Source organism: Luteibacter sp. P1_D3 (genome assembly GCF_056406135.1).
Map to the genome: position 1 here is coordinate 1 of NZ_JBFUAT010000015.1, position 102718 is coordinate 102718.

The 102718-nt window shown below is 65.2% G+C and carries 100 protein-coding genes, 3 tRNA genes and 1 pseudogene; 55 read left to right on the plus strand and 49 right to left on the minus strand.

From position 1 onward, the window contains the following. The coding region (locus AC1DYM_RS11415) for a TonB-dependent receptor domain-containing protein (RefSeq protein ID WP_477338340.1) at positions 1-1787 on the plus strand (1787 nt) is incomplete at its 5' end. A gap of 3 nt (positions 1788-1790) precedes the next feature. On the opposite strand, the gene AC1DYM_RS11420 is transcribed toward AC1DYM_RS11415, so the two are convergent. Next, entirely contained in the window at positions 1791-2498 is a 708-nt protein-coding gene (locus AC1DYM_RS11420) for a Crp/Fnr family transcriptional regulator (RefSeq protein WP_477338342.1), read from the minus strand. Between the two features lie 174 nt (positions 2499-2672). On the opposite strand from AC1DYM_RS11420, the gene AC1DYM_RS11425 reads away from it, so the two are divergent. After that, on the plus strand, positions 2673-2876 hold the full coding sequence (locus tag AC1DYM_RS11425) for a hypothetical protein (protein ID WP_477338344.1): 204 nt from the start codon (positions 2673-2675) through the stop codon (positions 2874-2876). On the opposite strand, the gene AC1DYM_RS11430 is transcribed toward AC1DYM_RS11425, so the two are convergent. Genes AC1DYM_RS11430 through AC1DYM_RS11440 form a run of 3 tightly spaced genes read right to left on the minus strand, consistent with a single transcriptional unit; the run spans position 2873 to position 5922 of the window. Next, positions 2873-3022, minus strand: coding sequence for a hypothetical protein (locus AC1DYM_RS11430; RefSeq protein WP_477338346.1), 150 nt, complete (start codon positions 3020-3022; stop codon positions 2873-2875). The two genes, AC1DYM_RS11425 and AC1DYM_RS11430, sit on opposite strands and share 4 nt — an antisense overlap. Before the next feature lie 46 nt (positions 3023-3068). Beyond that, on the minus strand, positions 3069-4550 hold the full coding sequence (locus AC1DYM_RS11435; RefSeq protein ID WP_477338348.1) for an ATP-binding protein: 1482 nt from the start codon (positions 4548-4550) through the stop codon (positions 3069-3071). A gap of 7 nt (positions 4551-4557) precedes the next feature. Continuing rightward, positions 4558-5922 (minus strand): amidohydrolase family protein, encoded by a 1365-nt coding sequence (locus AC1DYM_RS11440; protein ID WP_477338350.1) that lies wholly within the window; start codon positions 5920-5922, stop codon positions 4558-4560. Positions 5923-6073: 151 nt separating this feature from the next. Here AC1DYM_RS11440 and AC1DYM_RS11445 point away from each other — a divergent pair, with 151 nt between their 5' ends. Together AC1DYM_RS11445 and AC1DYM_RS11450 are read left to right on the plus strand one after the other, a co-directional pair. Beyond that, complete coding sequence (locus AC1DYM_RS11445; protein ID WP_477338352.1) at positions 6074-6202, plus strand: hypothetical protein; 129 nt, start codon at positions 6074-6076, stop codon at positions 6200-6202. Between the two features lie 75 nt (positions 6203-6277). Beyond that, entirely contained in the window at positions 6278-7408 is a 1131-nt protein-coding gene (locus AC1DYM_RS11450; RefSeq protein ID WP_477338354.1) for an acyltransferase family protein, read from the plus strand. Here the strand turns inward: AC1DYM_RS11450 and AC1DYM_RS11455 are convergent. The 3 genes from AC1DYM_RS11455 to AC1DYM_RS11465 all read right to left on the minus strand — a co-directional run bounded on the left by AC1DYM_RS11455 (position 7377) and on the right by AC1DYM_RS11465 (position 9220). After that, on the minus strand, positions 7377-8276 hold the full coding sequence (locus AC1DYM_RS11455; RefSeq protein ID WP_477338356.1) for a YihY/virulence factor BrkB family protein: 900 nt from the start codon (positions 8274-8276) through the stop codon (positions 7377-7379). The two genes, AC1DYM_RS11450 and AC1DYM_RS11455, sit on opposite strands and share 32 nt — an antisense overlap. 45 nt (positions 8277-8321) lie before the next feature. After that, positions 8322-8507 carry a CsbD family protein gene (locus tag AC1DYM_RS11460; RefSeq protein WP_477338358.1) on the minus strand — a complete coding sequence of 62 codons (186 nt, stop codon included), beginning with the start codon at positions 8505-8507 and terminating at the stop codon, positions 8322-8324. A gap of 104 nt (positions 8508-8611) precedes the next feature. Next, complete coding sequence (locus AC1DYM_RS11465; protein ID WP_477338360.1) at positions 8612-9220, minus strand: flavodoxin family protein; 609 nt, start codon at positions 9218-9220, stop codon at positions 8612-8614. Positions 9221-9324: 104 nt separating this feature from the next. Between AC1DYM_RS11465 and AC1DYM_RS11470 the strand changes: the two genes are divergently transcribed. Together AC1DYM_RS11470 and AC1DYM_RS11475 are read left to right on the plus strand one after the other, a co-directional pair. Then, the gene (locus AC1DYM_RS11470) at positions 9325-10644 is read left to right on the plus strand and encodes an Nramp family divalent metal transporter (protein ID WP_477338362.1); all 1320 of its coding nucleotides are present in this window, start codon (positions 9325-9327) and stop codon (positions 10642-10644) included. A gap of 73 nt (positions 10645-10717) precedes the next feature. Further along, entirely contained in the window at positions 10718-10921 is a 204-nt protein-coding gene (locus AC1DYM_RS11475) for a hypothetical protein (protein WP_477338364.1), read from the plus strand. A gap of 168 nt (positions 10922-11089) precedes the next feature. On the opposite strand, the gene AC1DYM_RS11480 is transcribed toward AC1DYM_RS11475, so the two are convergent. Further along, positions 11090-11248: a hypothetical protein gene (locus AC1DYM_RS11480; protein ID WP_154670752.1), complete on the minus strand. Its 159-nt coding sequence runs from the start codon at positions 11246-11248 to the stop codon at positions 11090-11092. A gap of 495 nt (positions 11249-11743) precedes the next feature. Between AC1DYM_RS11480 and AC1DYM_RS11485 the strand changes: the two genes are divergently transcribed. The 4 genes from AC1DYM_RS11485 to AC1DYM_RS11500 all read left to right on the plus strand — a co-directional run bounded on the left by AC1DYM_RS11485 (position 11744) and on the right by AC1DYM_RS11500 (position 14589). Then, positions 11744-12856, plus strand: a complete 1113-nt coding sequence (locus AC1DYM_RS11485; protein ID WP_477338366.1) for an S-(hydroxymethyl)glutathione dehydrogenase/class III alcohol dehydrogenase — start codon at positions 11744-11746, stop codon at positions 12854-12856. An 8-nt stretch (positions 12857-12864) separates the two neighbouring features. Continuing rightward, positions 12865-13281 carry a ketosteroid isomerase-related protein gene (locus AC1DYM_RS11490; protein WP_477338368.1) on the plus strand — a complete coding sequence of 139 codons (417 nt, stop codon included), beginning with the start codon at positions 12865-12867 and terminating at the stop codon, positions 13279-13281. Between the two features lie 64 nt (positions 13282-13345). Next, a complete protein-coding gene (locus tag AC1DYM_RS11495) occupies positions 13346-14332 on the plus strand; it encodes an MBL fold metallo-hydrolase (RefSeq protein WP_477338370.1) in 987 nt (328 codons plus the stop codon). 32 nt (positions 14333-14364) lie between these two features. Further along, entirely contained in the window at positions 14365-14589 is a 225-nt protein-coding gene (locus AC1DYM_RS11500) for an RNA-binding S4 domain-containing protein (RefSeq protein WP_046966834.1), read from the plus strand. A gap of 69 nt (positions 14590-14658) precedes the next feature. Here the strand turns inward: AC1DYM_RS11500 and AC1DYM_RS11505 are convergent, their stop codons facing one another. From AC1DYM_RS11505 to lexA, 5 genes are all read right to left on the minus strand, one after another. Continuing rightward, positions 14659-14976, minus strand: a complete 318-nt coding sequence (locus AC1DYM_RS11505) for a hypothetical protein (RefSeq protein ID WP_046966770.1) — start codon at positions 14974-14976, stop codon at positions 14659-14661. A gap of 219 nt (positions 14977-15195) precedes the next feature. Next, the gene (locus AC1DYM_RS11510) at positions 15196-18354 is read right to left on the minus strand and encodes an error-prone DNA polymerase (protein WP_477338373.1); all 3159 of its coding nucleotides are present in this window, start codon (positions 18352-18354) and stop codon (positions 15196-15198) included. A gap of 6 nt (positions 18355-18360) precedes the next feature. After that, positions 18361-19770 (minus strand): Y-family DNA polymerase, encoded by a 1410-nt coding sequence (locus AC1DYM_RS11515; protein WP_477338375.1) that lies wholly within the window; start codon positions 19768-19770, stop codon positions 18361-18363. A 73-nt stretch (positions 19771-19843) separates the two neighbouring features. Then, complete coding sequence (imuA, locus tag AC1DYM_RS11520; protein WP_477338377.1) at positions 19844-20473, minus strand: translesion DNA synthesis-associated protein ImuA; 630 nt, start codon at positions 20471-20473, stop codon at positions 19844-19846. Between the two features lie 2 nt (positions 20474-20475). Continuing rightward, positions 20476-21102, minus strand: coding sequence for a transcriptional repressor LexA (gene lexA, locus AC1DYM_RS11525; protein ID WP_477338379.1), 627 nt, complete (start codon positions 21100-21102; stop codon positions 20476-20478). Positions 21103-21397: 295 nt separating this feature from the next. Here lexA and AC1DYM_RS11530 point away from each other — a divergent pair, with 295 nt between their 5' ends. From AC1DYM_RS11530 to AC1DYM_RS11545, 4 genes are all read left to right on the plus strand, one after another. Next, complete coding sequence (locus tag AC1DYM_RS11530; RefSeq protein ID WP_477338381.1) at positions 21398-21640, plus strand: hypothetical protein; 243 nt, start codon at positions 21398-21400, stop codon at positions 21638-21640. Between the two features lie 100 nt (positions 21641-21740). Then, positions 21741-22862, plus strand: coding sequence for an MFS transporter (locus AC1DYM_RS11535; RefSeq protein ID WP_477338383.1), 1122 nt, complete (start codon positions 21741-21743; stop codon positions 22860-22862). 14 nt (positions 22863-22876) lie between these two features. After that, positions 22877-23497: an HAD family hydrolase gene (locus tag AC1DYM_RS11540; protein ID WP_046966777.1), complete on the plus strand. Its 621-nt coding sequence runs from the start codon at positions 22877-22879 to the stop codon at positions 23495-23497. After that, the gene (locus AC1DYM_RS11545) at positions 23494-24261 is read left to right on the plus strand and encodes a DeoR/GlpR family DNA-binding transcription regulator (RefSeq protein ID WP_477338385.1); all 768 of its coding nucleotides are present in this window, start codon (positions 23494-23496) and stop codon (positions 24259-24261) included. The genes AC1DYM_RS11540 and AC1DYM_RS11545 overlap by 4 nt, the downstream gene beginning before the upstream one ends. 106 nt (positions 24262-24367) lie before the next feature. Here AC1DYM_RS11545 and ppsA read toward each other — a convergent pair whose 3' ends face one another. After that, complete coding sequence (ppsA, locus tag AC1DYM_RS11550) at positions 24368-26740, minus strand: phosphoenolpyruvate synthase (RefSeq protein WP_477338387.1); 2373 nt, start codon at positions 26738-26740, stop codon at positions 24368-24370. Between the two features lie 189 nt (positions 26741-26929). Between ppsA and ppsR the strand changes: the two genes are divergently transcribed. Together ppsR and AC1DYM_RS11560 are read left to right on the plus strand one after the other, a co-directional pair. Beyond that, positions 26930-27745 carry a posphoenolpyruvate synthetase regulatory kinase/phosphorylase PpsR gene (gene ppsR, locus AC1DYM_RS11555; protein ID WP_046966780.1) on the plus strand — a complete coding sequence of 272 codons (816 nt, stop codon included), beginning with the start codon at positions 26930-26932 and terminating at the stop codon, positions 27743-27745. A gap of 27 nt (positions 27746-27772) precedes the next feature. After that, on the plus strand, positions 27773-28249 hold the full coding sequence (locus AC1DYM_RS11560; protein WP_477338389.1) for a DUF1249 domain-containing protein: 477 nt from the start codon (positions 27773-27775) through the stop codon (positions 28247-28249). Positions 28250-28349: 100 nt separating this feature from the next. Here the strand turns inward: AC1DYM_RS11560 and AC1DYM_RS11565 are convergent. The 3 genes from AC1DYM_RS11565 to AC1DYM_RS11575 all read right to left on the minus strand — a co-directional run bounded on the left by AC1DYM_RS11565 (position 28350) and on the right by AC1DYM_RS11575 (position 28658). Beyond that, positions 28350-28426 (minus strand) — tRNA-Asp (locus AC1DYM_RS11565). 69 nt (positions 28427-28495) lie between these two features. Further along, positions 28496-28571 (minus strand) — tRNA-Glu (locus tag AC1DYM_RS11570). A gap of 11 nt (positions 28572-28582) precedes the next feature. Then, positions 28583-28658 (minus strand) — tRNA-Ala (locus tag AC1DYM_RS11575). 205 nt (positions 28659-28863) lie between these two features. On the opposite strand from AC1DYM_RS11575, the gene AC1DYM_RS11580 reads away from it, so the two are divergent. From AC1DYM_RS11580 to AC1DYM_RS11595, 4 genes are all read left to right on the plus strand, one after another. Further along, positions 28864-30624: a cation:proton antiporter gene (locus AC1DYM_RS11580; RefSeq protein ID WP_477338391.1), complete on the plus strand. Its 1761-nt coding sequence runs from the start codon at positions 28864-28866 to the stop codon at positions 30622-30624. Between the two features lie 165 nt (positions 30625-30789). Beyond that, entirely contained in the window at positions 30790-31575 is a 786-nt protein-coding gene (locus AC1DYM_RS11585; protein WP_046966783.1) for an FKBP-type peptidyl-prolyl cis-trans isomerase, read from the plus strand. A 209-nt stretch (positions 31576-31784) separates the two neighbouring features. Then, the gene (locus AC1DYM_RS11590) at positions 31785-31988 is read left to right on the plus strand and encodes a SlyX family protein (protein ID WP_477338518.1); all 204 of its coding nucleotides are present in this window, start codon (positions 31785-31787) and stop codon (positions 31986-31988) included. A gap of 24 nt (positions 31989-32012) precedes the next feature. Further along, a complete protein-coding gene (locus AC1DYM_RS11595) occupies positions 32013-32753 on the plus strand; it encodes a DUF2058 family protein (RefSeq protein WP_477338393.1) in 741 nt (246 codons plus the stop codon). A gap of 106 nt (positions 32754-32859) precedes the next feature. Here the strand turns inward: AC1DYM_RS11595 and AC1DYM_RS11600 are convergent, their stop codons facing one another. Next, positions 32860-34917: a 3-hydroxyacyl-CoA dehydrogenase NAD-binding domain-containing protein gene (locus AC1DYM_RS11600; protein WP_477338395.1), complete on the minus strand. Its 2058-nt coding sequence runs from the start codon at positions 34915-34917 to the stop codon at positions 32860-32862. A 146-nt stretch (positions 34918-35063) separates the two neighbouring features. Here AC1DYM_RS11600 and AC1DYM_RS11605 point away from each other — a divergent pair, with 146 nt between their 5' ends. From AC1DYM_RS11605 to recO, 11 genes are all read left to right on the plus strand, one after another. Beyond that, entirely contained in the window at positions 35064-35546 is a 483-nt protein-coding gene (locus AC1DYM_RS11605; protein WP_477338397.1) for a hypothetical protein, read from the plus strand. Then, positions 35534-38086 (plus strand): putative bifunctional diguanylate cyclase/phosphodiesterase, encoded by a 2553-nt coding sequence (locus AC1DYM_RS11610; RefSeq protein ID WP_477338399.1) that lies wholly within the window; start codon positions 35534-35536, stop codon positions 38084-38086. Before AC1DYM_RS11605 ends, AC1DYM_RS11610 begins: the two co-directional genes overlap by 13 nt. Positions 38087-38230: 144 nt before the next feature. Continuing rightward, entirely contained in the window at positions 38231-38827 is a 597-nt protein-coding gene (gene rpoE / locus AC1DYM_RS11615) for an RNA polymerase sigma factor RpoE (RefSeq protein WP_046966788.1), read from the plus strand. Then, a complete protein-coding gene (locus AC1DYM_RS11620; protein ID WP_477338401.1) occupies positions 38824-39480 on the plus strand; it encodes a sigma-E factor negative regulatory protein in 657 nt (218 codons plus the stop codon). Before rpoE ends, AC1DYM_RS11620 begins: the two co-directional genes overlap by 4 nt. A gap of 127 nt (positions 39481-39607) precedes the next feature. Beyond that, positions 39608-41017, plus strand: a complete 1410-nt coding sequence (locus AC1DYM_RS11625; RefSeq protein WP_477338403.1) for a Do family serine endopeptidase — start codon at positions 39608-39610, stop codon at positions 41015-41017. Between the two features lie 130 nt (positions 41018-41147). Next, positions 41148-42938, plus strand: a complete 1791-nt coding sequence (gene lepA / locus AC1DYM_RS11630) for a translation elongation factor 4 (protein ID WP_046966791.1) — start codon at positions 41148-41150, stop codon at positions 42936-42938. A gap of 75 nt (positions 42939-43013) precedes the next feature. Then, positions 43014-43916, plus strand: a complete 903-nt coding sequence (gene lepB / locus AC1DYM_RS11635) for a signal peptidase I (protein WP_477338405.1) — start codon at positions 43014-43016, stop codon at positions 43914-43916. Between the two features lie 141 nt (positions 43917-44057). After that, positions 44058-44435 (plus strand): DUF4845 domain-containing protein, encoded by a 378-nt coding sequence (locus AC1DYM_RS11640; protein ID WP_477338407.1) that lies wholly within the window; start codon positions 44058-44060, stop codon positions 44433-44435. Between the two features lie 6 nt (positions 44436-44441). Then, on the plus strand, positions 44442-45095 hold the full coding sequence (gene rnc, locus AC1DYM_RS11645) for a ribonuclease III (protein WP_477338409.1): 654 nt from the start codon (positions 44442-44444) through the stop codon (positions 45093-45095). Then, on the plus strand, positions 45092-46027 hold the full coding sequence (gene era, locus AC1DYM_RS11650; protein ID WP_477338411.1) for a GTPase Era: 936 nt from the start codon (positions 45092-45094) through the stop codon (positions 46025-46027). The genes rnc and era overlap by 4 nt, the downstream gene beginning before the upstream one ends. Before the next feature lie 20 nt (positions 46028-46047). Then, positions 46048-46740 carry a DNA repair protein RecO gene (recO, locus tag AC1DYM_RS11655; RefSeq protein ID WP_477338413.1) on the plus strand — a complete coding sequence of 231 codons (693 nt, stop codon included), beginning with the start codon at positions 46048-46050 and terminating at the stop codon, positions 46738-46740. Here recO and AC1DYM_RS11660 read toward each other — a convergent pair. After that, the gene (locus tag AC1DYM_RS11660) at positions 46732-47436 is read right to left on the minus strand and encodes a response regulator (protein WP_477338415.1); all 705 of its coding nucleotides are present in this window, start codon (positions 47434-47436) and stop codon (positions 46732-46734) included. The two genes, recO and AC1DYM_RS11660, sit on opposite strands and share 9 nt — an antisense overlap. Before the next feature lie 45 nt (positions 47437-47481). On the opposite strand from AC1DYM_RS11660, the gene AC1DYM_RS11665 reads away from it, so the two are divergent. The 8 genes from AC1DYM_RS11665 (at position 47482) to AC1DYM_RS11700 (ending at position 54740) form a co-directional block, all read left to right on the plus strand. Beyond that, positions 47482-49509: a translocation/assembly module TamB domain-containing protein gene (locus AC1DYM_RS11665; protein ID WP_477338417.1), complete on the plus strand. Its 2028-nt coding sequence runs from the start codon at positions 47482-47484 to the stop codon at positions 49507-49509. Between the two features lie 21 nt (positions 49510-49530). Next, complete coding sequence (locus tag AC1DYM_RS11670) at positions 49531-50145, plus strand: YdbL family probable chaperone protein (RefSeq protein WP_477338419.1); 615 nt, start codon at positions 49531-49533, stop codon at positions 50143-50145. A gap of 91 nt (positions 50146-50236) precedes the next feature. Then, positions 50237-51538, plus strand: a complete 1302-nt coding sequence (gene rlmD, locus AC1DYM_RS11675; RefSeq protein ID WP_477338421.1) for a 23S rRNA (uracil(1939)-C(5))-methyltransferase RlmD — start codon at positions 50237-50239, stop codon at positions 51536-51538. A gap of 15 nt (positions 51539-51553) precedes the next feature. Continuing rightward, positions 51554-52078, plus strand: a complete 525-nt coding sequence (locus tag AC1DYM_RS11680; RefSeq protein ID WP_477338423.1) for a CYTH domain-containing protein — start codon at positions 51554-51556, stop codon at positions 52076-52078. After that, positions 52072-53073, plus strand: coding sequence for a beta-N-acetylhexosaminidase (gene nagZ / locus AC1DYM_RS11685; protein ID WP_477338424.1), 1002 nt, complete (start codon positions 52072-52074; stop codon positions 53071-53073). The genes AC1DYM_RS11680 and nagZ overlap by 7 nt, the downstream gene beginning before the upstream one ends. A 7-nt stretch (positions 53074-53080) precedes the next feature. After that, a complete protein-coding gene (locus tag AC1DYM_RS11690; RefSeq protein WP_477338426.1) occupies positions 53081-53629 on the plus strand; it encodes a hypoxanthine-guanine phosphoribosyltransferase in 549 nt (182 codons plus the stop codon). A gap of 4 nt (positions 53630-53633) precedes the next feature. Next, positions 53634-54380 (plus strand): S-methyl-5'-thioinosine phosphorylase, encoded by a 747-nt coding sequence (locus tag AC1DYM_RS11695; protein WP_477338428.1) that lies wholly within the window; start codon positions 53634-53636, stop codon positions 54378-54380. A gap of 153 nt (positions 54381-54533) precedes the next feature. Beyond that, a complete protein-coding gene (locus AC1DYM_RS11700; protein WP_036117760.1) occupies positions 54534-54740 on the plus strand; it encodes a cold-shock protein in 207 nt (68 codons plus the stop codon). A 597-nt stretch (positions 54741-55337) separates the two neighbouring features. On the opposite strand, the gene AC1DYM_RS11705 is transcribed toward AC1DYM_RS11700, so the two are convergent. Genes AC1DYM_RS11705 through AC1DYM_RS11720 form a run of 4 tightly spaced genes read right to left on the minus strand, consistent with a single transcriptional unit; the run spans position 55338 to position 57376 of the window. Beyond that, positions 55338-56552, minus strand: a complete 1215-nt coding sequence (locus AC1DYM_RS11705) for an MFS transporter (RefSeq protein WP_477338430.1) — start codon at positions 56550-56552, stop codon at positions 55338-55340. Between the two features lie 17 nt (positions 56553-56569). Then, entirely contained in the window at positions 56570-56755 is a 186-nt protein-coding gene (locus tag AC1DYM_RS11710; protein WP_477338432.1) for a hypothetical protein, read from the minus strand. Between the two features lie 6 nt (positions 56756-56761). Next, positions 56762-56896: a hypothetical protein gene (locus AC1DYM_RS11715; RefSeq protein WP_477338434.1), complete on the minus strand. Its 135-nt coding sequence runs from the start codon at positions 56894-56896 to the stop codon at positions 56762-56764. Positions 56897-56923: 27 nt separating this feature from the next. Continuing rightward, entirely contained in the window at positions 56924-57376 is a 453-nt protein-coding gene (locus tag AC1DYM_RS11720) for a MarR family winged helix-turn-helix transcriptional regulator (RefSeq protein WP_477338436.1), read from the minus strand. A 214-nt stretch (positions 57377-57590) separates the two neighbouring features. Here AC1DYM_RS11720 and AC1DYM_RS11725 point away from each other — a divergent pair, with 214 nt between their 5' ends. The 4 genes from AC1DYM_RS11725 to AC1DYM_RS11740 all read left to right on the plus strand — a co-directional run bounded on the left by AC1DYM_RS11725 (position 57591) and on the right by AC1DYM_RS11740 (position 60459). Then, on the plus strand, positions 57591-58001 hold the full coding sequence (locus AC1DYM_RS11725) for a type IV pilus modification PilV family protein (protein ID WP_477338438.1): 411 nt from the start codon (positions 57591-57593) through the stop codon (positions 57999-58001). Then, the gene (locus AC1DYM_RS11730) at positions 57983-58513 is read left to right on the plus strand and encodes a prepilin-type N-terminal cleavage/methylation domain-containing protein (RefSeq protein ID WP_477338440.1); all 531 of its coding nucleotides are present in this window, start codon (positions 57983-57985) and stop codon (positions 58511-58513) included. Before AC1DYM_RS11725 ends, AC1DYM_RS11730 begins: the two co-directional genes overlap by 19 nt. Positions 58514-58717: 204 nt before the next feature. Continuing rightward, positions 58718-59737, plus strand: coding sequence for a glycosylasparaginase (locus AC1DYM_RS11735; RefSeq protein ID WP_477338442.1), 1020 nt, complete (start codon positions 58718-58720; stop codon positions 59735-59737). A gap of 2 nt (positions 59738-59739) precedes the next feature. After that, entirely contained in the window at positions 59740-60459 is a 720-nt protein-coding gene (locus tag AC1DYM_RS11740) for a copper homeostasis protein CutC (RefSeq protein ID WP_477338444.1), read from the plus strand. A 65-nt stretch (positions 60460-60524) separates the two neighbouring features. On the opposite strand, the gene pdeM is transcribed toward AC1DYM_RS11740, so the two are convergent. The 15 genes from pdeM to AC1DYM_RS11815 all read right to left on the minus strand — a co-directional run bounded on the left by pdeM (position 60525) and on the right by AC1DYM_RS11815 (position 77393). After that, a complete protein-coding gene (gene pdeM, locus AC1DYM_RS11745; RefSeq protein WP_477338446.1) occupies positions 60525-61172 on the minus strand; it encodes a ligase-associated DNA damage response endonuclease PdeM in 648 nt (215 codons plus the stop codon). Further along, positions 61169-63610, minus strand: coding sequence for a ligase-associated DNA damage response DEXH box helicase (locus tag AC1DYM_RS11750; protein WP_477338448.1), 2442 nt, complete (start codon positions 63608-63610; stop codon positions 61169-61171). Before AC1DYM_RS11750 ends, pdeM begins: the two co-directional genes overlap by 4 nt. Beyond that, complete coding sequence (locus tag AC1DYM_RS11755; protein ID WP_477338450.1) at positions 63567-65162, minus strand: ATP-dependent DNA ligase; 1596 nt, start codon at positions 65160-65162, stop codon at positions 63567-63569. The genes AC1DYM_RS11750 and AC1DYM_RS11755 overlap by 44 nt, the downstream gene beginning before the upstream one ends. Beyond that, entirely contained in the window at positions 65162-66184 is a 1023-nt protein-coding gene (locus AC1DYM_RS11760; protein ID WP_477338452.1) for a ligase-associated DNA damage response exonuclease, read from the minus strand. Before AC1DYM_RS11760 ends, AC1DYM_RS11755 begins: the two co-directional genes overlap by 1 nt. A gap of 46 nt (positions 66185-66230) precedes the next feature. Beyond that, positions 66231-67994, minus strand: coding sequence for an ABC transporter transmembrane domain-containing protein (locus AC1DYM_RS11765; RefSeq protein ID WP_477338454.1), 1764 nt, complete (start codon positions 67992-67994; stop codon positions 66231-66233). Between the two features lie 55 nt (positions 67995-68049). Further along, positions 68050-68646 carry an IMPACT family protein gene (locus AC1DYM_RS11770; protein ID WP_477338456.1) on the minus strand — a complete coding sequence of 199 codons (597 nt, stop codon included), beginning with the start codon at positions 68644-68646 and terminating at the stop codon, positions 68050-68052. Beyond that, entirely contained in the window at positions 68643-69545 is a 903-nt protein-coding gene (locus tag AC1DYM_RS11775; protein ID WP_477338458.1) for a hypothetical protein, read from the minus strand. Before AC1DYM_RS11775 ends, AC1DYM_RS11770 begins: the two co-directional genes overlap by 4 nt. 1 nt (position 69546) lies before the next feature. After that, entirely contained in the window at positions 69547-70101 is a 555-nt protein-coding gene (locus AC1DYM_RS11780; protein WP_477338460.1) for an RNA polymerase sigma factor, read from the minus strand. A 164-nt stretch (positions 70102-70265) separates the two neighbouring features. Then, the gene (locus tag AC1DYM_RS11785; protein WP_477338462.1) at positions 70266-72086 is read right to left on the minus strand and encodes a vWA domain-containing protein; all 1821 of its coding nucleotides are present in this window, start codon (positions 72084-72086) and stop codon (positions 70266-70268) included. 56 nt (positions 72087-72142) lie between these two features. Continuing rightward, complete coding sequence (locus AC1DYM_RS11790) at positions 72143-73657, minus strand: GGDEF domain-containing protein (RefSeq protein ID WP_477338464.1); 1515 nt, start codon at positions 73655-73657, stop codon at positions 72143-72145. 108 nt (positions 73658-73765) lie between these two features. After that, positions 73766-74440, minus strand: coding sequence for an NAD(P)H-binding protein (locus AC1DYM_RS11795; RefSeq protein ID WP_477338466.1), 675 nt, complete (start codon positions 74438-74440; stop codon positions 73766-73768). Positions 74441-74450: 10 nt separating this feature from the next. Next, positions 74451-75311: an SDR family NAD(P)-dependent oxidoreductase gene (locus AC1DYM_RS11800; protein ID WP_477338468.1), complete on the minus strand. Its 861-nt coding sequence runs from the start codon at positions 75309-75311 to the stop codon at positions 74451-74453. Between the two features lie 64 nt (positions 75312-75375). Continuing rightward, positions 75376-75951: a TetR/AcrR family transcriptional regulator gene (locus AC1DYM_RS11805; RefSeq protein ID WP_477338470.1), complete on the minus strand. Its 576-nt coding sequence runs from the start codon at positions 75949-75951 to the stop codon at positions 75376-75378. Between the two features lie 153 nt (positions 75952-76104). Next, the gene (locus AC1DYM_RS11810; protein ID WP_477338472.1) at positions 76105-76839 is read right to left on the minus strand and encodes an anti-sigma factor; all 735 of its coding nucleotides are present in this window, start codon (positions 76837-76839) and stop codon (positions 76105-76107) included. Further along, a complete protein-coding gene (locus AC1DYM_RS11815) occupies positions 76836-77393 on the minus strand; it encodes a sigma-70 family RNA polymerase sigma factor (RefSeq protein WP_477338474.1) in 558 nt (185 codons plus the stop codon). Before AC1DYM_RS11815 ends, AC1DYM_RS11810 begins: the two co-directional genes overlap by 4 nt. Positions 77394-77535: 142 nt before the next feature. Between AC1DYM_RS11815 and AC1DYM_RS11820 the strand changes: the two genes are divergently transcribed. The 10 genes from AC1DYM_RS11820 (at position 77536) to egtB (ending at position 87752) form a co-directional block, all read left to right on the plus strand. Continuing rightward, positions 77536-78294, plus strand: coding sequence for a hypothetical protein (locus AC1DYM_RS11820; RefSeq protein WP_477338476.1), 759 nt, complete (start codon positions 77536-77538; stop codon positions 78292-78294). Positions 78295-78359: 65 nt separating this feature from the next. Next, on the plus strand, positions 78360-79319 hold the full coding sequence (locus AC1DYM_RS11825; RefSeq protein WP_477338478.1) for an acyl-CoA desaturase: 960 nt from the start codon (positions 78360-78362) through the stop codon (positions 79317-79319). 2 nt (positions 79320-79321) lie between these two features. Beyond that, positions 79322-80587: an NAD(P)/FAD-dependent oxidoreductase gene (locus AC1DYM_RS11830; protein ID WP_477338480.1), complete on the plus strand. Its 1266-nt coding sequence runs from the start codon at positions 79322-79324 to the stop codon at positions 80585-80587. Further along, complete coding sequence (locus AC1DYM_RS11835) at positions 80584-81348, plus strand: DUF1365 domain-containing protein (protein WP_477338482.1); 765 nt, start codon at positions 80584-80586, stop codon at positions 81346-81348. The genes AC1DYM_RS11830 and AC1DYM_RS11835 overlap by 4 nt, the downstream gene beginning before the upstream one ends. Then, on the plus strand, positions 81345-82598 hold the full coding sequence (locus AC1DYM_RS11840) for a class I SAM-dependent methyltransferase (RefSeq protein WP_477338484.1): 1254 nt from the start codon (positions 81345-81347) through the stop codon (positions 82596-82598). The genes AC1DYM_RS11835 and AC1DYM_RS11840 overlap by 4 nt, the downstream gene beginning before the upstream one ends. After that, positions 82595-83131 (plus strand): DUF2878 domain-containing protein, encoded by a 537-nt coding sequence (locus AC1DYM_RS11845; protein ID WP_477338486.1) that lies wholly within the window; start codon positions 82595-82597, stop codon positions 83129-83131. The genes AC1DYM_RS11840 and AC1DYM_RS11845 overlap by 4 nt, the downstream gene beginning before the upstream one ends. A gap of 5 nt (positions 83132-83136) precedes the next feature. Continuing rightward, entirely contained in the window at positions 83137-83916 is a 780-nt protein-coding gene (locus tag AC1DYM_RS11850; RefSeq protein ID WP_477338521.1) for a DUF1295 domain-containing protein, read from the plus strand. Beyond that, positions 83913-84995: an SAM-dependent methyltransferase gene (locus tag AC1DYM_RS11855; protein WP_477338488.1), complete on the plus strand. Its 1083-nt coding sequence runs from the start codon at positions 83913-83915 to the stop codon at positions 84993-84995. The genes AC1DYM_RS11850 and AC1DYM_RS11855 overlap by 4 nt, the downstream gene beginning before the upstream one ends. A 164-nt stretch (positions 84996-85159) precedes the next feature. Further along, positions 85160-85537 (plus strand): DUF427 domain-containing protein, encoded by a 378-nt coding sequence (locus AC1DYM_RS11860; RefSeq protein WP_477338490.1) that lies wholly within the window; start codon positions 85160-85162, stop codon positions 85535-85537. A gap of 25 nt (positions 85538-85562) precedes the next feature. Then, a complete protein-coding gene (egtB, locus tag AC1DYM_RS11865) occupies positions 85563-87752 on the plus strand; it encodes an ergothioneine biosynthesis protein EgtB (RefSeq protein ID WP_477338492.1) in 2190 nt (729 codons plus the stop codon). Between the two features lie 118 nt (positions 87753-87870). Here the strand turns inward: egtB and pgaD (AC1DYM_RS11870) are convergent, their stop codons facing one another. The 7 genes from pgaD (AC1DYM_RS11870) to AC1DYM_RS11900 form a co-directional block, all read right to left on the minus strand. After that, positions 87871-88314 (minus strand): poly-beta-1,6-N-acetyl-D-glucosamine biosynthesis protein PgaD, encoded by a 444-nt coding sequence (pgaD, locus tag AC1DYM_RS11870; protein ID WP_477338494.1) that lies wholly within the window; start codon positions 88312-88314, stop codon positions 87871-87873. Then, positions 88311-89561: a poly-beta-1,6-N-acetyl-D-glucosamine synthase gene (pgaC, locus tag AC1DYM_RS11875; protein ID WP_477338496.1), complete on the minus strand. Its 1251-nt coding sequence runs from the start codon at positions 89559-89561 to the stop codon at positions 88311-88313. Before pgaC (AC1DYM_RS11875) ends, pgaD (AC1DYM_RS11870) begins: the two co-directional genes overlap by 4 nt. Continuing rightward, positions 89558-91432: a poly-beta-1,6-N-acetyl-D-glucosamine N-deacetylase PgaB gene (gene pgaB, locus AC1DYM_RS11880; protein ID WP_477338498.1), complete on the minus strand. Its 1875-nt coding sequence runs from the start codon at positions 91430-91432 to the stop codon at positions 89558-89560. Before pgaB ends, pgaC (AC1DYM_RS11875) begins: the two co-directional genes overlap by 4 nt. A 5-nt stretch (positions 91433-91437) precedes the next feature. Continuing rightward, the gene (pgaA, locus tag AC1DYM_RS11885) at positions 91438-93489 is read right to left on the minus strand and encodes a poly-beta-1,6 N-acetyl-D-glucosamine export porin PgaA (protein WP_477338500.1); all 2052 of its coding nucleotides are present in this window, start codon (positions 93487-93489) and stop codon (positions 91438-91440) included. Positions 93490-93643: 154 nt separating this feature from the next. Further along, positions 93644-94114: a poly-beta-1,6-N-acetyl-D-glucosamine biosynthesis protein PgaD gene (gene pgaD, locus AC1DYM_RS11890; protein WP_477338502.1), complete on the minus strand. Its 471-nt coding sequence runs from the start codon at positions 94112-94114 to the stop codon at positions 93644-93646. Further along, positions 94111-95346, minus strand: a complete 1236-nt coding sequence (pgaC, locus tag AC1DYM_RS11895; RefSeq protein ID WP_477338504.1) for a poly-beta-1,6-N-acetyl-D-glucosamine synthase — start codon at positions 95344-95346, stop codon at positions 94111-94113. Before pgaC (AC1DYM_RS11895) ends, pgaD (AC1DYM_RS11890) begins: the two co-directional genes overlap by 4 nt. Before the next feature lie 94 nt (positions 95347-95440). Beyond that, positions 95441-95851, minus strand: a complete 411-nt coding sequence (locus AC1DYM_RS11900) for a rhodanese-like domain-containing protein (RefSeq protein WP_477338506.1) — start codon at positions 95849-95851, stop codon at positions 95441-95443. Positions 95852-95942: 91 nt separating this feature from the next. On the opposite strand from AC1DYM_RS11900, the gene ftrA reads away from it, so the two are divergent. Both ftrA and AC1DYM_RS11910 read left to right on the plus strand, forming a co-directional pair. Further along, positions 95943-96917 (plus strand): transcriptional regulator FtrA, encoded by a 975-nt coding sequence (gene ftrA / locus AC1DYM_RS11905; protein WP_477338508.1) that lies wholly within the window; start codon positions 95943-95945, stop codon positions 96915-96917. A 98-nt stretch (positions 96918-97015) separates the two neighbouring features. Then, positions 97016-98197 carry an acetyltransferase domain-containing protein gene (locus AC1DYM_RS11910; protein WP_477338510.1) on the plus strand — a complete coding sequence of 394 codons (1182 nt, stop codon included), beginning with the start codon at positions 97016-97018 and terminating at the stop codon, positions 98195-98197. Here the strand turns inward: AC1DYM_RS11910 and AC1DYM_RS11915 are convergent, their stop codons facing one another. The 4 genes and pseudogenes from AC1DYM_RS11915 to AC1DYM_RS11930 form a co-directional block, all read right to left on the minus strand. Beyond that, complete coding sequence (locus AC1DYM_RS11915) at positions 98198-98914, minus strand: PIG-L deacetylase family protein (protein ID WP_477338512.1); 717 nt, start codon at positions 98912-98914, stop codon at positions 98198-98200. 26 nt (positions 98915-98940) lie between these two features. Next, the gene (locus AC1DYM_RS11920; protein ID WP_477338514.1) at positions 98941-100380 is read right to left on the minus strand and encodes a carbohydrate porin; all 1440 of its coding nucleotides are present in this window, start codon (positions 100378-100380) and stop codon (positions 98941-98943) included. Between the two features lie 70 nt (positions 100381-100450). Further along, a pseudogene (locus tag AC1DYM_RS11925) lies at positions 100451-101760 on the minus strand (cation:dicarboxylate symporter family transporter). 19 nt (positions 101761-101779) lie between these two features. Next, positions 101780-102676, minus strand: coding sequence for a hypothetical protein (locus tag AC1DYM_RS11930; RefSeq protein WP_477338516.1), 897 nt, complete (start codon positions 102674-102676; stop codon positions 101780-101782). Between the last annotated feature and the right edge of the window lie 42 nt (positions 102677-102718).

Consider the following 102718-nt stretch of genomic DNA (forward strand, 5'->3'; position numbering starts at 1 on the left):
CCATCAAGCTGTCCGATACAACGCAGGCCTATATCGCCGGCAGCTATTACGAGGTCAAGACCTCGTTCCCGGGTACCCCGGCGCAGATCCAGGCGAGCACGCCGAACAACACCAATGCGATCGCCCTGCCGGCGACGCTGCCGGACGGTTCGCTCAATCCGAACAATCCGTTCGCGGCCCAGGGTAGCGCGGCACTGATCAATTACTCGTTCCCCAGTGCCCTGGCCAGCGGCCAGACCGACAACCACAACCTCCGCCTGGTCGGCGGTCTCACCGGGCAATGGGGTGAGTGGAGCTACGACACGGCCCTGGTGCTCAACCATGATTCGCTGGATACGCGCCTGGACGGTCTGCTCAACTATGGGCAGCTGATTTCGGCGATTACCAATGGCACGTATAACTTCGTCAATCCGTCCGCGAACTCGCGCGAGCTGCTCGACGCACTCTCGCCCACGTTGCGGAAAACGTCGACCAGCGACCTGCAATCGCTCGACTTCCACGTCACGCGTCCGCTGATGGATCTGGGTGGCGGCTCGCTCGGTCTCGCCACTGGCGTCGACGTGCGCCACGAGCAACAGAACGATCCGGACCTCAATGCAAACCTGCAGGCGCAGGGGCTGGGTGTCGCGCGCACGAGCGGCCAGCGCACCGTGGGTGGCGTCTACGTCGAACTGGATGCGCCATTTACCGAGTCCTTCGAGGTGGATGCGTCCAGCCGCTTCGACCACTACTCGGACTTCGGCAACAACTTCTCGCCGAAGATCGGCTTCAAGTGGAAGCCTTTCGAGGAACTGGCCGTGCGCGGCACGTTCTCCAAGGGGTACCGTGCGCCGGGCTTCTCCGAGAGCGGAAACAGCCAGAGCGAGGGCTTTGCGACGTTTACGCCGCCAGCGGACTTCCAGGACGCGCATAACAACAGCGGCTACGTTCAGCCTTATCCGTTGGCCTTCCTGACCACGTCCAATCCGAAGATCCAGCCGGAGCGTTCGAAGAGCTACACCCTCGGCCTGTTGTTCCAGCCGACACAGGACCTCAGCGCGTCGCTGGATTTCTACCGGATCAAGAAGACCGGCGTGATCGCGCAACAGGATCCCAACGCCGTGCTCGATGCGTACTTTGCGGGCCAGCCGTTGCCGGCCGGCTCGGCGATCATCGCGGACGGTCCGGACCCGGCGGCGCCCGGTGCGCTTCCACGGCCTCTCGTCGTGGCGGCACCGTGGGTGAACCAGAACTCCCTGAAAACCCAGGGCGTCGACCTCAATCTCAAGGCCGGCTACAGCTTCAACGAGAACACGCGCTTCACCAGCGAGATCAACCTGACCAAGATCATCAGCTGGAAGCTGACGCTGGAGGACGGCACCACGCTCGATTTCGTCGGCACGCATGGTCCCTACGGCGTGTCGTCGGGCGCAGGTACGCCGCGCTACCGTGGTTCGTGGGCGAACAGCATCACGTTCGGCAAGGCGACGATCACCGGTACGCTGTACTACACGAGCGGCCTCAAACTGACCGCACCCGACGTGACGGACGGCTGCTTCTCGACCAATACGGATACGGGTGAGAACTTCCCGGCGAACTGCCGGATGGCGTCGTTCACGGACTTCGACCTGACCGGTCGCTACGACCTTACGGACAAGATAGCGATCACGGGTTCGGTCATGAACGCGTTCGACAAGAAGGCGCCGTTTGACCCGCTGAACTACGCGGCACTGAACTACAACCCGACCTATGCGCAGAATGGCGTCGTCGGGCGGTTCTTTACGGTCGGTGTTCGGGTGAAGCTGTAACGATCAGCCGCGCAGGGATGCTTCCTGGAGCACATCCACGCCATCCGCACGGATGGCGATGGATCCCTCGCTTCGCAACCTCGCCAGCATCCGGGTCACCGTGGCCGCACTCATGCCAAGGTACGAACCGATATCGTCGCGCGACATCGGCAACGGGATGAAGCCGCTGCCGACGCCTTCCACGCGGCGACGGCGATCAAGTAGCTCGAGCAGGAACGACTTCACGCGCTCGGCGGCGGACCCGTCGGTCGCGCGGCGGGTGAACGCGCGCTCGCGCCGGCGTAGTGCGCGTAGATGGGCGGCGATCGCTTCACTGTGTTCGCACAGTGCGTCGGTGGCGGTGCGGGGAAATCGGCAGAACCATGTTTTGCCGACGGCCACCACCGATGCGCTGTGCGTCTGGGTATGAGGTACGTCGAGGGCGAAGAGTTCGCCCGGCAGGTGAAAGGCGAGGACGCGCCCTTCGCCGACGGTTTTTGCCAGGCCGCTGAGGACGGCGAACGCGGCGCGGTGAGGTGCATCGGGCTGGACCAGTCGATCGCCTTCGGAGAACGGGCCGACACGCTCGACCACCTCGCGCATGTCGAGCAGGGCCGGATCACCACCATGGGTCGCTTCGCAGACGGCAGCGTGGCGGCAGGACGCATTGCAGCAGATGGACGGCCGTCGCGCGGCGGTGAACGGGCTGGCAAGGGCTGATGCAGTCGACACGGGTAACCTCCGGCACTCAGGGAGCGCGCCTGCATTTTAGGCCGCGTCACCGGCCTCGGCGGGTGAGGTCATCGCGCTGCGCCGTTTTGCCGCATGGGCCCAGCCCATTGACCTTGCCGTGGTTTTGCCTTAGTAAGAGCGACGGGGGAACACCAAAAGGGGGCCGTCAAGGCCATGGCACGTCGAGTTACGCAAGTCAGCACACCCGCCGTCGAAGACACCGATAGCAACGCCGCACCCTGGCCCGATGGCTTCATGCCCGGCACGGTGGCGCCGTTCGTCATGCGTTATGGCGTCGATTTCCTGGTCGCCATGCAGCGCGCCGCTTCGTCGCATGACGCCGCAGTAGCGTCGCCGGGTGAAGTCGAGCCCGCCTAACGTTCCGCGCCGTGCGAACGCGGCGCCCGTGCGCCGTCGTCAGGCGTATCGCCTGCGGGGCCGCCTTTCATGATCCCGCCCACGACGACGATGGCGATCATCGCCACGATGAGGGCGAGCAGGGCGTAGTAACGGGTTCGATTCATGGCCTCAGTCTCCGTGGGCATGGATCAACGAAATGAAAGGCTGACGTTACGTCGTCGTCCCGCCGAGCAGGTCGGCAACGGCGTCGATCAGCGCATGGACGGAGAACGGCTTGCTCAGCATGGCGGTTCCTTCCGGTAACGTCGGCGAATCCGCAAACGCGTCCCAGGCGTACCCGGTGACGAAAAGGACGGGAAGGGTCCGCAAGCTTTCGCGAACGGCAAGCGCGAGCTGGTGGCCGTCCATGCCAGGCAGGCCGATATCGGTCACCAAAAGGTCGGGCGGTGGACCAGCGTCGATCAGGCGGAGCGCTTCCTGGCCGTCGGCGCAATCGCGCACCTGGTAGCCGGCTTCTTCGAGCACTTCCCGCGCAATCGCGCGCAGCATCTCTTCGTCTTCGACCAGCAGCACGCGCTGGCCCCGGCCGCGCACCATGGCGGCGTCCACATGGGCGTGGGAGGCGGTGTTCTCGCTGACATGGCGCGGCAACCAGAGGCTCACCGTGCTGCCGCGACCCGGTGTCGATTCGATGATGGCGCGCCCCCCGGTCTGTCGTGCGAAGCCGTCCACCATCGACAGGCCGAGCCCCGTCCCCTGTCCGATCGCCTTGGTCGTAAAGAACGGATCGAAGGCCTTCTCGACCACGCTCGAGGACATGCCGGTACCCGTATCGGTGACCGCGATTACGACGTAATCGCGGCGCCCCCTGCCGATGTCGGTATCGGAAACGTTGCGCGTCTGGATGGTCAGTCGCCCGCCTGTCGGCATCGCGTCACGTGCGTTGATCGCAAGATTGAGCACGGCGCTCTCGAGCTGGCTGGCGTCGGACAGGGTGCGCCACAAGTCGTCGTGCATACGCAGTTCGAGCGTCACCTGCTCGCCGATGAGAGGGCGCAGCAGAAGGTTGAGCTCCCTGACGAGGGCATTGGCATCCACGTCGGACAAGGAAAGGGCCTGCTGGCGAGCGTAGGCGAGCAGTCGGTGGGTCAGGCCGGCGGCGCGCTTCACCGCGCCTCCCGCAGCGTCCAGGAGCCGTCGCGTGCCATCGGTGCGGCCGCTGTCCAGCCGCTCGGCGACGACCTCGATCGCGCCGCCGATCCCGCCGAGAATATTGTTGAAATCGTGTGCGATGCCGCCTGTGAGGCGACCCAGCGCCTCCAGCTTCTGGGCGTGGCGTTGTTGCTCGTCGATATCGCGCCGACGCTGGGTGTCGCGGCCCATGCCGTAGACCACGTCGCCGTCCGGAACGCAGGTCCATGCGAACCATCGGTAATTGCCATCTTTGCCGCGCAGGCGTAACTCGAGATCTTCGACGACATCGCCGTCGATCATCTGGCTGACGGCATCGCGTGCACGGTCCAGGTCGTCGGAGTGGACCAGTCGCTCGAAGTCGAGGCCCACCAGTTCGGCGTCGTCGTAACCGAGCTCGCTTTGCCAGGCGGGATTGGTGTCGCGGTAACGGCCGTCGCGACCGAGCACGACGTACAGGTCGCGCGAGATCGCCCAGATCTTTTCGCGGCCGCCGGTCATCGCCGACTCAGGGCTTGAAGGCGTCGACGCGGCCCGCCACCTGGCGACCGCGTTGCCACACCGCATCGATCGTCGTGGTCGCTTCGATGTTGGAAGAGGGGTCTTTGTCGAGCACGATGAAGTCGGCGCGTTTGCCGTTGGCGAGAACGCCACGGTCGTCGAGACTGAGCAGTTGCGCGGCGCTCTGCGTCGCGATATGGATGGCCTGCAGCGGGGTCAGGCCGGCATCGACCATGAGCGCGAGTTCGCGATGCTCGGCAAAGCCGGGAATGCGCAAGGGCATGGCCCCCGCGTCCGTACCGAAACCTATCTTCACGCCGGCGTCGTAGAGCGTCTTGAGGTTCTTCAGGTTTACCTGCAAGGCCTCTTCATTGACCGGTGTCGAGCCATCGTTGTTCACCTTGTCGCGCCAGGCACCGTCGGCAAACTGTCGGGCGAGATCGGGCTGCACCGCATGCTGAAAGAACGGCTGGTCCATCCAGCCGGGGTGGCGCGCGTAGACGAACGCCGCTTCATTGAGGTCGAGCGTGGCGATGTACCACGTGCCGTGCTGCTTCATCGCGTCGATGAATCCCGGGTCCACGGGCTTGTCGCGAACGCCATGGGCGAGGATGTCCACCCCCGCATCGACCAGCTGGCGCGCATCGTCCAGGTAGTAGACGTGCGCGGCGACGCGAAGGTGCTTCGCATGGGCTTCGTCGATCACGGCGTGCCAGATCTCCGGCTTCATCTTGACGGGCAGGCTGCCGTTGAAATCGTCCAGCCAGATCTTGACGAGGTCCGTCCCACGCGCTGCGGCTGCGTCCACGTCGGCGCGGGCTTCCTCCACCGTGCCGGGCCGGTCGAGCTGGTCCGGTCCTGCCTGCATCATCTTGGCCGGCGGTGCGCCGTTGGGTACGCCGATCCCGCGGTCGGCGCCGAACAGATCGGCCCCGTCTGCCTTGCCGGCATGGAGGTCGGCACGCAGGGGATAGAAGACGTCGGGATTGTTCACGCCCAGCGAGGTCACGGTGGTGACACCGTAGGCCCGCCACTGGCGTAGCTGGCGCAGGCTGTTGTCGCGCGTGTAGAGCGTGGGCAGGCCGCTCTTCGTGCCATCGACCGAACCAATGTGCCCGTGGTCGGACACCAGCCCGGGAATGATGGTCTTGCCCGTGTAGTCGATGACCTGGGTGCCTGCCGGCATCTTGGCGCGAAGCCCTGGCCCCATGAGCGAAATGTGGTCGCCGTCGATCACCATGGTGACGTCCTCGCGCGGCGGAGCGCCCGTGCCGTCGATGACGCGTGCCCCGCGGATCACGACGGCGGCGTTGGCGTAGCCGGCGGCTCCGGCCAGGGCGAGAGCGAGCAGGGTGGGGCGCAGCAGGGTCATGAGACGTCCTTCCAGATGATGGCTCGTCACGAATAATGCACGAGTTGCGAAGACCGCGTCGTTGCGAAATCCGTCGTGGCGCGGTTGTCACATGCGGTGCACGTCGAGCAGCCGAATCTCCGTACCCAATCCACCCCCGGAGCATCGTGCAATGGAAGAGAAAAACATCACCCCTATCGCGGACAAGCAGCGTGGCGGCATCGGTTACATCCTTCTTTGGGTGCTGGGCGTGCCGATTCCCGTCCTTATCCTGATCTTCCTCGTGCGCGGTTGCACCTGATCCACGAAGGCGTGCCCCGCGCCATTCGGGCACGTCCTGTCGTATAAGCTTCCGTGATCCATTGCGGAAGTGCCCATGTCCCGATCAAGCTTGCCGCGCAGCCCAGGTATCGACACGCTGCGCGGGATCAGTATCGTCCTCGTCGTGATCCACCACCTGGGTCTGCGGCTTCCGTTACATAAGACGGATGCCGCGGCCTGGGCGCCGGTGTTCGTCCTGAAGGGCCTGATCTTCAACGGCTACGAAGCCGTCTTCCTGTTCTTCGTCATATCCGGCTTCCTGATCACCCGTCACACGCTGGAACGCGACGGCGGCCTCGGGACCATCGACTGGCGCGACTTCTACACTCGCCGCGTAGCGCGCATCGCGCCCTGTCTCCTCGGCATCATCGCGCTCCTGCTCGCCTGCCACGTGTCAGGCGTGCCCAACTACGTGATCGATGCGACCCGGCAATCGCCGGCCGGTGCCACCTTGTCCGCCTTGACCTTTACCTTGAATGTCTACGAGGGAAGAACCGGTTGGTTGCCTGGCGGCTGGGATGTCCTGTGGTCGCTCTCGATCGAAGAAGTTTTCTATCTCGGCTTCCCGCTGATCTGTCTGGGCCTGGGCAGGACCCGGTGGCTCGCGCCGTTGTTGCTCTTGCTGGTGATCTCGGTGCCCTTTACCCGCGCGGCCATCGTGGGTAACGAAATCTGGCAGGAAAAAGCCTATCTGCCGGGGATGGGGGCCATCGCGGCTGGCGTGCTCGCCGCACTGTTCGTCGCGCGTCGCGGAGTGCTTTCGCCGACGACCCGTCGCTATCTTGCTGGCGTCGGCGTGCTAGCACTCATCCTGGTGATGTTCTCGGGAGGCTGGCTGTGGCATGCGGTCCACGAGGGGTATCTCCTCGTGCTGATCGGTGCGGCGGTGTGCCTGGTACTCGCTTCACCCGAAGGCGGGCGTGCTCTGCCCGGTACGGCCTGGCTGCGGTCGATGGGGCGGGCGAGCTACGAAATCTACCTGACGCACATGTTCGTCGTGTTCTCACTGGTGGGCGTGGCCAGGATGACCGGGACCGACACGGCGACGGGATGGATCTGGTACCTGCCCGCGATCGGCCTGTGCTGGCTGCTCGGCTGGCTCGTGTCGCATTACCTGTCGGACCCGACCAATCGCGTCCTTCGCCGTCGCATGCTCAGGCCTGCTCGCGTGGCCGCGACGGTGTGACCTCGTCGGCGAAGCTTTCCGCGTGCTCGGCGGGCCTGATTTTCGCGCCGCGTGCCACGGCGAGGCCGCGTGTGAGTTCGGCGCCGAGCAGGACGATGATCGAGGCGTAGTACACCCACGTCAGCAGGACGACGATGGCGCCGGCCGGACCATACGCACCGCCGACGGATGCGTGCTCGATATAGAGGCCGATGACGAACTTGCCTGCGGCGAACAGGACCGCCGTGAGGATGCCTCCGCGTGTCGCGTCTTTCCACGCGATCTGCGCATCGGGAAGCACGCGGTACATGGCACCGAAGGCGACGGCGAAAACGACGAAGGAGATGATCGCCTCGGTGAGTTGCCACGCCGTGGTATCGCCCGGAATCATAGCCTTGATCAGGCCGTTGATGACGAACGAGATGATCAGCAGGAAGGCGATGCCGACGAGCAGCCCGAAAGCACGGGCGCGCGTACGCAGCCAGCCGACCACGGCTTCGCCCGGTTTGGCCCGCAGTTTCCACACCCGGTTGAGGGTCGACTGGAGTTGGGTGAATACGGCAGACGCGCTGAACAGCGTGATGATCAGGCCGATCAGGCCGACCACGTTACCCAGGTGGGGGCGTTGCTGGGCGTTGTCGATAACGAGCTTGACGGCTCCGGCGCCCTGGGCGCCAATGACGCTGGTCAGGCTATCGACCAGGTCGTTCTGCCATTCCGGCCGGAGCGCTGCCAATACCCACAAAAGGAGCACCAGCAGGGGTGCGAAGGACAGGGCTGAGTAAAACGAAAGCGCCGCGGCCCGGGTCATCAACTCGTCGTCCGTAAAGCCGTCGATCGCAGTGCGGACGGACTTGGTCGCGAGATCGAACCAGCGGCGCAGGGACATGGTCAGGGGGCGCGGGAGCCCGTGGTGGGCCCCCGCGCAGCCAGATCAATGACGACGATCGGCATCACGTGCCTTGTCCGCTGCCTTGCCCACTTCCTTCTGGACCTTGCCGGCATTTTTTTCGATGTTGCCGGCGGCTTCCTTGGCGTGATTGCCCGTGACCTTGCCCACGACTTCCTTCACGGCGCCCTTGACTTCGTGTTTCGTGCCTTCGGTACGATTCTTGTCCATGTTGGAGTTCCTCTAGCAGACTCTGCGCGATTCGCAGCGGGATCGATCTAAGCGGTTACGGCATTACAGACGCGTGAAACGTTCGTGCGCTCGCATTCACTCGTTCAAGGTGGCGCGGGATAGTTCGACGCCTTCAGGATCTTCGCCAGGTGTGCCGCGTTGGTGGTAAGTATGGCGATGGTGCTGGCGACCTTCTCAGGCGTCTTTTTCAAGTCGATGTAGTCGGTATCGCTCATCGCTTCGCCCACCCAGTAGGCCGAACTTCCCGCAGGAATGGTGAAGCCGACGTCCGCGAGCGCCTGGTACAGCTCGGCGGTCACATGGTGAGCCCCATCCTCGTTGCCCACCACGCCGACGATGGCGACCTTGCCGAACGTGGGGTAGCGCCCATCGTCGCCGATGTCGCCGAGGATCGCGTCCATGCGCTCGAGCACGCGCTTTGACACGCTGGATGGCTGCCCCATCCAGATCGGCGTCGCGACCACGAGGATGTCGGCTGCCATCATCCGCTTGCGTAGCGCGGGCCAGTCATCACCAGAACCCTCGTCGTGCTTCACGCCGGGCTTGATGTTCAGGTCTACGACGCGCGCGTCATCGGTCTCGACGCCGTGTTTGCTCAGGCCGTCCAGTAATTGATCCAGCAGCTTCTGAGTCGACGAAGGTTTGGGCGACGGCGACAGCGTACAGTTCAATCCCAGTGCTTTCAGCGACATGGTGGTCTCTCCGATGGAAAGATCACACCGTGAGGCCACGTACGTGCAATGCGCGTCGTCTTCAGGTGCATACGACGCGGCGGTCTTTGGTTAGCATGACGCCCATGTTTTCCTTACCTAAGACGGCGACCGCGCCGTTCTGTCCCTCCGAAGTCGCCGGCTCGATCGTGGTCCCGGCGGAACTGCCGTGGTGGAAGAAGGCCGCGCGTTTTGCCGGACCGGGTCTGCTCGTGTCCGTTGGCTACATGGACCCGGGTAACTGGGCGACGGACATCGAGGCCGGCTCGCGTTTCGGCTACCGGCTCCTCTTCGTCGTCCTGCTGTCCAGCCTCGCGGCCATCCTCTTGCAGTGCCTGGCGGCGCGGCTCGGCATCGCCACGCGCAAGGATCTCGCGCGGTTGTCCAGCGAGCGTTATCCGAAGGTCGTGGGGCGGGTGCAGTGGGTGCTTGCGGAGATATCGATCATTTCCTGCGACCTGGCCGAAGTGCTGGGCAGCGCACTGGCCTTCAAGCTGCTGTTCAACGTGTCCCTGCCTGTCGGCGTGGCGTTGACGGCGCTGGACACCTTCATCGTGCTCGGCCTGCAAGGGCAGGGGTTTCGTCGGGTCGAGGCGATCATCCTGGGGCTGGTCGGCACCATCGGCGTCTGCTTCGTGGTTCAGTTGTTCCTGCTCGGACCGGACTGGGCCGCCGTGGCGGCGGGCTTCGTTCCGTCTCTGCATGCCTTGTCGTCGCGCGAGCCACTGTACCTGGCCATCGGCATCCTCGGCGCGACGATCATGCCGCATAACCTTTACCTGCACTCGTCGATCGTGCAGACACGCGCCGTATCCGGTGACGAGGGCAAGCGCGCTGCGATCAGGTTGACGCGGGTCGACACGATCGCCTCGCTGGGTCTGGCGCTACTCATCAATGCATCGATCCTCATCGTGGCGGCTTCCGCCTTCCACCGCACGGGGCGCACCGACGTGGCGGATATCTCCGATGCATATCAGCTGCTGGCGCCGATCGCCGGAAGCACCGTCGCCGCCATGGCCTTCGCGATCGGTCTGTTCGCCTCCGGGCAGAGTTCGACCTTCACCGGCACCATCGCCGGTCAGGTAATCATGGACGGGTTCCTGCAGATGAAGCTTCCCTGCTGGCAGCGGCGGCTGATCACGCGAGGGCTGGCCATCATCCCGGCCTTTATTGGCGTCGTGACGATGGGCGATCGTGCGATCGGTGCCTTGCTCGTGGCCAGCCAGGTGGTCCTGAGCCTGCAATTGCCCTTCGCGATGTATCCGTTGATCCGCTTCACCGACGATCGCCGTCTGATGGGCGTGTTCGCCAATAGCCGCCTCGTATCGTGCTCGGCATGGTTTCTCTTCCTGGTGATTTCGGCGGCCAATCTATGGCTGGTTGCCCAGGTGTTCGATCTGGCGTGACGTCGGGCTGACATATGCATCACATGGCGGCCGGCAGTCTCGGCACCCGACGACATTCACCGGACCTGACCCGATGCAAAGCCCCGCCGTTCCGGAAACGCCAGGCACCTCGCCCGTCATCCCGGAAGAAAAGCCGAACGCCCCCAAGCCGGAAACCCCGGGCACCGATCCCACGCGAGATCGCCCACAGGAGCGTCCGCCGCATCCCGACGATCCCGAAGACGATGGCGTCCCCAAGCCGTCGGCGCCTGAGGCGCTGGATATTCGCATCCCCTGATAAGAAGGAAGGCGCAGCGAACGGCGAGCAGCCGTTCGGCCGCCGCGAGAAAGGCGGCGCACACCAGGGGTGCTACGGGAAGGGAAGCCGCCGCCAGGAAGGCGGCGCGGACCAGGGCAAGGAAGGCATCCTGATCGTCATGGGGTCCGCATGCTGCGGGCCCGTCGATCAGAGAGCGTCGCCGCTCAGACGGCTGGCGACTTCGCCAAGCCAGTCGTAACCGTCCATTTCGCCGCCGAACAGGTCCATGCCGGCCGTGTCGGCGGCGAGGTAGCCATTCGAGAATTCGAAGGTCGAGATACCGTAATCGTTGCGAAGCTCATTCATATCGTCTCTCCCAGTCTTTAACGGGACCGGTAATCCATCGTCTGACGCCGCGCCGCCGGTCTCTGGCGTGGCGTGGACCTTGCGCTGCTGCAGGCCGGTAGTAGGGCGCTGAGCGACTGGTCCGTTTCGTTTGGTGAACAATAGGTTCGTTAGTCTTTCGTCACGCCCTGTCCGGGCCCAATTTCTGTACTAACCAGTTTCCTACGCAGCCCTTTCTATGGGCGCCCTCTGGCTTTACAAGGGCTTTCAAGCGTTAAAAGCTTGGACAGCGGGTGTAAGCAAAAGKTTCAAAAAAAATACATCCGGGCGGTTGCGGCGGTGTTACCGGATTCTTGCGGCGGCCTTTCGTTCGCCGTTTGCGCCCGATCTGTTAACCCAAGTTTAACTCAAGGGGCATCGACTCGCCACGTAGGGCATGAGCATCCGTTCAGCTAGAATCGACCTTCCCCCCCGGCCCCAAGCCGGTTTGACCGCATTTGTACGAGGAGTTCCACCATGAAGTCTCGCGCCGCCGTTGCCTGGGAGGCAGGAAAGCCGCTCTCCATCGAAGAAATCGATGTTCAGGGTCCGAAGGCAGGCGAAGTCCTCGTGCGCATCGTGGCTACCGGTGTGTGCCACACCGACGCCTACACGTTGTCGGGCGATGACCCAGAGGGTGCCTTCCCGGTGATCCTCGGCCATGAAGGCGGTGGCATCGTGGAGGAAGTCGGGGAGGGCGTGACCTCGCTCAAGCCCGGCGACCACGTCATTCCGCTCTATACGCCCGAATGCGGCGAGTGCAAGTTCTGCCTGTCGGGCAAGACGAATCTCTGCCAGAAGATCCGCCTCACGCAGGGCAAGGGCCTGATGCCGGACGGCACCTCGCGTTTCTCGCTCGGCGGCAAGCCCTTGCTTCACTACATGGGCACGAGCACCTTCAGCGAGTACACGGTGCTGCCGGAGATCTCCCTGGCGAAGATCAACAAGGAAGCGCCGTTGGAAAAGGTGTGCCTCCTGGGCTGCGGGATCACCACCGGCATTGGCGCGGTGCTGAACACCGCCAAGGTGGAGCCGGGTTCGACCGTGGCGGTCTTCGGTATGGGTGGCATTGGCCTGTCGGTCGTGCAGGGCGCGGTGATGGCGAAGGCCTCGCGCATCATCGTGGTCGATACCAATCCGTCGAAGTTCGAGATGGCGAGGATGCTGGGCGCCACTGACTGCATCAATCCGCGCGACTACCCGGATACCCCGATTCAGCAGGTCATCGTCGATCTGACCGACGGCGGCGTCGACTATTCGTTCGAGTGCATCGGCAGCGTCGATGTGATGCGCGCCGCGCTCGAGTGCTGCCACAAGGGCTGGGGCGAGTCGATCATCATCGGCGTCGCCGGTGCCGGTCAGGAGATCCGCACACGCCCGTTCCAGCTGGTGACGGGGCGCGTATGGCGCGGTTCCGCGTTCGGCGGTGTGAAGGGGCGCAGCCAGTTGCCCGGCTATGTCGATCGTTACATGGGCGGTGAGATCAAGATCGACCCGATGATCACGTATACGATGGGGCTGGAAGACATCAATCGCGCCTTCGACCTCATGCACGAGGGCAAGGCCATTCGCTCCGTCATTATTTATTGAGCTTGCCGATGAATGCATCGATCGACCTGATCCGCCGCTACCACGAGGCGTTCAACCGCGCCGACTGGCCAGGCATGCTGGCCTTGTTGGACGAGAACGTCATTCATGATCTCAACCAGAGCGGTCGTGAAGTCGGGCGGGAGCGCTTCGCGGCCTTCCTCCAGCGCACGACCGTGAGCTATGTCGAGCAGTTGAAGAACGTGGTCGTCATGGCGAACGAAACCGGCAGCCGGGGTGCGGCGGAATACATGATCCACGGCGTGTACAAAGCCACCGACGAAGGACTACCCCTGGCTCAGGGGCAGTCGTATGCCCTGGCCGGAGGCGCCTTCTTCGAGATCGCCGACGGCAGGATCCTGCGGGTCAGCAACTACTACAACCTCGAAGACTGGCTTTCCCAGATCCGTCGGATCGATGTCGACTGAGCCTTGAACGGGCAGGCAACGGGCCGCAGGTCTTCTTCGACCCGTTGCCCTCTCAAGGTTGAGCATGCCCTGGACGAACCCGTACTTCGATCGTTCGAAGGAACACCATACGCCGGAAGGATTCCGTAACCTTGAACCGGAAACACGGCCACCCGGTGGCCTGAAACGCTGGCGCAAGGAGCGCAAGGAGCAGCAGCTCCCGCGTCCCCCCGAGGCTGGCTACGAGGCGTTTGCCCGCCGTTGGTGGCAGGCCGCGGATGTCAGTGGTAATCAGGATGCGGCGTGGTGGCTCGGCCACGCGACCGTCCTGGTCCGACACCAGGGTCTTACCGTCCTCACCGATCCCGTGCTGGGGCAACGTGCCTCGCCGCTCTCGTTCGCCGGCCCGGCGCGCCGCACGATGACTCCCGTCGACGTGGCTGGCCTGCCGGCCATCGATGTGGTGGTGATTTCGCACAACCACTACGACCATCTCGACAGCGCGACCGTGCATGCGCTCGCCCGGCGATTTCCCCAGGTCGTTTTCCTCGTGCCTCTCGGCTTGAAGCGGTGGTTCGACAAGGCCGGTATCGGCAATGTGCGTGAGCTGGACTGGTGGGCGAGCACCGAAGTGCGAGGTGCCATGTTCACCTTCGTGCCGGCACGGCACTGGAGTGCGAGGACGCTGTGGGACCGTAACCGATCGCTCTGGGGCGGCTGGGTCATGGACCATCAGGGCTTTCGTTTCTGGTTCGCGGGCGATACAGGCTATTCGGACAAGCTTGCCGAGATCGGCCGCCGGGCAGGTCCGATCGATCTGGCTGCCATTCCCATCGGGGCCTACGCGCCTCGCTGGTTCATGCAAGGTCAGCATGTCGACCCCGCACAGGCGGTGCAACTGCACCGGGAGGTCGGCTGCAAGCGCTCCATCGCCATTCATTGGGGGGTGTTCGAACTGGCCGACGACCAACTGGACGAGCCACCCCGGTTGCTCGGCGAGGCCCTGGCCGGAGCGGGCCTGACGGAGGACGATTTCATGCTCCTCAACATCGGCGGCCGAATTGCGCTCTAATGGTGGACCCGATCAACCGAAAGCCGCCCATCATGTCGTTTCATGAATTCCGCCTCGAAGGCGACTACGTCGAACTCAACCTGCTGCTGAAGCTTGCCGGCCTCGCCGGAAGCGGTGGCGAAGGCAAGCGTTTCGTCGCCGATGGCCTGGTGACGGTCGACGGTGTCGTCGAGTTGCGTAAGACGCACAAGGTCCGCGCTGGCCAGTTGGTCAAGTTTGGCGATGAAGAAATCAGCGTGTTGCCCGAAGAGGATTGAGCGTCGGATCCGCGCATTAAAAAACCCGGCGCCTCGCGGCGCCGGGTTTTTTCGTTCATGCGCCTGGCATTACATGCCCGACGAGGACGACTTGGCCGGAGCCGCGGTGTCGCCCGTGGCCGCCTTCTTGTGCGCCTTCTTGTGGGTCGACTTCATGCTGCCATCGGACTTCATGGCGCCGTCCGACTTCATGGCGTCACCGGACTTCATCGAGCTGTCCGAGGACGTGGCCGACGTGTCGGAGGTACCCGACTTCATCGCATCGCTGCTCGTCTGCGTGGGCGTGGCACTCTTGTCGGCTTTCTGGGCGGCATCCTGCGCGAAGGCCGCGCCGCTCATGACGGTACAACCAGCCAGCATCGCGAGGATCAGTTTCGTGTTGCGCATGACGTAGCTCCTGGAACTTGTGGCGCCGATAGGAACATTGCGATACCCGGCGCGTAGGCATCGCTCACCGGTGACCCGGACTGAGTGCGTGGTGCAGAAGCTATCCCTTTTTCGATGAACGTTGCTCTTGCAACGCAGCATTTCCTAGGCGTTCGTTCAGGTGAAAATTAGCGTCCGTTAAGTGACGGCGCGGGATGCGTCATGTGAGCGCGACGCCCGTCAATGAAAGTCGCGCGAGACCGAGCCCAAAGCCGGAAGCAGGTCACTGAAATCGTGAAGACGATTCGCTATCAGATGGCGCACGCCGTCGATCGACTGCCACTGCCCGTCGACGGCGAGGAGCACCGCATCGAGCAGCGCCTGGCGGAAGGCTTCGGCCACCTTGGGCCGCACGATCACGTTGACCTGGCCGGTCTCGTCTTCCAGCGTGACGAAGGTGATGCCGCTGGCGGTCTGGGGACGCTGGCGCACCGTGACCAGGCCGGCGTGGCGAAGCCAGGCCCCGTTGCGCGTGGTTTCAAGCTCACTGGCGCGCCGCACGCGCCGGGACTGCAAATTCTTGCGAATCAGGCCGAGCGGATGCGCGGTAAGAGAGAGTCCCTGGGTGGCGTAGTCGGCGAAGACATTTTCCGCGAGCGTAGGCGGTCGCAGGGTGGGGCGTTCCTCGGCGACGTTGTCGAGCAAGGGTAACGTGCGTTCGATGCCGGAACTCTCCCAGCGTGCCCGATGGCGATGACCGCTGAGAACGCGCAGGGCGCCCGCGTCGGCCAGGCGTTCGCGCTCGAAGCGGTTCATTCCCGCGCGATGGGCGAGATCGGCCAGGTCGCGGAAGGGAGCGGCCGTGCGTGCGTTAGCGATCCGCGCACCGAGATCGGCGGAGAGACCACCGATAAGACGCAGTCCCAGGCGCAGGGCGAAGGGCTGGGTCTTCATCGCACCGGCTTTCCCTGGCAGGGGCTCCAGCGTGCAATCCCAGTCGCTGCGGGTGACATCCGGTGGACGTACTTCCACGCCATGCCGACGCAGGTCGGCGACCAGTTGCGCCGGCGCGTAGAAACCCATGGGCTGGCTGTTGAGCAGTGCGCAGGTGAAGATGGCCGGATGGTGGCATTTCATGAAAGATGAGGCATAGGCGATCAGGGCGAAGCCGGCCGCATGCGATTCGGGAAAACCGTAACTACCGAAGCCCTTGATCTGGTCGATGATCTGCTGGGTGAATTCGGGCGAGTACCGGTTCTTCGCCATGTTGCGACGAATCTTCGGTTCGAATTTCTCCAGGCCGCCCCGACGCTTCCACGCCGCCATGGATCGGCGTAGTTCGTCCGATTCGCCGGCCGTGAATTTCGCGACGACCTGCAGGAGTGCCATGACCTGCTCCTGGAAGATCGGCACACCGAGCGTGCGCTCCAGCACGGGTCGTACGTTATGTTCGTAGACGATCTCGTCGGCGCGAAGCTTTCGCCGCTGCAGGTAGGGATGGACCATGCCGCCCTGGATGGGGCCGGGCCGGACGATCGCCACCTGGATGACCAGGTCGTAATAGCACGTCGGTTTCAGCCGCGGCAGCATGGACATCTGCGCGCGCGATTCGATCTGGAAAACACCGACGGTGTCGGCTTTCTGGATCATGTCGTAAGTAGCGTCGTCCTTCATGGGGATATCGGCGAGACGGCGGTAATCCTCACCACCATGAAGGCGTAGAAGGTCGATCGCCTTGCGCATGCAGGTGAGCATGCCCAGCGCCAGGCAGTCGACCTTGAGCAGCTTCATCGTTTCCAGRTCGTCCTTGTCCCACTGGATGATCGTGCGATCGTCCATCGCTGCGTTCTCGACGGGCACGAGGTAATGCAGTGGCGTATCGGAAATGACGAAGCCACCCACGTGCTGCGAGAGGTGCCGGGGCATGCCGTTGAGTTCCTCCACCAGCACGACCAGCTGGCGGATGGTCCGGCTGGTGATGTCGAAGCCGCGCTCCTGCAGGCGAACGGTGATCGGCACGTCGCCATGGGCATGCGAGTAGGCGTGACTGAGCTGATCGAGCTGGTCTTCGGACAGCCCGAGCGCGCGCCCGACGTCGCGGGCGGCGCTTTTGCGCCGGTAGCTGATCACGGTGGCGGCGAGCGCGGCGCGTTCGCGCCCATATTTGTTGAAGACGTACTGCAGCACTTCCTCGCGGCGTTCGTGCTCGAAGTCGACATCGATATCCGGCGGTTCGTCGCGTTCGATGGAAATGAAACGCTCGAACAGGGTGGAGGTCTGCGCCGGATTGACCTCGGTGATGCCCAGGCAGAAGCAGACCACGGAGTTCGCGGCCGAGCCGCGACCCTGGCAGAGGATGTCGCGCGAGCGGGCGAACCGCACGATGTCCTGCACGGTGAGGAAGAAGGCTTCGTACTCCATCTTGCCGACGAGCGTCAGCTCTGTCTCGATGCGCTCGACCAGCTTTTCGGGGATGCCTTCGGGCCAGCGCGTGGCGGCGCCGGCATAGGTGAGCTGGCGCAGGTAGGCCGGCGCGTCCATGCCTTCGGGCACCAGTTCACGGGGATAGACGTAGTTGATCTTGCGGATGTCGAAACCGGTACACCGCGCTGCCACGACGAGCGTCTCGTCGATGAGGTCGAGGGGATAGATGCGCGCAAGGGCTTCGCGTCGACGCAGATGGCGCTCGCCATTGGGAAACAAGGCATGACCTGCCTCGGCAACGGGGCGATTGAGGCGGATCGCTGTCATCACGTCCTGCAGGACACGTCGCCGGCGCAGGTGCATGTGGACATCGCCGGCGGCGACACAAGGCAGTGCATGACGTGCACCGAGTTCGCGCAGGGCGGCCAGTTCGACCTCGTCGTGCTGGCTGCGATGCAGTTCCACGGCAAGCCACGCGCGGCCACTGAAGTGGGTCGCCACCCAGTGTGCGCGGTCGTCGTGCAGGGAAGCATCGGTGGCGGCCAGGGGGCCGGGGATCCATAGCACGCAGAGACCTTCGGCCAAAGACTCGAAGTCCGTGCGATGCGCTTCATAGCGGCCCTTGGGGGCACGCCGCCGGGCCAGGGTGATGAGCCGGCATAGTTCGGTGTAGCCCGCCTGGTTCTCCACCAGCAACACCAGGACGGTCCCATCTTCAAGGCGGAACTCGCTGCCCACGATCAGGGGCAGGCTGGTTTCCAGCGACGCCTCCAGGGCACGCACGATGCCGGAAAGGGAGCACTCGTCGGTGATGGCCAGCGCGTCGTACCCGATGTCCTTCGCACGTTCGAACAGTTCGCGCGCGTTGGACGCGCCACGCTGGAAACTGAAGTCACTCAGTGCATGCAGTTCGGCATAGGCGGGGACAAGGGCATCCCCATCGTTGGCGGGAGGCGGCAGTTCGAAGGGAAGCATGGGAGCTCAGGCGAACCAGCCGTGCAGCATCCAGCCGTCGAGGGTGCCGGGTGGCAGGTAGGCCCACGCTTGCTGTCCCTGCGCCGTGCGCACGATGTAGTAATCGCGACGTGCATCGGCACCGTCCCACCAGCCGCTTTCGATGCGTTCGGGACCGGCGAGGACGGCGACCGGATCCGGCCGCATCGGCATGGGACGAGGCAGCAACCAGAGTGGCCGGCGCCGACGTGGCAAGGAAACGACAGGGCCGGGCGTGCCATAGCGCATGGCGCGCTCGGGTCGATGGTCGGCCACCAGGGCAATCTGCCGCAACGCGGCGTCGCCCAGGCGCGCACGCAGTCGTTCGTCCAGGGTGGGCCAGTCGAGACCATCACCACGAACGGGCTCGAACAGGTCGCGCAGGGGCGGCCGGAAGACCGGTAACTCGTCGGCGACGAGTTCGATCGCCCGCGCCGGCGACGGTAACGTAGCCCGTTCGAGGCGGGTGCGTGCCAGTTCGAAAAGGCGCTCGGCTTCGCGCTGGGGCGCTGCCATGGCGACGACGATACGGGTGCTCTCGCCGCGGGCGTGTTCGAGCGTCAGGGTGAAACGCTGCACGCCGCCGTCGCGTGCCGCAAGCAGGTTGGCCAGTTCGCGGGTCAGGCGACGCAAGGGGAACAGCAAGGGCTGGCTGCCATCGAGCTCGCTGTCGAACTCGATTTTCTGCTGGAAATTCGCCGGTGGCTGCCAGGCGGGCAGGGCATGCGCGGACTGACCACGAATGCGATCGAGCCAGGCGACGCCGTCGCGGCCGATGCGCCGGGTCAATTCGGGACGGGGCAGGCGGAAGATGTCTTCCAGGCGGCGGAAGCCCATCGCATGCAACGACTTCACCATGCTGGCGGAAAGACCACTTTGGCCCAGTGGCAAGATGGCCAGCATGCGCAGCACGCCTTCGCGTTCCGGCAGCACCATGCCATCCGCGCTCGCGGCAAAGATCCACGAGGCGGAAGCGAACGGCGTGGCCGCGATAGTGTGTGGATGGCCCTGTTCGAGCAGACCGCTACGCAGGCGTTCGGCGAGTACCGGCCACCCATCGAACAGGCGCAGGCTGGCTCCCACTTCCATCAGGATGGCCTGCGGCGGCGCGAGGCTCACATGCCCGCTGAATTGGTAGCACCAGGCAGCGATACCGGCGAGCAGGCGGGTTTCCGCATCACGGTCACGTGGGCGTACGTCGAGGGCCGGGCATAGCGCCCGCGCGGCGGCGACGCTCTGCCCGCGGCGTACGCCCAGGCTCGCGGCTTCTTCATTGGCGGCGGCGATCAGGCGCTGGCGCGCGTGGCCGTCGAGGAGAGCGGAGGGGCCTGCCTCCGGTGTCGCGGCGAAGGCGGCGGAGAACGCCAGGCCGGGAAAACGGAGGCAGGCCCAAAGCATGGCTGCGTAAGAGGGGCGACGACGGAGCGTCCGTCACGACGGCGTGTGGAACGCGGCGTCATGACGGGATCCATCAGGCCCGCATGCGCAGCAGCGGAGCGGTGGTAGTCAGCATACCGCGCGACTTGAGGACATCCACATAGGTGGCCTCGTCACTGTTGCTGACCTTGAGACGGAGCGCCGCCGGGCTGTTCTGCTCGGCATGCGTGGCCGGCCGGAAAATCATGGCGCAGGCGTCGCCGGTTTCGGCGGCCAGCTGGAGGCGTCGCAGGCTGCGGTAATCGATGTCCGGCAGCCAGCCGACCACGGCGCCGCAGCAACCCGAGCGCAGGCACTGTTCCATGCTCCATGCGGCCTCGGTGCTGCCCGCATGGATTTCATGCAGGAAGCGCAGGTCGACACCGGCGGCGGCAAGCGCGGGGGCATACGGCAGATAAGGCGGCGCCACGAAGATCACCCGGCGGTGTTCCTGGGTCAGTGCGGCGAGCGCCGGCATGACCAGGTCCAGTTCGCCCAGGCCGTCGTGCTCGAACAGGATTTCGCTGAGCGCGCCCTGCGGCCAGCCGCCGCCGGGCAGTTTCGCATCGAGCGAGGTCCAGCCCGTGGACAGCGCGCGGACACGCGGCTGACGATCGGCGGAACGCCGCCAGATACCGGGATGGTCGAGCACCTGAGCGAGATTCGGGGAAGCGATGGCGTTCATGGTCAGGTCCTGCGGATGATGCCGACGTAACGCCCTTCGATGGCGAACGCGTGGCGACGGGGGTCGACTTCGATCGGCTCGAAGTCGGGATTTTCAGGCAGTAACAGGAGGCGGTTGCGGTCGTGCTTGAGGCGTTTCACGGTGACTTCGTCGTCCAGCCGCGCGACGACGATCTGGCCGTCGGTGGCGACAGCCGTCTTGTGCACGGCGAGCAGGTCGCCATCCAGGATGCCGGCATCACGCATGCTCAGGCCGACGACTCGCAGGAGGTAATCGGCGCGAGGGCGGAACAGCGCGGGGTCGACTTCCAGTTGCGATTCGATGTTTTCCTCGGCGAGGATGGGCGAGCCGGCGGCGACGCGGCCGATCAGCGGCAGCTCGTTGGCGGCAGGGCCACGGAGGTTCGATGCCAGGCCGGCGGGTAGGCGCAGGCCGCGGTGCTGCGGGGAGCGCTCCAGCACGCCCTTGCGGACCAGGGACTCGACGCAGGCCTGTGCCGAGCTGTGGCTGGAAAAGCCCAGGGCATCGGCGATCTCGCGCAGTGTCGGCGGAAGCCCTTGCGTCTGCAGGTATTCCTGCAGGAAGGAAAGGGTCTTTTGCTGACGCTCGGTAAGGGTAGGTGTCGACATGCGTACATTTGTACACATGCCGGGGGAGCGGTGCAAGGGGGAGCTTCGATTACGGGATGCCTCAAGGGCATGTCGCCCTATCTCAGTCCGGTTTCCCCCTACGCGAAGTCGAGGGCAAGGGGGACTAGAGGTAGCGTGTCATTAGGCCAACCATGGACAAACCTTCGGAATAAGCCGTCTGAGCGGCCCAGAGATTGCCATGAGCGCTGCCTTTACCTCCGGTGCGATATCTACCCCTCAGTCCGCTGGATGCAGGCAGCTTGCATGCAACCCCTCGCCAACGCAGGATGCCGCCATGGAACATAGACTTACCCAGCTGGAAGTCACCACCCAGCATATCCAGGATGATCTCCGCGGCTTGCGTACCGAGGTGCGTGATTTCAAAGGAGGGATGCGCGACTTCCAAAAGGAAGTCCGTTCCGAATTCCGCGACGTCCGCTATCAGGCCCGCACGGATTTCCGCCTCCTGTTCGGCGCGCTCATCACCGTCGCCGTGGGTATGGCTGCCCTGATGGCCAAGGGTTTCCACTGGGTCTAGCGTCGTCTTTGGACTGATCCGACACCATTCGTGCATTTCTTGTTGCACGTTTATGCATGTTTACGTACATTGATGCGCATTCCTTGTTCCCGGAATCTGCATGAATCCCGTACGCGCTACCCGTTTGATCTTTCTGCTTTCAGGTATAGGCATGGCCAGCTGGGCACCGATGGTGCCTTACGCCAAGGCGCGCCTGGCCCTCGATGACGCGACGCTAGGCCTCGTGCTGCTGTGCATGGGTTTCGGCGCGGTGATCGCCATGCCCCTGGCGGGTTTCCTTAGCCATCGCTTCGGCCACCGCGACGTGATCGGCGTGAGTGGCTTGCTGGTTTGCCTGGCCTTGCCGTTGCTGACCCTTGCACCGAGCGTCTGGTGGCTGGGCGCGGCCTTGCTGTTCTTCGGCGCCTCGCTGGGCGTGGTCGACGTGGCGATGAATGCACACGCGGTCGATGTCGAGAAGCAGCAGGGCAGGCCGATGATGTCCGGCTTCCACGGCTTGTTCAGCGTGGGCGGACTGGCCGGTTCGGCTGGCATGGCGGCCCTTTTGCACACAGGGGCGCCTCTGACGGGGAGCGCGATCGCGGTATCGATCCTGTTGCTGGTCATCGTCGCCACGCAGTGGCGGCACTTCCTCGTCCGTCACGATGACGGCTCCGGTGAGCCGCACGCACCGTTCCGACTGCCAGGCGCTGCCGTCTTCCTTCTCGGTTTCCTGTGCATGGTGGTGTTCCTGGCCGAGGGCGCCATGCTCGACTGGAGCGCGGTGTTCCTGCGCTTCTCGCGCGGTTTCGAGCCGTCGGTCGCCGGCCTGGGCTACGCGGCGTTCTCGGTGGCCATGGCCGTGGGACGCCTGCTTGGCGACCGCATCACTGCCGCCTTTGGCCCGGTCAACATCGTTCGTTTCGGTAGCCTGATCGCCGCTGCTGGCTTTTTCCTCGCTACGGTGCTGCCTTGGGGGCCTGTCGCCCTGCTTGGTTTCGCCATGGTTGGCATCGGTGCCTCGAACATCGTGCCCGTGCTGTTCAGTGCCGCCGGCCGGCTGCCCCGGACATCGCCCAGCATCGCCATCGCCACGGTGACCTCGCTGGGTTACGCCGGCATGCTCGCCGGGCCGGCAGTCATCGGGTTCGTCGCCAAGGCAAGCACGCTGTCGGTTGCTCTGGCCGGCGTCGCGGGCCTGCTCATCGTGGTATCCCTCTGCGCATCCATTGCGCGCCGTTGATCAAGGAGTCAGGCATGCATTCCAAACGCAATGTAGTCATCTTCGATTTCGGCGGCGTACTCGTCGACTGGAACCCCCGTTATCTCTACAGCAAGCTGTTCGGCGACGACGAAGCCGGTATGGAACGTTTCCTCGCTGAAGTGACCACGCCGGAATGGAACCTGCAGCAGGATGCCGGCCGGTCATGGGAGGAAGCCGTTCGTTTGCTGAGCGCCGAGCATCCCACCCAGGCCGACCTGATCGCCGCTTACCAGCATCGTTGGGAAGAGACGCTTGGCGGTCCCATCGACGACAGCCTGCATATCCTGCGCGAGCTCAAAGATGCCGGGCATCCCTTGTATGGGCTGACCAACTGGTCGCACGAGACCTTTCCGATCGCACGCCAGCGGTATGCCTTCTTCGATTGCTTCGATGGCATTGTGGTGTCGGGCGAGGAGGGCATGATCAAGCCCAATCCGAAGCTCTACGAAACCCTGCTCGAGCGCTACGACATCGATCCGACGTGCGCCATCTTCATCGATGACAACAAGGTCAACGTCGAGGCCGCCGAAGCCCTCGGAATCCACGGCATTCATTTTCATACGCCAGCCCAATTGCGCGCCGAACTGATCAAGCTCGGGTTCCTGCCTAAATGAACGTGCCGGATACGACGCTGCCGCGCGAGCGGCAGCAGCTGATCCTCGAGCGCCTGCAACGCGATGGCAAGGTCATCGCGGCGGATCTCGCTCAGGAGTTCCGTGTCTCGGAAGATTCGATCCGTCGTGACCTGCGCGACCTCGCTGCGCAGGGCTTGTGTCGCCGTGTCTACGGCGGCGCCCTGCTTGCCGTGAACATACCGCCCCTGGGCGAGCGCCACGCCGAGCGCACCGAACTGAAACGCGCGCTGGGGCGCACGGCACTTGGCCTCATCGGCACGGGGCAGATCCTCTTCATCGATGCCGGTTCCACCAACACGGTGCTGGCGAAGATGCTGCCCGATCACAGCGACCTGACCGTGGTGACCAATGCGCCCGATGTCGCGCTGGCGGTGCTGGGGCGGCCGGGCTTCGACGTGATCCTGCTCGGCGGCAAGCTCGATCCTGCGATCGGCGGTGCGATCGGCTCGCGCACGGTACGCCAGGCCCAGGACATTCGCGCGGACCTGTGCTTTCCAGGCGTTTGTGCGATCGATCCTCAGCGTGGGCTATGGACCTACGACGAGGAAGAAACGGTGTTCAAACAGGCGATCATCGAGGCCAGTGGCGAAACAGTCGCTATCGCCACCCCCGACAAGCTGGTGGCGTCGGCGACGCATCACACGGCACCGATCACGGGTATCTCGCATCTGGTGGTCGCCGCGGATACGGAGGCGGCCGTGGTGGCGCGTTATCGTGCCGCGGGTGTGACCGTGCACATGTAACACCTGCTGTTGTAGGAGCCGATTTATCGGCGATTGGGTCTTGCGGCAACACCCATCGCCGATAAATCGGCTCCTACCAGGCGTTTAGCCTCGTAGGAGCCTTCTTTCAGCCGGCTTTTTTCTTCGCAAGGCGCAGCCAGGTGTCGACGACGGTATCCGGGTTGAGCGATACCGATTCGATGCCTTGCTCCATCAGCCACTCGGCGAGATCCGGGTGGTCGGACGGACCCTGGCCGCAGATGCCGATGTACTTGCCCTTGGCGCGAGCCGTGCTGATCGCCATCGAAAGCAGCTTTTTTACCGCCGGATCGCGTTCGTCGAACAGGTTGGCGACGATGCTCGAATCGCGATCCAGGCCGAGGGTGAGCTGGGTGAGATCGTTCGAGCCGATCGAGAAGCCGTCGAAGATGTCGAGGAACTCGTCGGCCATCAGGGCGTTGGAGGGCACCTCGCACATCATGATGACCTTGAGGTCGTTCTCGCCCTGCACGAGGCCGTTCTTGCGCAGCACTTCGATCACCTTGCGGCCTTCGTCCAGCGTCCGCACGAAGGGAATCATGATCCATACGTTGGTCAGGCCCATCGTTTCACGCACGTACTTGGCCGCCTTGCACTCGAGTGCGAAGGCGTCGGCAAAGCCCGGATCGACGTAACGGCTGGCGCCGCGGTAACCGATCATCGGGTTTTCTTCGTGCGGCTCGTAGCGGGAACCGCCGAGCAGGCCGGCGTATTCGTTCGATTTGAAGTCGGACAGGCGCACGATCACCGGTTTCGGATATACCGAGGCGGCGATGGTGGAGATGCCCTCGGCAAGGCGATCGACATAGAACGAGACCGGATCCTTGTAGCCGGAAATGCGCGCATCGATGCGTGCCTTGGTTTCCGGGTCCTGCTTGGCGTACTCGAGCAAGGCCTTTGGATGCACGCCGATGTGGCTGGCGATGATCATTTCCAGGCGGGCCAGGCCGATGCCGGCGTTCGGCAGCATGCCGAAATCGAATGCGCGCTCAGGGTTGGCCACGTTCATCATGATTTTCAGCGGCGCGTCGGGCATCGCGCCGAGGTCGGCAGTGATGCGATCGAACTTGAGCAAGCCCTCGTAGATCGTGCCCGTGTCGCCTTCGGCGCAGGACACGGTGACTTCGGCACCGTCCGGAATCGTCTCCAGCGCGTTACCGCAACCGACGACGGCCGGCACGCCGAGCTCGCGGGCGATGATCGCCGCGTGGCAGGTGCGCCCGCCACGATTGGTCACGATCGCTGCGGCGCGCTTCATCACCGGCTCCCAATCGGGATCGGTCATGTCGGCCACGAGTACGTCGCCCGGCTGCACCTTGTTCATGTCGGCCAGCGAGCGAATCACGCGTGCCTTGCCGGAACCGATCTTCTGGCCGATGGCCCGGCCTTCGGTCAGCACCTTGCTCTTTTCGTTGAGCTGGAAGCGCTCGAGCGTCGTCGTAGTGCCACGGGATTTTACCGTTTCCGGGCGTGCCTGGACGATGTAGAGCTTGCCGGTGTTGCCGTCCTTCGCCCACTCGATATCCATCGGGCGGCCGTAGTGCTTCTCGATGATCAGGGCCTGGCGGGACAGTTCCTCGACATCGGCGTCGACGACGCAGAAGCGGTGACGCAGTTCGACCGGCGTTTCCTCGATGCGGACGCGCTCGCCCGGCTGGTCGGAGTAGACCATGCGCTGCTGCTTGGCGCCGAGGCTGCGACGAAGCACGGCCGGCTTGCCGTCGCGCAGGGTGGGCTTGAATACGTAGAACTCGTCCGGATTGACGGCACCCTGGACCACCATCTCGCCCAGGCCGTAGGAGCCGGTGACGAAGACGACGTCGCGGAAACCGGATTCGGTGTCGAGCGTGAACAGCACGCCGGAGGCGCCGACATCTGAACGGACCATCAGCTGCACGCCAGCGGACAGGAAGACGTCCTCGTGCTTGAAGCCCTGATGCACGCGGTACGCGATGGCGCGGTCGTTGTAGAGCGAGGCGAAGACTTCCTTCACCTTGTGCAGCACGTCGTCGATGCCGACCACGTTGAGGAAGGTTTCCTGCTGTCCGGCGAACGAGGCGTCGGGCAGGTCTTCGGCTGTGGCGGAAGAACGCACGGCCACGGCGATGTCATCGGCACCGGCATCCTTGCAAAGCTTGATATAGGCGTCGCGGATAGCCTGTTCGAGGTCGGCGGGCAGGGCGGTGTCGACGATCCAGCCGCGGATCTCCTTGCCACCGCGGACCAGCTCGTCCACATCGTCCACGTCCAGCGTGGCCAGGCGTTCCTGGATGCGCTTGGCGAGGCCGCTTTTTTCAAGGTAGGTCTGGAAGGCGTCGGCCGTGGTGGCGAAGCCACCCGGAACGGATACGCCCAGTTTCGCCAGGTTGCCGATCATCTCGCCAAGGGAGGCGTTCTTGCCGCCCACCTTGCCCAGGTCGGTCATGCGCAGCGCGTCGAGCCAAAGTACCAGGTCGCTCAAAGGAAAGTCCTCACATCGGTTCGTCGGTATGGCGGCGGGCCACGCTAGAAAATCCGCGCATTGTCGTGTCCCTGTCGCCACAGAAACAAGGCGCGATGCACAAACGTTCAGGGATCATGCGGGGTCGCTTGTTATGGCGGCGTCTTGCGCTAAGGTTTGTCCATGGACCACCCGCTGGGAAAACCCCCGATGCGCCGTACCGTCTTCTTCATTTCCGATTCCACCGGCATCACCGCCGAAACCATCGGGAACAGCATGCTGGCCCAGTTCGAGGGGGTCCAGTTCGATACCCACCGCCTGCCGTTCATCGATAACCCTCAGAAGGCCGAGGCGGCGTCCCTGCGCATCAAGACCAAGTACGCCCAGGACGGCCAGCGGCCGATCGTGGTCAACACCATGACTTCCCGTGCCCTGTGCGACATCGTCGCCGGCAGCGGTGCCCTGATGCTGGATGTGTTTGCCCCCTTCATCGACCCGCTGGAGGCCGAACTGGGCACCAAGCAGTCGGGTGCAGTCAACCGTTCACATGGCCTGGTGGACTTCGAGCGCTACGAAGCGCGAATCAACGCCACCAACTACGCCCTGGCGCACGATGATGGCCTGGACGTCGACTACAACGAATCGGATCTGGTCCTCGTGGGCGTTTCTCGCTCCGGAAAGACGCCTACCTGCCTCTACATGGCCTTGCATTACGGTGTTTGTGCCGCCAACTATCCGCTCACGGACGACGACCTGGACAAGCTGGAGCTGCCAACCCGTCTCCGCCCCTATCGAAGCCGCCTGTTTGGCCTGACCATCGACCCGAACCGCCTTGCGCAGATCCGCGAGCAGCGGCGCCCGGGCAGTCGATATGCGACCCTGAAACAGTGTCGCTGGGAGCTGGAACAGGCCGACCGGCTCATGCGGCGGGAAAACATTCCGGTCCTCAACACCACGCATACGTCGATCGAGGAGATTTCGAGCAAGATTTTCGAGTACCTCGGCATCGAACGTCACATGTACTAGACAGCCTTACGGAGAACCTCGCCCGACATGACCGCCGTCATCGAACGCCCATCCGCCTTCCTCCCTGGACGCTTCGGCTTCCTGATGGGGCTGTATGCGGAGAACTACCACCGGCTGGCACGGCTGTTCGCGCCGCAGCGGCTGGCGCCGGGCCGTTACATCTCCGATGTGGACGACGGCCTGAAAGTGCGCCTGGACGTGCAGGAAAAGCACCCGTACACACTGGAGCTCGAACTCACCTACGACTTCGTCGACGAGACCACCGGCCAGCCGTCGCCGTCGGCCCAGTTGCGCATGTACACCGACGCGCATGTGGCCGAAGCGATGCACTGCCATCCCGGACGCAAGCTCTGGCAGGTTCTCGGCCCTTTTCCGCCGGCGAATACGGTGCTCCAGCATCGCTTGCGCATGAATGGTTTCCTCAGCCGCTGGCTGGAATTCCTCGCCGAGCAGGGGCATTCGATCGGCACGCTCGAGCGCCTTGACGACACCAAGCCCGACTAAATCGCTCGTTGTAGGAGCCGACTCATCGGCGATCCCGCGGCAGCGGGCAAGGTTGAGGCAAAAAAAAACCCGCCTGATGGCGGGATCTTTTTGGAAGTAATGGCGGAGCGGACGGGACTCGAACCCGCGACCTCCGGCGTGACAGGCCAGCATTCTAACCGACTGAACTACCGCTCCACACTTACGTTCCAGCTTTCCAACATTTCCAACTTCTTCGTCCTTAACACTCTCTGGCGGACCAGAAAGTGGCGTCCCCACGGGGATTCGAACCCCGGTCGCCACCGTGAAAGGGTGATGTCCTAGGCCTCTAGACGATGGGGACGTCTTAGAAGTTGGTGGAGCCAGCCGGGATCGAACCGGCGACCTCCTGCATGCCATGCAGGCGCTCTCCCAGCTGAGCTATGGCCCCCTGCTGGAAGCCGCAAAGATTACGTCCGACCCGCTAATTCGTCAAGCATTCGTTACAGTTTTTTTTAAATTATTTTCACGAATTCGAGAATGACGAACACTGGCGCGCACTTGCGTGACGACGAGGGCGTGAGTGTCGACGCGTATTCCGTGCGCATGTTCCTGCGCACGCGCTAACCTGTCCCTTCGCACACACAGGGGCAGGCATGCACGGCATCGTTTTCATCCAGGATCTGGCAACGGTGATGCTCGTTGCCGGCCTGACGACCGTGATCTTCCAGCGACTGAGGCAGCCCGTCGTGCTGGGCTACATCATCGYGGGGCTGCTGATCGGGCCGCATACGCTGCCGGTGATCTTCATCCACGACGAAGAAACCATTCGTACGTTGTCCGAACTGGGCATGATCCTGTTGCTGTTCGCGCTCGGCCTGGAGTTCAGCCTGAAGAAGCTGCGCGCCGTCGGTGGCGCAGCGCTGGTCGCCGCCTTCGCCGAAATCGTGCTGATGGTGTGGATCGGCTACGAGATCGGTCGATTCTTCGGCTGGTCCGCGATGGACGCGATCTTCCTCGGTGCCATGCTGTCCATCTCCTCGACCACGATCATCATGAAGGCCCTCGAAGACCTGGGTCTGAAGCGCGAGCGTTTCGCCCAGCTGATGTTCGGCATCCTCATCGTCGAGGACCTGCTCGCCATCGTCCTGATGGCCCTGCTTACGGGTATCGCCAGCACAGGCGGCCTGGAGGCGAGCCAGGCGCTTGCAGCGATCGGCCGGCTCGGCCTGTTCATGGCCGTATCCCTTGTCGTGGGCCTGCTGCTGGTGCCGCGCGTGGTCGACTACATCGCGCGGGTCAGTCGCAACGACGTGCTGCTGATTGCCGTGCTGGGCATTTGCTTCGGCTTCTGCCTGCTGGTCACCGAAATGGGCTACAGCGTGGCCCTGGGCGCCTTCATGATCGGCGCGATCGTGGCCGAGTCGGAGAGCGTGGCGCGCATCGAGCGCATCATCATGCCGGTCCGCGACATGTTCAGTGCGATCTTTTTCGTCGCCATCGGCATGTTGATCGACCCCGCGCTGATCGTGGAGTACGCCTTGCCGATCACCATCGTGACCATCGCGGTGGTCGTGGGCAAGGTGGTGACCTGCAGTTTCGGCAGTTTCGTTGCCGGCAACGATGGCCGCACGTCGCTGCGCGTGGGTATGGGTCTGGCGCAGATCGGCGAATTCTCATTCGTGATTGCGTCACTGGGTCTCACACTCGAGGTGACCAGTAAATTCCTTTACCCGGTGGCGGTGGCGGTGTCGGCCATCACGACGTTCCTCACCCCTTACCTGATCCGCGCCTCCGATCCTCTGGCGAGCTTCCTCGGCCGGGCGTTGCCCACCCGCGTCACGGGTGTGTTCGGTGCCTATACCGAGTGGATGGGGAGCCTGGGCCTGCAAGGGCAGGGTGCCATCGTGATGAAAATGATCCGCCGGCTGGTCTGGCACGTGATCATCAACATGATGCTGGTGATCGCGGTCTTCGTCATCGTCGCCTTCGCCTACCGTCGCGGCTTCCTCCATGTCGACATGCTCAGCGACGACGCCACGGTACGCCGGAGCCTGGCCTGGTCGTTCGCTGCGCTGCTGTCCCTGCCCATGGTGGTCGCGGCTTACCGCAAGGCCGGGGCGCTGGGGATGTTGCTGGCCGAACTGAGCATTCCGGATCGCTTCGGCAGCCGCACCTTCCGGATTCGCTCCGTCCTCGGGCGGATCATCCCGGTGGTGGCGATGTTGATCCTCGGCCTCCTCGTGGCCGCCCTGGCATCCACGATCCTGCCCCCGCGCGAGGTCGCCGGGGTGCTGGTCCTGATCGGCATCGGCCTGGTCTGGCTGCTCTGGCGGGTCCTGGTGCAGGTGCACGCGCGGCTACAGGCAGCCCTGCGGGATACCCTGGAAAAGCCGGGTCCGGGACACGATGAGTGACCGATTCGTCATTCCGTTGAAAGGCTGCTGAACTTTTCATGTGAAACCTTGTCTTTCGCCACGTCATTGCAAGCAAGGCGCGAACCACCGCACAATGGCGTTTCCGCCTCCACATGGAGGTGTACCGGCGGTGTCGCCGAATCTTTCCAAGAGAGGGAATACCGAATGAAGCAATTTTTGCGTCCCACGATGACGGCCGTCGCCCTGGCGGTTGCGCTGGGTACTGCCGCGGGCGCATCCGCCCAGGCAGCCAAGCCGGCTGCTGCTGGTGCGGGCACCGTTGATAAGCAGAAGGCCAGCTACGTCGTGGGTTGGGACCTTGCCAGCTCGCTGCCGCCGCTCGTCGCGAAGGAAGTGGATGCCGCTACGGTCGCCAAGGCCCTGCAGGCTGCCCTGTCCGGCCAGAAGCCGACCATGACCGAAGCCGAAGCCAAGACGGTCCGCGAAGCCTTTGTGGCCCAGCTGAAGGTCAAGGCCGAAGCCGAGTACAACAAGGTTGCAGCCCAGAACAAGTCGGAAGGCGATGCCTTCCTGGCCAAGAACAAGAGCGCCGCTGGCGTGAAGGTCACGGCTTCGGGCCTGCAGTACCAGGTTGTCCAGGCAGGTACCGGCGCACGTCCGGGCCCGAACGACATGGTCTCGATCAACTACACCGGTACGTTCGTGAACGGCGAGAAGTTCGACGCGTCGGCTGACCATCAGCCTGCCGGTCCGGCTTCGATCCCGCTCCAGGCCGTGATTCCGGGCTTCCGCGAAGGCCTGCAGCTGATGCAGACCGGCGGCAAGTACAAGCTCTTCATCCCGTCGAACATCGCTTACGGCGCCAAGCCGGAAAACGGCTTCCCGCCGAACGCGACGATCATCTTCGACGTCGAGCTGCTCAAGACCGGTCCGGCGCCTGCCGGCCAGGGTCCGGGTGGCCCGGGCGCCGGTGCTCCGGGCGGCAAGTAAGCTCGCGCGGCATTTGTAGGAAAATGAAAGGGCGCGGAGCGATCCGCGCCCTTTTTCTTTGCCTGGCTGCCAGCCGGCACTACAATCGACGGTTACGGCAGCAGGTCCTGATGTCCCTGGGAGTTCCATGAAAGTCACGATCTTCGGCACCGGCTACGTCGTTCTCGTCACCGGCACCTGCCTTGCGGAGATGGGCAACCATGACTGACATGGACGATCGCATGATGGAGCTCGAGATGCGTCTCGCCTTCATCGACGATACGGTCAACGGGCTGTCATCGGCAGACACCGAAATAGCCCGGCGACTGGATCGACTGGAGAGGGCGGTGCGCGATCTGCGCTCCGACCTCATGAATATGCGTGCGGGACTGGGCAGCGACAACGCCAACGAACCCCCGCCGCCGCATTACTGAATAACCGAACGAGCCTTATCGATCATGGCAGAGTCCCTGCGCGACCAGTTATTGAAGAGCGGCCTCGTCAAGGAGGTCCGCGAAGAAAAAAGGACGTCCGTACCGCCGCGGCAAGGCGGTTCCGATGCCGCCAAGGGTGGACGAGCTTCGGCCGGCAGCGGCCAGCCGTATGCAGGCAACCATCCGCGTCAGGGTGCGAAGCCGCCACAAGGTGGCCGACCGCAGCCGGGAGGCAAGCCCCAGCAAGGTGGCCGTCCGCAGCAGGCGCAGCAGGGCAACCGGCCCCAGGCAGGCGGCCGACCGCCACAGGGCGGCAAGCCCGGCGCGAGTGGACAGCCCCGCCCGCCGCGTAAGGATGGCGAGATCGACCTGGCCAAGGCCTATGCCATTCGCGCGCAGACCGACGCGACCGAGCGCCGCCGTCTCGAAGCCGAGGCGGCCGAGCAGGCCCGGTTGCGCAAGGAGAAGAAGCGCAAGGTCGAAGAGCTGCTGAAGGGGAAGGCCCTGAACCTCGCCGATGCCGATCAGGTTCGTCATTTTCCGTATGGCGAGAAGATCCGCCGCGTCCATGTGGATGCGGCCCAGTTGGTCGCGATCAACGCGGGCGAGCTGGGTGTGGTGCAGCAGGGTGGTCGCTATCTCATTGTCGACAAGGCGGTCATCGCGGAACTGCAGGTGCTGGCGCCGGAGTTCATTGCGCTACTGGTCGATCCGAACGCGGTGAGCGAGTCGGACGATGGCGTGCCTGACGATTTGATGTGGTGAGGGGCGTGCCGCGCTGACGCGCGGCAGCTGCTCTTGTAGGAGCCGATTTATCGGCGATGCTCCTCACGGCGCGTGAAGCATCGCCGATAAATCGGCTCCCACAGGATCAGGCGGCGGGCTGAGCCAGTTCCGGGTTGTCCCAGCCTTCCTTCTTCGCAAAGCGCGCACCGTGCGTCGCTTCCAGCTTCGCCAGACGCTCACGCACGGCGGCCACGCCTTCCGTGCGCACGTACTGGATCGGGCCGCCGCGGAATGGTGCGAAACCCGTACCGAAGATCACGCCAGCATCGAGCAGGTCGGCATCGTCGACCACGCCTTCGGCGAGGCAGGCGATCGCTTCGTTGACCATCGGCAGGATCATGCGGTCCTGGATGTCGGCCGGCGGCACGTAGTCGGGATCCACTTCAGGCTTGTCCGGCTTGCCTTCCTTCCACACGTACAGGCCTTCGCCATCTTTCTTGCCGCGCTTGTTCGCGGCGATCTTTTCTTCCAGACCGTGCGGGATCTCCAGGCCAAGGAAGGGCGCGAGCTCCTTGCCGACCGAAGCGCATACGTCGAGGCCGACTGTATCGGCCAGTTCGATCGGGCCCATCGGCATGCCGAACTTCTTTGCTTCGCGATCGAGCACCGGACCCGGCACGCCTTCGTTGTAAAGGCGCATCGCTTCCATCAGGTACGGCATGAGGATGCGGTTGACCAGGAAGCCAGGCGTGCCTTTCACCGGCACCGGCAGCTTGCCGATGGCCTTGCAGAATGCGAGTGCACGCTTCTCGATGGCCGGATCCAGCGCGTCGTGACGCACGACCTCGACCAGTGGCATCTGCGCCACGGGATTGAAGAAATGCAGGCCGAGGAATCGCTGCGGCGCTTTCAGGCCCTGACGCAGTTCATCGAGCGGAATCGAGGACGTGTTGCTGGCGAGGATTTCGTCCGCCTGGAACTGCGGCTCGATGGTTGCGTACAGCGCGTGCTTGGCTTCCGGATTCTCGAAGATCGCTTCGATCGCGAGGTCCGCCTCGGCGATGCCCTTGCCATCGACGTCCGCGCGAAGGCGGGCAGTGGCTGCATCGACCTTGGCGGGCGCCTTGAGCTTCTTTTCGAACAGCGTGCGGGCGCGTTTGATCGCGGGTTCGATGAAGCGCAGTTCGCGATCCTGCAAGGTGACGTCGAAGCCCTTGAGTGCGGACCACGCGGCGATGTCGCCGCCCATGGTGCCTGCACCGACGACATGTACGTGCTTGATGCCGTGGTCGGTGCCGCCACCGAGACCCTTCAGGCGTTCCTGCAGGAAGAAAATACGAATGAGGTTACGAGCCGTCGGCGTGGTCGCCAGTTTCGCCACCGACTTCGCTTCGAGCTTGAGCCGCTGCTGGATGCTGGACCCGCCGCGCGCCCAGGTATCGATCAGGGCGAACGGAGCGGGGTAGTGTTCCTTGCGCACTTTGGCCGCGGTCTGCTTGCGGACCATGGGGGCGAGGATCGCGCGCGCCGGCAGGGTGTTGGTGGCCCAGGCTTTCGCGCGCTGCGCGAACGGACGCTGGTGTGGACGCTTGATCAGGTGGCGGGCTTCGGCGAGCAGTTCGTCCGCGCGGGCCAGCCGGTCGACCAGGCCGACGGCCTTGGCCCGGCGCGCGTTGAACGGCTTGCCGGTGAGCATGGCCGGCAACGCATCGGGCGCGCCGATCAGGCGCGGCAGGCGAGCGGTGCCGCCCCAGCCCGGATGGATGCCGAGCATGACCTCGGGCAGGCCGATCTTCGTGGCATCGTCGTCCACGGCGATACGCTGGCGGCAGGCGAGGGCGAGTTCGGTGCCGCCGCCCATGCAGGCGCCGTGGATCGCGGCCACCGTCGGGCAGGGCAGTCGGGCGAGGTTCTCGAAGACCCGCTGGCCGTTCTCGATGTTGGCGAGCACGGTGCCGGTCTGGGCGTATTCGACGAACTCGCGGATATCGGCACCAACGGCGAAGCCCGAGGGCTTGGCGGAGTGGATGACGACCCCTCGCGGGTTTTCGATAGCCAGGCGCTCGACGATCGTGTCGAGTTCATCGAGGACCTCTCGCGACAGCGCGTTGGCGCTAGCGCCCTCGCGGTCGAAAGTGAGCACGACGATGCCGTCGTCGCCCACGTTGGTCTTCCAGTGCTTGAATCGGAGTCCTTCGAACATGGCGGGTCGTACGCTGGCGAATAAGCGCATCACCATACCTTCCTGCCGGGCCGAATGCGAGATACCCCCGCGTATGGTGTTCGATCCCTAGCGTACGCCCCCGTATAGGACCGATACTTCGCGCCACTACCGCCGATGTGTCGCCCATGCCTGCCGACTCCCATGTAGGAACCGATGTCTTCGACCGCATTCTGTCCGCGTCGGGGCCTTTGGTCGCGTTGCAGGCCGGCGACACCCACCAGCTGATCGACCAGTTCCGACTGGTTGCGCGGCGGACGGGGCAGGCCGTGTACCTGTGGCGCCATGCGGAGGGCCTGGCCAGCCTGCGCGACGCGCAGATGCGCGTACCGGGATGCACGAGGCTGGGCGACGCCTTGCGTTATATCTCGCAGAGCCTGCACTTCGGCGTGTATCTGCTGGACATGCCGCCGGGGCCGCCCAGTGCGACCGACGGTGCACTTTTACGGCAACTGGCGCGTGCCCAGACCGGCCATGTGCGCCGGGTGGTGCTGATGGGGGCGAGCCCGACCCTGCTGGCGACCTTTGAAGACGACATCATCCGTGTGGACGCGGACTGGCGTGCGCGCTCCGCGGCGCCCCGCCTGCGCGACGGTCGGTGGATCGTTTGAGCGTGCACATGTCGGGTGCGATGCCCAGCGGCGTCCTGATCTTCACTCCACGTCGCGACGTGCGTCGCGCGGTGTTCGATGCGCTCGACGCCGACGGTGATTTCGTCCTGTTGAGTGCCCGCGACGCGGCACAACTCGAAGCCTTGCTGGCCGACGCGCCGCCACTTCAGGTGGCCGTCATCGGTGCGGACGGGACGGCGGACATGGCCCAGGGCCTGCGCATCCTTCGTGGTTCAGCGGCCTATTCGCAGTTGCCGGTGGTCTACGTCGTTGGCGAGGCACCCGGGGTGGCCCCGGACGACAGTGCCGACTGGTTGCGCGAAAACGCCATCGCGGCCGAGCTGGCGCAGCGCGTGCGCGCGGCGATCGGTAACGACGCGCCCGTCGTTCCGAGCGAGCCGAGCGGCCTGGACTATCGCTTCGCTTTCGAGGCGGGTGCGGCCTGGGTGGTTGCCTCCACGCCCGAGGGCTGCGTCATCGAAAGCGGCGGCGCCATGAATCGGCTGATGAGCGGCGACGGCCCCGTCCACGGTCGCTTGCTTGCCGACCTGTTCACCATGGATGGAGCCGTGGCGTGGCCCGTCCCCGATGGTGACGGCATGGCGTGCACCTTGCGTCGGCTCGACGGCGGCGACATCGCCGGCGAGATCGATGTGCGCCACCTGGTCGATCGTGGCGCCCACCGCATCGCCGTCGGCTTCCGTGACCTTCGCGCCGTCGAGATGGCGGGCAGGGCGTTGTCCTTGCTCTCCGTCCTGGATGCCTGTCCCAGTGACGATGAGGGCATGGGTGAGGCGGGGGCCATGCTGGCCGACGCACTGGAACTCGACGTGGTCGCCGTCTGGTCGGCCCTGCCGGAGAGCGAGTTCGGGCCCGAGGTGCTGACGCGCATCTGGAACGGTCCGGGCCTGGTCGAGTGGCCCGACGCGGCCGACCTGCCCCTGCTGAAGACCTGCCTGGGTGGGGCGACGCTTTCGCACCTTGGCGAGGCGGCTGGCGCGGTGGTGGCCGACCCCCTCATCGACTCACTCGGCTTGCGCTCCTATGCGTTCCTGCCCCTGCTCGACGAGCGCCGCAACGTGCTCGGCGCGTTGCTGGCGGGTCGCCGTCGCATCGCCAGCGATGGCCGCGTACTCGAGCCGGCCTTGCGTGCGGCGGCGGCGCGCTTCGCCTCGGCGCTGGAGCTGCGACGCGCACGCGAGCAAGGGCGCGCGCGGGGCCTCGTGGACATGCTTACCGCGTTGCCGAACCGCCTCCTGTTCAACGATCGCCTGGATACGACGATCCGGGAAGCCGAGCGGACGGGCGAATGCTTCGCCACCTTGCTGGTCGACCTGGATCGCTTCAAGAGCATCAACGACACGCTCGGTCATGCCGTGGGCGACCAGGTGCTGACCGCAGTGGCGAAGCGGCTTCGCGCCAGCGTGCGTGCATCCGACACCGTCGCGCGTTACGCCGGCGACGAGTTCACGATGATCCTGCGCCACATCATCAAGCGCGACGACGTGCTGCGCATTGCCGAGAAAGTGGTCCAGGCGATGGAGATCCCGCTCGGTCTCGACGACGGTTCGGAACTGCAGGCCACGGTCTCGGTCGGCATTTCCTTCTTCCCCGACGATGCGACGGAAGGTGAACTGCTGCTCCGGCACGCGGACGAAGCCATGTACGGTGCGAAGAGCCTCGGCCGGAACAACTACCAGATCTACGCGGCCAACACGGACGCGTCGCAACAGCAGCACGTGGCCTTGAAGGCACGCCTGCGGCACGCGGTGAAGAATGACGAGCTGCGGGTGTTCTACCAGCCGCAGGTCAATGCCGTCACCGAAGACATCGTCGGCATGGAAGCGTTGGTGCGCTGGGAACACCCCGAGCTGGGCATGATCAGTCCGGCGTTCTTCATCCCGCTGGCCGAGGCCAGCGGCCTGATCGTGCCGATCGGGGAGTGGGTGCTGCGCACCGCATGCGCGCAGGCCAAGGCCTGGGAAGACATCTACGGCCTGGGCTTGCGCCTGGGCGTGAACCTTTCAGCGGTGCAGCTCATGCAGCAGAACCTTGCCGAAGTCGTGACCAGTGCCCTGACCGATACCGGCCTCGACCCGAACAGCCTCGAACTCGAAGTCACCGAGAGCATCAGCGTGAAGACCGTGCCGCACCTGGTCGAGACGCTCGACGCGTTGCACGCCATGGGGTGCCACATCGCCATCGACGACTTCGGCACCGGCGCCGCCTCGCTCGATTACCTTCGCCGGCTGCCGGCCGACCGGATCAAGATCGACCAGAGCTTCGTGCGCAACATCGGCGTGGATCCCGACGACGAAGCCATCGTCCGGGCGACGATCGACATGGCCCACCGGCTCAAGCGCGGCGTGGTGGCCGAAGGCGTGGAAATCGAGCAGCACCTGCAGTTCCTCCGGGCGAACGGCTGCGACGAGCTACAGGGCTACCTTTTCTGCCGCCCGCTGCCGGTGGTGGCTTTCGACAAGCTGCTGGCCGAACGTGAGCGTGTGATTACCGAGGGTAGGGCACCTGTCACTGCCTGATCCCCCCGGGGCCAACTTGAGGTTCAGGCCGGGTTGCGCATATTTTCATGGGATGACCGGTCGACCGGCAGTGAACTTGCTCGGTCCGCGCTTGTCTCAGCTGCGCCCGCGACTGGCCCCGAATGATGTGAGGAGACGGCCCGGATGGGCGAAAACGAACTGGATCAAGCACTTGTCGAGCGTGTGCAGCAAGGAGATCGCCGCGCGTTCGACCTGCTTGTGCGGAAGTACCGGCACAAGGTGATCGCGTTGATCTCGCGCTATGTGCACGACTGGACCGAATGCGAGGACATTGCCCAGGAAGCCTTCGTGCGCGCCTGGCGCGCCCTCGGGTCGTTCCGCGGCGAAAGCGCTTTCTACACCTGGCTTTACAAGATTGCCGTGAATACGGCGAAAAACCACCTCGTGGCGATGGGCCGACGCCCACCCACGGGGGATATCGACGTAGACGACGCGGTTTACGTGCCGGGCGCCACGCGCATGCACGACAGCGCCACCCCGGAACGCGAGCTGATGCGGGAACAGGTGGAACAAACGGTGTTTTCCACTGTCCAAGCCCTACCTGAAGAGCTTCGGGTCGCGATTACCCTGCGCGAGGTGGACGGCAAGAGTTACGACGAAATCGCCGCCATCATGAACTGTCCTATCGGTACGGTTCGATCGCGTATCTTCAGGGCTCGTGAAGCCATCGACGAAAAACTGCGGCCGCTTCTTTCCGACCGCGAGGATCACAATCCATGAGTGAAGCCAATCGTGAAATTCTCTCCGCCGGCATGGACGGAGAGCTGTCGCGGGAGGAAATCCGCTTCCTGTTGCGTCGTCTGGAGGCCGATCAGGGCCTCGCCGACGTCTGGTCGCGATATCACGCGGGTCGTGAAGGGCTGCGCGGTGAAGTGATGYCGCCGGTCTCCCATGACTTCGTCGATCGGGTCATGGCGGCGATCGAGGCCGAAGCCGATGTGTCGGTCGTTGCCGGGATCGCCCCGCGCCGACGCTGGCTGCATTGGTCGGCGGGTGGTGCCATTGCCGCCAGCGTCGCCGTCGCCGCGCTGATGCTCTCGCAACCGGCAGGTAACCGGTCCGGCGCACCCGAGATCGCCCACGAGGCGCCGGTCGCCGGCGATATCCAGGTCGCCGAGGCCACGCCGGAACCTGCAGCTGCCCCGGTGGCACCGCAATGGCTCGCCGGTAGCAACATGGCGTCCCAGTTCACCCAGAAGGCGGCATTCGACAGTTCGAGCGAGGGTGGGGTGACCTATCTTCCGCGATCCACGCCGTACCAGATTCATCGTGCCCGGGCCGCGGATGCCCCGGAAGGCAATGGCTACATGCTGCTGACCCGCCCCGACGGCAGCCGTTATGTGCAGCCGGTCGGCGCGCCGCAGGCTCGCTGAGCCGCGGCGTTACCCTGGCGCGCCGACCGTCCCCGGCGCGCCCGATCCCTGATTCGTGACCATCCGTGCGGTCGTTCCGACGGACGGGCAACCGTGGCTTTGACAAGGAGGAAAGAGGATGGGTTGGTTGAATTCACGCGCCATGCTGGGTGGCGCACTGGTCCTGGCTACGGCGGGCGCACAGGCGCAGAGCCTGCCCGATTTCACGACCGTGGTAGAGAAGAATGCCCCGGCGGTCGTCCATGTCGAGGCGAAGACTACAGGCGCCCACAGAAAAGCGAAGGGCGGCCCGGCCGGACAGGATGATCAGGAGGAGCTGCTGCGTCGCTTCTTCGGCATGCCGGGCGCGCCCGTGCAGCCGCCCGAGCAGACCTCGCTGGGCTCCGGCTTCATCATCTCCGCCGATGGCTACATCCTCACCAACGACCATGTCGTCGACGACGCCGACGAGGTCAAGATTCGCCTGCAGGATCGTCGAACCTTCACCGCCCGCGTGGTCGGCAAGGATCCGCAGTACGACATCGCCCTGCTGAAGGTCGATGCCACTGCCTTGCCCGCCGTCACCATCGGCGACTCGCGCAGCGTGAAGCGCGGCCAATGGGCCCTGGCGATCGGCTCTCCGTTCGGCCTCGACGCCACCGTGACCCACGGCATCATCAGTGCGGTCGGGCGAAACCTCGGCAGTAGCGATCAGCCCTACACCTCGTTCATCCAGACCGATGTCCCGATCAACCGGGGCAATTCCGGTGGCCCGCTGTTCAACCTGCAGGGCCAGGTGATCGGCGTCAACTCGCAGATCTACTCCACCTCCGGTGGCTACCAAGGCTTGTCGTTTTCGATCCCCATCGACGTGGCCATGAACGTCGTGCAGCAGATCAAGGACAAGGGCTATGTCTCGCGCGGCATGCTCGGCGTGACCGTGCAGCCCGTGGATCCCTTCGTGAAGAATCTTGCCCTGCCGGATTCCAACGGTGCGCTCGTCGCCCAGGTCACGCCGGGAAGTGGTGCCGACAAGGCCGGTCTGAAGCAGGGCGACGTGATCCTGTCCTTCAACGGCACGCCTGTCACACAGGCACCGGACCTTCCGCCGCTGGTGGCCATCACCCGGCCCGGTTCGACGGCCAGGGTGGAATTCCTCCGCGACCATAAGAAGCAGTCGGTCGAGGTGAAGGTCGGCGAATTGCCGCGCGACAAGGCGGCGCTGGCCTCGGCAGCACCAGGCGAGGATGCCGTCGGTGGCGGATCGGCCGCCGCCCTGGGGCTAGCCGTGCAGGACATCGACGCGTCGACGCGGTCGGAGCTGGGCCTCAAGGCCGGCGAGGGCGTGGTGGTCAGCAAGGTGTCTGGCCCGGCCGCGGCCAACACCGGACTGCGGCCCGGCGACGTCATCCTCATGGTCAACCAGAAGCGGGTCGGCAGCGCCGCGGCGTTCCGCGACGCTGCCAAGGGCATCACGTCCGGCGATACCGCGATGCTGCTGGTCCGGCGCGAGGATTCGACGCGATTCGTTGGTGTTACGGTCCCCAGCGATCGCTGACAAACACAGCGCCACCTGCCGGTCGGCGGTGGGTGGCCTTCCATGCGATAATGCTTGATTCGCGCTGGTCCCGAGGGCCGGCGCGCGTCGTTCGCGCCGCGAGCGATGGTGAACGTGACCACGGCGCTCCATGGAACTTATCCGCAACTTCTCCATCATTGCCCATATCGACCACGGCAAGTCGACCCTGGCCGACCGTATCATTCAGTTGTGCGGGGGTCTGACCGAGCGCGAAATGGAAGCGCAGGTCCTCGACAACAATCCGATCGAGCGTGAGCGTGGCATTACCATCAAGGCGCAGTCGGTCTCGCTGCCGTACACGGCGCGCGACGGCAAGACCTACCAGCTCAACTTCATCGATACCCCCGGGCATGTCGACTTCTCCTATGAGGTAAGCCGCTCGCTGTCCGCCTGCGAAGGCGCGCTGCTGGTGGTCGATGCCGCGCAGGGTGTCGAGGCGCAGTCGGTCGCCAACTGCTATACGGCGATCGAGCAGGGCCTGGAAGTCATCCCGGTCATCAACAAGATCGACCTGCCCACGGCGGATGTCGAAAAGGCCAAGGCCGAGATCGAGGCCGTGATCGGTCTGGACGCGACCGACGCGATCCCTGTCAGCGCCAAGACCGGCCAGAACGTCATCGAGGTGCTCGAGGCGATCATTCATCGCATTCCGGCGCCGAAGGCGGGCAACACCGATAAGCTCCAGGCGCTGATCATCGATTCCTGGTTCGACAACTACCTGGGCGTCGTGTCCCTGGTGCGCGTGATGCAGGGCGAGATCCGCCCGGGCGACAAAATCCTGGTCATGTCGACGGGCCGCACTCACCTGGTCGACGACGTCGGTGTGTTCACGCCCAAGCGCAAGAAGCTGGACCGTCTCGGCGCAGGTGAGGTGGGCTGGATCAATGCATCGATCAAGGACGTCCATGGCGCGCCCGTGGGCGATACGCTGACGCATTCGGGCAAGCCTGCATCGGAGCCGCTGGCTGGCTTCCAGGTGATGAAGCCGCGCGTGTTCGCGGGCCTGTTCCCCGTATCGGCCGACGATTACCCGGCCCTGCGCGAGGCGCTGGACAAGCTGCGCCTCAACGACGCCGCGATGTTCTTCGAGCCGGAAAGCTCCGAGGCGATGGGCTTCGGCTTTCGCTGCGGCTTCCTCGGCATGCTGCACATGGAGATCGTGCAGGAGCGCCTGGAGCGCGAGTACGACCTCAACCTTATTACCACGGCACCGACCGTGGTCTACGAGGTGGCCAAGACGGACGGCACCGTCCTGCAGATGGACAATCCGGCCAAGCTTCCGCCGCCGCAACAGATCGTGGAAATCCGCGAGCCGATCATCGTCGCCACGATCCTCACCCCGGGTGACTATGTCGGCAACGTGATCAAGCTGTGCGAAGAGAAGCGCGGCGTACAGCGTTCCATTCAGTACCTGGCGACCCAGGTGCAGGTGACCTACGAGTTGCCGTTGGCGGAGGTGGTGCTCGACTTTTTCGATCGCCTGAAGTCGGTGTCCCGTGGTTATGCCTCGATGGATTACCACCTTGAGCGGTTCGATCCGGGCCCGTTCGTCCGTGTCGATATCCTGATCAACGGCGATCGCGTGGACGCGCTCAGCCTGATCGTGCATCGTTCGCACGCCGACCGTCGCGGCCGGGAACTTGTCGAGCGCATGAAGGATCTGATTCCTCGCCAACAGTTCGACGTGGCCATCCAGGCCGCTGTTGGCGCGGCGGTGATCGCGCGATCGACGGTCAAGGCACTGCGCAAGAACGTCCTCGCCAAGTGCTATGGCGGCGACGTCTCGCGAAAGAAGAAACTTCTCGAGAAGCAGAAGGAAGGCAAGAAGCGCATGAAGCAGGTAGGCAGCGTTGAAATTCCTCAGGAAGCCTTCCTTGCCGTGCTGAGGCAGGACAAGTAACCGAAACATGGAAAGCCGGCGCCGGATGCGCCGGTCCGGGCCGCGAGGCCCCTCGACACGATTGATGGAGATGGTATGGCGGCATTTGATTTTTCGGCGATTCTCCTGGCCCTGACCGTCCTGTTGGGCGTGGTCTGGCTGTTCGATCGCCTTTTCCTGGTCAAGGCGCGTCGCGCCCGCGCCGAAGCCTCGGGAACCGAGCAGCCCGAGCCGTGGCCCGTCGACTGGGCCCGCTCACTGTTTCCGGTGATCCTGGTCGTGCTCCTGCTGCGCTCGTTCGTCGCCGAGCCGTTCCGTATCCCGTCGGGCTCGATGATGCCGACGCTGGACGTGGGCGACTTCATCCTGGTCAACAAATTCGCTTACGGCCTGCGCATGCCGGCCTTCAATAACAAGCTGGTCGAGAACGGCGAGCCCCGTCGTGGCGACGTGGTCGTGTTCCGCTTCCCGGGATATGTCTGTCAGGACGAAAGTGGCAAGACGATCCGCAGTGGCGACATCACTTGCCAGGACCCGCACGCCCCCGTGCCCAGCGAGAACTGGATCAAGCGGGTGATCGGCCTGCCGGGCGACCGCATCGAAACCCGTGGCAGCGAGCTGTACATCAACGGCGAGCGCGTGGGAGCCGACGAGATCGGTCCGTTCAAGGGCAGCATGACCCGGGTCGAAGATCGCCTGCTGATGACCTATGGCTCCAAGCTCTACACCGAACACCTGGGCAGCATCAACCACACGATCGCCCTGACCCCGGCCTACAACATGCCGCAGGACATCCCTAATGCGGCGGTCCCGTCGGAAGTACCCAAGGGCTGCTATATCGTCATGGGCGACAACCGGATGAACAGCACCGACAGCCGCTGGTGGGGCTGCATGCCCGAGTCCAACCTGGTCGGCAAGGCGTTCTTCGTCTGGCTCGCCTGGCGGGGGTTCGATAATGGCCTGTTCGACTTTTCCAAGATGGGTAAGGTCATTCACTGACGGAACGGTGGCGTCCGTCACGCTGCATGGCGTTGCGGTACGCCCCGGACAAGGTAATCTCCGCTGCGGGGCGCCTTGCGCGCCCCGTCGGCATTTAAAGTCTTGAACAGGGGAGCCGCTTCGCGCGGCGGAGACCGAAACATGAAATCCAGGCAGTCGGGTATTACCCTTATCGGGTTCGTCTTCATGCTGGCCATCGCTGGCTTCTTCGCCTTCATGGCCATGAAGCTGGTGCCGTCCTATATCGAGTACGGCGGCGTGATCAAAGCGGTCAACCAGATCGCCGCCGAGGGCGGCTCCGAGGACCTCGAGACGGTACGAAGCAAGCTCGCCTTCAAGATGAGCTTCCAGTATGTGGATAATTCGACGATCAAGCCGAAGGACGTCACCATCCAGCGTACCGGCAACGCAGCCATACTTAATGTCTCCTACGACAAAGTGATTCCGTTCATCTACAACATCGCCTTCCTGCTCCATTTCGAGAAGTCGGCGCCGCTCAAAAGTGCCGTCGGGCAATGAGGTTTCGTGGAATTTCCTTACCGCTTTCGTGATCCCGGTCTCGCGACCCTGGCCCTGACTCATCGGAGCGCCGGGAAGCCAAATAACGAGCGGATGGAATTCCTGGGCGACGCCCTGCTCGGCGCCCTCGTAGCCGAGCTGTTGTTCGAGGCGCACCCCCATGCCAGCGAAGGCGAGCTTTCCCGCCTCCGCGCGCAACTGGTCAATGGCCAGGCCCTGGCCGTCATCGGGCGCGAGCTCGAGCTCGGCGACGACCTGAAACTCGGGCCTGGCGAGCTGAAGAGTGGCGGCTTTCGCCGTGACTCCATCCTTGCCGACGCCTTCGAGGCACTGGTCGCCGCCGTCTACTTCGACGACGGCTACGACGCCTGTCGCCAGGTGGTGCGCCGTCTGTTCACGCCACGCGTGGCGGAGATCAAGCGATCCAGCAAGGATGCCAAGACGCGGCTGCAGGAATGGCTGCAGGGACGAGGGCTTCCCCTCCCCATGTATGAATTAACCGACAGCTACGGCGAAGATCACGCCAAGATCTTCGACGTCAGCTGTACGATCGACGAACCGGAACCGATTCGCGTCGAAGGACGCGGGGGCAGCCGGCGCGCCGCCGAACAGGACGCTGCCGAAACGGTGCTGCGCCGCTTGCTGGAAAAGAAATCATGAACGACATCGATATCCCCGAAGACCACGACACCCTCGTCGACGACGACTTCCGCTGCGGCTATGTGGCCCTGCTGGGTCGCCCGAACGTAGGCAAGTCCACCCTGCTCAACGCCATGATCGGCGTACGCCTGAGCATTGTCAGCCATCGTCCGCAAACGACGCGTCACCGCATTCTCGGTATTTCCACCAAGCCGGAAGGGCAGATCCTCTACGTGGATACGCCCGGACTGCACCGGGGCGGCAAGCGCGCGATGAACCGCAGCCTCAATCGCGCGGCGCGCGCGGCCATCTCCGAAGTGAATCTGGCGGTACAGGTGATCGAGGCCGGTCGTTGGACGGACGAAGACGCCGCCATGTACGCCGCTCTCGCCGAACAACCGGACGTGCCGAAACTGCTGGCCATCAACAAGGTTGACCTGCAGAAGGACAAGACGGCCATGCTGCCGTTCGTCGCCGATCTCATGCAGAAGCATCAGTTCGACGATGTCTATTACGTCAGCGCACTGAAGTCGAAAGGCCTCGAAGGCCTGGAAAAAGGCATCCTCAAGCGCCTTCCAGAACAGCCGGCGGTCTATGCCGAGGATGAGATTACCGATCGCAGCGAGCGCTTCCTGGCCTCGGAGATGGTGCGCGAGCAGCTCATGCTGCGTCTCAACCAGGAACTGCCGTACGCCACCACCGTCGAGATCGAGGCCTTCCAGGATCGTCCCGACGGTATTGCCGAAGTGCACGCCGTCATCTGGGTCGAGCGTGACGGCCAGAAAGCGATCGTGATCGGCGAAGGCGGTGCCCAGCTCAAGGCGATCGGCACGTCGGCGCGCAAGGCGATGGAGAGCATGTTCGAGCGTAAGGTGTTCCTCAAGCTCTGGGTCAAGGTTCGCGAAGGCTGGGCCGACGACGAGAACCTGCTCAAGCGTTTCGGCTACGAATAAGCCGCCAGGCGCGAGCCGAGATGCGCGTCGAACAACAGCCCGCCTTCATCCTGCATGCCCGGCCGTACCGGGAAACCTCGATGCTCGCCGAATGCCTCACCCGCGATCATGGCCGTATCGGCGTGGTCGCACGCGGCGTCCGGCGGGAGGGCGCGCGTACGCAGCGGGCCCAGCTCGAACCGTTCCAGCGCGTCGAGCTCGATCTCCTGATGAAGGGCGAGCTTGCCACGCTGCGTAGCGCCGAGCCCTCTGGGCCTGTGCTTCGCCTGACCGGCGATGCCGGTCTTGCCGGGCTCTACCTCAATGAGCTGGTCGTCCGCCTGACCGGCCGTCAGGACGGCAACCCCGAGCTGTTCGCGTTCTACGACAGCACGCTCAGGCGCATGGCTGCGGGCGAGCCGCTGGCCTGGACGTTGCGACGCTTCGAGCGCGACATGCTCGACGCCCTGGGCTACGGGCTCCAGCTCGATATCGACGCCATCGACGGCTCGCCCGTGGATCCGGCGCTCGTCTATTTTTACGATCCCGAATCGGGCGTGCTACCGGGGCGCGTTGGCGACCAGCGAGCCATCCGCGGCGCGGACCTGCTTGCACTGGCGGCAGATGCCGCGCCGGATACCGCCGGGCTCTCCTCGCTGCGCCGCATGATGCGCCAGGTGATCACCTTCCATCTTGGCGGCGGTGAGCTCAAAGCCTGGCGCGTCCTACGCTAAAGCGGCGAGCGCGAGTTCGAGTTCCGAGCGGAAGCGGAGCAGGGCGGGCGGGGAGGCCCATCGTGTTTCGGTGACATGGTGTTGCAGGGCTTTTGCCTGAACGGCCAGTCGCGTCGCACCGCAGAATCCGCAGGCCGAGCGCAGCCGATGCAGCCGCTCGACCAGGGTCGCCGGGTCGTTCGCCAGGGACGCGAGCTCGGGCCCGAGCTGAAGCAGCTCCTCACGAAACAGGCTGCGCAAGGCATGCATGGTGGCCAGGTCCCCGGTCGCGAGCATGGCTTCGTGGTCATCGAGGGCGTGTTCGTCACCATGGACGCCGAGGGTCGCCGTCAGGGCGTTCGCGAGGGAACCGATCCCGCAGGGCTTCTCGATGACGCACGCGAAGCCCGCCTCGATAAGGCTTTGGCGCAGGGCGGTGGGCACCTCGGCGCTGGTCGCCATCGCCACGGCGTGGCGCGACGCGGCGGCGGGATCCGCGTGGAGTGCGACCAGAACATCGACGGCGCCGCCTGAGGGCATGCGGCAATCCAGCAGAATGGCGTCGAAGCACGTCGTGCGGGCGAGGTTCAGCGCCTGCGCGCCGTCCTCGGCCAGCGTGACGACATAGCCCATGGCTGCCAGCGCGCTGCGGAGAAACGCCCGCGTGGATGGGTCGTCATCGGCGACGAGTACCTGAAATAAATAGCGGTCCGGCATGCAACGTTCCGTGTTGTTCATCTGAGTTTGGCAGAATGGCCGAGCATGCTCGCCGTATCAACCCGCACCTTTGTCCTCGTTCTCGTTGCCTGCGCCTTGTTCGCCGGGGCTGGGCGTGTTCGCGCGGGGGTTTCGGTAGGCGCCGATAGCGTGCTGCTGCCCGGTGTGGGCATGACAAGCATGCAAGCCGACATAAATTCGGCGCCAGACGGACAAGGGTTGCAGCTGACGCTGTCAGCCGTTCAGGCCGACATACCCGCGATGGGCTGGCGAAAACTGGGCGTCACGCTAGAAGGTGGGCTGAATCGCGATGAGGTCGGGCGCTGGGTCTTCGATGGATCGCTTCGGCTGAAGGGGGCTCCCGGCGGGGCGCTCACCAATGCGCGATTGCATATGGTGGCCGATGATTCGGCCAACACGCTCGAGCTTTCGATCACCCAGGACAAGGCGAGCGCACGGATCGCCCTGCCGATCGATCAGACCACCCATGCCCAGATCACCCTGAAGGACCTGCCGGCCGGATGGCTCAACGGCCTTCTGTCCACGGTGTGGTCGGGGCATACGACGACCGGCCGCGTGGATGCCGACCTGGCGCTCGACCTCATCGACGACGGTTTACAGGCGGCCGGCCAGTTCGCTATCGATGGGATGGGATTCGATAGCCCGGGCGGCAAGCTTGCCGGGCAAAAGCTGTCCGCGAGCGGACGGCTGGGCCTCGACAGCCGTGCTGGCGGTGCGTCGATCGACCTCGACGCCAGCCTGCGCGGTGGCGAGATCCTGCTCGGCCCGCTTTATGCCAGCTTGCCCTCGCACGCCGTGCAGCTCTCGTTGGCGACACGCTCGCAAAAGGGCAGCCTGGCGATCCCGCGTCTGCGTCTCACCGATCCCGACGCCCTGCAGCTCGAGGGCGAGCTGGCCTTCAACGCGAACGGGGATCTGACGCAACTGCAACTGGATCACTTCAACGCCCGCTTGCCTGCTGCTTACGACCGCTACGGCAAGGGCTGGCTTCGCACCCTCGGCATCGATGCGCTGGTGGGGACGGGTGAGGTCAGCGGTCAGGTGGGGATGAACGCCGGGGGCCTGACAGCGTTCGCCCTGCAGACCAGTGGCCTCGACCTGTCGTTTGCCCAGGGTCGTCTCGGTGTCACGGGCCTGCATGGGGCGCTGGACTGGAGTGCGACGGATGATCGCCCGGTCACCAAACTTGGCTGGCGTGCGCTTCAGGTGTACCAGATCCCGAACGGAGCCGCTGAAGCGAACTGGCGGAGCCGCGGCGGCACGCTGGCCCTGGAAAAGCCACTGGTCGTCCCGGTACTCGATGGACAGCTACGCGTGCAGGGTCTGTCCTTGAAGCCGGCTGCGGCGAGCGGCGAGCGCTTGCAGACCTCGCTGGCGTTGACCCAGATCGACATGGGGGCACTTTGCCGCGCGTTGGGTTGGCCCGAGTTCAAGGGCACGATCGGCGGGGCCATCCCGTCCATGCGCTATGTCGACGACCGGGTGGAGATGGGCGGTGGCCTGTCGCTCAACGTCTTCGACGGGTTTGTCGACATCACCCGCATGACTGTCTCGCAACCCTTTGGCAATGCTCCGGTTATGACCGGAAATATCGCCCTTCGCCAGCTCGATCTCGCGCTGCTGACCTCGGTTTTCGATTTCGGAAGCATCACTGGACGGCTCGACGGCGCGCTGGACGATCTGCGCCTGGTCGCCTGGAAACCAGCCGCCTTCAAGGCCGCGTTCATGGCGAACGACGGCGGCCGGATCAGTCAGAAGGCCGTCAACAATCTCACCGCTGTCGGCGGTGGCGGTATCGCCGGCGGCCTCCAGGGCACCGTGCTGAAGCTCTTCAAGACATTCGGCTACAAGCGCATCGGGCTGACCTGCCAGCTCAAGGGCGATGTCTGCTCCATGGGCGGGCTGGGCAATGCCAAGGATGGCTACACTATCGTCGAAGGCAGCGGTTTGCCGCGTCTCACGGTGGTGGGGCACCAGCGTGAGGTCGACTGGCCGACCCTGGTCAGACGGCTACAGGCGGCCACGGAAGGCGGTGGACCGGTGATACGATGATGATTCGAAAGGGAGTTAGAAATGATGCGTAAAGCACTGATTGGACTAATGACATCCGCGGCGATTGCCTTGGTCGGGTGCGTCACGATCAACGTGTACTTCCCCGAGGCGGCGGCGCAGAAAGCGGCCGACCAGTTCATCGGCAACGTGCTCGACGACAGTGGTGTCGCACCGGCGGCCCAGGGTTCGGGCGCGACCGCGCCGGCCAAGCCCGCGCCTGGAAAGCAGCCATCCGCATCACTGCTCGATCTGGTGATTCCCGCGGCCCAGGCGGCCGATGCGCCCGACATCCAGATCCGCACGCCGCAGACCGACGCTATCCGCGAGCGCATGAAGGCGCGCTTCGGTGGGCAGCTCAAGGGCTTGTTCGATAGCGGCGCCGTGGGCTTTACGGCCAACGGGCAGGTGGCCGTGCGAGACGCCGGCTCGTTGCCGCTGGACCAGCGTTCGCAGGCCAACGCGATCGTCGGCCAGGAAAACAGCGACCGCGACGCGCTTTACAGCGAGATCGCACGGGCCAATGGTCACCCCGAATGGGAGGCGCAGATCCGCAAGACCTTCGCCGAGGGCTGGGTCCAGCGCTCGCCGTCGGGCTGGTATTATCAGGACGCCTCCGGCGCCTGGAAGCGCAAATAGGCAATCGCCAGGAACGCTCGCCGCCCTCCGTGCGGCGCGTCCTCCCAGCCAGCCCGGACCCTCGTCGTCCGGGCTTTACGTTTTTGAGCGCATGACCGAACTCGAAGCCACCATCACCGACCTCACCCACGACGTCCGGGGAGTTGCCCGCATCGACAACAAGGCCACCTTCGTCGCCGGCGCGTTGCCTGGCGAACGTGTCTCGTTGCGGTACGTCAAGCGCCATCGCAACTACGACGATGCCGAACTCGTCAGCGTGATCGAAGCCTCGCCGCATCGTGTCGAGCCGAAGTGCCGGCACTTCGGCCAGTGCAGCGGCTGCTCGCTTCAGCATATGGACCCCGAGGCGCAGATCGCCGCCAAGCAGCGCGTCCTGGCCGAGAATTTCGAACGCATCGGCAAGGTCATGCCGGTGACGTGGCTGCCGCCGTTGTCCGACCAGCCCTGGGCGTATCGCCGGAAGGGCCGGTTCTCCGTACGTTACGTGGCGAAGATGGCGCGCGTGCTGGTCGGATTTCGCGAGGAGTCCAATCCGCGACTGGTCGCCGACATCGAGCACTGCGAGGTGATCCATCCGGCGCTCGGGCCCAAGGTCGGCCTGTTGGCCAACCTGGTCAGTGGCATGGATGCGGCGTGCGATATCCCTCAGATCGAGTTCGCCGCGGGCGACGACACCGTGGCGCTGGTGTTTCGGCATGTTGCGCCCCTGTCCGACCGTGATCGTGCCGCCCTGGTGGCCTTTGGCCGCGAGCACGGCTTCGCCATCTATTTGCAGCCCGGCAACGCGAGCAGCGTCCATCCGATCTGGCCGGAGGCTCCGCGCCTGGCTTTTACCGTCCCCGCCGACAACGTCGAGCTGGAATTCCTGCCGCTGGATTTCGTCCAGGTCAATGCGGGAATGAACACCCGCATGCTGGCGCGGACCATGGCACTGCTCGATCTTCAACCGACGGACCGGGTGCTCGACCTGTTCTGCGGCCTGGGTAACTTCACCCTGCCCATGGCGCGCCATGCGGCCGAGGTCGTGGGCGTGGAAGGCGAACACGGCCTGGTCGAGCGTGCGGCGGCCAATGCGGCGCGCAATGGGCTGGCCAATGCCTCGTTCCGTGTCGCCAATCTGTTCGAGGACCAGCGTTCGGCACCGTGGGCCGGTGAACGCTGGGACAAGATCCTGCTCGACCCGCCGCGCGCCGGTGCGGACAAGGTGCTGGAGTACCTGCCGCGCAAAGGCACCCATCGCATCGTCTACGTGTCGTGCCATCCCGGGTCGCTGGCGCGCGACGCCGGTATCCTCGTCCAGAAGCACGGTTTCAAACTGGTGTCGGCCGGCGTGATGGACATGTTTCCGCACACCGCGCACGTGGAATCCATCGCGCTGTTCGAGCGCGGCTGAGTCAACGGGAAACCCATGGGTATCGAGATCGAACGCAAGTTTCTGCTCGCCAACGATGAATGGCGCGCGATCGTGGTGCGTAGCGAACGGATCGCACAGGGCTACCTGTCCGGCTCGGCGGCGATCCAGGCCGGCGTGGTGAAGTGTTCGGTACGCGTGCGCATCTCCGGCGAACTGGCGTGGTTGAACATCAAATCGGCCACCCTGGGGATATCCCGCCAGGAATTCGAGTATCCGATTCCGGTGACCGACGCCGAGCGCCTCCTGGCCGATCTTTCCGATGGGGCGCTGGAGAAGATTCGTCACCATGTCATGCTCGACGGTACACACTTCGAGATCGACGAATTCCTGGGTCCCAACGCGGGACTCGTCGTCGCCGAGGTGGAGCTGTCCCACGCCGATGCGTCGTATCCGACACCGGCATGGCTCGGTCTCGAGGTGAGCGATCATGTGCGCTATTACAACGTCAACCTGATCGACCGGCCGTATGCGCTCTGGTCGACGGCCGAGCGGGAAGGGAAGGAGGTCTCAGCATGCTGATCATCGGTCTGTCCGGTACCGAACTGGCCGCCCACGAGCGTGGACGACTCGCGGCGCACGGTGTCTCGGGCGTCATCCTGTTCTCGCGCAATTTCGCCTCCCGTGAGCAGATCACCGCCATGATCGAGGCCGTTCGCGAGGTCGCGGGCGAGGATTTCCTTATCTGCGTCGACCAGGAGGGCGGTCGGGTGCAGCGTTTCCGCGACGGCTTTACCCGTCTGCCGCCGCTGGCATCCCTCGGCAAGCTCTACGACACGGTCCCCTATGAGGCGATCAACCGCGCCGAAGAGCACGCCTGGATCATGGCCAGCGAAATGCGCGCGATCGGCGTCGATTTCAGCTTTGCGCCGGTGGCGGACCTCGATCGCGGAAGCGCCGCCATCGGCGACCGTGCCTTTCACGCCGATCCAGTCATCGCCGCCGAGCTGACCCAGGCCTATGTCCGTGGCATGCACCTGGGGGGTATGGCTGCCGTGCTCAAGCATTACCCGGGGCACGGTTCGGTCAAGGAGGACACCCACGAATCCATCGCCGTGGATACGCGTAGCAAGAACGACATCCTGAGCACGGACCTGCTGCCCTTCGTGGCCGGTATCGACGCGCATGCCGAGGCTGTCATGGCGGCCCACGTGAAATACACGGCCGTCGACGACCAGCCAGCGGGTTACTCGCACGTGTGGATCGAAGAGATCCTGCGTGGCGAGCTCGGTTTCCGCGGCTGCGTCTTCGGCGATGACATCAGCATGGCGGCGGCCGGCAGCGTCGGCGGCATCGCCGCGCGCGTCGGCGCCAACCTCGATGCGGGCTGCGACCTCGTGCTCGCCTGTTTTCCCGACGTCGTTCCCGAGGCGATCGCGGCGGTCAAGGACCGCCGTCCGTCGCTCGCCGAGCGGATCATCCCGTTGCGCGGGGCGATCGGCTCGACTTGGGAAGGACTTCTCGACAATCCCCAGCGCGATCGTTTCATCGCGCGCGTGACCGCTTTGGAGCCGTAACCCACCCATGACCGCCACCGCTTCGCTCGACTATGCGCTCGCGCACTCCGAGGTCCTGTTCACCCGCGAACAGCTCGATACCGAAATCGCCCGCATGGGTCGCGAGATCGACGCCGCCCTGGGCGGCGAGCATCCCGTGTTCCTCACCGTGATGCACGGCGCCCTCATCTTCGCCGGCCAGCTCGCCTTCGCCATCCGCACCGATCTCGAGTTCGACTACGTGCACGCGACCCGTTATCGCGGCCAGACCAGCGGCAGCGACCTGCATTGGTTGCGCCGCCCGGAAGTGCCGTTGAAAGACCGGACGGTCGTCCTGGTCGACGACATCCTCGATGAAGGCCATACCCTGAAAGCCGTGCGCGACGCCTGCCTGGAGATGGGCGCGAAGCGCGTGCTTCTCGCTGTGCTCTGCACCAAGCTGCACGACCGCCGCGCGCACGGTATCGAAGCCGACTTCAATGGCGTCGACCTGCCGGACCGCTATGTCTTCGGCTACGGCATGGATTACCACGAGCAGGCGCGAAACCTGCCGGCCATCTACGCGCTGAAGGACTGACGCCATGTCGATCGATCTGGCTGTCATCGGCGGCAGCGGTCTCTATCAGTTCGAAGGGCTCGAACATGCCGAGCGGCATGCGGTGGAAACACCGTTCGGTCCTGCCTCGGGCGATGTCGTCATGGGCGACTTCCGTGGCAAGCGCCTCGCTTTCCTGGCGCGCCACGGCGAGAGCCACACGGTGCCGCCGCATCGGGTCAACTACCGGGCCAACCTCTGGGCGCTGCACTCGCTTGGCGCCCGTCGGATCGTCGCGGTCAACGCGGTCGGTGGCATTCGCGACGACATGGGGCCGCGCGCCCTCGTCGTGCCGGACCAGATCATCGACTACACCCACGGCCGGTACACCAGCTTCAACGATGTCGAAGGGGCGGAAGTTCGCCATATCGATTTCAGCGAGCCCTATACCGAAAGCCTGCGCCAGGCGATTCTCGCCGCGGCCCGGGCCGAAGGCTTGCCGATCATCGACGGTGGTTGCCACGGGATCACCCAGGGACCGCGCCTGGAGACGCGTGCCGAAATTGCGCGGATGAAACGCGACGGCTGCGACCTCGTGGGGATGACCGGCATGCCCGAGGCGGTCCTGGCACGCGAACTGGACCTCGAATTCGCCTGCCTTGCCCTGGTTGCCAACTACGCTGCGGGCGCCGGCGATGAGGCCGAAATCAGTATCGAGGAGATCTTCGCGCATCTGGCGGCGGCGACAGCGAACGTCCCGCCGATTCTTGGCCGGCTTCTCGCCGGAGGCTGATCTTCGGCGATTGACTGGGAATTCGTCGTAGTTGCGCTTTACCAGCAAACATGTCGATACTTCGCCTGCGCCGCGGGGGCAGGCACAGGGGATCCATGGGGAACGCCTCGCCAACGCAGGGGCGCTTCCAATTCCATGTCCAGAGGTTTCCGCATGCGTTTCGGTACGGTCAAGTGGTTCAACGACGCCAAGGGTTTCGGTTTCATCGCGCCTGAGGACGGTGGGGAGGACGTGTTCGTCCACTTTTCTGCGATCAACTCCAAGGGCTTTCGCAGCCTGCAGGAAGGCCAGCGCGTAAAATTCGAAGTCACGACGGGCCCGAAGGGCGCGCAGGCTTCGGGCGTCGAAATCGCGGCCTAACCGTCGCGACAGCGTTGCCTCGAAAACCCCGCATGTGAGTGCGGGGTTTTTTTGCGTCGCGTCGCAAGAGTCGGCGGCTATCGCCCTCGGGGCCACGCTCCGGCGACCCGCTGGGGAAGGGCCGCGAATCGCGGCCGTTTACCTATTGCCCTACGGGCCGGGTCGGCATCCCACCGGCGGTTTCCGACTCGACATCCTGTCTCGCGAAAACGGTCGGCCGTCCTGGCCGACCCTCTTCGGGCTTTTTTCCGGTGGGACGCCTCGCCTGCGCTACCGGCCCCGAGGGCGATACCCGCCGACTCTTCCGAGCACTGAGGTGTCGTGAGGTCGAGCTCACCGCCCGCAGCTTGCGGGCTCGTTGTAGGAGCCGATTCATCGGCGAACCCTCAACACGGCTATCGCGAACGAGGCCTTGCGTCGCATCGTGCCGGCGGCTAACCGCTCGCCCCATCACCACCCGGCCTCACTCGCTTGCTCGCTGCCCTGAGGGTTCGCCGGCGCAGCCGGCTCCTACCCAAGATCTGCGTTGCGCTGGTGCGTGGCCCAGAGGGTGGCACCCGCCGGCTCTTGCGACGCGCCGCGAGCGCCCCGGCTCTTCTATGGCGACCCGGAAGGCGCCGCACGGCTTGACCGGGTCATGGCATAGACGGCGACGCCGGCCGCCGCGATGCCGGATGCCGCGCCGACGGCGAGGCCCCAGCGTGGGCCCAGGTGATCGGCGACCCAGCCGACGATCGGGGCGCCGATGGGTGTTCCGCCCAGAGCGACACCGACGCGCAACGCCATCACGCGTCCGCGCATGGCGGGCTCGGTGGAGAGCTGCATGAGGCTGTTGGTCGTGTTCGTCAGGGTCAGGGCGGCGACGCCGATAAGCACCAGTGCAGCGGCGAAGAGCCAGTAGGTGGGTGCGAGGGCGGCCAGTGCACAGCCGAGTCCGAAGACACCGGAGCCGACGAGCAGGGAGGCAAAGCGTGGTCGGCCGCGGCCGGCGGCCAGAAGGGTGCCGGATAGCGTACCGATGGCCATGATCGACGACAGCAGGCCGTAGCCGCGTGCGTCGGTATGAAAGACGCCGACGGCCATGGTCGAGATGAAGATCGGGAAATTCAGGCCGAAGGTGCCGATCAGGAAGAGCATGACCAGGATCGCCTTGAGGTCGGGTCGGGACCACACATAGTGCAGGCCTCCCATGAGGCTGCCTTTGGTCCGATGCGCTCGCGCTCTGCCTTGATGGCCGTTGAGGCGAAGCAGGAAAAGCGAACCCAGCACAGCGACGAAGCTGGCCCCGTTGAACAGGAATGCCCAGCCCATCCCGACCGATGCGATGACCAGCCCAGCGACCGCCGGTCCGATCATTCGCGCCGCATTGAACGAGGTCGAGTTGAGTGCGACGGCGTTATGCAGGTCCGCGTCGCCCACCAGTTCCGCCACGAACGTCTGGCGCACGGGAGCATCGAACGCCGCCGCGCAGCCGAACAGGAAGGCAAAGACATAGACGTGCCACAACTGGACGAGTCCGCTGACAGTCAGCAGACCCAGCGTCAGTGCAAGGGCTGCCATCGTGGCCTGCGTCGCTATCAACAGCTTCCGCTGGTCGTAGTGGTCGGCCGCGAACCCGGTCCATGGCAACAATAGCAACTGTGGCCCGAACTGCAGCGCCATGACCGTTCCCACGGCGGATGCGCTGTGATGGGTGAGACGGGTCAGCACCAGCCAGTCCTGCGTCGTGCGCTGCATCCACGTGCCGATGTTCGAGACCACGGCGCCGGCGGCCCAGATGCGGTAGTTCGGATGCCTCAGCGATCGGAACATCCCTGTCGCGGGCGGGGTCACGAACGGTCCGGCGTGTTTCCGCCATGGAAGCGACCGAAGTGCCTGGCGGCAAATAGTGCGATGGCAAGAACACCGAGGCCGAGCGCGATGACATCGCCCGTGTCCTTGCCGTCGAAATCGGCGACGCGGCAAACGAGCACGTAGCCGATCACGAGGTTGAAGAAACCCCATAGAACATTCACGGTCGATTAGGACAGTCCCTCACCCGGCGGCTTTGCGAACGGCGTCTGGAAGGGGCGGCCCATCACGCCACTGACGAAGTGCGGTATGGCGTTGCCAAGCAAGGCGCCGCCGAAGAAGCAGGAAAGCAGGGGGATGGCCATATCAGTTCCTGAGGGGGCACGAGGGCTTTAAAAATCGGTGAGTCGTTGCAACAGGCGGACGGCACCCGCGAGCTCGCGTTGCTCGGCGGGAGACAGCTGGGTCTGCAGGGCGCGGACCAGCCAGTCTTCCTTGGCGGCCCGGCTTGCCTTGAGCGTCTTGCGAAACGTGGGCGTGAGGTCGACGAGGGTTTGCCGTCCGTCGGTCGGGTCGGGCTTACCAGCGATGGCTTTCATGGCCTCGAGTCCCGCCACGGTGATGCGCATCGACTGGGGGCGGACTCCCTCGGCGCGGGCCAGCGCCGACACAGTGGCCGGCCCGTCACGATCGAGGCGAAGCAGGACCGATTTCTGCGACGACGTGAAGTCGCCGGGATGGGACTGCTCCCGCAGCCGCCGCACCAGTTTGCCGCCAGAGATGCGTAGTTCGGCCGCCAGCAACGCCAGCGAGAGGGTGTCGGACGAAGGGGATGAGATAGCCATAACCGGACCTTATCATGAATACAGAAAAACTGTACAGGTAAACTGTGTATATGATGGGCGCTTGCCCGGCCGTTCGAAGTCTGTCCTGGATCGGCCGACGCCGTTGGCTTACCCCCAGGCTGGTACTAGGCGCTCATGAGGCTTGCATCTGGCCCGACGAAGGCTGGGGAAAGGCCGGGCATCAAGCCGTGCGTCGCCGCGCGAACGTGGACACATGCATAGCCGTGGCTCCTCCCTGGTGGAATCCCTCGTCGCCATGTCGGTTTTCGGGATCGGCAGCGCGGCGACGGGAGCGTGGTTCGTGCAGGCTTTGGCCACGGATGCGCGCGTGTCGAGGTGGCTGGCCGCGGAAGCGACGGCCAGTGATTTGGCGGCTCGCATGCGCGTCAATGCGGAGGGCGTGTCCGCGGGTGGCTACACGCTCTCGTCGAAGGCACCAGCGTGCGTACGCGGATGCGACCCGGTCGCGCTGGCTGGCGACGACATGCGGCGGTTCCATGACGCCTTGTCGAAACAGCTCGGACCGGGTGCGGATGGGGATGTCCACTGCGAAATGGCCGCAGCGTGTGTGATCCGGATTCGCTGGCAGGGACAGGAGCTCCTGGTGTGGCCTGTCAAACCGTGAGAAGCCTTGGCTTCAGCCTGGTCGAGTTGATGGTGGGCCTCGCCGTGGCGGCGATCGTCGCAGCGGCGGCTACGGTGTCGCTCGTGGCGGCAGGGGCTGCGGCGAGGCGACACCTTGTTACGAGTCGTGACGAGGACAGGGCACGGTTGGCCCTCGCCGCCATCGTGCGCGATCTGGAAGCGACGACGGCATGGCGCATGTGTACCGAGGCGCGAGACTGTCCGCAGAAGGCAATGGCGAGGGAGTACGACATGCCTGTCTTGCTGGCGGGTTCGATAGGCTGGCTTGTGTCGGACGAACTCAAACGCTGCGACACGAATTGCCAGACCTACATACAGGGCGTGGTGCACCTCGAGATCGTCGCCGACCTGCCCGGTCCCGACGGTCTCATCCAGCGCCAACCTTTTCAGCAGAGGCACGAGGCCAGCGCGCGTGCAATCGAGGTCACGGTGACGATGCGTGACGGCCGGCGCTACAGTCGCGTCGTATCGCGGCCGGCGAAGGCGTCATGAGGCGGCGCCAGCCGCGCCGAGGGTCGGTCCTTCTCTTCGTCCTCGCGGTGTTGGCGATGATGACGATTCTGGGCGCCACGTTGTCGCGTTCCGTCCAGACTCGGGCTCTGTCCGTGCAACAGGGCCGGCGCGGTGGCACGCCACAGGTGCCGCATGCGACCATCGGGGAGGGCGCAAACGGTGCGCCGACGAACGAGGTTGTCCATGGATCGCAGACGTTTCCTTCAGGGGGCGACGATCGCCTCGAGCCTGGCGCTGACCACTAAGGGGTTCGCCAAAGCTGCACCATCGATCGCCTCGGGCGGGATGATTCCGCGCGTCTGTTCGACCTGGGACTTCGGTGTCGCCGCGAACCAGGCGGCCTGGAAAGTCCTGGCGGGCGGCGGCCGTGCCCTGGATGCGGTGGAGCAGGGTGCACGCGTCCCGGAAGCGGATCTGCGCAATCACAGCGTCGGTCGCGCCGGTTATCCCGATCGCGACGGCAAGGTGACGCTGGACGCGAGCATCATGGACGAGCATGGCAATTGCGGCGCGGTGGCGGCGATGGAGCACATCGCTCATCCGATCTCCGTGGCGCGCCGGGTCATGGAACGCACCCCGCATGTCTTGCTCGCCGGTGACGGCGCCACGCAGTTCGCCATCGAGCAAGGCTTTCCTCGCGAAGCGTTGCTGACTCCCGATTCGGAGAAGGCCTGGCACGAATGGCTGAAGACAGCCAAGTACAAGCCGTCGGCCAATAGCGAGGTCAAGACCTACAACGCGGGCCCTGGCGGAACGCCGGGCGATGCGAGCAACCACGACACCATCGGCATGCTGGCGATCGATGCCAAGGGCAATCTGTCCGGCGCCTGCACGACGAGCGGCATGGCCTGGAAAATCCACGGCCGCGTCGGCGACAGTCCGATCATCGGCGCGGGACTTTACGTCGACAACGAGATTGGCGGCGCGACATCGACCGGTGTCGGTGAGGAAGTGATTCGCAACGTCGGCAGCTTCCTTGTCGTTGAGCTCATGCGCCAGGGGCGTTCGCCCGAGGATGCGTGCCGCGAAGCCGTCGAGCGAATTCTCCGGCGCAAGCCGGAGGCGAAGGATCTCCAGGTCGGCTTCCTTGCCATGGACAAGAAGGGCAATGTCGGTGCGTGGGCGATCCAGTCCGGCTTCTCGTACGCCGTGTGCGATGCGAAGAAGCAGGACACCCTGATTCCCGGCAAGAGCACGTATTGATCATGGCCCTGCTCGAAGTCGCCGCGAACTCGATCGCGTCCGCCTTTGCCGCGCAGGCGGGTGGGGCCGGCCGTGTCGAGCTGTGTGCAAGCCTGGACGAGGGCGGTGTGACGCCGTCGCATGGCACGATCGCCCTGGCCCGCGAGGGACTGGATATTCCGCTTTACGTCCTGGTGCGGCCGCGATCGGGAAACTTCCTCTACGAGAACGCTGAAATCGAAGCGATGCTCGATGATATCGCGCACTGCGCTGACCTTGGCTGCGACGGCGTCGTTGTCGGCGCGCTCACGGCCGAAGGCGAGGTCGATGCGGAAGCCTGCCAGCTCTTCGTGGAAGCTGCCGGTGCCATGGGAGTGACCTTTCATCGGGCGTTCGACCTGGTGTCCGACCGCGTCGCGGCCCTGGAGACGGTGATCGAGCTTGGCTTCGAACGCGTGCTCACGTCGGGCGGCATGCCCAGCGCTGTGGCCGGTGCGTCGTCGATCGCGCGCCTGGTCGCGCAGGCGGGTGGTCGCATCGTCGTCATGCCGGGAGCGGGTATCGAGCCTGACAACGTCGCCGCCTTGCGTAACGTGACTCGGGCGCGCGAGTTTCATGCCTCGGCCAAGCGCCGGCTGCCGTCGGGGATGCGACGAACGCCTTCCGACGATCTCGGCATGGGTGGCGGCGAGATCCGTACCGATGAAGACACGGTCCGTGCGCTGGTGGCGGCGCTGAGTTGATCAAGGCGCGTTCTGCCAGGCCTTGATGGCGTGAGGCGATCTGGTTTTCGCCGATGAATCGGCTCCTACAGGAGCGGCGGAATGAGGCCGGCTGGCGTGACGGCGATGATCTTTCGACCTGCGGCGGCACTGACTTCGCGGAGCCCGGTCAGCGTGCCGAACGCGGGCAACATACCGACATCGTGATCGAAGACGAAAGCGGGCAGCCGATGCCGTCGCCAACCGTCGCGTACGACAACGCCCGGGTGGACGTGGCCCGCGAGCGTGTATGCCCCGGCGTGCGGGGCCGGATGGTGCGAGAAAACGAAGGGCGCGACGTCGAGCCGGTCCGGTACGACCTCGATACCGAGCGAACGCACGTCGAAGTGGCGGTCGTGGTTGCCGGCGATCAGCAGCACGTCGAGATGCGGGTGGGAGCGGCGCCACGCACGTACACGTTCCACCCATCCGCTCTTTTCCGTGGCCGCGCCGTGGACGAGGTCGCCGAGTACGGCGAGGCGCTCCGGCGCGAACTCGCGAATCAGGTCATCGAGTCGCGCTAGATCGTCATCCGTATCGCCGCTTGGTACGGCGATGCCCGCGCGACGGAAGACCGCGCCCTTGCCGAAGTGCACGTCCGAGACGAGCAACGTTCGTCGCGCCTCCCAGTAGATCGCGCGTTGCGCATGCAGGGTCAGCCGCTCGCCGGCGACATCGATATCGTGCGTCATCATGGCTCGGCATCCGCTTCGAGCGTGGCGCGCATCCGTTCGACGCGGCTTTTCCAGTCATCGGTGGCGATGCCGCCACGCAGGCGTTCGACCCAGAGCGGAAAGGCCAGGGGACTGAGCCGCTTCGGCTCGCGCCAGAGCAGGCGTGAGCGCGCGACGCGGAGCAGGCACGCGCGCAGTCGCGTGTAGTCAAGCTGCTGGTCCAGCACCTCCCGTTCGGCTTGCCAGAGCAGGGGATGGGTCGGGTCGTGCCGACGCAGTACGTCGAACAGAAGGCCACTCGACGCCTGCAGTTGGCGCATCGTCTTGCCAGCCGCCGGATAGCCGTTGAAGACGAGTCCGGCTACGCGCGCGATCTCGCGGAATTGTCGCCGGGCCAGTTCGGTGAGGTTGACGCTGGCCAGGATGTCCGTGCGCAAGCGTGCCGGATGCAGCAGTTGCCGCATGGCATCGGCGTCCAGCGGCGGCATGCGCGCGGCCGTGAGGGTTAGGCCGTAGTCGTTCACGGCGTAGCCGTAGTCGCCTGGATGGATGCGAGCGAGCCGGTAAGCCAGCACGGCGGCGAGGCCTTCGTGGGCAAGACGGCCGGCAAACGGGAACAGGAACAGATAGTCGCCTTCGCGCGTGCGGGTCCGCTCGCACAGCGTTTCGTCGAGCGCGGGGACCGCTGATCGGCTGCGCTGGATGGCCAGCAAGGGCGCGAGCGTGCGCATCTCGGCACTGCGTGGCGCCCCTTCGGCCAACGTGCGGCGCAGCTCGTCGGAGAGTTCCCCCGATAACGGAAGCTTGCCGCCCATCCAGCGCGGCACGCCGCCGCGACGGTTCGGCGCGGCGCGCACGTAGGCGGTCATGTCGCGGATACGCACGAGTTCGAGGTTTCGTCCGGCGAACAGGAAGCGATCGCCCGGGCGAAGTCGCGACAGGAAGCTCTCTTCGACCGTGCCCAGTCGCGCGCCTTTCATGTAACGAACCTGCAGGCTGCCATCGGACGTGATCGTGCCGATCGACAATCGGTGCATGCGTGCGATGCGTCCGCTGTCGACGTGGTAACGGCCGTCGGTCAGGACGAGCTTCTGGTATTCGGGGTAGCTTGCGAGCGCCGTGCCACCCGTACGCAGGTAGGCGAGTACGGCGTCGAAACGCTCGCGGGGAAGCTGCGCATAAGCGAGTGAGGAGGCGATCTCCGCATACGCGTCGTCCGCCGTGAAGCCACCACCGAGCGCCATCGTCAGCAGGTGCTGCGCAAGGACGTCGAGACAGCCGCGCATCGGGTGGCGCGGCTCGAGGTGGTCCTCCGACAGCGCGCGACGTGCCGCGGCGATTTCGGCGAGCTCGAGCAGATGGGTGGGCACGCAGAGAATGCGCGAGGGCATGCCGGGCTGGTGGCCGCTTCGGCCCGCCCGCTGCAACAGGCGCGCGATGCTCTTCGGACTGCCGACCTGGAGCACCTGTTCCACGCTGGAGAAATCCACGCCGAGATCGAGGCTCGAGGTGGCGACAACGCAGCGTAGCGTGCCCAGGCGCAGGTTTTCTTCCGTGGCAAAACGAAGCTTCGGATCGATCGATCCATGATGCAGCGCGAGCGTCTCCGGCGGTCCGGGCCATACGGAAGCCAGGGCCTCGTGCCAAAGCTCGGCTTGCGAGCGGGTATTCGCGAAGACCAGGCTGGTCCGTGCCGCGAGGACGGCGTCGAGCACGCGGGGAAGCTGGGACAGGCCCAGATGCCCGGCCCACGGAAAACGTTCGCCCCCGTCGGGGAGTGCCGTGTCGATATGGGTTTTCTTGCGCGAGGTGCCGCCGATGAGTACGCCGTCACCGGCGAGCGAGTGCAGCGCTTCGTCGAGGTTGCCGAGCGTGGCCGACAGGCCCCAGGTTCGCAGCGCTGGCAGCCAGCGGTGCAGGCGTGCGAGCCCGAGCTGGAGCAAGGTGCCGCGCTTGTTGCCGATGAGCTCGTGCCACTCGTCGACGACGATGCCGCGCAGGTTGGCGAAGCGCTCGCGCGCATCCGGATAGCTGAGCAGCAAGGCGAGGCTTTCCGGTGTCGTGACCAACAGCTCGCACGCGCCCCGGCGCAACCTGGCGCGCTCGGCGCTGCCGCTGTCGCCCGTGCGCCTTAGCACGCGCCACGGCAGCCCCATGGCTTCGACGGCCGCCGTGAGGTGCTGCGCCGTGTCGGTGGCGAGCGATCGCAGGGGCGTGATCCAGATCAGTTGCAGACCCGTCTGCGGACGCAGTAACGCGTCGATGAGTGGACCGCCTGCCGCGGCGAGGGTCTTGCCCGTGCCGGTCGGCGCGTGGATGAGACCGTTCCTGCCCTCCGCCCAGGCACGCCATGCTGCGCGTTGAAACGCCGCGGGCCGCCGCTCCTGCGCGGCGAACCAGGCGATCAGGCGGGCCTCAGCCCGTCGCCAGGCGGCGGAGGTCGTCGAGTTTGTCGGCATCGCGTATCGCGAGGTCGGTGCGCCAGCGGAGGATGCGCGGGAACCGCACGGCCACACCGGCCTTGTGGCGGCCCGAGGCCTGGATGGCTTCGAAGGCGAGTTCGAAGACGTGCGTCGGTTCCACCGACCGGACCGGGCCGAAGCGATCGATGGTGTGCGCACGTATCCAGCGGTCGAGGCGGCTGATCTCGGCGTCGTCGAGGCCGGAGTACGCCTTGGCCACGGGAACCAGTACCTCGCCATCCCACACGCCGAAGGTGTAGTCGGTAAACAGGCCCGAGCGACGACCGTGGCCCGGTTGGGCGTAGAGCAGCACGGCGTCCACGGTGTAGGGATCGACCTTCCACTTCCACCAGTCGCCGCGCTTGCGGCCGACGCGGTACGGTGACTCCAGGCGCTTCAGCATCAAACCTTCGGTCTGCCGCTCGCGCGACTCGGTACGGACGGTTGCAAGCGCATCCCAGTGTTCGCCGGTGACGACGGGCGAGATCATCACGGTCGGTCCGTGCCCGTCGACGAGGCGTTCGAGCGCTGCTCGCCGGACACGGAGAGGCTGTTCACGCAGATCGAGGCCGTCGAGCTCGAGCAGGTCGTAAACCATCAGGCGCACCGGTGTATCGGTGAGCAGCTTGGCGCCCGGCTTCAGCTTGCCGATGCGCTTCTGCAAGGCAGCGAAGGGCAGGGGACGATCACCATCCGGTGCCCAGGCGAGAATCTCGCCGTCGAGGACGCAACCGTCGGGCAGATTCAGCGCCGCCCGTTCGAGTTCGGGGAATCGACCATCGAGGCGTTCCTCACCGCGCGACCAGATCAGCACGCCGCCGTCGCGCCGCATCAGCTGCGCGCGGATCCCGTCCCACTTCCATTCGGCCAGCCAGTCCTCGCGCTCGCCGAGGCTGGCGATGTCGTGCTCCAGTGGCGACGCGAGAAAGAACGGGTAAGGCCGTTCGCCGGCGTGTTCGTCGGCACGCTCGGGCCCGGCGAGGGCTTCGAAGGCGGCGGCGCCGGGCTTCCATGTACCGGTCAGGCGATGGGCGATCAGATCGGTGGGCAGCGAGGACCATTGCGCGATCGCCTGCACGACCAGCCGGTGTGACACGCCCACGCGCAGCGAGCCGGTCAGCAGCTTGTTGACGAGGAAGAGCTGATCGCGGGGAAGCGTGTGCCACCACTCGCGAAGCAAGGCCATGCGTTCGGCGGACTCCAGCTTGCCGAGCGATGGCAATCGCGCCTCCATCCACACGTGCAGTGGCGTGTCGTCGGTGGCGTCCTCCGGTGTGGGCAACATCAGCGCGACGGTCTCGGCCAGATCGCCGACATGGGCGTAGCAATCGTCGATCAGCCAGTCGGCGTAACCGGTTTCCGCCGCGAGCGCGAGGCGAAGTTCGGTCGACGTCGCCGTGCGCTTCAGCTTGCCGCCGCCGAGGACATAAACCGCCCAGGCCGCGTCGAGGGGCGGTGCGTCCCTGAAATAGGCCGCCATCGCATCGCGCTTGGCGGAGGTCGAGGCGGTGCGGTCGAGCGCCTCGAACAGCGCAGCGAAACGGCGCATCAGTCGCCTTCCTCGCTGTCACGCACGTCGACCGCGGAGCCGCCCAGCGAACGGAGTGGTCGGGCATCGTGGCCGGTTTCGCGCAGATGGCGGATGAGCGCTTCGCCATCGCCGTGGGTCACGTAGATCCGCTTCGCGCCGCAGTCGCGCACGCTTTGCAGCAGGCCCGGCCAGTCCGCGTGGTCGGAAACGATGAAGCCGCGATCGTAGCCGCGCCGACGCCGTGCGCCACGCACCTGCATCCATCCCGAGGCGAATCCCGTCGACGCTTTCGCGAAGCGACGCATCCAGGGCGATCCCGCCGCGGAGGGCGGTGCCATGATCAGCTCGCCGGCGAAGTCCTTGCCGCGTGCGGACTCGCTGACCGGTTGCGTGGGAAGCATGCGCACGCCGGCCTCGCGATACGCTTCGACCAGGCGCAACATCGCGCCGTGCAGGTGCACGGTGCGATCGGTGCGCGCGGCAAGCTCGGCGAGAATACGCTGGGCCTTGCCGAGCGCATAGCAGAACAGGACGGCGGGGACAGCGCGTTCGGCACATTCGTCCAGCCAGGCGAGCATCTCGCCAATCACCGTGTGCATCGGCGGCCAACGGTAGATCGGCAGGCCGAAGGTCGACTCGGTGACGAAGACGTCGCAGGGCACGGGTTCGAATGGGACGCAGGTAGGATCGGGATCGCGTTTGTAGTCGCCGGAGACAACAGCCACCAGGCCGCGACCTTCGATACGCAACTGTGCCGCCCCGAGCACGTGGCCGGACGGATGCAACGACAGGCGTGTGTCGCCGAGGGTGAACGACTCGCCGTACGCGAAGTCACGGATCGTCGAGGTCGCCCCCAACCGTTCGCGCATCAGCCCCAGACCGGCGCTCGCCACGTGATACAGCTCGCTGCCCGACCTTGCGTGGTCGCCATGGGCATGCGTGACCACGGCACGCGGCACCGGAAGCATGGGGTCGATGAAGAAGTCGCCCGCCGGGCAATACAGGCCTTCGGGGCGCGGAAGAAGCAGATCGCTGTCCATCGCCGCACGGTAGGCGGCGAGTCGTCAACGCGGCGAAAACAAACGGTCAGGCGACGAACTGCAGCCTGGCCAGTTCGGCGTAGAGACCGCCTTCACGCAGCAACGCCTCATGCGTGCCCTGGGCGACGATCCGGCCGCCGTCCATGACGACGATGCGGTCGGCGCGCTGCACCGTGGCCAGGCGATGGGCGATGACCAGGGTGGTACGACCCTTCTCCAGTCGCTCCAGGGCGTGCTGGATGGCGGCTTCCGACTGGGCATCGAGCGCCGAGGTGGCCTCGTCGAGCAGGAGCAGCGGCGCGTCGCGAAGGATGGCGCGGGCGATGGCGACGCGTTGCTTCTGGCCCCCGGAAAGACGCACGCCGCGCTCGCCGAGCATGGCGTCGTAGCCTTCCGGCAGGGCCTGGATGAAGCCGTCGGCTTCGGCCAGGCGCGCGGCTTCGCGTACTTCCTCGTCGCTGGCATCCTCGCGGCCGAAACGGATGTTGTCCGCGGCGCTGCCGCCGAAGATCACCGTTTCCTGCGGCACGAGGGCGATCGCGCCACGCAATTCGGGCAGCGCCAGGGCGCGCAGTTCGACACCATCGAAGCGGATCGAACCGGCGACCGGATCGTGGAAGCGCAGCAGCAAGCTGAAGACCGTGCTCTTTCCGGCGCCCGATGGGCCGACGAGGGCGACGGTTTCGCCAGGGGCGATCTCCAGATCGAAGCCGGACAGCGCGGCGACGTCGGGTCGCGACGGATAGCGGAATTCCACCTGGTCGAAGCGCAGCGCGCCGGTCACCGGCTGCGGCAGCGGATCGGGCGCGTCCGGCGTGGCGATGGTGGCTTTCTCGGCGAACAGTTCGCCGATACGTTCCATCGCACCCGCGGCCTGCAACACATCGCCCCAGACCTCAGACAGGCCGGCGACGGAGCCGGCCGCGAAGATGGCATAGACGACGAACTGGGTCAGTACACCCGGTGCGAGCTCGCCGGCGATGACATCGCGGGCACCTGCCCAGAGCACGAGGGTGATGGCGCCGAAGATCAGGACGATCACCGCGGCGGTGAGCATCGAGCGCATGCCGATGCGACGACGCGCCGTGGCCAGTGCCAGGGCGATGGCGTTCGCGTAGCGGCGGCTCTCGATGGGCTCACGAGCGTAGGCTTTTACGGTCTGCGCGGCGTTGAGCGTTTCGTTGGCGACGGCAGCGGCATCGGCGAGACGATCCTGGCTGTGACGGGACAGCTTCTGGACACGGCGGCCGAAGATGAGGATCGGCAGCATGACGGCGGGAATCACCAGCGCGGTGAGGCCGGCCAGGCGCGGACTGGTCCAGGCCATGGCGGCGGCCGAGCCGATCAGCATCACGGTGCTGCGCAGTGCGACCGAAATGCCGGAGCCGACCAGGGTCTGCACCAGTTCGGTGTCGGTGCCCAGGCGCGAGGTGAGTTCGCCCACGCGCGTGCTTTCGTAGAAGCCGACATCCAGGTGGATGACGTGCCGATATAGTGCGCTGCGCAGCGCGGCGAGGGAACGCTCTCCCAGCAGGGCGATGAAGAAGTAGCGAGCGGCAGTGGCGAGGGCAAGCACCACGGCGAGGCCGAACAGCGCCAGGAAGGTCCCGTTGATCGTCGCCAGGTTCGAGGCGAGGAAGCCCTTGTCGATGATGTGGCGCAGGGCGACCGGCAGTAGCAGCGACGAGCCCGACGAGATACCGAGGAAGAACAGCCAACCGATGGCCAGGTTCTTGTGTGGCCTGAGGAAGGGCCAGAGATTGCGCAATGCGCCGATGTTCCGTGACTTCTCCCTGCGTTCTACGGTCATGCGCGGCTCATTGCTCTGGTCATTTGCCAACGGATGGGGCCACCCGGTGCAGTATTCAATCGATCCGGCGCGGCTGGATGCGCCCCCGGCTCATATCGACCAGCCGCGCGGCGATGGCGTCGAGGCGATCCAGCGGGGCCAGCACGATCAGTTCCGCACCATCTGCGACGAAGGTTTCCTGCTCGATGGTACCGTCCATCTCGCGAATCCGCGCGGTGAACAGCGCGATGTCGGCGAAGTCGCAGTGCATGAATAACCGACCGATGGCGACGATGGCGACGCGCGGCGCGAGCCTGAGGCATTCTGCCGCGGTGCCGCCATAGGCCCGGGCAAGGCCGCCGGCACCGAGCTTGATACCGCCGTACCAGCGCGTGACCACGACGACCACGCGGTCGCAGCCCTGGCCATCGATGGCTTGCAACATCGGGCGTCCCGCGGTGCCGCCCGGCTCGCCATCGTCGTTGAACCGGTAGGCGTCGCCGATGCGGTAGGCCCAGCAGTTATGCGTGGCGGTCGCGTCGCCCACGGTCTCGACGAAGGCGAGCGCCTCCGCCGTACTACCGACCGGCGCTGCCTGGGCGAGGAAACGGCTTTTGCGAATGTCTTCCTCGTGCCGCCACGGCGACGCGAGGGTTTCCAGCGGAACGCTCAAGGCCCCAGGTCGCGCAGATCTTGGGGCAGGTCGTAGTGCGGGTAGCGCTGACGTAGGTCGCGCAGTTCACGCAGCGCCTGCGTGCGATCGCCACGGTCGAGCAGGCGTCGGATCTCACCGACACGGTCGTCGGGGCCAAGGACGGTGGGCACCGTCTTGCGCATGAGCATGCCCGAGGAGACGGGCGCGGGTGCGGCCGACACGATCGCGGCCTCGGGTTCGGCCTCGGCCTTGGCCGCTGCAGGTGCGGGTGGGGCTGGCGGTGCGGGTGGCGCGTACGGTTCCGGAGGTGCGGCCGGAGCCGCTGGAGCCCATGGCGCCGGTGCCGCCACGGGCGCGGCGGCTGGCGGTGCGGACACGTCGAGGCGGATGGCCTTCGGGGTCGCGGCGGGAGCGACGGCGCGATGTGTCGCAGCCCGCTGCGCGGGCATCGCAGATGAATCGGCTCCCACACGAGCGGAAGATGAATCGGCTCCTACACGAGCGGAAGCGGCGCCTGCGCGAGATGCCTGGGATCCCGCATCGCGGGGCTTGCTCAGGTCTGCTGTGGGAGCCGCTTCAGCGGCGATGCTCTCCGCCACGCGCCCGTCCTGGCTATTCGTCGTTGGGCCTTCCGCCGCAGCCGGCCTAGCGACCCTCGGGATCGTCGACGTCGCAGGCGGTGGCAGCTCCCGCACCTGCCAGGCCACTCCGACGGCGAGGACGAGCACGGCGGCAGAGGCCACGGCGACCGGCCAGCGCGGACGACGGTTCACCGGCACAGCCTGGGCCGCCGCGGCAAGCACGGCGGCATCGAGCGACGCATCCGGCTCGGTCTTCGGCAAACGCGCGTACAGCGCCGCGAGCTCGCGTTCGTCGGGCAGGTCGTCGTCGATGGGTGGGGGCGTCATCTGGGTCATGTCATTCGGCAACGAGTTCGCGGATTCGGGCCATGGCGTAGCGAAGTCGCGATTTCGCGGTTTCGCGTCCTACGCCGGTGACGGCGGCGATGTCCTCCAGGGAAAGTTCGTTCTCCATGCGCAACACGAAAGCGGTGCGCTGTTCGTCCGGCAGGCTCTCGATGGCGCGTTGCATGCGCCGACGCAACTCGAAATCCGACAGCGCGTGCTCGGGTTGTTCGCGTTCCGGTGCGGCCTGGGTCGCAAACACCGCTTCGGCTTCCTCCGCACCGGCCTGCGGGCGTTGCTTGCGGAAACTGTCGATCGCCAGGTTATGCGCGATCTGCAGCAGCCAGGTGCTGAACTTCGCTTCGACACGATAGCGCTGACGCGCCGCGATCACACGACTCCAGGTTTCCTGGAAGAGCTCGTCGGCGACTGCACGGTCCTTTACCGTCTTCAACAGGAACCGGTAGAGGGGACCTTTGTGTCTGGCGTAGAGCTCGGTGAAGGCAGCCGCGTCCCCACCCGCCCAGGCGAGCATCAGTCCGCCATCGTCGGCCAGGGGGGCATCCATGGCCGGGGAGGGTAAGGCATTCGGGTGGGGTTCGGCGATGGGCAGGTTCGTGGTTCCGGTGGATCGCCGATGAATCGGCTCCTACATGAGAAAATGCGCCGCTTTCGGGTAGGAGCCGATTCATCGGCGAAAGGTTGCTCGCCTCAGTCAGCCAGCTTCTCGCCTCAGCGAATGAAAGCCCCGGCCACCGGCTGCCCGGTCTGCATGCCGCCGGTCAGCGCCGCCAACCTCGCCATGCCGGCGCGATAACCACCCTCGTCCTTGCCGAGCGCGCCTTGCGCCAGTGTCGCGACTTTGTCGTAGCCGAAGTCGTCGGCGTATTTCCCGCCTCGCAGGTTCTCGGCGAACGCGGCAGCGGCGGCGGCGAACCGCAGGCGCTCGCTGGGCGAGGCGGCCACGCGTGCCGACAGCGGTTCCTCGATCAGCTTGCTCGCGCCACCCTCGGGAGCCTTGTAGCGCAGACGAAGGAAGGCCAGCTCAGTGCCCTTTGCCTCGGCGGGTGCGTTGCCGTAGCGCAGGGGATCCACGCGCGCACCGGGCGCACCCTTGAGCGTGATCTCGTAGAGGGCGGTGACATTCGCGCCGGCACCGATCTCGCCCGCATCGACGGCATCGTTATTGAAGTCCTCGCGGGCAAGCACGCGCTTTTCGTAGCCGATCAGGCGGTATTCGGCGACGACGCCTGGGTTGAACTCGACCTGGATCTTCACGTCCTTCGCAATGGTCATCAGCGTCGCCGACATCTCGTCGACAAGAACGCGTCGTCCCTCGTCGAGGCTGTCGATGTAGTGATGGCTACCATTGCCGACGTCGGCGAGTTCCACGGCCATTTCATCGTTGTAGTTGCCCTCGCCGAATCCGAACGTCGTCAGCGCCACACCGCTCTTGCGCTTCTCGGCGATGCGATCCTTGAGCGCCTGGACACCCGTCGTGCCGACATTGAAATCGCCGTCGGTCGCTAGGATGACGCGGTTCACGCCGCCCTTGATATAGCCCTTCATCGCTTGCGCATAGGCGAGGTCGATGCCCGCTGCGCCATTCGTGGAACCGCCGGCACCGAGCGCATCGATGGCGGCGGTGATCGTCGCGTGCCGATCGCCTGGCGTGGACGGCAGCGCCACGCAGGTGGCGCCGGCATAAGTCACGAGCGACACGCGATCCTGCGCGCGCAGCTTAGGCACGATCTGTTTCAGCGACGCCTTCAGCAAGGGCAGCTTGTCCGGTTCATCCATCGACCCGGACACGTCGACGAGGAAGACCAGGTTCGCCGCGGGAATCTCGCTGGCGGGTACCTTGTAGCCCTGGATGCCGACCATCAGCAGCTGCCGTTGGCTGTTCCACGGTGCAGGCGCCAGTTCGGTCGTTACGCTGAAGGGGCGCGAGCGATCCGTCGGCGGCGCGTAACCGTAATCGAAGTAGTTGATGAACTCTTCCGTTCGCACGGCATCGGCCGGCGGCAGACGACCTTCGTTGAGCATGTGGCGAACGTTGGTATAGGAGCCGGTGTCCACGTCGATGCTGAAGGTGGAGACCGGGTCGCTGGCGGCGAGGTGTACGGCGTTGGCGTTGCGATGCTTGTAGTTGTCGCGATCGGTCGCGTACTGCGCGGGCAACATCGGGCCCATGATGCCGCCCATCGGTACGGGCGACCGCTGGATCCTGGACATCACGGGTGCGGCGACCGTCGGTGATGCGCTGGTGAGAGCATCGGCTTCGGCAATGGGCATGGGCGCAGGCGGAGCGGCAGGCGGCGGTGTGGCCAGCGCGACGGCCGCCCGCGAACTCGATTTCGCCGCCACGGCCATCGGTATCGGCAGCGGACGACCGGGCCCGTAGCCGCGTACCGCCTGTTCGCAGGGTGCGTCATTGACGGGCGCTGGCTCGGCGGCGATGTGCGGGCGAGACGAGCCATCGGAGGCGGCGCTACCCGCCGCGACGACGAGGCCGGCAAAAAGCAGGGGCAGGGTGATGCGTAGCGTATTCATCGTGCGTGACCTCGTGGGGGACATGCAGATGAAACGTGGGTGTTGGCGAAAAGGGGTTAAATATTCTTCGGCGATCCGCTCAGGACGCGCGACGGCTCCAGGCGCGCGTCGCCCTGCGCGCCGATGCGATTACGGCCGGCGTTCTTCGCACGGTAGAGCGCCCGATCGGCGGCGTTGAGCAGGTCCAGTGGTCCGCCGTTGGCATTGGCCAGCAGGGTCGCCACGCCGATCGTGATGGTCAGCACGCCGAACGGGCTCAGCGGGTGCACGATGCCTTGCGCTTCGACCTGGGCGCGGAGGTCTTCGGCCAGGGCTACCGCGTCGGCGAGGCGGGTACCCGGCGCGATCACCGCGAACTCCTCGCCGCCGAAGCGGGCGATGAAGTCGCCGGCACGCAGGCCGCGACCGGACAGCACCGAAGCGAGTGCGCGCAGGCAATCGTCGCCGGCGAGATGGCCGTAGCGGTCGTTGTATTCCTTGAAGAAGTCGACGTCGAGCATAAGCAGGGCGATCGGCTCGCGCTGGGCGGGACGGTGCCATTCGCGCAGAAGGCGTTCATCCAGCGCGCGGCGGTTCGCCAGCCCGGTCAGGCTGTCGGTAAAGACCAGGCCCTGCAATTCGTCGCGGCTGCGCGAGAGGCGAAATTCCTCCTCGACCAGATCGACCTGCGCCAGCGTGCCGCGCAGGCCGATGCCGATCACGGCGGCGATGGCGCCGCCAATGCCGAGCGACGGATAGACCGGGATCACCATCAGGCCGAAACCCAGGACGCTCATGGCGAGGAAGGTCGGGCTGGCACTCTGCACGAAGCGGATCAGGTACACCGGCGGATGCCAGTGGCGTTGCGGTTGCCTCGTCATGGTGACGATGAACAGCGCGAGGAAGGGCAGGTCGAGCAGGGCGTCCCAGGAGGACGTGCCGAAGTCGGGATGGCCGTTGAGCGCGACGTAGTGGTTGTACGAGTAACCGGATATCGCGTAGACGACGAAAAAAGCCATGACCGCGCGGAAGAACGCATGATCGTCGGCGCGATCGGTGGCGACGAAGCGCAGCAGCGCGGCGACGGCCAGGCACACGTTCTCGAAGTCGAGCATGTAGGCCACGTCGACTGCCTGCTGCGGGCCTATCGCACCTTCGAGCGTCACGATGGAAAAGGTACGGATGTAGAACAGCACGCCGAGCAGGCCAGCCAGGACCAGGTCGATCGCCATGGCCCATTTCTTTCGCGCCGCGACGGGCGCGGAGGAGACGGCGACGAGCACCGGCAGGACATACAGGATGTAGAAGAACATGCTGTCGCCGGGCGCCGGGTTGGAATTGTCGAGCACGTAGTTCTGTCGTGCCGACAACGACATGCCGATCGTCCACAACCCGAGGCTGGCCAGGAGGAGCCACCAGCGGTGGTCACGCGGCGTGCCCGAACGCATCCAGGCCCGCCATGCACTGAATATGGCAAGGGCGGCCACGGAGAAGAAAAACGTGTACGAGAGTGCCATGCCACTGTCGGGCAGGACCGCCAGCGCGGCGGCATGGGCCGCGACGATGGCGGCCGCGGCGATGAATGCTTTCATGGCGTGCCTCCCCCGACCTGCAACGCATAGATCATATCGGCGGGCGGAGCAGGAAGTTGAGTTTCATTCCGCCGAATTTTACGGTTTGCGAAATGATAAATGTGAAGGTCACGCCCCGCTCCGAACCACCTCCTCGATGTCGCGGGTTTCCAGGATGGTCTTTGCATAGCCGTGCCGGGCCAGGGCGAGCAGGGCGCGCCCGACCGTCTCGGTTGTCGCCACGGTATAGGGCATGAGGGCACGGAAGATCGGCAGGATCGGCGCCATCAGCGGATAGAGCACGCGGTAGGCGCGCGTGCGCGACCGGGCGCCGTTCATGGGCTGGATGGCCCCCGGCCGAATGGCGTGGACGCGTTTGAACGGCAGCCGGGCCAAGGTGTTTTCCGTGCGCCCACGGATGCGAGCCCACATGACTTTGCCGGATTCGCTGCTATCGGCTCCGGCACCGGAGACATAGACGAAGGTCATCGCCGGATTGAGCCGGGCGAGCGTGGACGCGGCGGCGAGGGTCATGTCGTAGGTCAGATGCGTATAGGTCGCCTCGTCCATGCGAAACGAGGTCACGCCGATGCAGAAGAAGCAGGCGTCGAAACCGCCAAGCCTGTCCTCGATGGCGCGGTAATCGAACAGATCTGCCTGGACCAAATCCTTCAGCTTGGGGTGGCTGGCCCCACTCGGCGACCGTCCGATGGCGACGACCTCGTCGACATCGGGTGCGAGCAGGCATTCGCGTAATACGCCCTGGCCGACCATACCGGTGGCGCCGAATAACAGGATTCTCATGCCGGTGTCCTCAGTAGGCCGGGAAGGCGGGCATGGCACCGGCACCGATGTCGGTCGAACGGCTGACCTCGGCCCAACGCTGGTCGGTTTCGTGGCGTGCCTGCTCGACCTGGGCTGCGAAAGTCGCTGCGTCACTGCCCAGCAGCAGTCGCACGGGCGGACGCGGATGCGCGGCGAGGCGGAGCACGACCTCGGCAACGCGCACCGGATCGCCGGTTTCGTTGCCGGCGTAACCGGACAGCATGTTCCGCAGGGCCCCGACGCTGCCCTCATAGTCCGGCAGGAAAGGCGGAAGATCGGCGCCTGCGCGGCGCGCCCAGTCCGTACGCATGCCGCCGGGCTCGATCGCGGTGACATGCACGCCCAGGGCACCCAGTTCGGTGGCGAGGACCTCGGAGAGTCCGCCAACCGCCCATTTCGCCGCCTGATAGGCCGACATGCCGGGGGTGCCGATGCGTCCGCCGACCGAGGACACGTTGATGACGCGGCCGCTGCGACGCTCGCGCATCGGACGGACCGCGGCGCGGGTGAGGTTCACTACGCCGAACAGGTTGGTTTCGATCTGCGCGCGATAGTCGGCCGATGACATCTGCTCGAAGGGCACGAGCTGCCCGTAGCCAGCGTTGTTGACCAGCACATCCAGCTGGCCGAAGGCGTCCAGTGTGAAGCGCACGGCGTCGATGCACGCGGCTTCGTCGGTCACGTCGAGCGAGGTGACTTTGAGGGTATCGGGGAAGCGGGCGCGAAGCGCCTCGAGCGTTTCGACGCGTCGCGCGGTGGCGACAACGCGATGACCTGCCGTGAGCGCGGCTTCGGCGATATCGCGACCGAGACCGGCGCCGCTTCCGGAAATGAGCCAGACCTGTGACATGGGGAGTACCTCTTAATAGTGAGTGAGTACGCACTCGATTAATTGAATGAATAAAAGGCGCGTATCAGCCCGAGCCGATCGCGCGCCAGATGGCTTCGAAGCCGGCATGTCGATAGTCGGCGGCCTGGGCCGGGTTTTGCGCCATGAAATGCATGGTGGTTTCGGCCACGGCCGTGATGATTCCCGCCATGAAGCCGATCGGTTGCCCCTGGCGGAGGGCGCCCGATGCCATGCCTTCGTCAAAGAGGCCGGCGATGTCACCGAACACCCGTTCGCCTTCCACACGCGTTGCCGCCGTGATCCGCTCCGACACGGTGAGTTGGGCCATGGCGATGCGCAGGGCGGGTTCGGCCATGCCCCAGTCGAGGTAGCGGTTCCAGACGTGCTCGAAGCGTTCTTCGATGGGCGCGCGGGAGGGATACCCCTCGTACATCGTTTCGCGCAGGCTGCTTTTCGCGTCCAGATAGAGCGCGTTGAGCAGCAAGTCCTTGTCGGCGAAGTAGGTGAAGATCGATCCCTCGGCCACGCCTGCCAGTTTCGCGATCAGCGACGTCGGCGCGCCGACACCGCGCTCCGCTACGCCCTGGGCGGCGGCGGCGAGGATGGCGCTGCGTTTTTCTTCGCTTTTGAGGCGGGCCATGACGGGGCGATAATAAGTGAGTGCTTGCTCATTATGGAGGTTGGAGGGCGTAATGCAAGCACCCTTTCGCCGATGAATCGGCTCCTACACAAAGCCGCCTCCCATGAAGGACCTCGCGCCCCTGTGGGAGCCGCTTCAGCGGCGATGCTCTTATCAGGCAGCCCGAATAGCGCCCTTGGCAATGACCGGCCCGGTGGGCTGGCCGGTCGGCGACCCACCGACCGGCTCCAGCGAGACAGCGAGGGCGGCCGTCGGACCAAGGCGGTCGAGCAGGGCCTTGTCCAGGTGGAAGCGTTTGGGATCGCCAGGCGGGAAGACGCCGACCGAGATCGGTGCGCCACCGGACGGGATCAGCCACAGTTCGGTGTTGCGGTCCGCGGCGACGGCCGCAGGGCTCGCCGGTACGACGAGGAGTTCGGAGCGGTCGATGTCCATGGTGGCGGTCCAGCCGGCGACGCCGTTGTCGCCGGCGATCGTCGAGACCATGAGGACCGAGGGGTGGACGGCGACGGACGGCGCGACCGGCCGGTTCAGTGTGACCACGAGCAGGCACGCCGCGACCGCCGTGGCACCGACGCCGATCCAACGCCACAGTCCCAGGCTGTCCCAGGCGCTGGCGCGCGGGCGCGAGGGCCCGCCGACCGGCGCTGCCTTATCGAAAGCGAGACGCCGACGAATGCCCGCCCAGACATGGGCGGGTGGCGCCACGTCGGTGACTTCCATGGCCAGGGGTGTGAAGTGTCGCTGCCACAGCGCCACCGCCGCGGCGGCCTCGGGATTGCTCTGGACCTCCCGTGCCACGGCGGCTCGCGCATCGGCGTCGAGCAGGCCGAGTGCGTACTCGGCGTAGCGCAGGTTGTCCTTGTCGGATTCGAAGCTGCTGTTCATGGATTGAGGCATGCCCTGAGTTGCAGGAGACCACGACGAATCCAGCTTTTCATGGTGCCCAGGGGCACCTTTGCACGTTCCGCCAACTCGTTATACGTAGCGCCGCCGAAAAAGGCTTCACGGATCGAGCGCCGCTGCTGCATCTCCAGTTCCGCCAGGCAGGCCTGCAGGTTGCGGTATTCCTCGTCGCTCTCGGCGCCGTGCGCGGGGCCCGGGCCCTCGTCGACGAGGGTCTCCCAGTCCACCTCGACCGGACGCAGGTCGGGGCGCTGACGCAGGCGGTCGATGGCCTTGTTCCGGGCGACCGTCACCAGCCAGGTGATCGCACTGGACAGCTTCGCGTCGAAACTCCGCGCACGCTTCCAGACGGTGACAAAGGCCTCCTGGAGCACCTCCTCGGCTTCGTCGCGATCGCCCATCAGCCGCAGGCAGACGCCGAACAAGCGCGACGACGTGCGCCGGTACAGCTCTTCGAAGGCGCGCTGGTCTTCGTCCGCCGTACGTTGCAACAGTCGATTCAGCTCATCGCGGTCGGCGGGGCTGGTGGCTGGCATGCGTGGGTCCTTATGCGGTCGGTCGGTGGATCGGGGCGGGGCGATCTATAACATGACCACGGTCGATACGTCGCGATCCGCATCCGCTCTTCACGCGGGCTCGTATCCACTGTCGCCATCCCTTCCGAGGACGACTTAATCCGTGAGGCTTCTTTCATCCGCCCCGATCGTCCCCTTCGCCGCTGCCGCCTGCCTGGCCAGCGCCACCGCGGCCGCCACGGAGCGCTTCGTCGGCGACGCGTATGCGCCCGACAACGGGCAGCTGCTTTATCGGGAGGTCCATACGGTCGGCGCCGGGCGCCAGGTGGTGCAGTACCAGTGTCCCGACGGCAAGGCCTTCGCGCGGAAGGTCCTGGAAGGCGGAAACACGGTCATCGGCCCGGATTTCAGCTTCGTTGACGCGCGTAACGGCGATGCGGAGGGCGTGCGTTCGAGCGGTGGCACCCGCAGCGTGTACGCCAAGCGCGGCGCGGCGAGCGAAGTCGCCAAGCCTTTGCCAGACAAAAAGGACGGCGTGATCGATGCCGGCTTCGACGTTTACGTGCGAACCCATTGGGACAGCGTCGGCAAGCGCGGCGACGGCATTCCCTTCCTGTTGCCCGGCCGCTTCGCCTTCTACAACGTGCGCCTGATCGATGGGGAAACCAGCGACGGGGTACGGCGCATGACGATGAAGCTCGACGCCTGGTACGCCTTCGCCGCACCGACGGTCGTGCTCAGTTACACCACGGCCGACCGCCTTTTGCGCCGTTTCGAGGGCATGGGCTCGATCCGGGGTGAGAACGGGAAGCTGCGCCAGGTACGCATCGAGTTCCCACCGGCCAAGCGTGAAGGCAACCTCGCGGACGCGGCCGTGGAGCAGGCACTGGCCGTAAAACTCGACGGTCGCTGCAGCATCTAGGCCATGTTCGTGCATCCGTGACCCGCAACGGCCCGTATAGGTAAGGGAACGCCACGGGAGTCCGCATGAACGTCCACCCCAACGCCACCCCTGAGTCACCGCCGGTGGCCCTTCGCGTCGGCACCTTGCGCCGGTGGTTCGATACATCCACCGCCGCGCCGGGCGACGCGGCGCGGGGCGATCGCATCGACTGGCTCCGCGCCTCGCCCTTCGTGGTGATGCACCTGGCCTGCTTCGGCGCGATCTGGACGGGTGTCTCGCCGGTGGCCCTGTGGGTCGCCGTGGCCCTGTATGCGATACGGATGTTTGCCCTCACGGCGTTCTATCACCGCTACTTCTCGCATCGCACGTTCCGTACCTCGCGTCCGGTGCAGTTCATCTTCGCTCTGATCGGTGCGAGCTGCGTACAACGTGGCCCGCTGTGGTGGGCCGCGCATCATCGCCATCACCATCGTCATACCGACACGCCGCTGGACCCGCATTCGCCGTCCGTCCACGGTTTCCTGTGGAGTCATGTCGGCTGGTTCCTCACGCCGAACGGGTTTCGCACCGAGATCGCGCGTGTGCCCGACCTTGCGAAGTACCCCGAACTTCGCTGGCTGGATCGCTTCGATACGGCCATCCCGGTCCTGCTCGCCGTCGCGTTGTTCGGCGTCGGCAAGGTGCTCGAGCACGCGGCGCCGGGCCTGGGTACGACCGGCTGGCAGATGCTGGTCTGGGGATTCTTCGTATCCACGACCGTGCTGTTCCACGCCACCGTGACGATCAACTCGCTGGCGCATCGTTTCGGTCGTCGCCGTTTCGATACGGCCGATGACAGCCGCAACAATATCTGGCTCGCGCTGCTGACGTTTGGTGAGGGCTGGCACAACAACCACCATTTCTTTCCGGGCACGGTGCGCCAAGGTTTCCGCTGGTGGGAAATCGACCTGACCTACTACGGCCTCCGTGCGATGGCGTGGCTCGGTCTGGTACACGACCTCAAGCCGATTCCGGCCTGGGTCGCGGCGAAGGCGAAGGGCTGAACATGCGCATCGCCGTCATCGGTTCGGGCATCGCAGGGCTGGCTTCGGCATGGCTACTGTCGCGCAGGTATGCGGTGACCCTGTTCGAAGCCAACGACTACCTGGGTGGCCACACGCATACGCACGATATCGCGATGGGCGACGGCAACTACACGGTCGACACGGGTTTCATCGTGCACAACCGGGCCCATTACCCGTTGCTGTCCACGTTGTTCGATGAACTCGGCGTCGCGACGCAGCCGACCACGATGAGCTTCTCGGTGCGTAATCAGGCCAGCGGCCTGGAGTACAACGCGGCCAACCTCGATACCCTGTTCTGCCAGCGCCGCAACCTCGTGTCTCCGCGCTTCCTCGGCATGATTCGCGACCTCATGCGTTTCTACCGCGACGCGCCGCGCCTGCTCGACGACGCCGGCGACGGCCCGACCCTGGGCGAGTACCTGGAGCGTGGGGGCTACGGTGTCGCGTTTCGCGACGAGCATCTCGTGCCGATGGCCTCGGCGCTCTGGTCGTCGCCCTCGGCAGCGGTACTCGGTTTTCCCGCCCGTTACCTCGTGCAGTTCATGGCCAACCATCAGATGCTGAGTCTCTCCGGGCGACCGGAATGGCGCGTGGTGAGCGGCGGGTCGCGACGCTACGTGGATGCGATGCGCGCCCGCTGGTCGGTGACCGAACGTCTGAATACGCCGGTCGTCACGGTGCGCCGTCACGACGACGGCGTCGACCTGGTCACGCATGCCGGCACGTACGGTTTCGATGAGGTGGTGCTTGCCTGTCATAGCGACCAGGCGCTGGCCTTGCTGGCCGACGCCGACGGGGCCGAACGCTCGATCCTCGGTGCGATGACCTATCAGGCGAACGATACTGTCCTGCATACGGATGCGTCGCTGCTGCCGCGGTCACGCAAGGCGTGGGCAGCCTGGAATGCCTTCATTCCCGCCGATCCGGGTGACGCGTGCACGGTCAGCTATTGCATGAACCTGCTGCAGGGCTTCGAGTCGCCGGAGCCGTTCGTGGTCACGCTCAATCGCACCAACGCCATCGATCCTCGGCGCATCCTTCGGCGCATGAGCTACCAGCACCCGGTCTACACGCATGCCTCGGTCGCCGCGCAGATGCGCAAGATCGAGATCCAGGGACGGCGCCGTGCATGGTTTGCCGGTGCGTACTGGGGCTGGGGCTTCCATGAGGACGGCATGCGCAGCGCCGTGGAACTCGCGCGCGACTTCGAGCGCGGGTTGGCCCTGCGGGGCAGGGCGGTCGCATGAGCGAACGCTTCGCCAGCGCGGTCTACGAAGGCGTCGTGACACACCACCGTCACGCGCCGCACGATCATGCGTTCCGCTATCGCATGGCCCAGCTCTATCTCGATCTGGACGAACTCGACCGGGTGTTCGCCGACCGCTGGCTGTGGTCGGCGACGGGGCGCAACCTGGCCGAGTTTCGGCGCTCGGATTACCTCGGTCCGCCCGAACATTCGTTGGCGGATGCGGTGCGTGATCGTGCAGGCGCGTCGCTGGGTTATCGCCCGGCGGGTCCGGTGCGCGTACTGACTCATGCGCGCTACGCGGGCATCGTCTTCAACCCGGTGACGTTCTATTACTGCTACCAGGCCGACGGCACGACGCTCGATTGTGTCGTCGCCGAGATCACCAACACACCGTGGCGCGAACGGCATAGCTACGTGCTTGGAGTGCAGGGAGACGCGGACGGGCACGTCGTCGACCAGACCTTCCCCAAGGCCTTCCATGTCTCGCCGTTCATGCCGATGGAACGCGAGTACCGCTGGCGTTTCACGCGCCCGGGCGAGCGCCTTCGCGTGCATATGGACGTATTGCGTGACGGCGTTCGCGAGTTCGACGCGCATCTGTCGCTGCGCCGCCGCGAGCTCACTGGCGCTTCACTGGCACGTGTGCTCTGGCGATATCCGCTGATGACGGCGAAGGTCGTCGGTGCCATCCATTTTGAAGCGCTGCGCCTATGGATCAAACGCAATCCCATTCACGATCATCCGGTGAGAACGCCATGAACGCCATCATCAGGAACGGAGACGCCGTGCCGGCCGTGCGAGGGCGGCACGTTTTGCGCCGCATGCTGCTGGCGCGGATGCAGGGCATGCGCCATGGGCGACTGATCATCGACGATCCTTTGGGGCGTGTGGAGTTGGGGCAGGGCCCAGACACTCACCCGGAGCTGGTCGTGCACGTGCAGGTCGATGACCTGGCTTTTTATCGGGCCGTTGCCGCCAATGGCAGTGTCGGTGCCGGTGAGGCCTTCATGGACGGCCTGTGGCGTTGCGACGATCTCGTCGGTCTCATCCGCTTGCTCGTGCGCAACCGCGATCTTCTCGATGGCATGGAGTCCGGGCTCGCGCGTCTGGGTGGCCTGGCGATGAAGGGGTGGCATGCCCTGCGCCGGAATACGCGCGAAGGCAGTCGCCGCAACATCGCCGCGCACTACGATCTCGGCAACGATTTCTTCGGCCTCTTCCTCTCGCCGGACCTGATGTATTCGTCCGCGCTGTGGGACGGTGAGGACGACACCCTCGCACTCGCTTCGACGCGCAAGCTCGACCGTGTCTGCCAATGGCTGGACCTGAAGCCGGGCGACCGGGTCATCGAGATCGGTACGGGTTGGGGGGGGTTCGCAGTGCATGCCGCCCGGCATTACGGTTGCCACGTCACCACCACGACGATCTCGCGCGAGCAGCACGCGCTAGCCGCGCAACGCGTCGAGGAGGCCGGCCTGGACGACCGCGTGACCCTGCTTCTGGAAGACTACCGGGACCTGGTTGGCACCTACGACAAGCTGGTGTCGATCGAGATGATCGAGGCGATCGGTGCGCCTTACCTCGATACCTATTTCGCCACACTCGGCAGTCTGCTTCGTCCGGGCGGCCGTGCGCTCGTGCAGGCGATCACGATCGAAGACCACCGCTACGCGCAGGCGCTGGCCTCGGTCGATTTCATCAAGCGTCACGTGTTTCCAGGCAGTTTCATCCCGTCGATCCAGGCGATGCTGGCGGCCAAAACGCGTGTCACGGATCTGGCGCTGGTGCGCCTGGAGGACTTCGGCATCTCCTACGCGCGGACGCTCGAGGCGTGGCGCGAGCGGTTCCTCGGCAGTCTCGGCCAGGTGCGCGGGCAGGGCTTCGACGAACGCTTCATCCGTTCGTGGGAGTTCTATCTGGCCTATTGCGAGGGTGGTTTCCGTGAACGCTCCATCGGGGTGTCGCATCTGCTGATGGAAAAGCCGTTGCACGGGAGCGTGCCGGGATGATCGCTACCTGGACCAGTCTGATCGGCTACCAGGCGGTCTGGTTCGTCGCGGTCATCTTCGCCGGGCGCGGCCAGCCCTGGCCAGGAGTGCTCGCGGCGCTCGCCTTCGTCGTCTGGCAGCTCGGCGTGACCACGCAACGTCGCAGCGCCTCCTGGGTGCTCGCCATCGCCCTGGTCTGCGGCGTCGTCATCGACGGTCTTGTACGCAGCCTGCATCTGGCCGACTACGCCGCTGCCTCGCCCGCGGTACCCGTCGGTGGCGCGCCCGTGTGGATTCTCGGCCTCTGGGCCTGTTTTTCGTTAACGCTGAGTGGCCCGTTGCGCGCCCTGGGTACGCGCCCGCTGCTTGCCGTGGTGCTCGGCGGCATCGGTGGACCCCTGGCTTATGCGGGTGCCGCACGCGGCTGGGATGCGCTGACGTTCCACGCGCCGGCGTGGCGCGCCCTCGCCGTACTCGGCGTGGGCTGGGCCGTGGCGATGCCGCTGCTCGCGGCACTGAATCACCGATGGTCGCTCGCGAGGACACCTGCATGAGCACGATGAACACCTTGCTGGTTATCTGGTTGGCCACGGCCTGGTTGATGACGGCCGGCTGGGCCTGGCAGCGTCGTCGGAACAACGCGGGCATCGTGGACGTGCTCTGGTCGGCTGGCGTCGGCGGTTCCGCTGTGCTCGCCGCGCTCATCGGTGCGGGCGCGCCGGGGACGCGCGTGGCGATGGCTGTCCTCGGTGGCCTCTGGGGACTGCGCCTGGCCCTGCATCTGTGGCATCGCGTGGCAGGCGAAGCGGAAGACGGACGCTATCGTGCGCTGCGTGCGCACTGGCACGGCAGCCAGCTGAAGTTCTTCGGCTTCTTCCAGTTCCAGGCTTTCCTCGTCGGCGTCTTCGCCGTGCCCTTTCTCGCGGTGGCTGCGAACCCGATCGTCTCGACGACGGCCATCGGGTTTGCCTTCGCGATCTGGCTGCTCAGTGTCGGCGGCGAGTCCCTGGCCGACCGGCAGCTGGCAGTGTTTCGCGCCGATCCCGGCAACCAGGGCAAGACCTGCCGCACCGGCTTGTGGCGGTACTCACGCCACCCGAACTACTTCTTCGAATGGCTGCATTGGTTCGCCTACGTCGTCCTGGCGATCGGCTCGCCGCTGTGGTGGCTGGCCTGGAGCGGACCGCTGGTGATGTTCCTGTTCCTGCGCTTCGTCAGTGGCGTGCCTTACACCGAGACGCAAGCCTTGCGCTCGCGTGGCGAGGCCTACCGGCGGTACCAGCGCGACACCCCGATGTTCTTTCCGTGGTTCCCGAAACATGAGAGCGATAACGCATGAACACCGTCGTCAGTCCCGCTTCGTATGCCCGTGAAGATCACGCCGCGCCCGGCCTGCTCGGCCTTGCCGAGCGCGGCCTGGTCCCCGATGCGCTGCTCCGCGCCGGTATCCGTCGCTTGTGCGCGAAGCGCCTGGCCGAGGAAGGTGCCGGCGGCCTTGCCGCCGTCGCCGCGCGCTATCAGGGACGTATCGAGGGACTGAAACACAGCGAGGTCGCGATCCATACGGATGCGGCCAATGGGCAGCACTATGAATTACCGCCGCGGTTTTTCGAGTTGTGCCTCGGGCCCCGCCTGAAGTATTCGGGTTGCTACTACCCGACCGGCGCCGAATCGCTGGCCCAGGCCGAGGAAGCGATGCTCGAGCTTTACGCCGAGCGCGCCGAGCTGGCCGATGACCAGTCGATCCTCGAGCTGGGTTGCGGCTGGGGTTCGCTGACCTTGTGGATGGCCCAGCGCTATCCGCGATCGCGGATCACCGCGGTATCCAATTCCGCCAGCCAGCGCCGACATATCGAAGCCAGCTGTTCGGCGCGCGGCATCCACAATGTCAACGTGATCACCGCGGATGCGAATGCCCTCGAACTGGGGGCCGACCAGTTCGACCGCTGCGTGTCGGTAGAAATGTTCGAGCACATGCGCAACTACGAAACGCTGCTGTCGCGTATCGCGCGCTGGTTGCGTCCGGGTGGCAAGCTATTCGTCCACATCTTCGCCCACCGGACCCTCATGTATCCGTTCGAAACCGAAGGCGAGGACGACTGGATGGGTCGCCACTTCTTCACCGGCGGCCTGATGCCGGCGTCGGACACTTTGCTGTGGTTTCAGAACGATCTGCGCATCGAACACCGCTGGCATGTCGATGGCACGCATTACGAGCGCACGGCCAACCATTGGCTGGTGAACCAGGACATGGCCCGTGAAGAAATCATGAAGGTGCTACAGGGGACCTACGGCAACGCGGCCGGACTCTGGTTCCAGCGCTGGCGGATGTTCTGGATGGCCTGTGCCGAGGTGTTCGGATACGCGGGCGGGCAGGAATGGCTGGTGGCCCATTATCGGTTCGCGAAGCCGCGCTAGAGCCCACCTCGCGCGGCATGCGCCGTCGAGACAAGGCCGTCAGAAACGTCCAATCCGGCCAGCTTTGCCTGGGGGTAATGTCACCTATTCCGGATTGTCGCCTTGGAATCGGCATCCCGTGGTCGCACGATGTGTGGCTTGCACCGCACTGTTAGGAGAGTGCCATGTCGTCCCGTCCCGTTCGTATCCCAGGTCCCGACCATCCGATCATGGTCACCCCTACCGAGGGCCGCGTTGTCGTACGCGATGGCGATCACGTGATCGCCGACACCCGCAACGCGTTGACTCTCAAGGAATCGACGTATCCGGCCGTGTTCTACATTCCTCGCGCGGACGCCGACATGGCCGCGCTGACCAAGACCGAACACCACTCGTATTGCCCCTACAAGGGCGAAGCGTCGTACTTCAGTCTGCCTGGCAACGCCGAGCACGCGATCAACGCGATCTGGACCTATGAGACGCCTTACGATGCTGTCGCGACGATTCGCGACCATCTCGCTTTTTACCCGGACCGGGTCAGCATCGAGCACACGCCGGGCTGATTCGCCAGCGCAGGGAACCTGACACATGCAAGCCATCGTCGATACCACCTGGGCGCCAGGCGCCGCTGCCCTTCGTTCCGGCGAAGGCGCGGCGGCGACGCGATGTCACACCGGCGACTCGCTCCTGGCCCGCTACGAGGCCGTGCGCGCGCGCACCGAGGGACTGATTGCCTCGCTGGACGCCGAAGACATGGTCGTCCAGTCCATGCCCGATGCCAGCCCCGCCAAGTGGCATCTCGCACACACCACCTGGTTTTTCGAAACCTTCGTGCTCGGACCGAACGTCCCGGGCTACCCGGTGTTCGATGCGGATTTCGGCTACCTCTTCAATTCGTATTACGAAGCGGTCGGCCCGCGACATCCGCGGCCACTGCGTGGCCTGCTGACGCGCCCCTCGGTGGCGCAGGTGATGGCCTATCGTCACCACGTGGACACGCACATGCGTGCCTTCCTGCAGGAACAGCCCCCGGCGGAACTCGAAGCGCTGCTGCACCTGGGTTTCGCCCACGAGGAGCAGCATCAGGAACTGCTGGTGATGGACATGCAGCACCTGTTCGCCCAGTCACCGCTCAAGCCGGCAGTCGATCAGGCGTGGCCGGCGCAGGCCCCGGGCCCCGTGGGACGATTCCGTCGTGTCGGTGGCGGTCCCGTGCGTATCGGCGCCGTGGACGAGCGCTTCGCGTTCGATAACGAAGGTCCCCGGCATACCGTATGGCTGGAACCGTTCGAGATCGCTGACCGTCTCGTTACCAATGGACAATGGCTGGCCTTCATGGCGCTGGGCGGCTACCGCCGTGCGGACCTCTGGCTTTCGGACGGCTGGGCTCAGCGTCAGGAAGAGGGCTGGGAAGCGCCGCTGTATTGGCGCCACGAGGACGACGTCTGGTCGCATATGACGCCGGGTGGCTGGAAGCCGGTGGACCCCGATGCCGCCGTGACCCATATCAGCTATTACGAAGCGGAAGCCTTCGCTCGCTGGGCCGGTGCGCGTCTGCCGGTCGAGGCGGAGTGGGAGCACGCCGTGCGTACGCGTACCGATCTGGAGCAGGTGGCCGACGTGGCCTGGCAGTGGACCGCCAGCGCCTATTCGCCGTATCCGGGTTTCCGCGCGACGGACGATGCCGTCGGTGAGTACAACGGCAAGTTCATGAGCGGGCAGATGGTGCTACGCGGTGGCGCCTGCGTGACGCCGCCGCATCATGTCCGTCCCTCGTACCGGAACTTCTACCGCCCGGGCCAGCGCTGGATGTTTGCGGGCCTGCGCCTGGCCCGCGACGTCGGCCATTCGCCCGACGACGACCGCCTGACCTTCTTGCGTGACACGCTCGCCGGATTATCCGCTTCACCGAAAGCGTTCTCGCCGAAATACTTCTACGATGCGGCCGGATCGGCCCTGTTCGAAGCGATCTGTGTCACGCCGGAGTACTACCCGACGCGGACGGAAACCGCGCTGTTGCATCACATCGCTCCGGCGCTGGCGGCGACGATTCCCGAAGGTGCCGTGCTGCTCGAACTGGGTAGCGGCGCGAGCGACAAGACCCGCGTGCTGCTGGACGCGGCGCCGCAGATTTCGGCGTACGTGCCCGTGGATATCAGCATCGATGCGCTCAATGGCGCGGTCGAACGGTTGCGCTCCGCGTACCCGGCCCTTGAGGTGCACCCGGTCGTCGGTGATTTCACCCAGGCGATCCGCGTACCCGACGCCCTGGCGGGACGCCCGATCGTGGCGTTCTTCCCGGGATCGACGATCGGCAACTTCGTCGCGGAGGAAGCGATCGCGCTGCTGCGCTCGGTACGCGAACGACTCGGCGCGACCGCGCACTTCATCGTCGGTGCCGATCAGGTCAAGCCGGTCGATACGCTGATTGCTGCCTACGACGACGCCGAGGGTGTCACGGCCGCGTTCAATCGCAATGTGCTGGTGAGGATCAATCGCGAGCTCGGCGGTGACTTCGATCCGCAGGCGTTCGAGCATCGCGCGGTATGGAATCCGGAGCGCGAGCGCATCGAGATGCACCTGGTGAGTCGCGTGGCCCAGCAGGTCACCGTCGCCGGCCAGCGTTTCCGGTTCGCCGCGGGTGAGTCCATCCACACCGAGAACTCGCACAAGTTCACGCCGGCGTCGTTTGCTCGGCTCGCGGAAGCGGGTGGCTGGCGGGTCGATCAACAGTGGATCTCGCCTGATCCGGCCTTCGGTATCTTCGCGCTACTGTAAGGTTCGGGCTGTGGTAGGAGCCGATTCATCGGCGATCCCGCGGCAGCGGGCAAGCTTGCCGCGAGCACCCATTCGCCGATGAATCGGCTCCTACCGAGAGCGCGCGCCAGCGGGGGCGCTAGCGGACCTGGTCGACCGTCATGAATCCGGCGTCGCTCACGCTCACCACGGCACGTCGATGGGCCTGGATGCTGACGGCGTCCTCGGTGCTTGCGCCGATGACGCGGGCCGTGGCCTCGACGCCAACGGGGCTGTTACCGCGACGCTTCTGCTTGCCGGCGAAGCGTGCGCGGTTGTATCCGGCCCAGGCACTGAAAACCATGGCACAGATGATGGCGGCGATCAGCACGACGCTGAGGTCGCCTTCCTTGTGGGAAGGTTCCAGCACATAGAGCTGCAGCCAGGCACTGCGAACACCAAAGGCCCATGCGCCCAGGGTGATCAGCGGTAGCCAGAGGAAGGCCCAGAAAAGCCACGCCACGATGGTGACGACGCCGAACATGGCTTTCTGCACCGACGACTGGCGTTCGGGCCGCTGGATCATGATGGCTTCGGCTTTCATCGCAGTCCCCTGTCCGGGCTGACCCATACCGCCCGCGTGCCCTTGCGCTTCATCAGCGCCTTAGGCATCGCGACGATCGAGGTCGCCGTGTTGAGGATCCAGTACACCAGCGGGTACCAGATCATCCAGTAGTAGTTGCGGCCGATGCGCGTTTCATAGCGGCGGTCGACCAGAAGGCTGATCAGGAACTGCAGCAGGCAGATCGCGCCCAGGACCACGCCATGCCATTGCGGTAACAGGGTGGCGATGTAGAGCGAGGGCGGCAGGTCGATGAAGTAACCCAGCACCCACAGCGTGACGATGATCGCCATGGTGTATGACCAGACCAGGCTCATCACGTATTCGATGGCCACCGGCCACATGCGGCGCTGCCGCCAGGCAAACAGCCTCTTCGTATAGCGCAGCAGCACTTCGGAACCACCCTGGGCCCAGCGCAGGCGTTGCTTCCACAAGCCGCGCAGCGTCTCGGGCATCAGGATCCAGCAAAGGGCGTTCGGCTCGTAGCGGATTTCCCAGTGGCGCATCTGCAGACGCCAGCTGATGTCGATGTCCTCGGTGACCATGTCGGTGTTCCAGTAGCCGACATCGTGCAGGGCGCTCTTACGGAAGGCGGCGATCACGCCGGATACCGTGAAGATGCGGCCATAGACGCGCTGCGCCCGCTTGATCAGGCCGATGATCGAGGAGAACTCGCCGACCTGCAGCTTGCCCAGAAGGGTCGAGCGGTTGCGGATACGCGGATTGCCGGTCACCGCAGCCACGCGTGGGCTGTCGAGCATGTGCGAGAGCAGCCAGTGGGTGGCATAGTCGTCGAGCAGCGCGTCGCCATCGACGCAGACCAGGAAGTCCGCGTTCGAGGCGAGCGCGGCGGCGCGCAGCCCCATGGCTTTGCCCTGGTTGCTCGCCATGTGGATCACCCGCAGCTTCGGGTACTGATCCATCAGCTGATCGAGCTGGGCGCCCGTGTCGTCGGTCGAACCGTCGTTGATCGCGATGATCTCGAAGTTCGGATATTGCTGGGAAGCCAGGTGCGCGATGGTCTCGCGCACCTGCTCGCCTTCGTTATGGCAGGGCACCACGAGGGTGACCATCGGGTAGGACTCTAGCTCGGGCGGCTTCACGCGCACGGGCTCGTTACGTTCCCAGCGCATGAAATAGATCACGCCGCCGGTCATCCAGATGAGTGACATCACCAGCGGATAGAAGAACGCGAACTCCAGCAGGATGTGGAGAATGCCGCCGTTCATCGGGTCGGCTCCGGGTAGGGATAATCGGATGCCGAGATGAACGGCCGGATGGTTTCGAGATCCGGATGGTCGTGCAGGAAGTCGTCCGGGTAATAGCCGATGTGTCGCGCGCCGGCGGCCTGCACCGTGCGCAGGCGCTGCGCCAGGTCGCTGTCGTTGATGGGGGTATGAGTGCGCCAGTTCCGCGTCGCGAATTCGAACAGGGTGCGATCGAAGCCGTTAGGTACCGCCGCGACCTGCGCAGCCAGGTGCTTGTACCAGCCGATGCGATCCGACTGCTGGTCCAGCTGGGGCATTGCCATCAGTGCTGTCATGTCATAGGCCTTGAGAAAGGCAGGAAGGCTCTGTGCCGTCCAGGCTTCCGCATTCGGCTGCAGGACGGGCAGGGCGTACAGGTTGCGTGCCGTGCGTAGCTGCGGACGCCACTTCTGCATGCGCTCGGACAGCTCCAGCGTGAAGTCGATCAAGGCCTGGGTGTTCTGTGCTGGTGTGTTCTTCGCCCACGGGCCGAGGTGGTCGGTGTCGCGGATATAGGCATCGTCGGAAAACAGCACGCCTGCGGTGTCGGCATGCATGGCGAGATCTTCGTAGACGTCGCCGATCATGGCGCGGACCTTCGGATCGTACGGCGCCAGACGGAAATGGTCGCCACCGGGTTTCGGCTCGCCGGCTAGCGACGGAAGATCCTTGCCGTCGGGGAAACGGAAGGCGAGTACGGGCATCCACGCGTAGACGCGTACACCGGCGCGGGTGCGCAGCTGCCACGACACGCGCGAGAAGAGGTCGGCCCGCATCGGCAGGTGGCGGTTCGGGAAGTACACCGCGTCGGCCACGCCGTCGCCATCGGGATCCGCATACGCCTGCAACCAGACCTGGCTCGGATGAAGACGCTTGATGCGGTCGAGCAGTTTGGAAAGGTTGCGGTCCTGCTGGGCCGGATCCGGGTCGTAAACGTAGTCGAGGTCGACCTGCACGGCACGCGTCGGTTCGATGCGATCCAGATGACGGAGCAGCCAGCCGAGGCGGTTCGCCGTGATGTTGCCGCTGACCAGCAGGCGTGGAATGGTCTTGCCGACTTCGAGCGTGGGCAGGCGGTCGCCCAGGCTGAAGGTCACCGGCATGCCGTGCTCGGCAGCCACCTGGCGCCCGACGCGGGTGTAGGCACCGTAAGGCCAGGCGACGGCGCGTGGGCGAACGCCCGTATGCGCGGCGATTTCGTCGGCACTGTGCTGCAGGTCGGCACCGATACGCGCGCGGTACTGCGCCTCGTCCTCGTAGACGTGCGCCTTGTCGTCATAGCGCAGCGAGGCGGCCGCGGGCAGCAGGTTGCCCTGCGGGTTGCCGTTGGTCCCCTCGTGCAAGCCCCAGGAGTGGGAAGCGAATTCCACCAGCCCGCCCTTGTGCATCTCGGTCACCTGGTCCCAGGTGAGGAAGCAGTCGCGATCGCAGTCCGAGCCGTTGTAGGGCATGCGCTTGCCGGCGGGCAGATCGATCCAGGAGCCGACGATGGCGGCTACCGCCGGGTAGTTGTAGGCGCGTAGCAGGGGCCAGACACGCGTGTAGAAGCTTTCCAGGCCATCGTCGAAGGTGAGCAGGACGGCATTGGCCGGCAGCGCCGCGCCGCCGTGGCTCGCATCGACCACCTGTTGCAGGCTGACGATGTTGTAGCCGTTGGCCTTGAGCCAGTCGAAGTGCGAAATCAGGTGGTCGGTGCTGGTGGCATCGGGGTCGCGATCGGCGCGGAGGCCGACGTCGTCGCGAACGTCGTGATACGCGAGCACGATCAGCGAAGGCCGCACGGGCGTGGCGGTCTGCGCGAGAGCGGGGAGCGCGAGCCCGAGCAGGGCTAGCAGAAACAACAGCGAACGCATGACTCTCATTCTCCCCAGTGCAGGGTCAGGTCGAGGACGACGCGATGTTCGCGGCGGCCATCGTAGGGTTGGTTGTGCCAGCCGATACCCCAGCCCAGGCGGATACCCGCGCGTGGCTGGAAGATCTGGCCGTAGCGGACGCTGGCCATCCAGTCGGTGGCGTAGCCTTGTTCGGCGTACTGGCCGACGGCGACGTCGATGCGCTGGGTGACCTGACGCTCGTAGAACTGGCCGAGCAGGTTCTGCAGGCGTCCGGTCAAGGCGTAGCTGTTGTCACGGCGGGGATTGAAGTACGGGCGATCGGTTTGCGTGTTCATCGAGCCGCCCAGTTCCACACCGCCATCGAGGGCGAGGTTGGGAGCGGTATACACCCGTTGCGTGAAGGCGGCGAGCCAGCCGGTGCGCTTGTTGCCGTCACTGAAGTCGTCGCGCGACAGGCCCAGGCGCGCCTGGGTCAGTTCGCTGGCGCGCCAGGTCACGGCGGTATCGATCGTCTTGGCCGAGATGCCGTAGTACTGCGCGCGCAGCGGCGTGTCTTCGCCGGCTGTGCTGAAGTCGGCGGCGATCGCCCAGTGATCGCTCAGTGACCAGTCGAAACCGGCTTCGAGCGCCGTCTTGCCGACGTAGCGATCCGCGGCGGGCAGGGCCTGCACGTAGACCTCGAGACCACGCGCATAACCGCGTACGCCCAGGCCGAAGCGCGTGCGGCGGACATCGCCTTCGGGCAGGTCGGCCGTCGAATAGCGGCCGAGCGCGAGCACACGCCAGTGATCGTCGATCAAGGGGCTTGCGATCGTAGCCACGGTCGCGCTGTCACGGTCGCCGTAATCGGGACTCGAGCCCTTGCCGTTTTCCTGGCTGATATCGAATTGCCAGCCACGTTCGCGATCCCACGATTGCACGGCGCGGTCCACGCGATCGGTACGGTTGCCCAGCACCTTGGCCTCGGCGAGGTTCTCGTCGATTCCCTCGTAGTCATGCAGGGCGCGCTGGGTGTCGGCTGCGTCGAGGTAGGAGTCGACATCGCGCGGATTCAAGGTATCGGCGATGGCGAGGTCGTCCTGGGCGCGTCGCGGCCAGCCACGCGCCAGTTCGACCATGCCGAGCTGGCGGCGGATGTTCGACTCGGCGGGTGCTTCGCGGCTGAGCGGGACGATGCGCGCATACGCGTCGGCTTGCATGTCGACGATGCTGCGCGCCGAGATCGCGGCGGATTCGGCATCGAACTTGCGCGGGTTCTGGATCGGCAGGCGAATACCCGGCACGCGAACCCAGGGCTGCTCTTTTGCCGCCAGGGCATCGATCGTGGTGAGCGCCTTCTGGGTTTGGCCCGACTCCAGGTAGGCATACATGAGACCGATGCGCGGATCGAGCTCCGCGTCGTCGTAAGGACCAGGGTCCTTGGCGATGCTGTCTTCGTAAAGTCGTGCGGCGTCGGCGGGCCGGCGACGGGCAAGGAGGGCATCTGCGGCGTTACGTTCGGCATAGGCGGGAAGCGTCACCCCCTGCGCATGCAGGGCGTCGTAACGCTGCGCCGCCTCGCCGGTGAGGCCGGCCTGGTCGAGCGCGACGATGAGGTCGAATTGCTCCCGCTGACGCATGTCGGCCGGCAGCATCGGATCGTCGGCGAGCCGTCGCGCGTCGGCAACGGCGCGGTCGGCTTCGGCATAAGGCGCTCGCGCATCGGCGGGCTCGCCCACCGCCCAGCGCGTTTCGCGCGCGACGTGGTCAGCCTCCAGGCGTGCCTTGTCATGCTGGCTCTGCGGTGGCTGCAGCGTCGACGCCAGTTCCCTGGCGCGCGTCGTTGCGCCAATCTCCGTCAATAAAGTGACGTTGAGCGTCTGCGCTTCCTGATCGTCCGGCCAGCGGGCGAGGATGGACTGGCAGTGCGCCAAGGCCTCGATCCGATGACCCTGGTCACGCTCCTGGCGAACCTTGGCCATGAGCGCATCGCGTTCGGGAGGTGCCGCAGCCCATGCCACGGGCCCATGCAGGGCCAGGAGCAGCGCAAGGCAGAGCCTGGCGCGCGGCACGCGGATGTCCCGCTGAAAAATCATCAAAGTTGATCCCATCCCCACAACATGACCTGTCTCGATCGCGCCGGATATTCATTCCCGGCAACGGAGGTTAAAGAAGCCCGCCATCGTAAAGGCAAGCACCGTGCCACGTGTGATGCACATCACATTTTTCTGGCGGTTCGAAGGACTGCGTTCAGGGTTGCGACGCGCGGGTGCCTGCGTCCGATGTCTTCACGCCGATGTGCCCGTCGTCGTCGACACTTAATACGGCGCGGCGACTGTCCTGGATGCGAAGCGCTTCGGCGGTCGATGTGCCCAGCGATTCCGCAGCGGCGGGCAGGGATATCGCGCCGGCCTTGCGACGACGCTGGCGCCCTCCCTGTTTGCGGCGCCCCTCATAGAGTGACCAGGCGAGGAACACCAGCAGGCTCAGCGGCGCCAGCCACACGATGTCGACCAGCTCGCGTGTACTGCTAAGAACCACGTCCGGTATCCAGCGCTCGATGTGTACCGGGATGTTCAGCGCGCGCGCCACACGGTGCAGGGCAGGCAGCCAGAGCAGGCCCCAGAGCAGCCAGGCCAGCACGGTGAGCACGCCATACAGTGCACGCCGTGGCAGCGACTGGCGCTCGGGTTGGTCGATGACGATCGCTTCGGCTTTCATGGGATTCCCCGGTCCGGACTGACCCACGTGGCGCTCTGTCCGTGGCGGCGCATGGCGGCACGGGGCAGGGCGACGATCGAGGTGACGGTGTTGAGCATCCAGTACGCCAGCGGGTACCAGATCATCCAGTAGTAGTTGCGACCGATCTTCGTCTCGTAGCGACGGTCCACCAACAGGCTGAGCATGAACTGGGTCAGGCAGGTGATCCCGAGCACCACGCCGTGCCACTGCGGGAAAAGGGATTCGACGTGGAAGGGGGGCGGTACGTCGACGACCTTGCCGATGGCCCACAACGCGATGATCGCGGCCATCACGTAGGACCAGACCAGGCTGAGCAGGTATTCGATGGCCAGCGGCCACATGCGACGGTGCCGCCAGCGCAGGAGGTTGCGGGCGTAGCGCAGGAGGACTTCGGAGCCGCCCTGCGCCCAGCGCAGGCGCTGCCGCCACAGGCCGCGCAAGGTCTCCGGCATGAGGATCCAGCACAGTGCATTAGGCTCGTAGCGGACTTCCCACGCGTTCATCTGCAGTCGCCAGCTCACGTCGATGTCTTCGGTGACCATGTCGGTGTGCCAGTAACCGATGTCGTGCAGGGCGCTGCGCCGAAACGCGGCGATGACGCCAGACACCGTGAAGATCCTTCCATAGACGCTCTGCGCACGTTTTATCAGGCCGATGATCGAGGAGAACTCACCCACCTGTAACTTGCCCAGCAACGTTGAGCGATTGCGGATACGCGGGTTGCCGGTCACGGCGCCGACGCGAACGTTGCGCAGCAGATGCCAGACCAGCCAGTGCGTGGCGTAGTCGTCGAGCAGGGCGTCACCGTCGACGCAGACGATGAACTCGCCGTGGGCCGCCAGTGCCGCGGCACGCAAGGCCATGGCCTTGCCCTGGTTGGTTTCCAGGTGGAGGACGCGCAGGCGCGGCTGTTCGCGTATCAGGGCATCGAGGAGGGGACCGGTGTCGTCGCTCGATCCATCGTTCACCGCAATGATTTCAAAGTCGGGCCAGCGCTGGCTGGCGAGGTGTTCGATGGTCTCGCGCACCTGCTCACCCTCGTTGAAACAGGGGACGACGAGGGTGACGAAAGGGTAGTGATCCAGGTGCGGTGGGCTTTCGCGATCGCCCTTACGGCGCTCGATGCGGAAGAAGTAGACCAAGCCGCCGCTCATCCAGAGCAGCGACATGATCCATGGGTAGAAGAACGCGTATTCGAGTAACGAATGCATCAACGATGCATCCGTGCTCATCCGTGGGACCTGCCGATGACGATGCTCATAATCGGCAAGTCTGGCTATTTTGTGTTGACGTTTTGTGTAGGACTCACGGGGTGTATTCAGCTTCCCGCAAGACATCGAAACCCTCGTCCATCCATCCCGTCATGCCACCGGCCATGATCTTCACAGGGCGCCCGAGACGAGCCAGCTTCGCCGCACCACGAGCCGCGCCGTTGCAATGAGGGCCCGCGCAATAGGTTACGAAAAGTGTCGTCTCGGGCCACGCTGCCATGCGTGAGGCGATGATCTTGCCGTGCGGCAGATTGATCGCTCCGGGCACGTGGCCCCTGGCGAACAGGGCCGGGCTGCGGACATCGAGCAGCACGAACCCAGGATGGTCACTAGCGAGCGCCTCGTGCGTGTCCCAGCAATCGGTTTCAAATTCGAGTTCGGACTCGAAATGGGCGACGGCGAGACCGGAAGCGGCGGCGGGAACACGGGTAACGGCGTTGAACATGTCGGCTCTCGTGGCGGTGGGGGCGTGCAAGCCATTGTCCCGATAGCCGCTGACCGGCATAGTGGCGAGAACGCCACCATGCGATCAAATCATGACAAGTCACCCTGGTCCGCCGAACACGCTCGTCGTCGCGCTGATCTACGACGGCCTGTGCATGTTCGAGTTCGCCAGTGCCGCCGAGGTCTTCGGCCTGGCGCGGCCGGAACTGGGTGACGACTGGTATCGCTTCGAGACCTGTGCGGTGGAAGGCAGCGATATCCGCGGCCAGCATGGTGTGCGAGTCCGGCCCGACGGGAATCTCGATCGTCTCGATGCAGCGGGGACCATCGTTATTCCCGGTTGGAAGGGTGTCGACGAGGCGGTGCCTTCGGTCGTCGTGGATGCGCTTCGTCGCGCCCATGCCCGCGGGGCGCGCCTGCTCTCGATCTGCTCAGGGTCGTTCGTGCTCGCGGCAACGGGCTTGCTCGACGGACGCCGTGCCACGACGCACTGGCGCTATGCGGAGGCGATGCGCCAGCGATACCCGGCCATCGAGGTCGATCCGGGTGTGCTCTATGTCGACGAGGGGCAGCTGCTCACCTCGGCGGGCAGCGCGGCCGGTCTCGACCTCTGCCTGCATATGGTCCGGCGTGACCGGGGCCCCGCCGTCGCCAACCACGTGGCACGTCGCCTGGTCATCCCGCCTCACCGGGACGGAGGCCAGGCCCAGTTCGTCGAACGGCCCGTGGCCAGCCGTGAGCGCGATCTGCTTGGCCCCGTGATGGACGCGATGCGCCGTCGCCTTGCCGACGATCTGCCGTTGGCTACCCTTGCTGCGATGGCCGCGATGGGCGAGCGCTCCTTCATCCGTCGCTTCAAGGCATCCACGGGTACAACGCCGGCGGACTGGTTGACGGCCTTGCGTGTCGATCGCGCCCGCGAACTGCTCGAAGCCTCGACGCTGTCGATCGAGATGATCGCCGGCCAGACCGGCCTCGGCACCGCAACGACGATGCGACATCACTTCCGGCGCAGGCTCGGAACGAGCCCGGGGGCCTATCGCCAGCGCTTTGCGGCTCAGCGATAGTTACAGCCGCCAGCTGGCCTAGGCCATTGCACCGATTCACGGCGGGTGGGGAAGGCGCTACAAAGGGCCGGTTGAGTCGGATCCCGAGGTCACTCGTGATGGTGGAACAGCAAACACGCGCCGCGGCAGCGTCGGCACCGCTACCGCGGCTGGATTTCATCGACGCGCTGCGCGGGCTGGTCATCGCGCTCATGGTCCTCGACCATACGCGCGACTTCGTCAATCGCCAGGCCYTCCTGTTCGACCCGCTGGATCTGGACAAGACCTCGGTCGCCCTGTTCCTGACACGATGGGTGACCCACCTCTGTGCGCCGACCTTCGTGCTTCTTTCGGGCGTATCCATCTTCCTGCAGGCGCATCGTGGCAAGACCGGGTGGCCGCTTTCGCGATTCCTGCTCACTCGTGGCCTCTGGCTGATCTTCCTCGAAATCACCGTGGTCGACTTCGGTTTCGACTTCCGTCCGGCGATCTTCCTGCAGGTGATCTATGCGATCGGCCTGAGCATGGTGCTGATGTCCGCGGCGGTTCACCTGCCGCGGCGTGTGGTACTCGGTCTGGGCATCGTGCTGGTCGCGGGGCATAACCTGTTCGACGGCGTCGACGCCGCTACGCTCGGCGCCTGGGGTCTGCCATGGCACTTACTCATGCAGCCGGGTGTGCTGCCGTTCGGCTTCATCGCCTATCCCGTGCTGCCCTGGTTTGGCGTGATGTGCGTCGGCTATGGCATCGGTGGCATCTACCTGATGGAGCCGTCGCGTCGAAGCCGGACGCTGGCACTACTGGCGATCGGGATGCTCGTGCTGTTCTTCGTGCTGCGCCTGCCGAACCTCTATGGTGATCCACGGCCATGGACCGTCCCCGCCGATGCGTCGTTGACCCCGTTGGCCGTGATGTCCGTGGCGAAGTACCCGCCCTCGCTGGATTACGTCCTGGTCACGCTCGGTATCTCGACGCTGATCGGCCTCGCGCTTGGTCGTGCGCCGGCGTGGCTGCTAAAACCCTTCCTGGCCTTCGGTCGCACGCCGATGCTCTCGTACCTTCTGCATATCTATCTCGCCCACACGTTCGCGGTGATCATCGCGCAGTTCTACGGCGTGCCGGCGGCGCACTTCATCGGCACGTTGAGCGATCAGTCGCGGCTGCGTGCGGACGGGTGGGGGCTGTCGCTGTGGGGTACGTACGCCGTATGGCTTGCCGTGCTCATCGTGCTGTATCCGATGGCCAGCGCTTATGCGCGATACCGAGCCACGCACAAGAAGTGGTGGCTCAGTTATCTGTGATCAGAGCGCATTCAACACCGACGGAAACACCGACTCATAGGCCTCGCCATACGTCATCGGCGTGCCCGAGTTGCGGCCGCCCTGGACGCCGCGTTGCAACGCGACCCGCGTGTAGTACTCCCACAAGTGCTCCTGGCCTTGCATGCACTCGATGGCAGCGCGCTTGGCGTCCCAGGCATCGGTGATGTTGAGGATGGTGTCGGGTTTCCAGCCGCACTGCTCGGGCTGGTGCGGTTCGAACAGATAGACCTGCGGGGCGCCGATCACCGGCGTCTCGGGATCGTGACCATGCGCCTGCGCCACGATGCGTGCTTCCTGGGCGAAGGCGCTCACCGCCACATGGTCGGCGTTGTAGGGGTCGAGGCGCGAGTGCGTCATGACCCAGTTCGGCCGCACGGCGCGGTAGAGGTTCGCCAGCCGGAACAGCGAATCCTTTTCGAGGGTGATGGGGTAGTCGCCGAGGTCCCAGAAGTGGATATCCGCCACGCCCAGATGCCGCGCGGCGTTCTCGGCTTCGACCTGACGTTCCGACTTGACCTTCTCCAGCGTCATGCCGGGCTTGCGCCAGAGTTTGGCCGACTCGCCGCGCTCGCCGTACGAGAGGCAGACGACGGTCACGTCCCAGCCGGCCGCCGCGTGCAGCGCGATAGCACCGCCGGCGCGCCAGACGAAATCGGCCGAGTGCGCGCTGACTACCAATGCTGTTTTCTTCGTCATGAGAGGATCCGTTCGTAGGAGAGGGTTCAGTCGCCGCCGGCGGTCTTGTCGAAGCCGAGCATGTAGCCCAGATCCATCTTGAGACTCACGCCGTAGACGAACATGTTTTTCGGGAAGATCGCGGTGTTGGTGATGCTCGAGTTGTCCGGATGCACGATGTACTGGAGGCTCGGCATCAGCTCGAGGCCGCGCGCCACACGCCAGCCGTAGGTCAGCTCGTAAGCGGTCTGGTGTTCGGCGTTCGTGCCGTGGCCGCCCTTCTTGGCGCGTGCGTCGCGGAGGAATTCGCGCTCGCGCGGCGTGAGTTGGAATTCGGAGATCGAGAAGTTGAACGTGTCGGTCGGCCTGCTGGCGAACGGCGCGGTCCATACGAAGCCGGCATAGACCTGCTGGCGCATGATTTCGGCTTCGTCGAGCTGCTGGACGATACCGCCGAACACGTTGAAGCTTCGTGTGCTGGCATCGTTCGGCCGCCAGATAACGCGGTCGCCCATGATGTAGACACCGTCGCGGCTGCTGTTGACCGTACGCGCCGTACCGCCGAACAACGCTTTCGAGCGTCCCGCCGTATTGAAGTACGGATCGGTGAGCGGCGCTGTGCTCAGGAAGGCGCCAACCTTCAGTTCGAACGGGAAGCGGGTGGTCGTGGGATCGGTCTTCTGCCAGGCCCATTCAACGGGGACGGTGACGCCGGTGGCGCTGCCGACCGAGAAATCCAGGCCGTTGCTTGCCGATGTCGTCGGGTTGACTTCGAAGACGCCGGTTTCGATATACGTATGCGGCGTCGGCCGGGCCTTGATGTTCAAGCCCCAGGTCGCCGAGGGAAGCAGGCTGAAGCCGGCTTCGGACACGAGGATACGCGGCTCGCCGCAGGTGTCGGCGGACTCGAACTGGCAGTTGGTCACCAGATGGCCGTAGTACGTCGTGGTACCGAGGCGGCCAGCGGTGATGTCGAGCTTGTCGTCGAGCAATTTCTGCTCGTAGGCGAACAAGCCGAGATGCCAGCGGTAGAACTCGTTCTTGTAGATGTACTGCTGCTTGGTGAAGGTGCCGCTGACGTACTTGTTGAGGCTCTCGCCGTAGTCGCGATACACCGTAAAGTGGAACGAACCGCCGCTCAGGCCGATCATCTTGTCCAGGTCGAAGTCGGCGCCGATGTTGAACTGGCCGACGTTGCTATGTCCCTGGTAAATGCCGCCCGTCGTGTTGTTGGCGTACTGGTCGATGAGCGCGCTGCGCAGCTTGATGCCCTTGTCCCTCAATGCGGTACCGACGTCAGCGAACGGGCCTTTCAAACCATCCTTCGGCGTCACCGCCCGGCCTGCCGAGCCCGGCTCGGCGGTGTCCGGCGCCGATGAGCTCGACGCGGGGGCGACGGAAGGCACGTTCTGGGCAAAGGCCAGTGCCGGTGCGAGCGTGGCAGCGACGCCGCAAAGCGCGCTGGCGATGTAAGTGTTGCGATTCATTTGAGCAATCCCTCCCCGATCGCGGAGTCGAGGGACTTCGCGAGGCATGTCATACGGACGATGTGGCAGATCAGGCGGGTCGGTAACCCGTATCCAGCTCTTGCCTGAGTGTTTCGCGGTTGACGGCCTTCTCCCAATGACCGACGACCACGGTGGCGACGCAATTGCCTGCGATGTTGGTGAAGACGAACATGGCCGAAAGGATCCGGTGAATGCCCAGGATCAGGGCGATGCTGTTCACCGGAATGGTCTTGGTCGCGGCCAGGGTCAGTGTCAGCACGGCGATGGCGGAACCGGAAACACCGGCACCTCCCTTCGACGTGAGCAGCAGGATGGCGAGCAGGCCCAATTGCTGCTCCCAACCGAGCGCGGTTCCGGTGGCCTGGGCCAGGAACACCGCCACGGCGGCAAAATAAAGGCAGGTGCCGTCGTGATTGAAGCTGTAGGCAGTAGGCAGGACCATGCCGACGACCGACTCGTTGACGCCGAGCTTCGTGAGTTTCGCCGTGAGCTGTGGAAAGACGCTTTCCGATGAACTCGTGCCCAGCACCAGGACCAGTTCCTCGCGGAAGTAACGCATCAGCTTGAGCAGGTTGAATCCGGCATAGGCCGAGATCGGTGCGAGTACCAGCGCGAAGAACAGCGCGCAGGTGAGCAGGAACTCGAGGATCAGCGCGCCCAGCGGCAGCAGCGTGGCGAGGCCGACTGGGCGACGGTGAAGGCGATGGCACCGAAGGCCGCGATCGGTGCGATCTTCATCACCTGACGGATGATCCAGAACAAGGCGGACTGCACGGTATCCACCACCTGCAAGACCGGCTGGGCCTTCTCACCGAGCGACGCGAGGCCGCAGGCGAACAGCACCGAGAACACCAGGATCTGCAGGATGTCGCCCTTGGCGAAGGCCTCGAGCGCGGAGTTGGGCACGAGGTTGACCAGGAAGTCGCCGGCGCCGGTGGGCACCGCTGCCGCGCCATCCTTGGTCGTGGTGACACCGGTATGCAGCAGCGCGGGATCGATGTGCATGCCCACGCCGGGCTTGAGCAGGTTGATCGTCACAAGGCCCAGCACCAGCGCGATACTGGTGACCACCTCGAAGTACACCATCGCCTTGATCGCGATGCGTGCGACCTTGCCCAGGTCGCGCACGCTGGCGATGCCGTGGGTGACGGTGCAGAAGATGATCAGGCCGACAACCATCTGGATCAGGCGAATGAAAATGTCACCGAGCGGCTTGAGCTGCTTGCCGATGTCCGGCGCCAGGGCACCCAGGAGGACGCCCAGCACCATACCCGTCACCACCTGGAACGTGAGGTCCTGGTAGAAGGGGCGTGGCGCCTTCAGCGGCGCCGGKGGGATGTTGAGGGTCGGCTTGATCATCAGGGCTTCTTTTCGCTGTTCATTCGGCCATGCCGTCGAGTATGGCGTGTGCTGGCCCGAACACTTCGTCAAAGCTCAGCCGGCGCGGCAGCAGGCCCTGTTCGACACAGGCGTCGACGATGGTGTCGACCGGTCCGCGCAGCGTGTCGAAACCGAAGGCGTAGGGCGACGGTCCGCCTGTCTCACCGGGCAGTGTCGCTTTCGACACGACCAGAAGGCGGTAGGCCTCGCGCAAGGCGGTGGGATCGCGCTGGCTGGCAGCCGTGCTCGCCGCGACCACGTGGTTGATCGGCATGAAGCCGTGCTGTTCGTACCACGCCTTGTCCCTTGCTGCGGCATCGTCGATGACCGGGACGAATTCCTCGTCCTTGGGCAGGTCGTTACCCAGGATGGCCGCGTCGATCGTGCCCTCACGCAGGAGGTCGAGAAGGCTCAGGTCCGCTTCGGCATGCTCGACGAAATCCGGATCCCGGTATTGCGCCACGTGGGCGGCATCGCGCGTCAGCCACCGCATGGCGCGGGTGGACAACCCGTAGTCTTCCGTGAGGTGCGCGCGCACCCACATGCCGGTGGTCTGGGTATACGAGCGCACGCCGATGCGATGGCCGGCCAGTTGGCCGGGCGTCACGCCACCGACGCGGCGGGTGATCAGGCAGCCGCGCTGGAAGCGCGACGCGACCACGGCGGGCAGCAGGATGATAGGCCGGCCAAAAGCGATCGCTTGCAGGCCGGTGACGATCGCCAGCTCCGAGATATCGAACGCCTGGTCGCGCACCATCGGTGCAAACGCTTTGTGGACCGGCGACACGTCGACAAAGTCGAAGCCCACGCGGGGGCTGGTCAACGCGCCGCTCTTGATCGGCGTGGTCAGCGCCGACGTGGCGAGCACGGTCCGCATCGTGCTTGGCTCAGACATGCGTGCCACCCTCCGACAGCGACGGATAGATGGCTGCTGCCG

Bases quoted from the DNA above. Each gene is read 5' to 3' on its own strand.
- AC1DYM_RS11425 (WP_477338344.1), top strand. From the start codon at position 2,673: ATGGCACGTCGAGTTACGCAAGTCAGCACACCCGCCGTCGAAGACACC.
- AC1DYM_RS11430 (WP_477338346.1), bottom strand. From the start codon at position 3,022: ATGAATCGAACCCGTTACTACGCCCTGCTCGCCCTCATCGTGGCGATG.
- AC1DYM_RS11435 (WP_477338348.1), bottom strand. From the start codon at position 4,550: ATGACCGGCGGCCGCGAAAAGATCTGGGCGATCTCGCGCGACCTGTAC.
- AC1DYM_RS11440 (WP_477338350.1), bottom strand. From the start codon at position 5,922: ATGACCCTGCTGCGCCCCACCCTGCTCGCTCTCGCCCTGGCCGGAGCC.
- AC1DYM_RS11445 (WP_477338352.1), top strand. From the start codon at position 6,074: ATGGAAGAGAAAAACATCACCCCTATCGCGGACAAGCAGCGTGGCGGC.
- AC1DYM_RS11450 (WP_477338354.1), top strand. From the start codon at position 6,278: ATGTCCCGATCAAGCTTGCCGCGCAGCCCAGGTATCGACACGCTGCGC.
- AC1DYM_RS11455 (WP_477338356.1), bottom strand. From the start codon at position 8,276: ATGTCCCTGCGCCGCTGGTTCGATCTCGCGACCAAGTCCGTCCGCACT.
- AC1DYM_RS11460 (WP_477338358.1), bottom strand. From the start codon at position 8,507: ATGGACAAGAATCGTACCGAAGGCACGAAACACGAAGTCAAGGGCGCC.
- AC1DYM_RS11465 (WP_477338360.1), bottom strand. From the start codon at position 9,220: ATGTCGCTGAAAGCACTGGGATTGAACTGTACGCTGTCGCCGTCGCCC.
- AC1DYM_RS11470 (WP_477338362.1), top strand. From the start codon at position 9,325: ATGTTTTCCTTACCTAAGACGGCGACCGCGCCGTTCTGTCCCTCCGAA.
- AC1DYM_RS11475 (WP_477338364.1), top strand. From the start codon at position 10,718: ATGCAAAGCCCCGCCGTTCCGGAAACGCCAGGCACCTCGCCCGTCATC.
- AC1DYM_RS11480 (WP_154670752.1), bottom strand. From the start codon at position 11,248: ATGAATGAGCTTCGCAACGATTACGGTATCTCGACCTTCGAATTCTCG.
- AC1DYM_RS11485 (WP_477338366.1), top strand. From the start codon at position 11,744: ATGAAGTCTCGCGCCGCCGTTGCCTGGGAGGCAGGAAAGCCGCTCTCC.
- AC1DYM_RS11490 (WP_477338368.1), top strand. From the start codon at position 12,865: ATGAATGCATCGATCGACCTGATCCGCCGCTACCACGAGGCGTTCAAC.
- AC1DYM_RS11495 (WP_477338370.1), top strand. From the start codon at position 13,346: ATGCCCTGGACGAACCCGTACTTCGATCGTTCGAAGGAACACCATACG.
- AC1DYM_RS11500 (WP_046966834.1), top strand. From the start codon at position 14,365: ATGTCGTTTCATGAATTCCGCCTCGAAGGCGACTACGTCGAACTCAAC.
- AC1DYM_RS11505 (WP_046966770.1), bottom strand. From the start codon at position 14,976: ATGCGCAACACGAAACTGATCCTCGCGATGCTGGCTGGTTGTACCGTC.
- AC1DYM_RS11515 (WP_477338375.1), bottom strand. From the start codon at position 19,770: ATGCTTTGGGCCTGCCTCCGTTTTCCCGGCCTGGCGTTCTCCGCCGCC.
- imuA (WP_477338377.1), bottom strand. From the start codon at position 20,473: ATGAACGCCATCGCTTCCCCGAATCTCGCTCAGGTGCTCGACCATCCC.
- lexA (WP_477338379.1), bottom strand. From the start codon at position 21,102: ATGTCGACACCTACCCTTACCGAGCGTCAGCAAAAGACCCTTTCCTTC.
- AC1DYM_RS11530 (WP_477338381.1), top strand. From the start codon at position 21,398: ATGGAACATAGACTTACCCAGCTGGAAGTCACCACCCAGCATATCCAG.
- AC1DYM_RS11535 (WP_477338383.1), top strand. From the start codon at position 21,741: ATGAATCCCGTACGCGCTACCCGTTTGATCTTTCTGCTTTCAGGTATA.
- AC1DYM_RS11540 (WP_046966777.1), top strand. From the start codon at position 22,877: ATGCATTCCAAACGCAATGTAGTCATCTTCGATTTCGGCGGCGTACTC.
- AC1DYM_RS11545 (WP_477338385.1), top strand. From the start codon at position 23,494: ATGAACGTGCCGGATACGACGCTGCCGCGCGAGCGGCAGCAGCTGATC.
- ppsR (WP_046966780.1), top strand. From the start codon at position 26,930: ATGCGCCGTACCGTCTTCTTCATTTCCGATTCCACCGGCATCACCGCC.
- AC1DYM_RS11560 (WP_477338389.1), top strand. From the start codon at position 27,773: ATGACCGCCGTCATCGAACGCCCATCCGCCTTCCTCCCTGGACGCTTC.
- AC1DYM_RS11585 (WP_046966783.1), top strand. From the start codon at position 30,790: ATGAAGCAATTTTTGCGTCCCACGATGACGGCCGTCGCCCTGGCGGTT.
- AC1DYM_RS11590 (WP_477338518.1), top strand. From the start codon at position 31,785: ATGGACGATCGCATGATGGAGCTCGAGATGCGTCTCGCCTTCATCGAC.
- AC1DYM_RS11595 (WP_477338393.1), top strand. From the start codon at position 32,013: ATGGCAGAGTCCCTGCGCGACCAGTTATTGAAGAGCGGCCTCGTCAAG.
- AC1DYM_RS11600 (WP_477338395.1), bottom strand. From the start codon at position 34,917: ATGTTCGAAGGACTCCGATTCAAGCACTGGAAGACCAACGTGGGCGAC.
- AC1DYM_RS11605 (WP_477338397.1), top strand. From the start codon at position 35,064: ATGCCTGCCGACTCCCATGTAGGAACCGATGTCTTCGACCGCATTCTG.
- rpoE (WP_046966788.1), top strand. From the start codon at position 38,231: ATGGGCGAAAACGAACTGGATCAAGCACTTGTCGAGCGTGTGCAGCAA.
- lepA (WP_046966791.1), top strand. From the start codon at position 41,148: ATGGAACTTATCCGCAACTTCTCCATCATTGCCCATATCGACCACGGC.
- lepB (WP_477338405.1), top strand. From the start codon at position 43,014: ATGGCGGCATTTGATTTTTCGGCGATTCTCCTGGCCCTGACCGTCCTG.
- AC1DYM_RS11640 (WP_477338407.1), top strand. From the start codon at position 44,058: ATGAAATCCAGGCAGTCGGGTATTACCCTTATCGGGTTCGTCTTCATG.
- era (WP_477338411.1), top strand. From the start codon at position 45,092: ATGAACGACATCGATATCCCCGAAGACCACGACACCCTCGTCGACGAC.
- recO (WP_477338413.1), top strand. From the start codon at position 46,048: ATGCGCGTCGAACAACAGCCCGCCTTCATCCTGCATGCCCGGCCGTAC.
- AC1DYM_RS11660 (WP_477338415.1), bottom strand. From the start codon at position 47,436: ATGCCGGACCGCTATTTATTTCAGGTACTCGTCGCCGATGACGACCCA.
- AC1DYM_RS11665 (WP_477338417.1), top strand. From the start codon at position 47,482: ATGCTCGCCGTATCAACCCGCACCTTTGTCCTCGTTCTCGTTGCCTGC.
- AC1DYM_RS11670 (WP_477338419.1), top strand. From the start codon at position 49,531: ATGATGCGTAAAGCACTGATTGGACTAATGACATCCGCGGCGATTGCC.
- rlmD (WP_477338421.1), top strand. From the start codon at position 50,237: ATGACCGAACTCGAAGCCACCATCACCGACCTCACCCACGACGTCCGG.
- AC1DYM_RS11680 (WP_477338423.1), top strand. From the start codon at position 51,554: ATGGGTATCGAGATCGAACGCAAGTTTCTGCTCGCCAACGATGAATGG.
- nagZ (WP_477338424.1), top strand. From the start codon at position 52,072: ATGCTGATCATCGGTCTGTCCGGTACCGAACTGGCCGCCCACGAGCGT.
- AC1DYM_RS11690 (WP_477338426.1), top strand. From the start codon at position 53,081: ATGACCGCCACCGCTTCGCTCGACTATGCGCTCGCGCACTCCGAGGTC.
- AC1DYM_RS11695 (WP_477338428.1), top strand. From the start codon at position 53,634: ATGTCGATCGATCTGGCTGTCATCGGCGGCAGCGGTCTCTATCAGTTC.
- AC1DYM_RS11700 (WP_036117760.1), top strand. From the start codon at position 54,534: ATGCGTTTCGGTACGGTCAAGTGGTTCAACGACGCCAAGGGTTTCGGT.
- AC1DYM_RS11705 (WP_477338430.1), bottom strand. From the start codon at position 56,552: ATGTTCCGATCGCTGAGGCATCCGAACTACCGCATCTGGGCCGCCGGC.
- AC1DYM_RS11715 (WP_477338434.1), bottom strand. From the start codon at position 56,896: ATGGCCATCCCCCTGCTTTCCTGCTTCTTCGGCGGCGCCTTGCTTGGC.
- AC1DYM_RS11720 (WP_477338436.1), bottom strand. From the start codon at position 57,376: ATGGCTATCTCATCCCCTTCGTCCGACACCCTCTCGCTGGCGTTGCTG.
- AC1DYM_RS11725 (WP_477338438.1), top strand. From the start codon at position 57,591: ATGCATAGCCGTGGCTCCTCCCTGGTGGAATCCCTCGTCGCCATGTCG.
- AC1DYM_RS11735 (WP_477338442.1), top strand. From the start codon at position 58,718: ATGGATCGCAGACGTTTCCTTCAGGGGGCGACGATCGCCTCGAGCCTG.
- AC1DYM_RS11740 (WP_477338444.1), top strand. From the start codon at position 59,740: ATGGCCCTGCTCGAAGTCGCCGCGAACTCGATCGCGTCCGCCTTTGCC.
- pdeM (WP_477338446.1), bottom strand. From the start codon at position 61,172: ATGATGACGCACGATATCGATGTCGCCGGCGAGCGGCTGACCCTGCAT.
- AC1DYM_RS11750 (WP_477338448.1), bottom strand. From the start codon at position 63,610: ATGCCGACAAACTCGACGACCTCCGCCGCCTGGCGACGGGCTGAGGCC.
- AC1DYM_RS11755 (WP_477338450.1), bottom strand. From the start codon at position 65,162: ATGCGCCGTTTCGCTGCGCTGTTCGAGGCGCTCGACCGCACCGCCTCG.
- AC1DYM_RS11760 (WP_477338452.1), bottom strand. From the start codon at position 66,184: ATGGACAGCGATCTGCTTCTTCCGCGCCCCGAAGGCCTGTATTGCCCG.
- AC1DYM_RS11765 (WP_477338454.1), bottom strand. From the start codon at position 67,994: ATGACCGTAGAACGCAGGGAGAAGTCACGGAACATCGGCGCATTGCGC.
- AC1DYM_RS11775 (WP_477338458.1), bottom strand. From the start codon at position 69,545: ATGACCCAGATGACGCCCCCACCCATCGACGACGACCTGCCCGACGAA.
- AC1DYM_RS11780 (WP_477338460.1), bottom strand. From the start codon at position 70,101: ATGGATGCCCCCCTGGCCGACGATGGCGGACTGATGCTCGCCTGGGCG.
- AC1DYM_RS11785 (WP_477338462.1), bottom strand. From the start codon at position 72,086: ATGAATACGCTACGCATCACCCTGCCCCTGCTTTTTGCCGGCCTCGTC.
- AC1DYM_RS11790 (WP_477338464.1), bottom strand. From the start codon at position 73,657: ATGAAAGCATTCATCGCCGCGGCCGCCATCGTCGCGGCCCATGCCGCC.
- AC1DYM_RS11795 (WP_477338466.1), bottom strand. From the start codon at position 74,440: ATGAGAATCCTGTTATTCGGCGCCACCGGTATGGTCGGCCAGGGCGTA.
- AC1DYM_RS11800 (WP_477338468.1), bottom strand. From the start codon at position 75,311: ATGTCACAGGTCTGGCTCATTTCCGGAAGCGGCGCCGGTCTCGGTCGC.
- AC1DYM_RS11805 (WP_477338470.1), bottom strand. From the start codon at position 75,951: ATGGCCCGCCTCAAAAGCGAAGAAAAACGCAGCGCCATCCTCGCCGCC.
- AC1DYM_RS11810 (WP_477338472.1), bottom strand. From the start codon at position 76,839: ATGAACAGCAGCTTCGAATCCGACAAGGACAACCTGCGCTACGCCGAG.
- AC1DYM_RS11815 (WP_477338474.1), bottom strand. From the start codon at position 77,393: ATGCCAGCCACCAGCCCCGCCGACCGCGATGAGCTGAATCGACTGTTG.
- AC1DYM_RS11825 (WP_477338478.1), top strand. From the start codon at position 78,360: ATGAACGTCCACCCCAACGCCACCCCTGAGTCACCGCCGGTGGCCCTT.
- AC1DYM_RS11830 (WP_477338480.1), top strand. From the start codon at position 79,322: ATGCGCATCGCCGTCATCGGTTCGGGCATCGCAGGGCTGGCTTCGGCA.
- AC1DYM_RS11835 (WP_477338482.1), top strand. From the start codon at position 80,584: ATGAGCGAACGCTTCGCCAGCGCGGTCTACGAAGGCGTCGTGACACAC.
- AC1DYM_RS11840 (WP_477338484.1), top strand. From the start codon at position 81,345: ATGAACGCCATCATCAGGAACGGAGACGCCGTGCCGGCCGTGCGAGGG.
- AC1DYM_RS11845 (WP_477338486.1), top strand. From the start codon at position 82,595: ATGATCGCTACCTGGACCAGTCTGATCGGCTACCAGGCGGTCTGGTTC.
- AC1DYM_RS11850 (WP_477338521.1), top strand. From the start codon at position 83,137: ATGAACACCTTGCTGGTTATCTGGTTGGCCACGGCCTGGTTGATGACG.
- AC1DYM_RS11855 (WP_477338488.1), top strand. From the start codon at position 83,913: ATGAACACCGTCGTCAGTCCCGCTTCGTATGCCCGTGAAGATCACGCC.
- AC1DYM_RS11860 (WP_477338490.1), top strand. From the start codon at position 85,160: ATGTCGTCCCGTCCCGTTCGTATCCCAGGTCCCGACCATCCGATCATG.
- egtB (WP_477338492.1), top strand. From the start codon at position 85,563: ATGCAAGCCATCGTCGATACCACCTGGGCGCCAGGCGCCGCTGCCCTT.
- pgaD (WP_477338494.1), bottom strand. From the start codon at position 88,314: ATGAAAGCCGAAGCCATCATGATCCAGCGGCCCGAACGCCAGTCGTCG.
- pgaC (WP_477338496.1), bottom strand. From the start codon at position 89,561: ATGAACGGCGGCATTCTCCACATCCTGCTGGAGTTCGCGTTCTTCTAT.
- pgaB (WP_477338498.1), bottom strand. From the start codon at position 91,432: ATGCGTTCGCTGTTGTTTCTGCTAGCCCTGCTCGGGCTCGCGCTCCCC.
- pgaA (WP_477338500.1), bottom strand. From the start codon at position 93,489: ATGATTTTTCAGCGGGACATCCGCGTGCCGCGCGCCAGGCTCTGCCTT.
- pgaD (WP_477338502.1), bottom strand. From the start codon at position 94,114: ATGAAAGCCGAAGCGATCGTCATCGACCAACCCGAGCGCCAGTCGCTG.
- pgaC (WP_477338504.1), bottom strand. From the start codon at position 95,346: ATGCATTCGTTACTCGAATACGCGTTCTTCTACCCATGGATCATGTCG.
- AC1DYM_RS11900 (WP_477338506.1), bottom strand. From the start codon at position 95,851: ATGTTCAACGCCGTTACCCGTGTTCCCGCCGCCGCTTCCGGTCTCGCC.
- ftrA (WP_477338508.1), top strand. From the start codon at position 95,943: ATGACAAGTCACCCTGGTCCGCCGAACACGCTCGTCGTCGCGCTGATC.
- AC1DYM_RS11915 (WP_477338512.1), bottom strand. From the start codon at position 98,914: ATGACGAAGAAAACAGCATTGGTAGTCAGCGCGCACTCGGCCGATTTC.
- AC1DYM_RS11920 (WP_477338514.1), bottom strand. From the start codon at position 100,380: ATGAATCGCAACACTTACATCGCCAGCGCGCTTTGCGGCGTCGCTGCC.
- AC1DYM_RS11930 (WP_477338516.1), bottom strand. From the start codon at position 102,676: ATGTCTGAGCCAAGCACGATGCGGACCGTGCTCGCCACGTCGGCGCTG.